Raw genomic sequence first — 110,259 nt, forward strand, 5'->3', positions numbered from 1 at the left:
ATGCCTGTCGAGTTCCTGACCGATGAGCAGGCTTCACGGTACGGGCGCTACCAGGGCGATCCCACCCCCGAACAACTCACCCAGTTCTTTTTCCTGAATGAAACCGAACTGACCCTGATCGCTGAACGCCGACGCCCCGAGAATGAGCTGGGATTTGCCGTACAACTCGGCACCCTGCGGTTCCTGGGCACCTTCCTGCAAAACCCATTGGACACGCCTCTTCTGGTGGTGGCGCACTTGGCCCAGCAGCTCCATATCGAAGCAGGCCAATTTACGAAATACGCGGTTCGCAGCGCGACCCGCCACAGCCACCGTCAACGCATCATCGCCGCGCTGGACTACCGCGAGTTTGACCGTTTTCAGACCTTCCGCTTGATCCGTTGGATCTATGCCCAGCTCGCGCTGAGCGCCAGCCGTCCCAGCGTTCTCTTTGATCTGGCAACCGCCCACCTCATCCAGCAGCGCATCGTGCTTCCCGGCGTCACTGTCCTGGCCCGCCTGATTGCCCGGGTGCGCGAGCGATTCACCGCCCGGACGTTCCAGGGCCTCAGCCAGCGCCTCAGTCCAGCGCAGAAGGTCACGCTCAATGCCCTGCTGGTCTTGCCAGAAAAAGACTGGCAAACGCCGCTGGAAAGGTTCCGGACGCCGCCCACACGGGTCAGCACAGCGGCACTCTTTCAGGCCATTCACCGGATCACGCAGATTCGGGACATCGGTGTCAGCACGATTGATCTGAGCGATGTGCCTGAATCCCGGCAGGCCGTTCTGGTGCGTTATGCCCTCACCGTGCGGGTGCAACTGATCGAGCGTCTGGGAGAGGACCGCCGACTGGCCACCCTTCTGGTCTTTCTTCAACATCTGGAGCGCAGCGCCACCGACGACGTGCTGGAGATGTTCAGCCAGGTCATGAACGAGCTGGCCCTCAGGGGCGAGGCCAAACGTAGACGGGAACGCCTGCGTTCCCTGAAAGACCTCGACCAGGCGGCGTTGCTGCTGCGGGACGCTGTGGCCGTCCTGCTCGATCCAGATATCCAGCCTGAAGACGTGCGCGCACTGGCCTTTGAGCGCCTCGGAGAAGCCCCCTTGCGGGCGGCCACCCTGACGGTACAGGAACTCGCCAGCCCGGACGCTGACCCAGCGCCAGAGGTCCTGAGCGGTGCCTACGCCACCGTGCGGCGCTTTCTGCGGAGTCTGCTGGTCACCGTGGCCTTCAGCGGCACGGCAGGAGCCAGGCCCCTGCTGGACGCTCTCGCCTTCCTGAAGCGCATGGATGAACTGGGCGGCGGCAAGCCGAGGTGGGATGAAGCACCTCGGGGCTTCGTCCCCAAACCCTGGGAACGCCGGGTCTTCCCAGGAAAGGGCGAGGTGGATCATCAGGCGTACACGCTGTGCGCCCTCGACCGCTTACGGCACGCCCTGAAACGCCGGGAAGTCTTCGTAGAGCGGAGCCAGCATCACGGTGATCCGAGAGCCGAACTGCTGCACGGAGCTGCCTGGGAAGACGTGCGCGACGATGTCTGCCGCGCTCTGAACCGCCCGTTGGAAGTACGCGGTGAACTGGAGGCGCTGCGGCTGGAACTGGACCATGCTTACCGTGAGGTCGAGCGGAACCTTCTCCAGAATAAGGCGCTGACATTGACCGTGCACAGCGGTCAGACCCGGGTGAGGTTAACCTCACCTGAAGCGCTGGACGAGCCACCGAGTCTCCAACATTTGCGGGCGCAAGTCGCCGCGCGCCTGCCAGTCATTGATCTGGCCGAGTTGCTGATGGAAGTTCATACCTTCACAGGACTGGCCGATGCATTTACCCATGTCGCCGACGGACCACCCCGCATGAGTGATCTGCCTTTGAGCATCTGTGCCGTGCTGCTCGCGCAGGCCTGCAACATCGGCTTGAAAGCCGTGGCAAGGCCGGACGTTCTGGCCCTGACCCTTTCCCGGCTGTCCTGGATTCAGCAAAACTACGTGCGGGCCGACACGATCACCGCTGCGAATGCCCGCCTGGTCGACGCCCAAGATGAGCTGCCCCTGGCACAGGCATGGGGCGGTGGGGAGGTGGCCTCCGCCGACGGCTTGCGCTTTGTCATCCCGGTCCGCACCATTCATGCGGGTTGGAACAGGAAGTATTTTGGTGTTCAGCGGGGCGTGACCTACTACAACTTCACCAGTGACCAGTTCACTGGCTTTCACGGCATCGTGATTCCGGGGACGCTGCGGGACTCGCTGTACATCCTGGCGGGCCTGCTGGAACAGCAGACCCGACTTGACCCCCAAGAAATCATGGCCGATACCCACGGCTCCAGCGACGTGGTGTTCGGGTTGTTCGCCCTGCTGGGGTACAAATTCAGCCCCAGACTTGCCGATCTCCCGGACCAGCGCTTCTGGAGGCTGGACCGGGAAGCGGATTACGGCGCGCTGGATGACCTGAGCCGGCACCCCCTGGATGAGCGGCTGATCGCCGCCCACTGGGAGGACATGCTCAGGCTCGCCGGGTCACTGAAACTCGGCAAGGTGGGCGCGGTCAGCGTGATGCGGACCTTGCAACGCGGGGGCAGCCTGTCGAGCCTGGGCCGCGCCGTGGCGGAACTGGGCCGGATCGAGAAGACGCTGTACCTGCTGAACTATGTCCAGGACGAAGCGTACCGCAGGCGCATCCTGCGGCAGCTTAACCGGGGCGAACAGCGTCATGGTGTGGCGCGCGCAGTGTTCCACGGCCACAGGGGTGAACTCCGCCAACGATACCGGGAGGGAATGGAAGACCAGTTGGGCGCACTCGGTCTGGTGGTGAATGCTGTCGTCCTCTGGAACACCCGCTACATGACAGCGGCGCTCGATGACCTGCGTCACACCGGGCAAAGGGTGCTGGAGGAGGACATTGCCCGCTTAACACCGCTGTTGCATGAGCATGTGAACATGCTCGGCAAATATGATTTCACCCTGGCAGACGAAATTACCGGGGGCTGTTTAAGGCGCTTGCGCGATCCGAACACTCTGGAAGCCTACCTGGAACAGATCAAATTGTAGTGCGGGTCACTAGAGTAATTCGCTGTTCCTCTTCTCAGGTCTCCCCGTCTATTTCCACTTCCCAACCGGGTGAACTGCAATTCGCAACACAGGACAAAGTTTTTTTCTCCCCATGACAAGACTTGGGCAGGCTTCTCACCCCCCGTCAGCCCCACGTCGGCATGATCAGGTATGTCACTCCACCCCTTGTTGTTGGCAGGGGCGCTGCTTCTCGGCAGTGCCCAAGCTCAGTCCACCGCCACGCCCGCCGCATCGGCCCAGGAACTGCTTCAGCGCGTCGCGGGTGACGGTCAGGCCGGGCCAGAGGTGCTACTGGGCACCGCTCCCGCCGATCTGCTTGCCACGCTGCCCCCCGGCAGCCGGGTCATCGGCACCGTCACCTTGACCGGTCTCCCAGGGCGTGGACCGAACACCACCACGGTCTACCTGGACTCGAAGCTGACACCGGGCCGGGTCATCGCCCACTTCGCCGCCGCCCTGGGGCCGGACTGGAAACAGGCGAGCAATGAACGCTCCCCCTTTGAAGCGCAGGGTGGGTTTCAGCAGGGCTTACCGCCCAGCAACATGACGTTTTACCGCACCACGCCGCCGCAGGTGCTGCGGGTCTCCACAACGGTTGTCGGCGCGGTGACGCGGGTCAACCTGAGTCAACAGGTAGACGAGGATGTGGAGCGCATCTTGCCTTACTTGAGTGCGCCGCCGCCTGTGCCGCCGGGCTATCTCACCCTGCCCAAACTGAGTGCGCCGGAAGGCAGCACCGTGAGTCAGACCGGGATGAGCAACGGCGCGGACGGCGTCACCCAGAACGCGCGGATTGAGACCACGCTCAGCCGTGGAGCCCTGATGGCGCACTACACCGCGCAGCTTCGCCAGGCGGGCTGGACCGTAGTGACCCAGGCGAACACCCTAGTGGCATCCAGCACCATCTGGACGTTCAAGCAAGAGGGCCGGGACCGCATCGGTATCCTGGTGATCGCGGGAACCTCGCCTTACTCGGGCACGCTGGTCTCCCAGGGCAGCCGCTGAAGCTCAGGACAGTTGGGTCAAGCACCAGAGACGCGATTTATGGCAGGGTGCGCGGCTCGTCCAGCGTGATGGCGGTGAACAGATGGGTGTCATCGGTGAAGCCTGTGATCTCAAAGCTGAGGTTTCCAGCGCTGAAGATGGCCGAGGAGTCATAGTGCCAGTCCGTTGGGTTGCCTCCTGGCCCGTCGGAGTCAAAGGTGGCGGTACTCAAGCGCCAGGGAGCGAAATACGTGGCGTCCGCGCCACCTGTGGGCAGTGAGACTGTAAACCAGCCCCCGCCGCCTGCAAGCACTGGTAATTCAGTCTGCACACGGTAGATTGGCAGGCTCAGGCTTACTCTTGGATCTATCGGCCACTCCAGTTCATCTCGCTCCAGGCGGGTGATGGTCACTTGAACCCCGGTTGCTGGCCCCTCACGCCACTGCGTGGGGGCGGACACCCGCACGCCGTCAAGTCCGCTGACACTGGTGCCAGGGCGCAACAGGTGGCTGGAATGGGTCTGGGTGGGGGCGCAGCCAATGGCCCCAGAGCAGGACAGGGCGACGAGGAATATCCAAGGGCGCTTCACACGCTGCTCGGCAGGATTATGGCGTGGGACGTGTCGTTGAATGAGGGCCGCAGGGGCCTGCCAGCCCTAGCGCGGCGGCGCAGAGAACCAGGACTGGCTGAACTGGCGGCGCTGGACACAAGCAACAGGCAACTCAAAGCACGCATGGCTGAGGTTAGCGTGGTGGTGCGGGCATCACGCGGGTTGTCAGAATCAGTTCAAGGCCCCCCACTGCCCCACCAAGCGCTCCAGGAACGGCGGCACCTCGCCTACCTCGCGTATGAAGGTGGCTGCACTCGCGCGGGACAGGATGCGCGCCGCCGCCCGCCCCTTGACCTGATACGTCGCGTTCAGCAGGAAGGTGTGCAGGCCCTCGTCCAGCGGGTCCAGAGGCAGCAGGCGGTCTGCCAGCGAGATGCACTTGTCGTACTGACCGGTCTGAAACCAGTCCTCCATCGTTTCCAGGCCCACCTGGGTGATCCACCGACTCAACCGTTCACGCTCCCTCTGCGCCCACTCACTTGCGGCGGCGGGCAGAAACACCACGTTCTCCGGCGCAGGCTGCGGCCATGCGCCCCGGCGCAGCGCCGCTTCAAGTTCTTCGACATCCCAGACCAGTGCCGCCTCACCCTGCAAACGGTAGCGTCCCTGCGCGGCCTCGAAGCCGATGACCAGCCCAGGCACCCGCGCGGCGATGTCCACCCGCACCTGATGAAAGTAATTTTTGGACCGCTTGGGGGGAACGTCAGGGAAGAGGTCACGCTGCACGTCCTTCAGGGTGACTGCGCCGGAACGGCGCAGGTAGCACAGCACCTCCACAGCGCGGCCCAGGCGGAACCGGACGCGCCCGCCGTCCAGCCACAGCCCAGCCTCGCCCAGCGTTTTCAGACTCAGGCGGGACGCAGGAACCTTTCCCAATAGCGTCAGACGCTCAAAGGCGGTTTCAGGCTGAGCCAGCAGGTGCTCAAGGGTCTGGGGCAGCAGCGGCCATTCCGGGATCAGCAAAGGAGGGGTTCCCGTCTGTGCAGCCAACTGAGCGGCGTGTTGCAAATGATGGAAGCGCTGATCAGGCTGCGCCTCTGCAAGAGCCAACCAGACTGGAATGGCCTTGACCAGATGACCCGCCTGCTCCAGACCCTCAGCAGAGCGCTGGAGCCGCAACACGCCCAGGGGATCGCCCTGGCGGCTGAGCCACTGTCCCGCGCGGTGGTCTAGCAGCAGACGGTCATAGGTGTCCTTTGCCAGATGATCGGCGCGCGACAGATACCGCCGGGCCAGGGCGTCCTGCCCCGAAGCGGTCATCAGGGCCAGCAACTCTGTCAGCACCATCAGTTCCTTGACCGGATCGCTCAAGATGCTGGACAGCACGGCTTCCAGAATGAACTGTGCCTCGGCCCAGCGTTCCTGACTGCGCCACAACACGGCGCGTTCCAACTCCCGGAGCGGAGCGACGGTGGCGGAGGTGATGCAATCAAGCTGCACCTGCGCCTCCTCTGCCCGGCCCAGGACGATCAGGTACCCAGCGCGGCACAGCGCCACATACTCACGCTGCCGGGGCCGGGCGTATTCGGCAGCAAAGTCCAGGTAGGCCAGCGCGCGGCCATAGTCGCCAAAGTGGCCGTGGAGGTGGCCCAGCAGCGTCACCACGGCCACCTGGACCCGTTCCGGGGCATCGCTGGCCAGATGCCAGGCTTGCTCGGCCAACTCGAAGAGACGGTCTCTGGAATCGCCGAGCAGCCAGGCCAGCCGTGAGCGCTCGCGGTACCACAACGCCGCGTCGGCGTCAGGCAGGGCTGCCGGGTCAATACTTTCCAGCGTTGCCAGCGCGCGGTCCGTCGTCCTGTTCAGGAGCTGCACCGCCGAGAGGTGAATGCCCGCCGCCATGTCACCCCCCAGGGTGGCCTGTCTGAGGCGCAGTTCGGCCTCGGGAAGCTGGACCTCATGCGTCAGACAGATACCCACCCAGCGCAGGTCCAGCGGCGTGGGGCAGGGCAGGGTGCGAAACAGGGCAATACCACCGGCGTAATCGTCCCGGTAGGCTGCGTCCCGCACCTGGCTCATGGGATCAGGATACCGCGCAGCACACTGCTCAACGCCTGCAAACCGGCCCCCCTTTACACTGGAGGGCATGCGACATAGCTCAATGCGGCAACGCTTCGGCCTGGGCCTGAGTGGCATCGGTCTGGCCCTGCTCGCTTCCTGCGCCACCCTGCCCGGCATCAGTTCCGCAGGGGTGGACTTCGGCACCGATGGGAATGCGGCGACGCGTGAGGTGGGTTTTTCGGGGAATACCCAACTCAGGGTTCGCTCTGAACGGTTGGACCAAGCCACCGCCAGCGCCGTCAAGGCGGGGACGTTATTTATTGGGGACCAGGGCTTCAGCCAGGGAGAGCTGTTCACCGTCGAGACGGACTCGCGGTATCAGTGGGTGGTGACCTCACCCTGCAAGGTGCTGCCACAAGACAAGAGCGTTGTGATGCGTTATGAGCTGTACGGGGAGGGCGGCGCAGTGGTTCAGCAGAACAGCTTGAACATCATCAGACTCGGCCCCTGCTAAATATTCCTCCTAAATGGCACCGCCCGCCTGCCCCGCCACCCTCGTTCACATCAGGAGTTCCCATGCGTCATCTGTCTCTCGGTCTCGTCGCCATCACCTCCCTCAATCTGACCCTTTGTGCCAGAACCGATTCCTCCATCATCACGGGCCGCCTGAAGGCACAGCCATGAAGACTCTGCTCCCCGTCTGCCTGGCCCTGGGCCTGCTCAGCGCCTGTGGCAACGAGTACAAGCCGGTAGAACTCCCCATGACGGACCCGAACGTGCTGTCCGGGCAGTGGCAGGGGCAACTGACGCAGCAGCACAGCATCGACGTGATCCATTCCACAGCCAGCCGCGTGTACGTCAAAGATCAGCAGGCGTTAGAGGTGTTCGACGTTCAGACAGGGAAGGTGCTGGCCAAGCAACTGCTTCCGTCGCTGTCGTCCCAGGTGATCTGGCGTGCAGACGGCGTGCTACTGGCCCTGCGTGAGCCGAAGGGGAATCAGGCGGAAATGGTCCAGTACGACGCCCAGACGCTGGCCCCGTTGCCCAGTTGGCCCCTGCCCCAGGGCAACCCCAACGCCTGGAGCCTCAGCCGCGATGGGGAGACCGCGTTGTACGGGCTGTACGGCGAGGGCACGGGAGGGCAGCAGGACTACGACACCCGCACCCGCGAGAAGCGGCCCCTGGCCGCCCTGCCGTCTGGGCTGGCGGTCATGGCGCTGAGCGCGGACGCCACCTGGGCCGTGGTGGGGATGGTGGGTCAGCGCCCGGAAGGCCGCCCCGTTCAGGTACAAAACCGCCGGGATGGCCGCCGCTTTGAGGTCCCGGCCCGCCCCGCGCCCGCAGGCTGTGACCGGCGGGGCGGCGTGGGCGTGGGCATCGAGTCGATCAAAACCGCGACGGGCGAGGAGCGGCTGCTCCTCACTTCTCCAGATGGGCTGGTTCAGGTCCGCAGCGCGTCGGGTCAGCTCCAGCGTGAGATCGCCTTGTGGTCCTGCGAGGCAGTGAATCTTGAACCGGTCTCCGGGCAGCCGGATCAGGTGGTCTACAGCGTCGGCACCGTGGACCGCCAGAATTCCTATGTTCCGTTCACGCTGAGCGAGGTGGGCCTGCTGGACCTGAACAGCGGCCAGAAAGTTCAGCAATACCGCGTCGGCTCTACAGAATCCGTTCAGGCCACTCCCTCCGGCTTCCTGGCGGTGACCCGGCCCACGAACGGCACACCCGCTGCGCCCGCAGACGAAAACTGGCGGTTCCAGACCTGGGCGGGGGGGAAGTGGAACGTTCCTACCGTGGACTCCACCCTGAAGCTCGATCTGACCACCACGCGCGTCAGCGACACCGAGGCGAGGACGGCGGGGACGGCCACCTTGAATGGCCGCACCCTGACGGTGAGCGGCAAGATCACCACCTTTGACCTGAAACTCAAGGCCCAGGCCCGGCCCTTCATGCCGTACCTGGAAGCCACCCTGGAGTTGTCGGATGGCCAGACGACGGTGGGGCGGCTGGAGCTGTTCAACGCGCTGGGGATCAAGAGCGTCGAGCCGCCGATCCATGATGCCTCGAAGATCCCGGTCTACCGCGTGCGCTACATACAGGACGACGGGAGCGTGATCACGGGCGAGGTGAAACGGCCTTAGCGGCAGCCATGCAGGTGCTTCCTTGAACAAAGGGGGAATACGGTGAACCTCAGTTTTTATCGGGGGGCACCCCTGGTCAGCAGCATCGGTTTAGCCAGGGCGACGGGCCAGGGGAAAGTGGCCGGTCTCGTTCAAACTCAAAAAATTCTTGTGTCACCGGGAGAGAAATGAAACTCAACGCTGTGATCGGCTTGATGGCCTTGACGCTGTTCTCGTGCGGCAAGTTCCCCGTCGCCAATGACCTGTCCCTCTCCTTCAGCACTCCTGTCGAGTCGTTCTCCACGGCGCTTAACACCAACGCTGATGGGCGGTTCAACGTGCTGGTCCGCACGGACGCCCTGCCTGCCGGTGTGGTGGCCCAGGCGGTCTCGGCCAAACTGTTCGTGGGTGCCCAGGCGTTCCAGGGATCGTCTTACCCGGTGGAGCCGGACAACACGTTCTACCAGTTCAATGTCGGCAACCGGTGTGGCCCCAGCCTTAAGGGGAAAGATGTGACCTTCAAATACGAGGTCTACGATCAGAAGGGGACGGTCCTGCGGCAGAAGTCGGTCACCGTACCGTCCATTGACGGTTGCTAGGTTGACCACGTCGTGACATCGAAGTCAACACTGCTCGAAATGAGGTGAACCGTATGCATCAGACTTTCCCGCTCATGCGACTGCTGCCCCTGGCCCTCCTCTGCACGGCCCTGCTCAGCGCGTGCCGCGACACCACCCCTCCACCTCCGCCCCGCGTCATGACTGCGGACGAATTGCGGCCCCTCTACCGTGACTTACCGCGCGAACCGTTGCCTCCGGTCAGCAGCTCTGGCCTGGGCGAGACTTACACGCTCGGCGGCGTGGTGAAGGACTGGAAGGCCAGCCGGGACGTAGACCTCTATCAGTACCAGAACCAGCAGGGCGGCCCCGCCGTGGAGGTTGGCACTTTGACGTCCACCGGCACCATCAAGGTCACGGCTCCGCTAGAGCGGACCCAGGGATACACCACGAAATTGCGTGAATGGATCGGCGGCGAGGGCACGCTCTGCCCTGTCACCGAACTGACATTCAGCAGCAATCCAGAGGTGCGGGTGCTGTTCGTAACCCTGCTGGTGCGCTGGCAGGACAGCATTGCCCGGACGAAGGCGGCTTCCTTGCACCCTCAGACATCGTTTATCCCAGAGTGGATCAACATCCGGCCCAGCGTGACCCAGGCTTCGGCTGTTGCGCCCTCGAAGGTGGCGTTCCTGATTTATTCCCCCGAGGAGGTCACGGTCTCTGGCGAGAACCGCTGCATCAACGGTTCAGAGCAAACCCAGCCGCCGGGTTGGAAGTCTATTCAGCAAGTCCATGTGCGGGCCAGCGTGACCCTCAAGCCCGGCTGGAATGCGGTGCTGAACACCGATCAGTCTCTTCCCTATGCAGGCGAGTTTGGCGTGGCGGACAGGCGCTGGACGGCCCTGCCCGCAGAGGAACTGGCCGTCTGGACCTTACGGTAAGGAGGCCTGGCCATCAGCCCAGAAACACCTCTGGGCGAACGTGGAAGTGCGCGGCCAACTTCCGCACGGCCTCCAGCGAGAGTGCCGTCTTGCCGCCCAGCAGGCGGCTCACGTTCCCCTGCGTGATCCCCAGAACCCCGGCCAACTCTGTCTGGGTCATGGCCCGCTGATTCATCAAAAAGGCCAGCAGACGGTGCGGCGGTGACGCTGGTGTGGGGAACGCGCGCTCCTCATAGGCCATGATGCGGTCACGCAGCAGCTCGAACAGGCTGCCGAGGGGATGATCGGCCTGGCCATCCACCTCATTCCAGACCGCCTCGAAGGTGGCGAGTGCCTCGTCGTACTGGTCTTCGGTGTGAATGGGGGCGGCCAGGGCGCGCACTTCGGGGGGGAGGTTGGCCCAGGCGCTCAGCACAGTGTGGGCATCAGTCATGGTGAGGTCTCCTTGCGGCGGGTCATGGGTCAGGGCTGCCAGTGGTCATAGTCGGCGTGCGTCAGGAAGTGCTTGAGGAAAAAGCTCTGGTAGGGGAAATTCACGCGGGTGATGAGGCGGTAGTGGTTGCCCCGAATATTGAAGATCACGTAGTCCGGCCCCACCCAGCTCGCCGTGGCGAAGGTGTCCCGGATGTCGGCAAAGGTGCCGAAGGTGGTCCGGCGGACGATGGTGTGCCAGTCTTCCAGCGCGTCGGCGGCGTCTGGATACTCGTCCTGAACGCGGCGGAGGGTGGCGGAGGTGATGACATTCATCGCTCTGCTCAGTCTATGCGATGAGCGCATAAAAGGCAAGCTTGAAATGAAGACCCGGCAAGAGACGGCGGCCCGCTGTCCCATTTGAACCCTCCCGTTTTGGGGTCTGAAAAACGTCGTGTTTCTGGCAGTCTGGTGGCGTCCCGGTTGAAGTAGAGCTTGATGGGGACACAGGCAGATCAGTAGGCGGCGTTCTCAGTGCAGGGCTGGCTCAAGCCGAGAAATTTGAGCCTTCTCTTCCGCTTAGCACAGGAGGGGGCACGGATCTTGAGGTGACGCCTGATATAAGAGTAAAGCGTGACTCTGCCAGATTTTGAAACCATCGAGTATCACCATCTTGCCTTGAACCTGAACTTGATCTGCGAAGAAGAGGACGGGGAATGGACTGGGGAGATGTCTGCTCCCGATGGCGAACTGCTTGTGAAGTTGCCTGCCTCGTCCGCCACCACACCAGATGAATCCAGCTTAAACGCGTTGGCCTGGGCAAAGACCCACCTTCACGACTTGCGGCAGGCAGCGGCAAGTTTTGCCTATGCCGATGTGCTGGGCGATCTGAACCGCTGGGGCCTGCTTGACAAGGAAGGCAAACCGCATTGGGAAACGGATAGCACGCTGCCCCGTTGGTCTGAGATGGACGACACAACGTTCAGCACTCAATTTGTCTTGATGGGTCTGATGATTCTTGAAGACAGTGCAGAGGGTGACTGTGTGCTGGGTTTTGACACAGAAATTGATGGTGAACACTCGGTAGGCGTCTCGTTTCAAGCTGGGCAGCCGAAAAAACTGGAGTCTTGGTCCAACTACTGACACGGATTCAAACGAACTGACTTTCTTTTCTAACAGGGATTAGGTCAGGGGACGTGATTGGGGGAAATGTCGCTCAGCTTAGGCCAGGGCTACCTCCAAGAGACACCCAAAGCCCTGCAAGTCTGTACTCAGTTCAGCTCTTTGCTGGGGCTTCGGCTTTTCGTGAATTCAATCAGAAATACAGGGGGTGATCTTCTGGAAGACAGAGATCACACAATAACCTGCCCTCATAGAGAGTACCAGCGTTAAGAAGATAATAACTGGCCCCTACCTTCTCATTACTCATGCTGTCAGTAGTCCAGGCTCCACAATTTTCACATCGAGCAGATTTTATAGAGGGAAGTTGATTGTAAGATGTAGAAATCCATTCTACAGATAATTCATATTCATCTATTAAGCTTTGTATTTTATCAGTAACTTCTTTCGCTAGTTTTGTTGTGCCAAACCGCTCATCTTCAACGCCATCATCACTTACAACTAACGATATAGTGATAAGTTGTGGTTTTAAATCTTCGTTCATAACCTAAAGTATCATCGAAAAAGCGCAGTCCAGGTGAAACCAAAAGATCTATCCGATGATGACGCGAGCAGTTTTCTCTCCTCTAACTGGCTTTAGGTAGAGGAGAAATGGGGGAGGGAAAACGGCCTACCCAGCCCTGGCTCCTGCGCCGTTTCGTACCATGATCCCATGACAGCTCGCGGCCCCAAACTTCCCCGTTGCACCTATGAGATCAAGAGCAAAGGCCAGCTCGAATTGGTGGAGGCAGCCCCGGTTTCAGAACTGGCAGCCCACCTGCTGGCGATTGGTCTGGATCAGGACACCGCTACTTCCACGGCCTACCTGCTCGCCCATCACAAGGCTCGCGTCACTACCTCTCAATGGTCTGTCCGCTGGATCGGCAAGGTCAAGAAATCCACGCCTCCCCCCTCTCCTTGAGCTTTTCGGTAGAGCCAGTTACCGGACGCCAAGTCCACCCAAAGCGGCTTGGCGCTCTTGCACCTCGCGGACAGCCTTCGGGTTGTCCGCCTCCTGGAAGATCAGAAGCGCTTTCTCCCAAACATCCGAGGCGGCAACGAGTTCGCCCTGATGTTGAAACCAGTCACCCAGGCCACGGTAGGCACAGGCCACAGCGATCAAATCGTCAGTGCGTTCCGCGTGGGTCAGGCAGGTGGAAAACCACAGCCGCGACACGTCAGCCTGGCCGAGATGAAGTGCAACCAGACCGAGTTCGTAGGCGTTGACGGACACCGCCAGATCAGGACTGCCGTGCTGCTCGATCAACTGTCGCTCCCGCTCAAAACAGGTCTGAGCTGCCTCCCAATTCTCGGCCATACGCTCCACCATGCCTACTTGGTGAAGCGCACGGTGTTCAGCCACCCATTCTCCCCGCAGGCCCGCGTGGTGATAAAGCTGCCCGAACATCTCCCGAGCTTCACCGTACTGGCCTAAAAAAGCGAGGGCATATCCCAGTCCGAATTGGGCTTGCTCTTGCTGTGCCTTGTCTATTCCCGGCGTGTTCAGAATGCTACGAAACCCAGCTTCTGCCGAGCGGTAGTCATCAGCCTCAAAGCTTGCCCACGCTCGCGCGATCTGGTCCATAGCTAAGCATAAGAGTTTTGACTCTCTGGCAACTTCTTTCGCGGGTCTCACCAGAAGTGGGTCTGGGGAAAGGAACAGGTTCTCTCCGAAGAGCGCAGAGAAAGGACTTGACATCCCACCTCATCAGGGACAGTATATAGGAACACGATATAGAAACCCAATACGCCAGCCCGATACACAGGAGGCACATTCATGTCCACCGCACCGCCCACCCCGCCCGACGCCAACCTGCTGCGCGGTCACCTCGACCTGATCCTGCTCAGCATTATTCAGGGGCCGCCCAAATATGGCCTGGAGATCAGCAAACTGGCCCAGACCGCCACCGACGGTTACTTTGACCTGAAGGTGGGCAGCCTGTACCCAGCGCTGCACCGACTGGAGAAGGCGGGCTTTGTCCGCAGCGAATTTACCAACGGCCCACGCAGTGGCAATCAGGTCAAGGCGTACACCCTGACCGAAAGCGGCGGGCGCGAACTGGCCATCCGCCGCGCCGAATTCCAGACCTTCACGCAGCAACTGGGCAAACTGTGGACCCTGACCGGAGGCATGACATGAAACAGACGGAACAGTACGTCAGGCAGGCCACGCGCGGGCTGTGGGGCAAGGCGCGGCGCGAGTTGAAGACGGAGCTGGAAGGCCACATTGCCGAGCGCTGCCAGGAATTCCGTTTGGCGGGCCTGAGCGCCGCCGAAGCCGAACGCCAGACCCTGCGCGAACTGGGCGCACCCGCGCAGGTCAGCGGCGGGATGCTGGACGTGCATACGTTTCCGGCACTGGGCAAGGCGGGCGTGTTGAGTGCGCTGCTGGCCACCGCCATCTTCTCCGCGCTGCCGCAGGGGCTTGCGCAGGTGCAGAGCATTTACAGTCGGTCGGAAAACTACGGAGCGTCCAGCTATCTGGATTTCCAGCAGTTGAAAGAAGCCGTTCAGAAAGCAGGAGGTGAGCTGAGCGGCCCGGCAGACAGCGCCACAGTCACCATTCCTGGTGCTCCCAGGCCCAGCTACCCGCTCAATACAGCTCAGGCACCGAGCGCCACCCTGACGCAGGATGGAAAGACGTACCTCAATCTGGGGACCTTCCTCGGCGGCCTGTTCAATACAGGTGCAGATATCAACGTGGGCGGTTGGAACAATCCCACCATTCAGGCTGGGCAAGCCCGCATCACCCTGGAAACGCAGGATTGGCGGGTTCTCAATGACCTGTACATGCGGCTAATCAGGTCATCAGGACCACAGCTCAATGCCGGAGCAATCCTAAGCCGTCTGGAACCCATCGGCGACACGGGCGAGGTGGCCTTTACGGGCACATTTGCACCAGACGGTGTTTACGCTCTCATCATGCCCGTCTTCGGCGAATGGTTCTCCCAAACAGCGGGCGGTGAGCAGTTGGACAGCGGTAGCATCGTCTTAAAGACCAACATCAATCAGGCCAAAGCGGGGCAGCTTGACTTCCGTATCGACAACGGCGTGCAGAACTTCAAGCTCGCCAGCAGCGTCGATGAGTTCCAACTTGCCCTTGATCCCTACCGCGACACCACAAAGTTGCGTCAGTGGGACGCCCAGCACCCCGCACCTGTTCTTCTGCTTAAGCTCAGCGGAAAATTCGGGCCGGATGCCTACACCGTCGTTTCGCCCGCATCGGTGAAAAAGCAGCCCTGAGCAGGTCTGCCCCTGGCAGAGGCAAGGTGAGCCTTGGAAGATCGGCGGGAAACGGCAGCTCCCCCGGCTACGCCACGGTCTCCTCAGCGGCGCGGTCTTCCTCGGCCTGCCGCTGCCCTTCCAGCGCTTCGGCGTCATGCTCGCGCAACTTGACCCGGCTGGTCTTGCCGCGCAGCACTTCCAGCGTATAGTCCCCCTCTCCGAACAGTGCGCCGTCCAGCGTGTCTGGCAGCGCGATGCGGACCTCGTGCGTCTCGGGGTCATAGCGCACCTTCACGGTGGTCCGGGCGTGGCGCTCCTTCATGGCCTCCAGCTTCTTCGGGGCCGTATTCATGAATGAACCCCGGCGCTTCCCGCTGTCCTTGAGCGGCACCAGCTCCCCGGCCTCGGGCAGCCCCACATCGTGCTTGCTGTTCAGGTAGCCCGCCAGGTTGCTGCGCGCCCGCAGCTCGCCGTGGGTCAGGATCACCTTCCCTGGCGCGTACCGCGCAATCATCCCGAGTAGACCGCCCCGGTCCGCGTGGGCCGACAGGTAGAAGCGCTCCACCCGCGAGTAGGCCGACACTGGCTCGAAACCGCCCCCACCCTTGCCGCCGTTCTGCGCGGGCAGCATGACCTCACCGCCTTGCTGGAGTTCGAGGAGTCTGCGCCCTGGACTCTCGGCATCCTGATAGCCAACGACGAACAGCGCGTTCTCGGCGTGTGGCAGCCACGCACGGGCGTACTGGGGACTGGCCCCGGCGTGGAGCATGCCACTGGAAGCGATGACCACCGCAGGCCGTTCCGAGGCCAGGATGCCATCCCGCTCGCGCCTGTCCTTGACCAGGTTCACGGTGCCGGTCAGGAAGGGGCGCTGTTTGCTGACTTTGCTGCGGTTCTGGAGCGCCTCGGGCAGCAGCGGCAGCATGTCCTCGTAGGCTTCCGTGATGCCCCGCGTCAGGCCATCGAGGTGGATTGGGACACTCGGCAGCAGCCCGCTCATCATGGCCGTCTGAAGGATCTGGGTGATCTCCTGCGCCCGGCCCAGGGCGAAGGATGGGATCAGCACCCGCCCGCCCCCGCGTAGGGTCTCGCCGATGGCGGTGACGAAGGCGCGCACCTGTTCTTTGCGGCTGGGCAGCAGCGTGTCCCCGTAGGTGCTCTCGGAGACCACGGCATCCACAGGCGTGACCGCAGCAGGCAGCCACGCAGCGTCCACCACTGGCGTCGAGATGTTGCTGACGTCCCCGGTGTGGAACACCGCGCGGCCCCCGCTCTCCATCAGCACGCTGGCCGCCCCCAGGAGATGGCCACTGGGAAAGAGGGTGAAGGCGAAGCCGTGATCATTGATGCGCGTGAAGTACGGCACGGGCCGCAGGCGTTCGAGGGTGCGCTTCATCTCGCCCGCACTGAACAGCGGCTGGCCTTGCATGGTGGTGACTTTGAGGGTGTCGCCCAGAACCAGGGTGGCGATGCGGGCGGTGGCCTCGGTGCAGTAGATGGCCAGCTTGGGGAACCGCCGGATGACCACCGGCAGTGCGCCGACGTGGTCCAGGTGGGCGTGGGTCAGCACCATCGCGGCGGGCGGATGCTCAGCGAGCAACCCGAGCTGGGGCAGTGCGACGTCTCCGATGGACCCAGGCCGCGCTCCGGCGTCGATCAGCAGGTTGCCCTCGGCGAGGCGATAGAGGTAGCTGCTGGCCCCCACCTCATCGGTGCCGCCCAAGCCCAGGAAATGCAGGTCACTCATGGGACCATTGTGGCCGGTGCCGTGAGACGGTTCTCAGAACAGCGCCGCTCCTGTTTTGGTGCCCAGGTCATGATGACCAAAGTCGTGATCGCTCGTCTCTCGCGTGTCACGTTCTCAATCTGTTCCCTCTCCGAAACGAACGGTCACCGTGCCCTCTGGAGTCACCGCGCACGTCATGAACTGGGCCGCTTGTGTTGCTCCAGAGCTTTTGACGTCGCTTCCACTGACGTACATCTGGGCAAAGGTGGGTTTGGGAAGACGCTCGGCCCCCTTGCCGAAAACAAACAGGATCGTTGGTCTGGTGGCTTGTGGGGGCTGGGTGGCCTCGTATTCCGCCGTGCAGCGACGCTCAAACGTTCGCGTCTGAACGCCGTCGTAGGTCATGACAATCAGTGGCACAGCGCCCAGCGCGAGGAGCAGCGGCAACAGGGTGGCCGTGAGCGGTTTGCTGGTGCTTAAAGACATGGGCACCCGTCCTGGGAGTGGTGCTGGAGGGTCACATCAAATGCTGGCTTCACGCCACCACGCCCCCCGGCTCCGTTCCCAGGTCATTGATATTGAACCCAGTCGCCGCCCGTGCCTTCTCGTTGAGCAGGTGCATCAGCAGCCGCCCCGGCGTCTCAATCTTCTGCCCCTTGAGCCGCCACTTCTCCAGCCGCTGGATGCAGCGCCGCACTTCCTTGACCCCCAGATGGACCAGCGCCTTGTAAAACCCAATGGCCGCCACCGCATGCGTGGCCGGATCGTCGTGGTGAATGGCGATCTGCACCGCGAATTCCCAGAGCTGCGGGTTCGCGTTCCGCAATCTGTCTAGACAAGCCTCTAAATTGCCTGTCACTTGATCAAGGGTAGGGGAAAGGGTTCCGCGCTCGCCAGCACGCGTAATCAGTGCCGCACTGTCCAGGCAACGCAGCAGGTCTTCCCTTGCATTTCCTACTGAGGAAGCTCCAAAACCCCCTTCAGGTTTTCCACAATCCCTTTGTTCTTGGGTAGTGGTTGAGCTTCCTTTAGTCGTCTCACCTTGAGAGTTAAAGTCTGGCACGACGAAAATCTCAGGTTCCTGGACCGACTCGGCAAAGAAAGCGGCCTCCAGGTCTTCCGGGATGATTGGCTCGTACAGGGTCACGCTGAATAGCGTGGCTGCGTTGCGCCGGGCTGCCGTCTCCTGCTCTAGCCGCTGCACCTTCTGGCTCCTCAGCCACAGGTGCGCCAGGGGGTGCTTGAGCGCCCGGTAGAAGGTGGCCTCGCTCATCCCGCACTCGCGGGCAAAGCAAAAGCGCCCGCCCACTATCTGTACCACCTGCTCACGGGACTGGAGGGGCCGCCCGTCCTCGCTGATTTTCAAATAGCAGTGCTTCCTGAGTTCCTCGATGATGCGGATAAGGTTCAGGCCCTGCGAGCTGGTCAGGCGTCCCCCGGCCAGGCTGGTGGTGCTGATGCTGGTCAGGATCATGCGCCAGTCGCGGGACACGCTGCGGCTCAGTTTGGTCAGATACTGTCCGGCCTTGTACGGGAACGCCACGGGCCAGAAGGTTTTGGTGGGCGTGTACCCGCTCATGACTGGGTTGGCGCGGATGCTCTTGCGGTACAGGCCCACCGCCTTCAGCGCTTCGATAGGGTCAATCGGGAGGCGAGTGGCGAGCGGCGCTGGGCAGATCGGGGAGCGCGGCGCGGCCTCTGGGCGGCCCGCACGCAGGGCGGCGACCTGGACATCCAGGAAAGCCCGCCGGGTGGCCTCTGTAGCGAGGCGCTCCGGCGTCAGTCTGGCGGCAGTCATTCCAGGCCACCGGAAAACCGGAATGGGGTGTTGACCGTGGCCAGGTGCAGGCAGCCAGTGCGCTGCCCTGTAAAACGTGCTTCTGAACCGTCTACTGACAGACCAAAGGCACGCCGCGCACAAAGCTTCATAGCCTTTATGGGCCCTTGTAGCTGCACATTCTCAGGTGCGTTGCTTGGCAAACATAGGATGGGCTGTGCAGTATGGCGCTGGGTCATCGCGGTGGCTTTGGCCTTCCGCGTACCGACATGAAAAAGTGGACTCACCAGGGTCTCCTAGTTGCAATAGGGAGCCTTCTCTGGTAAAGTCCGACTTGCGACAGTAGTGACTAGACCAAAGAATCTCAACTTAAATCCCGCTTACCGGCGGGGTTTTTTATTTTTGTCGTGCGTTCGGGATTACGTTGTAGTCAGGGAAGCGCCTCCATCTGAAGAGTCTAGCATGATCAACAAAAAATACCGTGTCAATGTCAATGAAAACTATGTCAAAGGTGAGATCTATACACGCTCGAATTCTAAACAGCGGTGAGGGGGGTTACCATGTGCTGGCTGTGAGACGAATTCGACTGCAAAACCACGAGATTCAGAAGTGACCGGTCCTGTCACCGTTTTTTTAACAGAGGCGTTCCTGCCGCTCAGCCAAGAGATCGGTAAGTTTGGGGCCATGTACCGGGCGGAGGCTGAAGCCCTGTTTGGTCTGGAGTTTGTGCAGGCGGCGGTGGCCCGGAAAGTTTGTGTTGCCACAGAGACCGATTACGGATGGGTGCTGTATCTGGCCCACAAGGGGCGCAGAATGATCGGGCTGACCAGTTCGTTTCAGTCCCGAACCGAGAACCTTGAGAATGCCGTCTGCTCGCGCGACGCCTACAGCAACATCGTGGAGGCAGGGCATTCGGTGGAAACGGTTGAGCGGCAGCGCCGGGCCTCCATCGTCTATACCAGAGCAGGCACCAGGGTTCTGGCGCTCGCCCAGGCCAGGGGCTTTAACCGAACGGTGATCAGACGCAACTACTCCCACTGGGTTGAGTCGGGTGAATACGGGGAGTTGCATCTGTACTCGTATCTTTCCCCTCCAGAAACAATGGAATTTGGGATGTTGATGCTTCATTCCAAAAATCCCAGTGCCCTCCCCATAGATCCGACTAAATTTCTGCTTTACGCCCTCACGCCGTGGCCTGTAATGCACCGTCAAAAGGCTGCTGGAGCTGATACCTCACCCCGACTGGACTGAGTGAGACAAGGTAGACCTGGCCGCCGCGCGTGACCTGGAATGACTGACCAAACTGGATATCCAAGGCCAGCTCGCGGTGGACGCGCTGGAGCTGATGCTCCACAGCATCTGACGGTTGACCACTCTGATCGAGCGAGTGCAGTTCGAGGGTCAGACTCAGCAGACTTTCCAGCAAGAAGTGCTGGGTTTCCCTGGTCTGGATACAGGAAAAAGCAATGTCATCAGATTCTTGCAAAAGGCACCTCCCTTCATTTGGGCTGGGAGATCCTAGCAAGCGCCCTCTGAAAACCTCTGATTAAAAAAGTGAGAGACCACCTGAGGTCAGGTGGTCTCTTCTTTGGTGGAGACGGAGGGAGTCGAACCCTCGTCCGATACAGCCTTGGTGGGCTTCTACGAGTGTAGTCCGTGATTTGATTCTCCTCGCTCAGCCGCGCATGGACACGCTGCTTTCGCGCCTATCTCCTGAATTTCGCTGACTTATCGGAGCACTTGGGTCAACTAGCCTTCTTTTGTATCAGTTTCCGCGACGCCAAAGGCCGGGCTGCGTGGTCACTGCGCAGTCAATTAAGCTGCGTATGCGTAAGAAACGCTGTTGTTGCCATTTGAAAGGCTTGACCGATGATTAACGAGGCCAACGGTCATCCTCGACTCGCCACTTCACTTCCAGCACGCACCGTCGAAACCGGGTCGTCCCCAAAGGTGTAGGCAGTATAGCAAAAGCCAGCCACCACACCTGACGAAACGTTCACCAATTTTTAGTTCGTCCAGTGGGTGAGATACGGTGCGTGCCCCTCACGGAGCGCCTCAAGCGCCTGCTGGGCGCTCCGCTCGATTTCCTGACGCCCAAGAACGCGGCTCAGGGCCATCACCCGCTCAAACGTGTCCGGCTCCTGATCGGCCATCGCCGCCCGCATCAACCACTGCAACGCATCTGAAGTCTCTCCCAGGGCGTTGGCATGTGCCTGATAAACCCGCGCGACGTGGCGCGCGATCAGGACGCGGAAGTCAATCACCCACTCGTGATTGCTGCTGGGAAGGAATGACCCCTTGTAGAGGTTCTGAATGGTCTGGGCGTCCGTAGACGACAGAATATCCAGGGCGTCACAACTGACATGAACCTCAGTGTCGATCATCCAACCAGGATTACGCCGCCCACTCCCGGCTGTCTGGAGAAGTTCCATGCCCGGTTGCTTGAATGCCGTCTGGAACGTCCGGTTGACCGTGCGGCGTGCCTGCTGAACTGAACCTCTGCCCCTGGCAAGGTCCGAAAGAGGCCAGATGGCAACGGTAATTTCATCCTGTGATGCACCAGGATGGAGAACACGATAAATGAGGGTTTCCAGGGCAGTGCTGTAGCCCAGACGAGAACTCATTCCATTAATGTCTATACGGAAATGACCAATCACAGTGAGTCGCAGCTTCTTCTTTTCAATTTGACCTATCAGGTATGCATTCGCAAGAAGGTCATCAAAGAAGTTTTTCTCGATTCCAGCAGTTTTGTAAGCCTGAAAAATTGGCTCAAATTTACTGAAGGCAACTTGATAGAGAGCGTGATCTTCGCTGTAGAGACTCAACGCTTCCCGAAGTTTATGTCCTAAATCTTTACTCACCTCACCTTTCTGGTGGAGAATTAGCATGGAGAGAAGGACAGCAGCCGTCTCCGGGACTTGATCGAAGGTGAACGCCTGGTCCGCCAACTCAAGCGCCTCGACAGGAACACCGAGGATAAACTTGAAAAAAGCACGCTCCGAGGCATCATCACCCGCCCTCGGCGGTGTTTGATCAATTTGATGCAGTGATGATCTAAGCAGGGCCTCCGCTTCTTGCAGTCGATCTGTCCCAAAATAAATCCACAGCGCAGTGAAAAGATTGGATGAGAGATAACCTTTATGATCGTGTTCTAATGAAAATTTGTAGCCTTTGAGAGCAGTTTCCAGTGAGTTTTCATAGTCGCCAAGACTGAGATAAGCAAGCGAGATATCACCAATTAACATAAAATCTGCCAGGGGATAGATTTCACCATAGTTTTTGGTATATTCTTTGAGAATTTCAAGGCTCTCACGTGGCCGCCTGACCCGGTTAAGTTGCCGGGCATAGGTTTGAACAACAGGCATCATGCGGTGGGGATTTTCATTGATACTAGATTTATAAAGGTTGAAATATTGTTCAAGTAAAATCTCTGAATCATACTTCATTCCACGCATGATGTGCGCTTTAACGCTCTGTGTTGCGATTCTCAGCGAATTATCGCCGTAGATCATCGCCCGACTCACTGCGTCTTCAGCCACTTCAAGAGCTGCTTCTGGCTTACCACTTGAGATGAAAAGCACTGCCTGGCTCCGAAGGAGTTGGATGGTGTCACGCTGATTCGTTGGACTGGGCGTGACACGAATAGTTTCAAGTCCACCGTCAATACTTTTCTGCATCTCATCAAAATTGTTCGTTCGGTAGTTGCGAAGTGCAAGCGCGTAATACGCAGTAGCGGTAGGAAACAGATCAATCTGACGTCTTGCAAGCGTTTCCGCACGTTCTCCCTCGCCAGTCTCTCCCAGCGACAAAGCCAGGAGGGAACGCAGTTCTGACGTGAGAAACCCGTCGGGGACCTTTGACAGCAGGTCAATGGCGATTTTCCAGTTGGCCGTTCGGTACCAGCCCGGAACCAGATTCTGGATCATGCTCAGGGCGCTTTCGATCTGACCAGCCGCTAAAAAATGAAGGGTTGCCGCGTAAGGTCTCCCCTCTCTGTCTGCCTGCTGGGCGGCGTATCCCTGAACCGTTTTGAACTGGGCCTGATCTCTTTGCAAGGTGTCTTGTAAATATTCCCGCAGGGCGTCGTGTGGGATGAAGGCTTTGCCCTGTTGCAGCACGGGCAGGCCCACCCGCCGCACTTGATCGAGCCAGTCACCAGGAAGGTTCAGATGCAGGACACTGGGCGTCGTGGGTGTCCAGATCTCCATGACACTCAGGGCAGGAAGGGCATGCTGAATATCTTCAGGGAGCCGGCGCACCAGCGTGAGCAACAGGTGTTCGGTGCCGGCCTGAAGTTGGTTGTTTTGAGCGTGAAATTCCAACATGACTCCTGCGGGCCAGCCGTGGAGGTCGCTCGGGGGAAGTTGGCCTGCCTCAAACGTTCGGGCCAGAACATCTACCTCATGCTCAGTAAAGCGAAGTTGGCCCGCGTTGATCTCGGTGCCAATTCCCGAAGCAAGGAATGGAGCAATTTGAAAGCTCGAAGCCTCGTGCTGGGCGACGAAGATGCGGTGACCCTCGCCCAACCCATCAACAAAAGCGTTGAGAAGATTGGCAGAGTCATCACTCAGGTGTTCGCCCCCATCGACAATCAGCGTTAAGTCACTCGGATGGTTGTTCACGTCATTCAGTAGGGCGAGCAGGGCACGCGAGGGACTGGTTTCGAGAATTGCTCCTGATTTCCAGTACGACAAATTCAGGCCGAAGTACTGGAAAGCGTCGACAAGGGATTGAAGGAAAAAGTGGGCGTCCCGGTCTTCCTGATGCAGCTTGAGCCAGATTACGTTTCCATTTTGCTGACGTGCCCATTGGGCCAGCAACACGGTTTTGCCGTAACCGGAAGGGGCAAGCAAGGCGGCGACTTTGATGGTCAGATCAGTGAGTTGCTCCTGGAGCCGGGGCCGCGCCAGCCCCTGCGGCATCGGTTCAGGGACGCTGAAGCGCACTTGTGAACGGCGGCGCACAGGTAGAGAAGACATAGACCAGTTTAGACCGCGTGGCAAAACTCAAAAGTTTGAAAGACCTGCGGCAGCGGCGCTTCTGAGCTGCGCCAGTTCCCTGCCCGTGACGCCCCAGCTCGCCTGGTTGTTGCGCAAGACGGCGTACCCCGCTTCGATCACCTTGAATCCGGCAGGCACGCCTTCCTGAGCCTTGGCTTTGAGCAGGTGGCTGGTGAGCGCCCTGGTTTCTTGCGGTTCAACCGTTCCCGAAACCACCTGAATCTCGCCGTTTATCCAGAACGAAACGGCGTAAGCAGGGGCTGGCGTGTCCACACCCTTGACGGCGTACGCCGCAATTCTGGGGCCGTCTTGCAATGGAATCCGGGTGCGGGGCGGAAGGTCACGCAATGCCTGCGTCGCCAGTTCGTGTGCGCGTTGGTGCAGGGGACTGCTGTTGCGCGGAATCCTCACGACAGTCACGTTTGGGTGGGTCACGCAGAGAACGGCCCGCAATTCCTCATCCTGAGCGTCGACATGAAGCACAGCACGGACCCCGAACGGAAGGGCAAGCTGTTGCAGAGCGGCCAGCGCCGCCGTGACCTCTTGCAACGCAGTCCGGGGGATCTGACCGCTGACTTCCCTGGTCTCTCCAGTGAGATCCCGAAGAACGCCGCCGTAGGCGGCGGCTGTTCCGACAGCGCTCGCATCGGTGGCGATTGTGGCCTGGTCTCTCATGAATTCAGAGCGGAGTATTCCACAGGTGGGATGCTCCCAGTCTCCCCCATCCATGACTGGAGCTGGCCACCCACAATGCCACCGTGAAAACTCGGCCACCCACCGGCTCCCAGGGGGTCAGAAAAACGGCCTGCGTAACTTGTCCGGCGGGAAGTGACGAAAGCCGTACCCTGGAGTTGTGCAGTTCAGGGAGAAATTGCCTGACTCTGGTGGATTTAACCCCCATCAGTCCACTGGCAGCAGGGGGTTGAGTTTGCGTTTGAGCTGATCAATTTGCTCTTTCACTGCGGAGCGGGCGGTGGCCTCCAGCAGTTCGCGGGTCAGGGCCACCGCCCCGATCTCTCCTCGCTGGGCCAGGTGTTCGAGCTGGCTCCATTGCGCGGCATTGAGGTGCTTTTTGAGCAGCATCTGCAAGGTGGCACGCTGGGCCGTCCACTGCTCTGCCGGGGGGGCTTCACCGAGCTGATCAAGCTGCGCCTCGCTCCGGGTCTGCGCCTCCCGATCGGCACTCAGCTTCTGCTCTTTGACCTGACTGGCTCGCTCCTGACGCTGCCGCTCAGGCGTCACGAAGTCGGCAGGCAGATCGTACTTGGCCGGATGTTCCAGAAAGTCGGCCACCAGCCCCCCCGGATTGCGCACGCCGCCCTGGGCGGCGCGCTGCCGCAGCTCCAGAAAGCGCAGGGCCTCTTCCACCCGCTCGGGATGCTGGCCCGCCAGCGCGGTGGCGCGGGCCACCGTGACCCCGGCCTGACGCAGCAGCCGCACCAGGGCAGGGTCTGCCGCGTGCGTGTCTGCAAAGGTGTACTGGGCCACTGCCGCCTTGCCCCGCCCCTCGATCACGGCGCGTTCCAGGTAGTGGTTGGCCAGCAGTTCCTCGTGGGCCGAGGCCAGCGCCCGGCGCACCAGATCACTGCGGTCCGTGGTCAGTCCCGTGGCCTGCCGCCATTCGGTCAGCGGTACCTGAAGCTCTTTGAGCATCTGGCCGTCGTCCTGTCGCCGGTGCGCCTGCAAGGTGCGGTACAGCGCCCGGGCGGGCGGCTGTTCCAGGCGGTGCAGGAGCTGACCGTCCAGAACCTGTGAAATGCCGGCCCGGATGCTGTCGGCTAGTTGCTCACCCAGGCGGATGCTCAGTGTCGCCTCACTCTCCAGAGCGCTGAGTTCGCCGTCGTCCTCGCTGTCGCGGTAGCGCAGGCCCTCGAAAAAGCGCACGCCCACGTTGTCCCATCTCACCTTCTGGGTCCCGGTCAGTGAGGATTTGCGCCCCACGATCACGCTGGTGAAGTACAGCCGCCGGATGCTCTGGCGCAGCCGGTGGTAGTTCTCGCCGTTGTTGGCCAGGCCCATCAGCTCGCGGACCTCATAGGCGGTGGTGTGAACCCAGTTGTCCTCGGGGCAACCGTGGGCGACGAACAGCGTTTCAAGGGACACCAGCGTGTCAGTGTCGATGCCGTGTGGGCGGCCCTGTGGGGTGATCGCCTCAATGCGGAAGGTGCGGGCATTGACCGTGAATTCGGTGTTCCAGGTGGTGACCCCCTGATCGACGCGCGAATGCATGCTGATGACCCCGAAGCGGGCAAAATTCAGTTCGTCATGCAGGTTCGGCGTTTTTGGTTTTTTGACCACTGCGGCTCCCGTTCTGGTGTTGTTGTTTTTTAACTACTGTAAAGATATAAAAAAACAACAACAAGGAGAGTCAGTCCCCGTGTGCAGCACGCACTTCCCAGCCTTTTTCCCGCAAAGGTATCGCTAGTTTGGCCTCTTTTCCCGCAAAGGTATCGCTAGTTTAGACCCCCTTCCCCGCAAAGGTGTCGCTAGTGGCCCTTCAGGAGTCCGTTTGGACCTGAAATTAGCAAAAGATTGTCCTGGACAGGAAAAGCCTCTCTTTCCCGCAAAGGTATCGCTAGTGGTCATTTTGGGCAATCCCGCAAAGGTGTCGCTACTTCCCTTCCATATCCCGCAAAGGTATCGCTAGTCCTGTGAAAGCGATAGCGACTGTGTCACACGGAGAAATAGCCTGTTGACAGATAAAATCCCGCAAAGGTATCGCTGTGAAGGTGTCTGCTGCGCCGTGCCAATGCTGTTCCGTTTCCCGCAAAGGTATCGCTACGGAGGAGGGGCCGCAGGCAGGGCACTGCTCCGCAGTTTTGGAATCTGAGTTCGTCGTTTATTAGAGGGTATATGAGCCGTGAGTCATTCGCTTTTTTCTTGCGTCACACTCCCATACTCCTGATTTGGCTAAAGCTTCCGGTCTACGTTTCAGCCTTTCATCGTTTTTCTGGTGGGCTGTGAGGCATTTTTGGCTGAGGCGTGGGCCTGCGCAACGTCAGGGGTAGACTTGCAATCCTGCTGTGTCTCGATTCTTCGTGTGGTCAGCATATAGGGGGTGGCGCTGCTCTGGTTGGGAGCGTCGATGCTGCCAGCTGAGACAGAGGATATGAGTCGTTCCTTTCCTTATATCATCCAGTAAATAGGTTGTCATTACTGGCTGTGACTGTAGGTTCGTGGTGAAGTCCCCACGCAGCAGCCTCTCCTCTCTCAGTAGTCCAGGTTTCGGCCCCGCTGCATCTGCCTTTCCTCGAAGACACTGGGCACGGGAGTGGCCGTGACCTTGACCACCTCGCCGGGGCTGCTGCCTTTGGGAAGATCCTGCGGATGGCCCACCACCCTGTCGCCAGTTGAGTTCATGATGAAATGCTGCCGGTCTTTGTGCTGGAGCAGGCCCGTGTAGGTCTCGCCCGCTGTGGTGCTGGTGAGGTACACCGCCTGTACCTGCTCGCCGTAGCGCCCATGCAGGCTGTCAAAGCCACGCTGCAAGACCCGCGCCCGGTCTGGATCGGTGATCTCGTCGAATAGCCGGCGCATGGAATCTTTGTCACCCTGCGCGGCGTCAAAGCTCACCACCGTCATGCGCTGCTGGGTCACGCCCTCAAACTGAAGCGGGTGGCCTGCCTGCTCCGCGAGCTGGGTCATGAATTCGCGCTGCGTGCGCCCGTTGCCCTCGCGGAAGGGGTGGACCTGGTTGAGACCACTCAGCACGTCGGCGGCCTGGCGGCTGAAGTCCTCGCGGGACAGGCCGCGCAGCCCGTCTTGTTCGGCCAGCCGGGCGAACAAGCTGTCCAGCTTCGCATTCACCCTGGGGCCTTCCTCGAAGGAAGTTTGCGCTTTGATGAGCTGCACGGGCTGCTGCTCGCGCTGGCCTTCCAGGGTGAGGGGATCGCCGCGCGTGGTTCCAGCCCATTCATAGACGTCCCCAAACGTGTGCTGGTGAATGGCGCGTAGGTGGTCCGCGTCGAAGTGGCCACGGGTGGCGGGGGGAGCGGTGCCGTCCTTGATTTCAACAGCCCGGATCGAGGCCAGTTTGCGCTCGGCCTGTGACAATTCCCCGGCATCTTGGATGCCGAGGCGGTTTTTCATGACTCCATTGTCGCCCGTGTACGGGTCAAGTCCGGCCACAGCTAGCGGCGGTACTGCTTCAATACGGCCTCGCGCATCTGCTCGGTGGTCATGGTGCCGTCCACATAACCCTCAAACATGGTCATCGTCTGGGCATCGAGCGGCATTCCTTCCATTGCGCTGCTGTGGGCCACAGACTGGACGATCTTCCGGCGCTGTTTGCGGGCATCTGCTTCCACCATGAGAGCGTCACTCTGGGCGCGCAACTGATCTTGAAGTGTGGTCATTTCATGGGCCTCCGTAGGAAGTATTTTAGCAGATAACGCCGCTGTCAAGGAGTAAAACATGCCTTTTAAAGCTTGCTCGGCGGTGTCAGATCAACCTGTTCCACACCACACAGCGAAGGCGGCAGCTTGGGAGACGGGGGCTGCGTGAGGTGATGTCCAGTCGCCGATGCGCGCAGAGTCTATCCGCGTCGCTGCGATGCTTTGACCCATATACTGTCCGTTAAACACATCCTGTCTATCAGGCTTTTTGCCATTGTTCGGAACGCTGGTGGACCGCCTACCCGTCAAGTTGCCGCTGATCACCAGGAATCTGCTGCGGGCCACTCTGCACAAGGCGTCTCAATTCAGATGATGGTCAGCATGAGGGGAGGTGGACTGGGTGGGGTGAGGGCGGCGACATCCCAGGCATCTGTCATGGGCCAGCACTCCTTTTTTCAGCCCTGATCTGGGCGCTGGCCAGGGCATAGGCCAGGTCATAGTGCAGGTGTTCCAGATTGGCCGGGACCTCGCCCTGAAAGCGGAAGCCGGAGACCAGGGCGGCGGCAGTGTCCAGGGCTTCACGGGCGCTCCGGGTCACGCTGAGGCGAACCATGTGGCACGTCGCGTAAATCTTCCGGGCGCGGGAGCTGGGCTGTCCAGGCATGACGTCGCCCAGCTTTCCCTTCCAGCCAAGGGCGCGGGCCTCCTGCATCAATGCCTGGGCCTCCTTCCATGTCGCCTCGAAGGTCTGCGCCCACATCTGGGCGTCTGCGGCGCTGGCTGGTGCGGGGCCACTGTCCATCTCACCAAGCAGCGTGTAACAGCGCACCACTCCGCTCAGGGCGTGGGCGGCTTCTGTGGCCTGGGGGTTGGTGGTGGTGTGGGGCATGGGGGGCGCGCTCCTTTGGGATACCGGACTACTCAGGCGGTTGGGAGAGGCCCCCGCAGGGGGCCGCTCGGCGTCAGGTCAGCGGAACGCGCAGCAGCTCCACCTGGGGCAAGTCCAGCGGCGCGGCGCACGCGATATAGGAGTGAGGCACCTGCGCGGGCCAGTCGGCGCGGTGCTGGCGCTGGGCCTGCACCTGGGCGGGAGGCGCACCGTACTCGCTGAAGGGGCGCACGAAACTGGCATAGATCCAGCACTCGGCGGGGGCATCGGGCCACAGCTCGGCTAGCACTTCGCGGCGGCGCAGCTCGGCGGCCAGTTGCTTTTCATAGTCGGCCCGCACGTCCTTCATGTCTTCTGGGGTCACGTCATACCGCTGGCGCAACGTTTCCAGCAGGGTTTCCAGTTCGGCGCGGGGGTCTCTCGTGGTGGCAAGGGTCTTGATCTCCTGCATGGGCGGCGCTCCTTTGGCTGGGGTGGTTCGGGGTGGTCCCGCCTAGCTGGGCCGGGTCTGCGGTGCTTAGCTGGCCTGGGCGCGGGCGCGGCTGGCCCTGAACGCGGTGAGGGCAATGCTGGCGGCGGTAAAGGTCTTGCCCTCCTCGTTCATCAGGCGGTCAAGCTCCAGCAGGTCTGCGGTGGACTCCGTGACGCAGTGCAGTTGGCAAACGTCGTGCATCTCCCACATCTTCTGAAACGCCTTGCGGGGGTCCGTGGTGGTGAAGCCCTCGTGCGGGTGCGCGTGGCCGTTCATCAGGTAGACGCGGGCATATTGGCCGTCTGCCGGGTTGCGGGTGGTGATCCGGTAGGTGTTGAAGTCGGGGCGCTGGATGTTGGCAAAGCGGTCCACGTTCACGGTGCGCTCTCCACCATCAGCGGGCAGCAGTTCAAAGGCCACGCTATCCACCAGCACGCGGCGGGCCTGCTCCTCGGCGGCGTTCTCCAGCTCCTCACAGTTGTAAAGCAACTGCTGAAGGCGGTCCATCAGCTCGGCGGCGGTGTGGTCGCCCTGGCCCTGCGCCTGGGCGTACTCGCGGCGGTGGGCCTGCTCCTCTGCGGCGGTCAGGTCACGGTCTGCATAACGCATCATGTAGGCACGGCGGTTGCTGACGTACAGCGCGGGCCAGATGGGGCCGCCCACATGCGGGCCGCACAGCTCCACGGCGGCGACTTCAAGGCTCCTGATCTCGTTTGGACTGGACGGGATAACTGACATTTGTGGCGCTCCTTTCCCTCTGTCTGAGGTAAGTACATAATACAGTATAAACTGTATTATGTCAACTATTCAGAACTCTGATAACGAAACCTCACGGCAAGAGAAAAGCCGCGCTGAACGCGGCACAAGACAGAGAGAGAAAGAGGGTTAAGGGGATTGAGCGAGACTGGCGGGCCACCCTGAAAAGTGGGGCCGCGTGCCTATTTCCAGCTCACAAAAAATCGTCGTCGTTTAGCTCGCCAGTCTCCCGGCAAAAGACCCGCCAGTTTGCGCGGAGCTGCTGGCCGCCCGTGTTGTACTCGTTGCCGCACGCGCAGCGGGTTCCCTCCCAGTCGCCGGTCATCTCCAGCGTGCGCCCACAGCCGCAGCGGATCGCCCCCGCGTCCCACTGCTCGCGCCCGTAGTCCTGAATGCCGTGGTCAATCATGGTCCCGGCGCGCACCCCGGCCTGGGCCTGGGCGTAATTCTGGCGGGCGGCGTCGGTGTCCAGGATGACCGCGTGATTTTTCTCGTCCACACCAAACATGAAGCCGCTAAAAGCGTCGGCGGCGTAGCTGTAATGCTGTTGCAGGTTGGGGACGTGGACGGGGTCGGGTTCTCTGATCCATTGTGCGGGCATGGTGTTTTCCTCCTTGAGTGGGTGGGGCTGGCCCCGTCGCCGGGGCCGGGGCCGCCCCTCGGGGCTTACAGGGCGCGAATCTCCAGCGGTTGCCAATCGGCGGGGTCTCCGAGGGTGGCCGTGAAGTCTCCGCACCAGCGCGCGGGCCGGGGCGTGAGGGTCACGGCGTAGGCGCTGCACCAGGCGTACAGCTCCTCGGCAGTCTGAAAGGCTGTGTGCGCCGTGGCCGGGGACTGGGTGACGACGTAGCGGTACGGCGAATTCCGGCGCTCGCGGGCCTCGTCGTCCCACTGGGTGACGTCCAGCGTGTAAGTCTTGCGGGTGTAGCCCTCTCCGGCCAGATCGCGGCCAAGCTGCTGACTCATGTGGGGTAGGCGGTGGCCGCCCCGGTAGGCGGCGTGGGTGGGTTTGCGAATCACGGTGCGGTGATCGGTGTCCCAGAAGTCGGCGGTGTCGGTGCAATCGAACGTCAGTGCGGGGGTCTGAATGGTGTCGGCGGCGGTCATGGGTGGCCCTCCTTGGGGAAGGGGCGGGGGCGCGGTGGCCCCCGGCCCGGTTCGTTTACCAGTTGGCAGTGATGCCCAGCTCGGCGCGGGCCGCTGCATTGCCGCTCAGGGCTTCGCTGAGGCGTTGGTGGGCGGGTGAGGGGTCCGCCTGCCCCGTGGGCGCGAAGACCACCGGGCCATAAACAGGGGTCTGGAGGTCCAGCGCCTTTTGTGCGGCTCCGTTCGGGCGCACGTCGCCGGGCGCGGCGCTATAGATCACGGCGTAAGCCTGCACGCCGCATTCCTCCGGGGGAACGCGGTACGCCTCGCCCAATTTGCCGTCGATCCACTCATGGGCCTCGTCATTGCCGCCCACCGTCTGCCGCTCGGTGTGGCCGTCCGGCTGCATCAGGTACAGGTGAAGCGGCGCGGCCTCCCGCGCGTCAATCACGGTGATCTCGTCGGGGCCGCTGATCCCCAATGTGGCCAGGGCCTCCGCGTCACCCTCCAGGGCGCGGGCGTATACGCTGACCAGATTGTTTCCGCTGGCCATGTTCTGCCGCTGCTGCGCGGGGCTGGGGCCGTCCTCCGGGTCATGGGGCACGATCACGATGGGGCCATGCAAGGGGGGGTACTGGGTCAGGTCCAGCCCGATCAGGCGGCTGCCGGGCCAGTTGGGGGCCAGCTCCTTAAGCATCCCTTCCTCGTCAATCACCGCCTCATGGTCTTGCAGGGCGTGGTAATGGGCGGGGACGTATTCCAGCCAGCCGCCGATTAGTTTTTTCAGCAGCTCGTAAGTGTCGGTCTCCGGCGTGATGGGGTGACTTTCCTGCCGTCCATCGGGGTAAATCACGCGCATGGTGGGTTGCATAGGCTTTCCGCTCCTTGTCCTGGGTGTTGAGGGGGGATGGAAGGGGGCGCGGTGGCCCCCACTCGGTTTAAGCGGCCTGGGCCTGGGTGGGCGCGGCCTTCGCCCTGACGCGCTCCCCGATCTCGCGGGCGCTGGGGTAGACGGCGCACAGGTACGCCCACACGGTCCCGGCTTCCTGCTCGGTGAGGTCTGAGAGGGTGTCCAGGGGGAACGGCTCTCCCAGCGCGGCGGCGGCCAGGCCGTAGTGCTGGGCGCGGGGCAGTCCAGCGGCCCCCATGATCTTGTGCAGCATGTGGGCGCGGCCCTTGCCGATCATGGGAACGGCCAACGCAACGGGCGCGGGCGGGGTGGGCGTCGGCTCGGTGGGGCCTTCGCGCACCACTTCCAGGCGGCTGCCCGCTTCCTTGCCCCAGTTGAGGTAGGACACGGCGCGGTCAATGGTGGCCTGATTCTCGCCGTCAATGATGGCCGTGAGGTCGCCGCAGTCGTCGGCGGTCAGGGTCACGATGTGGCTCCCAATGAACAGGCTCGCGCTGGCGCTGTCGCCCCAGTTGCCGTACAGCTCCACCTTCCATGTGCGGCTGAAGTTCGTGATTTTGGTGGGGGCGGTCTGGGTCATTTTGGCGCTCCTTCCCTCTCTGTCTGAGGTAAGTACATTCTACAGTTTAAGCTATTTTATGTCAATACTTAGGACAGAGTGTTAAGGTGCGTTTATGCCGTCCCTGTCGGCTTTTCTCTCGCCTCGCACACGGCCCACACGTCGCCCCCTCCGGGCGTCGTGTGCCGCCCCTGGCGGCGCGGCTACCCCCGTCTTTCCTGATCGCCCCGCCCCGCTCCTAAGCCCGCTTTTTCCCCCTGCTTTGTGCTGGTGCTGCTGTCAAGCTGGGCCGCTTGAAGCGGCCCAAGGCCGTAACCCGGCGCAGTTCGCCGGGTTTGACAGCTTCCTGACCGCCCCTCAATCCTGTGGCCGCAGGCCAGCCGGAAAAATGTTTGGGGCCGTTTCCAACATTTTCCGGCTGGCCGATAAGCCCTTTCCGGGTTCTGATCTTTTGATCTCTTCAAAAAGAACGTGCGGCCCCTGGCCGCTCCCTTCATCCTTTTTCCCTGCCGCGCTCGGCTCGGACGACGGGCCGCCCCGAGACCGACGACGGGCGCGGCCCTCCTGCCGTGACCAGCGGGACGGCGGGTCAGGGTGCTGCGCGGCCTCTGGGCCGCGCCCTCTTTTTCGGTGCGCCCCTCAGCGCCGAAGAAGCCCCGTCAGGGGCGCAGTGCAGCTTGCAGCAGCATCACCCGGAGGGTGAGCCACCATCTGTTGCCCCTTTTACCGGCACACCGCCTGCTGTCCCTTCCAGGGCTGAAAGGGACTGGAATGCGGTAAGAAATCCAGCGGCATGACGTGAGGAATGCCGCATGTTGGATTTCTGGTTTCCCGGCGCTCCCCAGCCGGGAAAACCGCATGGAAGGCCGCGCCAACGGCGCACCCAACCCGCCGTCGCCGAGAGAATGAAACACACCCGCCCTGCCGCCTTACCCCAGAATCAGAAGGTCAAGCCCTCGCCCTGAACACCTGCCCTCGCCTGGGCCTGAAACGCCCTGCACAACACCCTTTGTCCCGCCTGACAAACCAGACTGAGAAGAAGTCTCGCCGAGAAATCCACCGTCGCTCTGGTCCCCATGCAACTTCTGGCGCTACAGTTTGATCCATGAAGGGATCGATCTGGAGATTCTGGCCCCTGGTCCTGATGGGTCTGTCTCATGCCGCAGCAGCGCCCAATTGCGACACCCTACGGCTGAACCACTTTGAAGCAATAAGGTATATAGATAAAGCAGAGTTTCCCAATCCATCAAAAGAAGTGTTGATTGGGATTCAGGAAATGAAAAAACCCGTCGCAGTATGCGGACTAGCTGTAGAAAATACCACCAATTTAATTACGATCAAAGCCAAAAAGAGAGATATTCTAGCTTTCTCAACAAATACGACTGGTGACACATCGCCTATATCTCTTAGCAGCTATTCCATAAGGCAAGATGGCTTGGTGGTTGAGGGCATCAAGATTAATATAACGATGCTGGATACAGATAAAAACTACAGCGCAAAAGCAAGTATACCGGGTCTGATGATAGATAACAGTGCTGTCGGCATGAGGATAGATGGCGGAAAGCTCTTGCCGATGTATTGGCCGGACGGTGATTGGAACAGAATTGCGATACCTAAAAAGACCAGGACCCTTGAGTTTTACCTCAAGAGCGAACTGGATACAAACTGGCAAAGGGTAAGCGTGGATTTAAAATCACCCACGATTAAAGTCTATAGAAAATTCCCTTTTCCAGCCAAGTAAACTCTGAAGTAGCGTCTGGTCAATGGACTTAAAAATAACGGGGCCATAGCCTGCGCGTTGCGAGGCTCCCCGCCTGGAGGCGGGGCGGGGGGGTGGTGTCTGTGAGGCGGCAGCCGAACGGGCCAACACAGCAGCCGCCACCCCTGCCCGGAGAGCGGGCGGCTTCCTCGCCTTTTCCCCGGCGCTGCTGGCCGGGGCGGGCGCTGGGCTAGGCGGCGGCGGTGTCCGCGAGACTTTGCAACACCTGGCCGCGCTGGCAGGTGCGCTCGATCAGGACCGCGATCCCGTCCAGGTCCGGGTCATGGCGGCACGCCTCAAGCTCCCCCAAGGCTTTGGCGGTGCGCGCCGCGTGCAGGAGGCAGCTCGCCTGACGGTCAGGGTTCGGCGGGATGCTGAGGCAGGAGCGTAAATCTTCCAGGCGCGTCCCGGCCTTTGGGTGGCCGACAGCGGCGGCGCGGCGAGCCTCGCGGATGCGCTGGGCGTGCTGGCGGCGGGTAAAGCGCATGACAGCGGCGGCGGTCTCAGTTTCGGCGGTGCGGGCGGTGGGCATGGGGGGCGCTCCTCGTCGGGGAAGGGGGGGGGAAGGGGTGGCCCCGCCTGATCGCGGGGCCGTGCTGCTGGGGGCTTAGCTGGCGGCGCGCAGGCTGCGGCTGCGGGTATGGACCCGTTCGCTGCCGTACTTCTCGCGCATCTCCTCCATGCTGGTTTTGCCCCTGCCACTGCTGTATTTGCCCTTAAAGGCCCACTTCTCCCGCTTGTGCATCCACCAGTAGTCGGCGGCCTTCAGCGTGTCCTTGTGGGGCTTGGTCTCGCCGCTGACCCACACCCACGCCCCGATGATTTCAATGTCTATGCCCTCCAGATGGGCGATTTTTTCAATGGCCTCCTGAACTTTGGCTTCAACGTCGACCTCCTCCTGGCGGGTCTTGTACCATTTGTCCTCGCCGTAGTCGCTGTCCGGCTTGCCGCTCAGAATCCGCGCCATTGCTGCCGCGTACTGGTTGTTGATCTCCTGCATCTGCTCAGTGCTGCCGCCCTTGTCGGGGTGAAACTCTTTGCACAATTTGCGGTAGGCGGTCTTGAGTTCGTTGCTGTCGTTGATCTCTTGGAAATAGTTCATCTTTGGCGCTCCTTCCCTCTCTGTCTGAGGTAAGGACATTCTACAGTTTAAGCTATTTTATGTCAACACTTAGGACAGAGTGTTAAGGCACGTTTATGCCGTCCCTATCGGCTTTTCTCTCGCCTCGCACACGGCCCACACACCGCCCTCTCTGGGCGTCGTATGCCGCTCCTGGCGGCGCGGCTGCCCCCGTCTGTCCTGATCGCCCCGCCCCGCTCCTGGGTCTGCTTTTTCCCCCTGCTTTGCGCTGGTGCTGCTGTCAAGCTGGGCCGCTTGAAGCGGCCCAAGGCCGTAACCCGGCGCAGTTCGCCGGGTTTGACAGCTTCCTGACCGCCCCTCGATCCTGTGGCCGCAGGCCAGCCGGAAAAATGTTTGGGGCCGTTTCCAACATTTTCCGGCTGGCCGATAACCTTTTCGGGTTTTTGTCTCCTGATCTTTTGATCTCTTCAAAAAGAGCGTGCGGCCCCTGGCCGCTCCCTTCCACCCTTTGTCCCTGCCGCGCTCGGCTCGGACGACGAGCCGCCTCTAGACCGACGACGGGCGCGGCCCGCCCGCCGTGACAGCGGAACGCCGGGTAGAGCGCTGTGCACCGTCAGGCGCTCCTTTTCTTTTCGGTGCGCCCCTCAGCGCCGAACGGAACCGCATAGCGGTGACAGCAGAAAGGACTTGGCCGCCCAAGACCCACCCACAACGCCCCCCACGCCTCCGGCGAAGGGACTGGAATGCGGTAAGAAATCCAGCGGCATGACGCGAGGAATGCCGCATGTTGGATTTCTGGTTTCCCAGCGCTCTCCAGCCGGGAAAACCGCAGGGGAGGCCGCGCCAACGGCGCAACGGATCTGGAGACCACTGGAACTGGAGGACAGAAACCGCCTGCCCTTGCCCTTGCCCTGGCACCTGTCATGCTGTCACCGTGCCCCCCACTGATCCTGAGCGCCCCCCGGTGTGGGTGGCCGTGTTCACCTGCATGTGCGCGGGCGGCGGCCTGGCGCTGAACGCCGAGATGGTGGGCGACACCGAGGCGTTCACGCTGGCCCTGCTGATGGCCTCGGTGGCGATTGGCGCGGTGGCCTGGCGGGTCTGGGGCAAATAGGCGCAGCTCCCGACTGAACGGCCCGACTCAACGCGGAGACAAACGGGCGACGCCTCAGCCCCCTGGATGCTGACCCCGCCGCCCTACGCTCTTCCTACTTCTTTTTGCGGCTGTTGCCCAGACCGAGTTTCTGGCCCTTCTCGTGCTTGGCCTGCATCTTGCGCCGGGTCTCGGCGGCCAGCGCCTTAAAATCCACCGCACCCGATTCGGCGGCCTCTGTTGTGAACTGAACCTTCCCCGTTCTCGTCCGGGCCTGTGCGAGCGCGGCCCTGGTCTCCTCAGCCCACTTCTCCGCCCTGGGCGTCACCTCGTACACCATCTCGCGCGTGTTCCGCTGATGGGTGCCTTCAGCGCCTCTGCGGGTGTATTCCTTGGGCAACGTGAACCGTTCGGGCAAATCCGTGGCAACCACCCGGCCATCCCTGACCGCTGCTTTAAAGAGCTTGACAAACGTATCAGACTGCTGCGGGTTTTCTAATTCATTGACGAGATCACTCAATTTACGGTAAGCCATTCCTGAGCATGGCACAGTTTTTAGAACTCAAACAAGTATGATTGTATTCTCTGGGGGGAAGATGAAAACACTCGTCATTGTTGAGTCCCCGGCCAAAGGGAAAAAGATCCAGGGCTATCTGGGCAGTGCGTATAAGGTCAAGGCGAGTTTCGGTCATATCCGGGACCTTCCCGCCAAGAAAGAGGACATCCCCAAGAAATACCAGGGGGAAACCTGGGCACGACTGGGCATTGATGTTCAGAAGGGCTTTGAACCGCTCTACATCATCCCAGCAGAAAAAAAGGCCGTGATCGCAGAACTCAAGAAGCTGGCTGGGGAAGCCGATGAGGTGTTGCTGGCCACCGATGGGGACAGAGAAGGCGAGGGGATCGCGTGGCACCTGGTCCGCGCCCTGGGCCTCAAGGGGAATTTCAAGCGCATGGTGTTTCACGAGATCACCCAGGACGCCATTCTCAAGGCTGTTCAGAACACCCGGCCCCTGGATTATGCCCTGGTGGGCGCACAGGAATCCCGGCGCATCCTGGACCGCCTGTGCGGGTACGGGGTCTCCCCCGCCCTGTGGCAGAGCATCGGGTCTGGTCTCAGCGCAGGGCGGGTGCAGTCGGCAGCCCTGGCTGCCCTGGCCCGCCGGGAGCGGGCGCGCATGGACCATGTCCCAGCAGATTACTGGCGTGTCTTAGCCCAAGTCATGCCCGAGGGTGAGGGCGCTGAACCGTTTACGGCTGTGGTGGTCAGCATCAAGGGGCAGGGTCTGGCTGGCCCCAAAGACTTCGGTGCGGATGGGCAGTTGAAAGCGGATTCCCCGGCACTGGCGATCACGGGGGAACAGGCCGCGCAGACCGTGGCCTTTCTCAAGGCCAAGGGCGTGAAGGTGGCGAAGGTGGAAACCTCGGCGTACTCCACCAGACCTCCCGCACCGTTCACCACCTCGACGCTGCAACAGGCGGCGAGCCGGGCACTGAAGATGGGGCCGAAGAGGACGATGGACGTCGCCCAGAGGCTCTACGAGGGCGGGCGCATTACGTACATGCGGACCGATTCCCCGGCACTGTCTGAGGAGGCGACAGAGGCCGCCCGTGCGGTGGCGGTGGGCCTGTTCGGAGCTGGAAGCATCCCGGCTTCCCCCAGAACGTTTGCGGCTAAGGGGAACGCCCAAGAAGCGCACGAGGCCATCCGGCCTGCGGGCAAGGACTTCAAAGCTCCAGATCAGACGGGCCTTGCGGGGGAAGAACTGTCGCTCTACCGCCTGATCTTCAACCGCACCGTCGCCAGTCAGATGACGGACTTGCAAGGCAGTAAGACGGTGCTGCACCTGAAAAGTGGTGGCGTGGGCCTGCAATCGTCGGGGCGGGTCATTCTTGACCCTGGCTTTACCCGGCTCTACAACGACGAGACCGACAAAAAAGATGAGCAGCAGCTTCCCAATGTCGCCGAGGGGCAGGCCCTTCCCGTCCAGGACGCCAGGGCAGAAGTGAAGAAGACGCCGGCACCGGGGCGCTTCACCGAGGCGTCGCTGATCAAGGCGCTGGAGAGTGCGGGGGTGGGGCGGCCTTCCACCTACGCCAACATTATCGAGGTGCTGAAGAACCGGCAATACACGGCATTAGTCAAGGATCAGTTGTATGTGACCTGGCTGGGGCTGGTGGTGGCCGCGTACCTGCAAGACCAGTTCCCGGCGCTGGTGGACCTGGCGTTCACTGTGAAGATGGAGCGTGATCTGGACCGGATCGCGGCGGGGGAATTGAAACGGGAGGCGTACCTGACGGAGTTCTGGACGAACGGGTTGGCGCAGACCATCCGGGCCGCGCGCCATGGGCCTCCGGCGCTGGCCCTGAGCAAGTTTGCTGGGGTGGTGGTGACGGCGCGGCAGGAGCAGATCGTTATGGTCAGGGATGGAAAGGCAGTGCCGCTGGGGCTGGATCTGGTGCCGGACACACTCACGCCTGAAGTGGTGGAGAAGATCATGGCGGGGGAAACGGTCAGGCCGCGTGAGGCTCGCGGGGCTGCGCCGTCGGGCCAGAGCAAAAAGCGCAAAGGCACAGGCAAACCGAGGAAAAAAGCGTCTTGAGAAAAAGGGGGCGATTCTACCAGTGAAATTGACGGCAATTTCGCTGGCTGGCGTGATGGTGGCCCTGACTTGACCAGGGAAGCAACCCTTCCAGGACAAAGAAATCCTGCCTGGTCTACACTTCGCTGAGTGTCCATCATCTTGCCAGTCGCCGCCCTTGTCGGCGGCTCCCTGCTGGCCTGGTTCCTCTTCGGCCTTCCGGCCCTGTTGCTGGTGCCTCTCCTGCTTGCCGGAGCGTGCTTTTTTGCTTTCTACGGGAATGGTCCGTCTGGCATCGGCGGTTTCGTCCTGACTTTCCTACTGATTCTGATCCTGATCCCGCTCGTGCTGAGTCTCGGGATCGCCCTGAACTTTGACGCTTACGTCGGCCCAAATCCTGGCTCCGATACGTACAGCATCACTGGCCTTTACGTCTACGGAACCCTGATCATCTCGCTGATTTTGTTCGCCGTCCTAGTGGGTGTAATGCGTACCCGGCACTGGCATTTGCAGACGCCAATCGCCCCGTGGTTGTTTCTGACAGGCGTCGCGGCGCTCGCGTACTGGCCACCTCTTCCACTGGATTGCCGGACGATCCAGCAAGATTCCTTTCTCGCACCAGAGGGAGAAATCCGCCGTCAGGACAGTTGGACCAGGCAACTCAACACTGTGCCGGACAACCAGGAGATCCCGCCTGGTTTTGAACCTGAGATGGCCTTTGTCGGCCTGGCCCGCTGTTCGGTAGACCGAGCAGGCCGCCCCAGACCCCTGGGCTTCCGGGCCAGTGATCCCGTATTGCTCGTTGTCCTGCCGGATAAGCGGGACCAGGGCATGACTTCTTACGCTGCACTCTTTGAACCGGGAACCCACCGAAAACTCACGCGCTGGCACGCCTTGCCGATGCCTTACGGGCGGATGCGAAGCTTTCACCCCTCCCTGTTGAACAGCGCCTATTACGAGATGCCGCAGCTCCCCGAAGAGTTTGAAGCGGACCTCCAGCGAAGATGACTGCCCCTGAATGCGGTGGAGAGCAGCGTGGGTGAGGGTCAGGCCTACGCGAGACTGTATGACCTGTTGTTTCTGGGGGTCATCCTTGGCGCGCTGCTGTTCTGGCTGCTGCCCAAACCCAGCAGCCTGCGGCGTGACTTCCTCTCCAAGGCGGGCGGCTGGTTCATCCTGGCCGCCTGCTGGACTCCCTGGCTGGTGCTTTACTTGCTCTTCACCTCGCTGTACTCGGTGGACAACACGGAGTTCGTGGCCGTCTTCGCGGGGGTGACCACGGGACTTCTGATTCTGGCGTATGGGCTGGGTGACCGGCTGCCGCTCCTGGCCCGTGTGGTCTTCGCGCATGCTGCGGTCTGGGGCGGGTTTTTGCTGGCCATTCCGGCAATGCAGTTCCTGATTTCAAGAGATGTGCTGTAGCGGCTGGGCCACCTGAAAGAGCGCCGTGTCCGGGCTGCGCGATACTGCGGCGGTGGCACACCCCTACCATCACGCGGTCAGTTCCAGCAAGAAATTCGGCGGGCAGCCCGAGGAGTTCCTTCCCATTCACGCCTGGTTTGACCAGACCAAGGCGCACCTGCCCGATGTGCGCCACCGCGCCGTTCTCCATTCCAGTCTGGGCATTTTTCTGTGTGAGCAGGTCTTCGGGCCGACGCTGAAACTGTCCACAGGCAAGCGCGTTCCGGTGCGGCTGATCGGCGAACAGCACGTCATGGAGGACATGGGCGGCGTGATTCCCACCGTTCAGGACTGGCTGGGCGAGCTGCCCCTGCGGCCCTGGATGGTGCGCAGCGCGCGCGATCTGAGCGAAGGGGATGGGCCATGATTCCGCGCGGCTTCACTGAAAAACTTCAGGCTCTGGGGGTGGCGCGGGTGCATTTCGCCTACCACTGGCACGAGGACATCTCGCTCTCCGAGGCCGAGGCTTTTGATCACCACGGCGGACCCGTCGCCCTGAGTCCAGACCTGCGAAATGAGATTGAGCAGGCAATGTATGCCAGCGATGTCGATCTTTACGGCGTTTATCTCTGGGACCTGGACTCGGGCATCGTCGCGCCCTTCGGGCAACTGCTGTATCTGGAAGGCAGCCCGGAACATGGAACGTACGTGATCCGCTTTGAAGGCAACGAGGAGCGCATTTTGCAGGTGCGGCAATGGAGGCCGGGGCAACCTGAAGAATTGATCGGCACCTGGCTGACGGACCCTGATCCGAATGTGCGGTTGGCCCTGGCAGAAAACGAACAGATCCCCAGGGCGCTGATTCGTCCGTTGCTGGGTGATCTGTCTGGCGACGTGCAGCGCACCATGCAGTTGTTTGCCCCGCACCCCATGCAGGGTGAATACACCCAGACCTTGATCCGCGCCGGAGACCCACACGCCCTGCCGATGAACCTGAAAGCCCTATCCCATAGCGAGTTTGCCCGAGTCCGGCTGGCGGTGGCGAACAATCCCAATACGCCTGGGCAGGTGCTGAGCGAGTTGGCTGCCGAGTGGCCCTTTGAACTGGCCGTGCTGTGCAATCCGTCCTGCCCACCTGCCCTGCACGCCGTACTGCTGGACCGCCTGGCGAATGAACCGAACAGCGATATTCGGTACGCCGTGGCCGAAGATCCTCGGACGCCCTGGGCCTTGCTGGAACGCTGGCAGCATGACCCTGACCCATACCTGCGTTACCGGGTGGGCAAGCACCCGCATACCCCGCTGGGTGCCCTGAAGGCTCTTGAATATGACCCTGCCGAAGCCGTGCAAAGCGCTCTGGAAGACCGGGCAGAAGAGCTTTCATCCCCAACGGATCTCAGTGAAGGCGAGGTGTCGGGGGGTCAACTCAGTCTGGCGCAGCAGTGGGAAGCGGCGAGGAATGAAGACCTGGCCTTCTGGCTGGGGCGGATGCCTGGGTTGTTCCCGGACGTGTTGACGTATTACCTGGGTCACCCGCGCAAGGCCCAGATTGTCGCCCACAGAAGTGATCTAACGCCGGAGCAGATGCAGACGCTGGCGGATTCCGGGACCACCGAAACGCGCCGCAAGCTGGCTGAGAATCCCTTCCTTCCGGCAGAGACCGCCCAGCAGTTGGCCCGTGACCCGGATGAATGGGTCAGGGTGGCCGTGGCCGGGCGGCCCCGCTTACCCGAGGCCCTTCAGCAGGTGCTGGCCCAGGATGAGTCGTGGTGGGTTCGCCTCAAGCTTACCAGGGCGGTACACCTCTTGCCTTCTACCTGGGAACGGCTGGCGGCTGATCCCAGCATGTCTGAATGGCTGCTGCAAAACCCACAGGTGCCGGTTTCCGTGGCCCGGCAGGTGCTGGAGCGGCTGGATGGCAAATACAGCTTTCTTCCCACAGAACATGCCCGCCCTGAACTTCTGGCCCTGTTCAGCGAGTACGCCAGTGGCAGTGATCTGCTGGCGCTGGCGCACAACCCAGCCACCCCGCAGTCCCCCATCATTGCCCTGTTCCGTCGGCTGCTGGGCGAGGGCCATGATCCGTTGACCTTTTTGATTGCCGATCCTGCGACGCCGCCCGAACTGCTGCGCCGGCTGATGGTGTCTGAGCATGACCTTGAGTTGATCCGTCACCCGGCCATGACGGCACAGGGGCTGTCGGAACTGGTAGACCGGCGGATCGCGGCGCGGTTTCACCGGTCGGTGGATCTGGACGTGGTGCAGCCTATTCTGGCCTCGCCCGTCGTGACGCCGGACATCATCGAAAAGCTGATCGTCCCCGCCACGTTCAGAAAAGAGTTCCGTCTTGCGGTAGCCGCTACCCCCCATCTGCTCCCACAGGTGTACTGGAGGCTGTTGGGAGATCCGAACACCGAAGTCATTGATGCTCTTCAGCGCAATGGCACGTTGCCACCTGATCTGCGTGAACGGCTCAGTGCGCCGTAACCCCTGACTCACGTCTCAGCCCTTCTCCACACCGCAGTGGAGAGCGACACCTGCTGGACCTAGCCACGGCTCTGAACGGCTCAGCGTGCGCCTGGCTATGGGGCGGCCAGGGCGGCATTGACCTAGATGAGCAGCGGGACCGCTGGGAGGACACTCGAACCCCAGACGATCAGATGGATAGGTGAGTTTCAGGGGTTGGCCCTCCGGCCTGAACTTGGACCCGGTACTTTCCACCGTGTATGCCCGCTGGAGCCTTCTCGACGACAAGGAGTCCGTCTTTGACCAGTCCAGACAGTGCGTTCGCCCAGGTGCGGGAGCTGCCGCCCAGGTCCGCCGCCAGACTGCGCGCGGAATGCTGACCAGGATTGCTGTGAATGTGCAGCCACACCAATTTCTCGGAGGCGCTGGAGCTATGGAGGCGTGTGGGTAATCGTTTCATGGGTTTCCCTCGGTGCCGAAGCTGGGTGGGGCTGAGGCGCGGGCGCGGGCGGAAGCGGAGGGCGTTAGAGCCTAGGCCTGCGTGTCTCTCCACGTCCCGGCCCCTGTCGCCGTCTGGGCCTTTCGTTTCCGCTTTTCTGAGGTGGCCCCCCCTTTGAGTGGATGGGCCACCGTACCGGGCTACAGGCTCAGCCGTTGGGCGAGCGTGACTTGACCCGTTGGGGCTTCGGCTCGTTCGCGGTCTGAATGATCAGGGCCAGACGGTCTGTCACGGTCTGCGCCAGTCGCTGCGGGTCATAGCACCCGTCGTTGAGGATCGCGTCAAACATCACATAGCCCAGATACAGGCCCAGTCCCTCGGCGGCACTTTCCCGGCGGCGGCACTGGCCCTTCAACATATTGGAGTAAAGCAGGCTTCCCTCTGGACGGGTCTTCGTAATGCCCATCAGCGTGCGGTATGCGGTGGTGGCGTCCCGCAGCTCCAGGGCCGAAAAGTCTCTGCTGAATTCAAACTTTGCTATGGTCATCTTGACCTCCCGAGGTCTCGTAAGGGTGGCCGTGAGAAGTTCCCCTTACAAGACACAGTGTAGCATTCTATGCATACTGCGTCAAGCGCTTAAGCCCGCCCAGCGCGGGTTTTTCGCTTTTTGATCAAGACACAGCGCGTGGCGGTTTTAGCCTCCCCTGCACACCCTTCATGCTGACCACGGGCCGGGCAGGTCCGGCACTTCGTCGCTCCTGGCCCCCTCCCCCTTGCTTCTGCCGGGGCCAGAGGGGGTAGACGGAGCGTTGCTCTGAGCGGCTGTGGGCGGCGTTTCATCAGCCTGCTGTCTTTGCCGCCCAGAGCGCCCTTAGCTCCGTCTCAGGGGGAGACTTCCCCCCTTAAAAGATTCGGAACGTCCTGTGACAGGCCATGCACCTCCCTGCGCCGTTGCCCCAGCTCTCGGCCTTGGAAACTTGCAGATCAGGGAAGACAGATCGTGCGTCCTACATCACCGCAGTCTCCAGGCCAGGACACCCGTCAGAAGCAAAAAAGCCAGATTCGGCACCCAGGCGGCCAGGACCGGATCAATTGCGCCCGCGCCTGCCAAGCCCGGCATGGTGCTCCACAGCACGTAGAAGCACACGATAAAGACCAGCACAGCGGCAAATGCAGCAGCACGATTGCGGATGAGCAAACCGAGCAGTCCAGCAGCCAGAGCGAAAATCACGGGGGTCATCGGATCGGCAACGCGGGCGGCCAACTGGAAGGTGTAGTCACGCCGGAGTTTGCGTCCCAGTGTGTTGCTATCCAGGGCAGCACGCAGCGCCACATTGCTGACCTGCTTGGCCTCCAGCGGCGGCGAGCGCAGGGTATCGTTTTGCGGCACCACCAGCTTTCCCAGTTGCTGGAAAGGGTTTTTGCCAGGCTGGATGATCCAGGCGTCCATGAGCGTCCAGGTTTTTTGCTGTGAATCCCAGGTCCCGAACGACGCCGTGATGGTTTCGTCACCGCGCTGCACCATCACGCCTTTGAGCTGGGCCACCTGACTGCCCTCGTTATTCACCACGCGGCCCGCGTAGTACAGCGCGCCGGGCGGCGCATACGTATATTTCTCTTGCCTGGGCGGAGGAGGGGCCTGATCGTAAATGTTGAACCACGCGCGGTCCCAGTTCGCCAGACCCGCTGGGACAAACGTTCCCGCATTGAAATACGCCAGTACGCCCACCAGCGCGAAAGGAAGCGTGAGCGGCCACACCAGGCTCAGCGGACGAACGCCGCTGGCAAAGACGGCTTTCAGTTCGTTGTCGCTCTGCATGCGCGAGAAAGTCAGCAGGATGGCGAACGGCACTGCCATAACCAGGGTCTTGTTTAGGCTGTCTGGGAGGATCAGCACAAAGGCGGTCAGCGCCTTGCCAAATGGTGGGTGATACGTCAGGAGCTTGTCCACCGTGGTACTCAGTGCGTTGGTCATCAGCAGGGACATGAACAGGACGACACCCGTCAGATACCAACGCATCACCTCCCCAAGGACTGCTCGAATCAGGATCACAAGCGAAATTCTATTGACTCCAGAATGAGGAAGAACCACGGCAAAGCCCTGAATCTGGCCGCCCCACACCACAAGACCCCGCCCGCGCCCGCGCTTCCTGGGAAAGCATCTGGATGGTGAGACCCGCCTTCAACGGCCCTGCGGCCTGAGCATGGCCCAGCGCCCTTCTGGGCGGGAAGTGGCCCGCTGCAAGCGGTAGAACTGGCTGACAGGCCACGGTGCCGGACTATCCACCCCCCCACTGCTCCAGCTTCGGCATACTGAAGACCAATGACTCCAGAAGAATTCGTGGCACTGTACAAGCCACTGGCCGCCAGCGAGCGTGCCTCGGCTCAGACCTGGTTCAACGATCTGTGTGATCTGCTCGATGTGGCCAGACCCATCAGCCTCAAGTCTTCGGCTGCGGATTATGGTTTCGAAAAACATGTGAGCAAGCTGGCGGGTGAGGCTGGCTTTGTAGACGTTTGGAAGCGTGACGCCTTCGGCTGGGAGTTTAAACGCAAGGGCGGCAGCCTATCTAAAGCCTTAACGCAAGTGACTGCATACAGAAACGACATTGACAACCCACCTCTTCTGATCGTTTCCGATATCAATAAGATCGAAATTCACACTAATTTCACTGGTACACAAAAAGTCGTGGAAATATTTGAGCTTGACGATCTTTTAATAGATAAAGTAAGGCTCAGGCTTAAGCAGATTTGGGAAAATCCATACTCCTTCGATCCTAGTATCAAGAGAGCAGACTTGACTACGGGCGCTGTCAAAAATCTAATGGCCGTCAGCGAATTGCTTAAGCATGAGGGCCAGGACCCTGACTATGTGGCTCATTTTCTGGTACGCTGCGTGTTCACCCTCTTCGCCGAACGAACCGAAATCCTGCCACACAGGGTCTTCACCCTCATGCTGTCATCCGCTGAGAGTCTTCCCGCTGAACAAGTACCTGCGGCATTCCGAGACATGTGCGGGCAGTTGTTCCGACTGATGCAGACTGGCGGCATAAGTCTGCTCGGCCCTATTCCTCACATCAATGGCGGTGTGTTCACCGACCCCACGGCACCGCTGATGGGTGTTGAAGGCGTGCGCTCTTTGAAAACGGCTGCGACGCAGGACTGGTCACTGCTGGAGCCAAGCATCTTCGGCACCCTTTTCGAGAACATCATTGACCCTGACAAACGAGGGGACGCAGGCATCCACTACACACCCATTCAAGACATCTTGGATGTTCTTTTGCCTACCGTCATGCAGCCCTTGCGGGATGAGTGGAGGGCGCTACGCCTGACACTTGAACCTTTGGGTGAGGAGATCCAACAGGCCCGCACCGCTGGGGCTGGAGCTGGGTTATTCGCTGCGGGCGCACTGGGTGAAGCGCTGGTAGAGGAGGCTGTAGGCAAGCTCAAGGCGTTCCAGCAACGCCTGACACGAGTAACAGCCCTCGATGCAGCAATGGGTTCAGGAAATTTCCTTTTCGTTCTCCAGCGGCTGTTGCTCGATCTGGAAGCTGAAGTGCGCGCAACCATCCGTTCTCTCAGCGGGGAGGACGTGCCGCCCGCCATCTTGCCCCATCAGTTTTTGGGTATCGAGGTCAATCCCTACGCCCACGAGATCGCCAGCATGGTGCTGTGGATCGGTTATCTCCAGTGGATGCGCCAGCATGGCCTGAAGCTCACGCGCTCACCCGTCCTGGAAGCTTTGCCAGGTTTGGAAAATCGCGATGCCATCCTAAATTTCCGCACCGATCCGGCGACGGGTGAACAGGTGGCTGAGTCGGCCCCGTGGCCGAAAGCTGAATTTGTCATAGGCAACCCGCCATTCATTGGTGACAAGGCGATGCGCCGCGCACTCGGAGACGGGTACGTTGAGGCCCTCCACAATGTTTTTGGTGGAGCCGTACCTGCCAATGCCGACTTTGTGACGTACTGGTTAGAGAAGGCCCGCGTTGCCATCAAGCAGGGCGCTACCGAGCGTGCAGGCTTCGTGACTACACAGAGCATCCGCACGGGCGGCAGCCGTAAAGTTCTAGAAAACATCTTAGACACCGGTGGAATCTTCATGGCCTGGCAGAATCGCCCCTGGACCTCGGACGGCGCAGCAGTGCGCGTCAGTATCCTTGCCTTCGATAAAGGGCAGGAATCGAGCCGAACACTCGACGGCCAAGCGGTGCCGAACATCACCGCCAGTCTGACAACTGGGGAGGACACGCGCGCTGCGCTGCCCTTGCGGGAGAACGATAAGTTGGCGTTTCAAGGTCCAGTCAAAATCGGCAAGTTCGAGATTTCAGGTGCTGATGCGAGAACATGGCTAACGGCCAGCAATTCCAGTGGTAAAGCGAATAGTGATGTAATTAAGCCGTGGATCAATGGAAAAGACATCACTGATCGTCCACTGGATCGTTGGATTGTAGATTTCGATATGCGCTCAGAAGCGGAAGCAAAAGATTACCGTCTACCTTTTGACTACGTAGAAACGGAAGTAAAGCCTGAGCGGCTGAGAAATAATCGGGAAGGGAGAAGGAAGGTGTGGTGGCGTCTGGGAGAAACTGGCGCAGCCCTTAAAGCGGCTACGGCAGGTCTTTCACGCATTCTTGTCACGCCGCGCGTTTCGAGATATCGAATCTGGGCATGGGTGCCTGCTGACACGTTGCCAGACAGCCGCGTTCTGGCTGTTGCCCGTGACGATGACTTCACTTTCGGCGTGTTGCATTCGCGGGCACACGAGGTCTGGAGTCTGGCGAACAGCAAACCGCACGGCGTGGGAAATGATCCTACTTACGTCGCTGAAAGCTGCTTCCAACCCTTCCCCTTTCCAGTACCAGATGCAGTCCAGCGAGCGAACATTGGGAAGTTGGCGAAGCATCTAAACGCCGAGCGCGAGCGCCTTTTGGCTGCCGACAAGACACTTACCATGCGGGAGCTGTATCAACGGATTGGGGAACAGAAAAAGGAGAGAAACCGAGGTGCGACGGCCTATCAGATTCTCCTCGCCCATGAAGATCTGGACGCTGCTGTGCTTGAGGTCTACGGGTGGCCCGTCGCCATCACTGACACTGATCTCCTTACCAATCTTCTGAAATTAAACGCTGAACGTGCCGCCGCCGAAAAATTGGAACAGGAGCAGGAAGCTCTTGCAGCCACTGCTGAGCGGGCAGCCGGGAGAGAGACAGCGAAAGCAGCGCGGGCAGTCATCCGGAACGCTGAGAAAGCAGCTACGCGAGAGGCAAAACGAGCAACTTCGCGCAAGTCTCAAAAGGTGTCGAAGGAAGCGCGGGGGACGGAATCCTGACACTATCCAAAGCCAATGCCCGGCCCCCGTGCTTACTTGAATTTGAAATGCGAAGAGAATATATGGTGGTGCAGGTAACGAAAAGCAACGTGGTGTACGACATCCGGGTCTATACTCCCGGCCTGGGATGGGACGGTGGGCGAGTGTCTGCAACGCTTGCCGAATGGCACCAGAAGCATCCTCAGCATCAGCCCCAAGTTGGCCTGAAGTTCAGCAAGTAAACTCTGCGGCCCCGCCCCCTACCCTAAATCTGGGATGGAAGGCGGGGTACTTTAATTGCCGGATTTCTACAGCAGCAGGTTCAGTCCTCAATCTTCTGAACAATCTCAGCCCTGAACTCCGCGTCCTCCACATACCGCAGGATCAGCGCCTCCAGCACGTCCTCCATACGGACCTTGTGACCCTGCTCCTGCACTTCCAGGAGCTGCCGCTTGAGGGAATAGCGCACGCTGGGCCGGATGCGGGTGCTGAATGTCTCGCGCTTCTCTGGGGTGGGTCTGTCCAGCGCGGATGGGGTGGCCGTCGTTTCCTCAACTGAAGCGGCGTCCTTCTCCTCTTCCCGCGAAACACGCAGGTTCTTGAGGCCGTCGCGGAGGCTCACAGCGTTGCTCCGGCCATCGTGATGACCTCCTGGGTCACGCGGCCATACTCAGCCCACAGTCCTTTCGCCAGCGGGTTGCCACGCACGTCGCGCACCAGGACGCCGCCGTTGTTAGCGTCCCGGAATGCCTCGGACAGCCGGATGGTCTGAGACAGCGCTGGAATCCCGGCGTCCTCCAGGGCAGCCCGCGCGTCGGCCAGTTTGCGCTCACTGCCGGGACGCGCCATCGTTAGCAGAGCCGCGTACCTGCCCTCTGGAATCCCAGCGGCGCGCAGCACCTCCACAGTCTGTGCCATGCCGTCCATGCCGCCCAAGTCAGGGGTACTGGGCAGGATCAGGGCGGCGCTGGACTCGGCCAGATCCACCAAGTCTGCGTCTTCCAGACCGCCGCGTGAGTCGATCACCACGGCGTCATACTTGCCCGCCCCGCTGAGTGAGGCCATGCCGCCTACGGTAAAGGGCAGCTCGCCGCCCCGGCCCCAGGCGGTGGCGGTGCGGATGCGGTCCCCGTCGGCCAGCAGGACCGTGCGTCCGGCCCCGGCTAGGTGGGCGGCGATGTGGACGGCGGATGTGGTTTTGCCCACGCCGCCTTTGAGACTGGCGAGGGCCAGCACCAGCGGGCCGTTGCGGGGGCGTTCATGTGTCATATAGCCCAGTCTATGCTATTTCTGACTTTCTGATAAGTAATAAATAAAGTCAGACTGTCAGAAAGCCAGAAACCTGATTTTGAGGTAGTGGGATTTATGGTCCGTCAGAGGCTAGGAAACGCCATACTAGGCGGAACATGCCTGAAAGAATTTATTGCGCGTTGGCCGTCATTAGGTGACAGTGGGCCGTTTCGAGAATATGAGGCACGACAGCTCACGTTTAGAGCTGAATTCTAGTTTAAGTAGCACAGGAGGGTAAACGTGACTACCGAGAAAGTAGAAATCAACTCCCAAGGTATACGACGGATTCTAAAAAAGTACACACCTGGCCAGGCTATTGCTGAATATATTTGGAACGGTTTTGACGCAGGTGCTTCTACTGTCTCACTTGACTTTAAAGTTGGGGGCATACCGAACGGCGCGCTAGAATCTCTAAAAATCTCAGATAACGGTTCTGGTATATCGCATTTATCATTAAAGCAAGAGTTTAAACCTTTTTTCGTGTCCAAAAAATATGATGATGATAAACAGAAGAAGACGCTACCTCACGGCAAGAAAGGCTATGGCAGATTAACGTTTTTTGTCTTTGCCACGAAAGCTAGATGGACCACGGTTTTTTTAGAAGAAAAAGTAAATAAATCTTATAGTATAGCTATAGATTCAAGAAATTTGCAAGAATTTGAAGCTATTAAGCCTTCATTATCAGATAAAGGTACAGGAACTATTGTAGAATTTGAAAATATTACTTTGACGACATTCTCAATGGGAGAGATTGAGCGTTTTTTACAAGCAGAATTTGCTTTTTTTCTTGAACTTAACAAGTATAATGCCTATTCAATAAAAATAAATGGGTTCCCATTAAAATATGACCTCTTAATGATTAAAAAAGAAGTAGAAAATCTAATTATTTCGACTAAGCCTACTTTAGAATTTGAAATCACTACTGTCCAGTGGACAGATCGAAATACCGAATTCTCAAACATATACTTGATTAATTCAGAAGGTGAAGAGGTATATAAAACTACTAGTCGGCTCAATAAAAAAGGCGATTCGTTTTTGCATAGTGTCTATATAGTTAGTAGATTTTTCGATAATTTTTTTGTTCATGCTGGTGACAATACTATTCCCGCTCTTGGCATTACTAATAGTAATAAAGATCCAGAATACAAAACAGTCATCGAAAGAGTAGAAAATATACTAAGAGAAATCCGAAAGCCATATTTAAAGGGTAAATCTAATCTGATCATTAATCAATTAGAGAAAGAGGGAGTATTCCCTGATTTTAATTCTTCGCATTTTTTAGAGAAATATAGACATGATGAACTTGTCTTAATAGTTAGAGAGCTTTATATCGCTGAGCCACGTCTCTTTAACGAACTAAACATTGATCAGAAAAAAATCTTTATTAGATTTCTGGATCTCTTATTGACTTCAAACGCTAGAAACGAGGTTTTTGAGGTACTAGAGTCTATTGTTAATCTTGATGAAGAGGAAGTTAAAAATTTAAGCAGCATGATAAAAAGAACAAGCCTAGAGAGTATAATAAATACTGTAGAATTAATAGAAGATAGGCTCAGAGTAATAGAAAATCTAAAACAATTAGTTTTTAAACCTGAATTGAATACTAATGAAAAGGACCATCTTCAGAAACTTATCGAAAAACACTATTGGATATTTGGAGAGCAATTTCACTTGGTAACAGCGGAGGAACCAGATTTTGAAGAAGCATTACGAAGATATCGGCGAAAAGTATATGGCGAGAGTAGCGATATAAATATCAACTCATCTGATAAACAGAAAGAGATGGATATTTTTGCAATCAGACAAAATAAATTTTCAGAATCTATAGAGCATATAGTCGTTGAGCTGAAACACCCTAAAATAAATTTAGGCGAAAAAGAATTATCTCAAGTCAAGAGATATATGCGAGTTATCTTATCAGAAGATCGATTCAATGCGGGAAATATGGATTGGAAGTTCTATCTTATTGGCAATGATTTCATGAAAGATGGATATATTGAAGGTGAAATACAGAGTGCCGAACAGCATGGCGAAAGATTTCTAGTTTATTCATTGAATAATATAAAAATATATATAATTAAATGGTCCGAAATTATAACTTCTTTAGAGGTTAGATTTAATTATCTCCTCGAAAAATTCAAAACAAAGCGGAATGAATTAGCATCTCAAGCGACGACTGCACAGGGAGTTTTGGCAGAAAATATTTCTCTTACCTCGGTAATGCCGTCTCAAATTGCTAGAGGTAAACAGAAAAAACCATAGTTAAGGGTTAACAACTTATTGTGGAATACAATGTAACCCCAATACTCATAAACCCGTACTATCTGGCGTATTGTTTACATTCCTTTTTACTTAATAAACGGCCAGCATTTTAGATCACTTCTCGCCCTTCACGATTTCCACTTCCCACTGCCAGTATGGGGTATACCCCATACTGGGCGTCAGATTGAACTACCAAAGATGCGATAAATACGGCCAAAACCAAGCACATTTTTGAGAGATGCTGAGGGTCTAAGAAGCTACCCTGACACACTGCCGAGACCCTCAAGGGAGCCGTTGGGTCTCACCCCTCGGCTGAAAGTTGGATGATCTTCGTCCCTGTACACAGTAAAACGGGATTATGACTGCCCAGCCCAGCTCCGCCGAAGTCAGGTCCATCTCGCCCATCTGGCCGTTGTGGAAGCGACTGGGGTTCCGGTTCGCCGTGGTCTATGGCCTGCTGTACGTCACGGCGGGCCTGTTTCTGAACTGGCGTCCGGTGACGGAGTGGGCGGCCTGGTCCGTGCTGGGGCGGGTGTTGCCTGTGCGGTCTCCCCAGAACGAGAGCGGGGACACGCTGGAAAACTACGTACTGATGGGGCTGTATCTAGTGGTGGCTGTGATGATTGCACTGCTCTGGAGTGTGCTGGAACGCCGGGGCAACCTGACGGAGCGGCTCTCCTGGCCTGTCCACACGGTGCTGCGCCTCTACCTGGGTTTCGTGCTGCTCGGCTACGGCTGGGCCAAGATCCTCCTGGCGCAGATGCCCGCCTTGCAACTGACAGACCTCACGGTCCCGCTGGGCGAGATGAGTCCGATGGGCCTGCTGTGGCGCTCGGTGGCCTTTTCCCCGCTGTATGAAGTCATGGGGGGCGTGGCTGAGGCGGTTGCCGGGACGCTGCTGCTGTTCCGCCGCACCAGTCTGCCCGGCGCGCTGCTGGGGGCGGGCGTGCTGGCCTATGTGTTCCTGCTCAATCTCAGTTTCGACGTACCGGTCAAGCTCTACAGCCTGCATCTGCTGCTCTTTAGTCTGCTGACCCTGACGCCGTTCCTGCCGCGCCTGAGCGCCCTGTTACTGAACAGCAGGGTAGAGCCGATCCACTTTCCGACCCGGCACGCGCGGCCCCTGCGGCACTGGACGGCAGTGGGCCTCCAGACGGTGGTGCTGCTCGCCGCCTTGGTGGTGCCGCCACTCATCATGGCTCAAAGCAAGCGTGGGTCTGCCACCATTCCCAGCAGCGGCGCCCTGGCTGGCATCTACCGCGTGCTGGACGATTCACGCCCGGCAGCATCCAGCCTTTCAGAAGATCGGCGCTGGCATACCGTCACTTTCAATGACCGCTTCTACCGACAGGGCGGGGCAAAGGGTGAGATCTTTCTGCCCGTGCCCCTGCGGGTGGAACTGGTGAACGGCACGCGATTGAATGGCAGCTATCAGGACGATCCCACGGCGAGCACCGTTCAAATCGATCTGGCGGGCGTGGCCTACATGTTCAAGTACCAGATAAAGGGCGGCCTCCAGCTTACGGCACCAGATGGCACCCGCCTGTCCCTGGGGCCAGACACGGACGCCACCCGGCTGACCACGCGCGGCTTTCACTGGGTGAACGAGGTGCCGGACAACCGCTGAGGCCAAACGGTGGGGGTCTCACCCAGCGCCGCTCAGGCTCCAGCGTTGAGGACACCTGTCAAAGTGGACGTGCTGTCGTAATACGCCCCTGCCATTCCGCCTGCCTATCGCCGCTGAACGAGGTGCTGCACGCTCGGCTGAGGGGTCAATAGGGCCTCTTGCAAACCAGGCGGCATCACCTGTAATTGATTCATCTCCTGAATCGGCACCCAATCCATCATGACGCGCATATCGTCCCGCTGGCAGAAAGGTTCATCTGGTAGCTGGGACGGCGCGTCCATGCGGTAATAGAAGCCCACTTCGTGCCACTGTTCGCCGTTCAGCTCGAAGAAGTTTTCCATCACAGCCAACAGGCGCAGCGACCCGGCCTTCACGCCCGTCTCCTCCTCAAATTCGCGCGCTGCACACGTTGCCGAATCTTCCCCGACGGTCACTGCACCGCCGGGGAGGTACCGAAAATCGAACCAGTCCCCGGAGATCACCAGCACCCGGTTTTCACGGACACATACGACACCCGCGCGCAACGCGAAGACCGTTTGATCCAGCCTCATTCGTACATCTGACACGTCTGGATGTTAAGGCCATGACTCAGTGGGAACATCGGCTGAAGGGATGACTGCTCGGCGCTGCGAGAGCAAAGGGAGTATGAGATCAACTTGGTTTCTCTTCTCTAATCTACGTTAGGTCAGAGAAAATACGGGGGTTCTATCCGGGTAGAATTGAATGGGTCCGTCATATTCGCGTCAACTTGATGAGTACATACTAAGACCATGACGCGCCGTCTAGATCTTCAGGACGTGGGGAGATACCACAGGCCACCGCTCACTGCTGACGAATGTCGTCTGACTGCGGACCGCTTCCTAGATCACCTGGGGACAGACTCGGTGAGAGACGACATGCTGACCTACCTCGCTGGCCGCCTCTACGCCGTGGCGGTCCAGGTGGAGCAGCACACTCCCTTGAGCTCAACCGAGGGTGGGGTCTCCGGCGCAGAAGACGCGCCGGAGGTCACGCGGCCCGAAGTCGGGCATTCAGCAAGGCTGCGGGCCGTCTGAGCGTCCCCCACTCCTGCCGTTCCACGTCCAGGCGGGCCAATTGCGCCGCTAGCACCTGGAGTCCTCCCCTTCCTTCCAGCTCGGTGGTCCAGGCTGCCCAGATGGTTTCGCAGTACCAGCGCCGCGAGTGCTAATCGTTCAGGGCGCGGGCAAGTGCTGCGCCCAGGATGCCCACCAGCGCCGCCCGCTTCGACTTGTGCGCTTCAAGCAGCAGCGGCAGGGCGTAAACCACGTTCTGCAAGCGCTGCTCAGCCTCGTCCATTTTCTGGGCAGAGGCATCAAGGGTGATGGACATGGATATGGGCAGTATGCCGCACGCTCGCTGGGAGAGCCACCACCACCCTCACCTGTGACGGCGTTGGGCCGGGACCAAGTGAACTTATCCGCGTATCTGGCAGAACCGGGCCTGAATGCTCTGGGCCACGCCCTGTACAAAGACCTCGCGGGTGGGCGCTTGCCAGGCGACGGTGGCGGACGCCTGCTCCAGTTTCAGGATGGGCATATCAGTGGCAAGATCCGTGACCAGCAGATTGACCTTGCCTACCCGTTTGGAGGACTCTTCCCCAGAGCGGCTGGTCCAGTTGGTCACGCTGCCACTCAGGGTCACCGACGCCTTATCGATCAACTTGTATTCGTAGGAGGGATACACCTTGAAACCCACGTCCTGAAGGGCCTTTTTGACCGCACTGGCATAGGGAGTGCCATTGTCACCCTCAAAGTAGGTGCTAATGCCGATGCCCAGGACCGGGATAAGGGTGCCGCCCTCGGTGCAGGGGGCCGTGATAGGGGCCGACACCTGAAGCTGGGCGGTGGCGGGCGCGCAGGCGCTGAGCAGCAGGGCGAGCATGGCGAAGCGTTTCATAGCTTTGAGAATAACGACGTCCAGCACTGCCAGAACGCGAATTTGATGCTTCCCCCAGTGGGGGCAACCTGAAATGCCTGGCTTCTTTTGGCTCAGTCTCCAAACGCTTCCAGCCACTGCACCATATGGTCCGCAGTCAGCACAATGTGCGCCCCTTCTCGCTGCTGCCGGAACCGCTGGCGGCTACCGCAGTGCAGGCATTTGGAAATGAAGTAGCCGCGCCGCCCCTCTTCCGGTTTGAAGTATTCGATCATCGGGTAATACGCCCGGAACTCTGGCATCCAGCCGCTGGTGTCCACGCATAACATCGGCTTAGCGCACTTCCAGCAGCGGCGAGCAATCAAAACGTCGTCGGGAAAGCGCCTGAAATGCGCGGCCAGCTTCAAAGGCTGGGGAACATACCGCCACGCAAAACGCAGGGTGGACGCAGAGCGCTCAAAGAACTTGACCTCGTAGCTGGAGAAGGACGCCCTGAGCCGTGGGCCGAACACCTCACGCTGCCGCACCAGTTCAATCTCAGCGGCGGCCTGCTGTTCAAGCCGCGTTTGTTCAGCCTGCCGCTCCTGCTCGCGCCGCGCCGCCTCATACCGCTCCAGCTCGGCCTGATGGCGTCCCCACGCCTCCGCGCAGGCTGGACAGCGCCAGGGGTCAAGAAAGCTGGTCTGCTCCAAATGGGACTGAAAAATGGAGCAGATCAGGTGATGGGGAACCGCCCGTAAGTTGTGGGGTTGAGTCAGCAGTTCCCCGGACTCCAAGCGCATCGTCAAACTGTCAGCCAATCTCGCGCGGGTCACGCGCAGGGCCATTCGGAGGCTATCGTCCTCGGCCCCGGTCAACTGGGATTCAAGAACGGGCTGCAAGACGTAAGGATCACGCGCCGTCGCCTCGGCCTGAAGTTCCAGCCACGGCACGCTCAGCCCTGCGGCCTTGGCCGTCCCGATCCGGTGGCTGTGGAAGACCTCAAAGCCCGTCACCACCTCACCACCCTGAAGCGTGGCAACGTCCAGTCGGTACTGGTGCAAGGCGACTTCGACGGCAGCCACGTCGTAAGGCTCAGGAAACCAGGGCTGGTCCAGGGTGACCGAACAGCCCAGGCGAGCACAGGTGCGCCGCAACACGAACGGCTGCTCTTTGCGGCTCAGGGCCTCTTGCAGCCGGATCTTGGCCGCGATGTGGGTCACGCTCTCTCCGGCGCATTCAGTGCCAGGCCGGTGGGAGAAATGCGCCTCGACGGTGCCGCCCCGCCTCAAATGCTCGCGGCGAAATGAGACTGGCTCCTTGCATTGCAGACAGACGTAAGGCTGGCCGGTGGTGGCCTGATCCGGTAAGACCAATTCACCGGAGGGATAGGCGGCATAGGGAACAGCGCGGGCCATACCTGTAGCCTAAGAGTCCTGTCCCACACGGCTCTGACAGAAGAAGATCTCAACAGTAGATCGTGAGCCGTGTGCCGACTACGCAGGGCGTGCGGGCTGGCTTCAAATTGGTGTATTTCTGCATGAAAGCGTCGGGGGTGATGGACGTGGATAGAGTTAGTATACCGCGCTCGGTGTCTGGGTGGAAATGCTTCACATATTTCTATTTGAATCTGCAATAGTTATCCAATCATTTACCAGACATCGGATTTAATTTGTCTCTTTGTTCACCAGTAGACGATTTCTCGCGTCACTTTCTCCGTAGAGACGATTGGAAGCGTTTTAGCTTCTTCAGGACCACGCCTAGTGGTTGTCAGTTTTGATACCCAGTTACCTTTTGAATCGTACTTATACGTCGTTTTGACTTCAAGCCGCTCCAATGGAATAGAAATATATTCAGTCACTGGATTACCGCGCGAATCAAAAAAGCTTTTTGACTCACTTTCCCAACCTGTCTCCATCACTAAATTACTACTGTCATTCCACTTCCAGGTAGCGACTTGAGTGACCGATTCGCCATCGTTCTGCTGATAGTAAAGATTCGAAATGAGTTTCGTTGGCCTGGATTGACCATCACAGAACGTTTGATGTTCACGCTTGTCTGTCGGTGGGCTAGTCACTGGAGGCAAAGACGATCTTATCGAAGCCTCCCAGAACAAATCAGTGGTTGAGAGGTTGCATTTTGATGAGTTAAACCTTCTGGTACTAACCAAGCGCATCTGCATTTTATCATCTTGCCAGATATCCTGAACGCTAATCTGATTTTTTCCAGGAACCACTGCCATAGTTAGAACCGCTTTCGTCGCCTGCTGATAGGTCATTTTCAGAAAAGTATTGTCCTCATTGATTTCGACTTCTGCACTATAGGCTGAGCTAAGAAAATCAGCGTTCTTATCGTAGTTTTCAACCTGAATCAGCATGTATTTCACGCCTGGTCCACGGCTAATTAAATTCTTCTCTGGGTATCCAAATTTATTTAGGGCTGAAAGATTAAAGACCTCACTTCTATTTTCTGCATTTGAATGGCCTAGAGTGGCCAGTCCAAAGAGCGAGACTAATAGGCTGGTGCGATATTTTCTATCCATACTTCTCCTGGCATGAGCGGCACCAAATTCGACTTATATAGTATGAAGTCTTTGCGACTTGAATATCATATAAACGTTTATAGCCCTCCCTGGCCCTGGACCCCAGCCCATAAATGGCACACCAACTTTAGACAGTCTGCCCCTCCGGGCAGGGTTCCACAAACTCCACGTCCAGCCAGTATTCCGCCGCATCCCAGTCTGCTGGGTTCAGTTCCGCAGCCCACGCCTCCCACGCGCTGGCCCTGGCCTCCTCGTGGCAGCCGAGGTAGTCGGCCAACTCCGTGCGCTGCTGCGGGCTGGGAGCGTCGTCCTGGCCACCGTGGTCCGCCGTGTACATCTGGGAGAGAAGGTCAGCGATCTCGATTGACGTGAGGTCAGCGGGGCGCATCTCAGAAAGTGTACTGGGCCTGCCCTGTTGCCAGGGCAACCGTAGTCTCTTCTCTCTGTCTGCATCCGAATTTCACGGAACGATTCCGTCATGACCGAATCATCCCCTGTGTTGATCCTTAGCGTGCCAGCGGGTTACGAGATTGATCCCCAGGCGTGGGAAACGTTGAAGCAGTGCGCTGGAGACTGCTACGGCGCGGGCGTGGTGCTGGCCGCCCCGGCATTTCTGCGCGCGGAGTCCCCAGTGCTGCTGGGCGACTGGGGAGACCTGAAAGCCGAGGCGCTGCGCGAGCTGGGGCCACTGATTGGCGCGGCCTTCTTCACCCTGGACTGGCTCGAAGCAGCGATGTAGACGTCAGTTTTTCACGGCGATTCTCTCGGCCACCGCCAACACCGCCTTCGGGTCCAGCACGCCTTTGAACCAGATCACGCGGTCCCCGAACTCCGCCGGATTGACTCCGGCCTTCTCCAGATTCAGCCGCTCGGAGACGCACACGATCAGATCGGTTCGCCCTGATTTTTTGAGCAACGCGAACTTCTTTTTCAGGTATTCAGGCCGCCAGTAGCCCACAATTTCCATCAGCACGCTGCGCTCACCGTCCACCAGCCGGAAGTCGGGCAAGATCACGCCGCCCGGCACCGGCACCAGGTCTACCTCGCGTTCCAGGTGCCAGGGCGTCTCCAGCTTGGCAAAGCGCTCGGAGAAACCAGATTTCAGGGCGCTGTCATGTTCCTCTGGGGCTTTGTAGTGGCTGACATAGCCGTCCTCACTGGTGACTTGGTAGGACCACTCCTCGTCCTTGGGGTCTACCCAGGCCAGGTCACGCCGGGGTTTCAAAGCGGCGCTCAAATCCCATTTGGTGACGTGTAGTAGGGCAGGCAGGAACTTCGCCATCGCCAGCCCGTAGCGGGTGGTCCCTGTAAAAAGACTGGTGGGGCCGTCCATCGTCAGCGTGAAGCCGTAATCCGCGTCCCCTTCCACCGTGACCATCAGGCCAAACAGCTTCAGGTAGCGCAACAATTGCTTGTAGCGGGCGGGTTCGTTGCGCCGCGCGGTGATGACGAGCTGAAAGGCGCGGTACAGCATCCCCTGGGCCTGGGCCAGATCAAAGCGCTGAATCAGGTCCAGGGGTTCAAGTGGATCAAAAGCGATCAGCGTCTGCTGATCGGGCAGATCGGCGTACAGGGCCGCCGCTACCTCGGCTGAGGTCAAAGGGATCTCCGTGGACAGCGCCCGCGCGGCCTGTTCCAGAATGGCTGTTGTCCGCTGGCGGCTGGGGGGATGACTCTGGGCCAGCGCAAAGACCTTCTCGCGCACTGCCGGGGGGGCAAGACTGCCCCCAGCCTCAAATTCTCCCCGCTGGCCCAGCAGATGCGACAGTCCGCGCAACACCCGGAAGTCGGCGCGGCCCGCCTCCAGCGCCCGCACTTCCTCGTTCAGTTCAGCCCGCTGCTTGCCGACGTGCGAGGCATACAGGGCGATCAGCGTCTCGGCGAGTTTCAGGTTGGTGGTGGTGGGCTTAAGCCGCCGGGGATTGGCCAGACCCTCTTTCACCGTGAACATCAGCAGTTCAGTCGGGAGCATTGATGTCCTCCCAGGTGGGGGCAAGCTGCTGGGGCTTCCACTGGCCCTTGCGCTGCTGGCTGACCCGCTCCTCGGAGGTGCCTTCGGTGATCACTTCGTAGAGGGTGGCCTTCTTGCCCTTCGCCTTGCGCAGAATGCGGCCCAGGCGCTGAATGTATTCGCGCTCGGTGGCGGTGCCGGACAGCATCACGCCCACAGACGCTTCAGGCACGTCCACGCCCTCATTCAGCACCCGGCTGGTGGTCAGGATGCGGTAGGAGCCGTCCCGGAAGCGCTCCAGCACCCCATGCCGCTCTTTAGTGGGGGTCTGGTGGGTGATGGAGGGAATTAAAAACTCACGGCTGATGCGGTAGACGGTGGCGTTGTCGTCGGTGAAGATGATCGTTCGCTCATTCGGGTGGTTGGCCAGGATCTCTTCTAAAACCCGCAACTTTCCCTCCGTGCCGTAGGCCAGTGACCGGGCCTCGCGGTGGGCCAGCATGGCGGCCCGCCCCTGGGGCGAGCCGCTCGCCATGATGAACTGCTTCCAGCCATCCAGGGAGCCGAGTTTGATGTTGTTCAGGCGCAGAAAATGGTTGCGCTGCCCGATGAGACCGTCGTAGCGAGACTGTTCGGCGTGGCTCAGGCGCACCTTGATCACCACCTCGCGGTAATCGGCCAGCGTGGTTCCGGCCAGGTCTTCAGGGGCACAGGAATAGACCACCGGGCCGAGCAGCGTGTCGAGGTCTCTTTCCCGCCCGTCGCTGCGCTTGAGGGTGGCCGACAGCCCCAGCCGATAGGGGGCCAGACTCATTTCCGCGATGACGCGCATGAAGTCACTGGGCAGGTGGTGGCACTCGTCGCAGATCAGCAGCGCGTACTTCCCCGCCAGGTCTTCAGCATGGATGGCGGCGGAATCGTAGGTGGACACCAGAATCGGGGTGTCGTCATGGCTGCCCCCGCCCAGCAGGCCGATGTTGGCGTCGGGAAAAGCGGCCACCAGTCCTGAATACCACTGCTGCAACAGGTCCAGCGTCGGCACGCAGATCAGCGCACTTCTGGGGGTGTCTCTCAGGGCGAGCTGGGCCACCAGCGTTTTGCCCGCCCCGGTGGGCAGCTCAACGGTTCCCCTTCTTCCGGCTTCCTTCCAGGCCCGCAGCGCGCCGAGCTGGTGGGCGTAAGGCGGCAGCTCACGGGCCACCGACAGTTCGAGTTTGGCGAAGTTCGCCGCCTCATCCTTGAAGCTCAGTCCCTGCGCCCGCAACGTTTCCACGATGGTGCGGTAACTCTGCCCCCTGGCACGGTAATTCTGGCTCCGGGCGTCCCAGGTGAAGAATTCAGAGACGCAGGCGGGAACCGCTGACATCACCAGGGTTCCCCGGTCCAGATGCAGCGGGGCAGTCATCCCAGCCATGTTAAAGGCCAGAGGCCACGTTCACCCTGTACCAGACGCCATTTACTCGCAGGCCCGTCCATCGCCGTCGCGGTCCAGCTTGCGGCTGTAGCCGGGCTGACCGGCGAGCAGCGGCGCTTTGCCTGCCGCGCGCACGGCGGCGCAGTTGGGATAGGTCAGCGAACTGGGCAGAGCAGGGACCACTGGGGGGGTGACCCGTGGGAGGGGTTGGGGCGTCACGCGCGGGGGAGCCGCCTGGGGCGTCGTCCCCGTCCCTTTCCCGGTGCCCAGACTGTACTTGCCACCGGGCTGCACCGTGATCGTCACCGTGCCGTTGAGGTCCGTGCGGTAGATGGCCGCGCCAACACTCTTGTACAGATTCAGTGCCTCCGAGGTGGGATGCCCATAGTTGTTCGGGCCGACGCCGATCACGACGTTGCTGGGCCGCACCGCCCTCAGCCACACGGGGTTGTCCCCATTCTTCGCCCCGTGGTGGATGCTCTTGTACACGTCGATGGGACCGAGTTTGCTGGCCGGGTAAGCCCTCAACCAGCCCTGCGTTTCCGCCGTCTCGCTGTCACCCGTCATCAGTGCTTTGAACGTGCCGTATTCGATCAGCAGGCCAACGCTGTTGAGGTTCTGATCGGTCTTCGGCATCCCCAGTGGCGGGGGCAGGACAGTGACTTTGACGCTGCCCAGATTGATGACCTGATCTTTTGCCAGCAACCCCTGGGTGCCAGCGGCTTGGACCGCTGCCGTCAACTTGCCGAAGGTCTGCGTCGTCGCCGCAATCCCGTTGTTCAGGAAGAATCTGGGCTTGAACATCTGGACTGCCGGGATCAGTCCGGTGATGTGGTCCGCGTCGGCGTGCGATGCGGCCACCACCGCCAGGGATTTGACGCCGTACTGAGCAAGCAGTTCCGTCATGCGCTTCTCACTGCGTCCACCGTCGTACAGCAGGCTCTGACCTTCAGGGGCGGTAATCAGCACGGCGTCGCCCTGGCCCACGTCCAGGAACCGGATGGTCAGCACACCGGGGAGTGCGGTCTGAGCCACAGCGCCCCCGCCCAGCAGGGCCGCCAGCAAGAAAAAGCGCCTCACAGGTCAATGTCTCCGTCAGGTGCTTTGGCATTCAGACTGTCGAGCTGGCGCTGGCCCAGAGCGAGTCTGCGGTCAGTTTCCTCGTGGTCAATCTCGATGTCCACATCCCCGCCCTGCACGTCGATCCTGATGACGTCACCTTCCCTGACCCCTTTGGGCAGGCTCGACAGCCGCCAGTCCTGCGTGGTCCCGTCCGGCAGCTCCACCCGGACCACCTGTCCTTCAATGCCGTCGATGGTGACGTGGCTGATGCCCAACTCCTCGTGCTGCTCCGATGCCATGTCCCACGCTAACGCACGTAGGACGCCCCGTTGATGTCCAGCGTCGCCCCGGTCATGTGCCGCACCAGCCCCGAGGCCAGGAAGACCACGGTGGCCGCCACGTCCCCGGGCGGGGCCGCGTCCCCCAGCGGGAACTCCTGGGCCAGTTCCGCGGCGTGTTCATTCAGGTACGCCTCGGCCATCTCGGTGCGAACCCAGCCCGGGGCCACTGCATAGGCCAGAACGCCCTCATGGGCAAACCCTCTGGCAATCGAGCGGGTCAGGGCGATCACGCCGCCTTTGGAGGCGGCGTAGTGCATGGCGTTGGGCTGGTCTCCCCGGAAGGCCGCCCGGCTGGCGATGTTGATGATGATGCCGCCGCCCTGACCCCGGAAGTGCTGAACGGCTTCCCGGCAGGTGTCCGCCACGCTGAGCAGATTGACCTGCAAGGTCTCTTTCCAGACGGCGGACCACGCTTCCAGGGGATCATCCACGGTAATGGGCGGCGCGATTCCGGCGTTGTTCACCAGCACGTTGACGCGGCCCTGCCAGGCGACGGCGGCCTGAAACAGGCGGACGGCTTCCCCTTCCTGCGCTAGATCACCACTCAGAAGATGAATCCGGTCTGCACCGAACTCTTCTACCAGGGCCTCACCGCCCTGTCCGCTGCGGCCCAGGTGGGCGGCCACCGACGCGCCCACATCCAGCAGACTGCGGACACAGACTGCGCCAATGCCGCGCGATGCTCCGGTCACGAACACCACTTTTCCGTCTAGATTGATCATGTCCGCCAGTCAATCATACAGACGCCCATGTCCACGCTCTATCCAGGTGCAGGGAAAAAGCTTGTGTCAGACGCATTCGCCACACCGAGAAAAGAATTGGGGCGCATGAGTTGACAGCGGCTGCATACCGCCTTATATTTAAGGAATCAAAGCGGCCTTTCGGGCCGCTTTTCCCTTGCCTACTTGAGTTTGAGCGAAACCAGCGCCTTATCGAACGCCCTGCGCTGGGCCGCCGTCGCGGCGGGTCCCGTAGTGAACTGGACGCTCAGCAGATTGCGTTTGCTCACCCCATACCAGTACTGCAAGCGCACCACGGCTCCATTGGCCTTGAGGGTCAAGTCGTACACCCGCTCGGTGCCCTTGATCCCGCCCGTTGTGCGTGGACGGTCACCCACGCGCTTCAGGGTGGCCAGCCCACCTCCCCTGAGCGATTCCTCGACGCCCCCGATGAACTCCTTTAAAGCTCCAGCGTCATTTCCTTTGCTCTGATACGGGGCGTAGAACAGTTGCAGGACGGCGGGCGGGGGGGTGCCGGGGGCCACCACCGTGATGCCGGGCAGGCTATTGGGGTAGGGCCGCTGTTCCCAGCCCGCAGGGACGTCGGTGGTGAATGGGGCCTGGGTGTTCTTGAGGGGGACGGCCAGGGACGCACCTGTCAGAGCCGAGGTGAGTAGAAGCGCCCTGTGAATGGAGGAAGACATGAGCCAGAGCATAGAGAGAGGAACGTCTCCAGAGACAACCCTGATTTGATTTAGGATTTGTCGGCGACTTCGCGAGGGCGTCGTCAGACGTGCGGGCTATTTTTCCCTGCCCCCGTACAGTCTTATCCTGCGACCACCATGCGCCTGAGTGACCTGACCCCGACTGAACTGGCCGGTCTGCTGGCCCGCGCCTAAGCCGCCGATCATGGCGAACCGGACGACGATGATGTACACAACGAATGGAAACTTAAACTGGCAGGATGAGACCAACACTCATGGCCTTCGCTCTGGCCCTATCCATTCCAAACAGTCAAGCCAGCCCAGTGGACCTATGGAACTTGCTGGGCAAGGGCGATACTGCGCTGCCCGGTGGAGACGTGGTGTACAGCCTGAAGAACCCTGCTGGCGTCAGCGTCAATGTGGGCGTGAACTTTGGAGAGCTGGTGGATGGGGGCTTCGCATCCTTGGAACTCACCGCCTTCAAGTTCAACAGCAACTTCACCCCAGAAGAGTTGCAGTTGTTCGCCAGCAACGTCATCCAGATTTCAGCAGCATGTTTCAACACCGATCTGTCTCGCGGGCCTGCCATCACGGCCTGGATGCTGTCTAACGATGCCAGGGAAGAAAGCATCTACTACACGGCAGGCGCGCGAATCGCCCGAAAGAGTTTTGGCCCACTGCAACTGGCCCTGGGGAAACGGTTGAACGGGAAGGGTCACGCTGTCACCGTTTCCCTATCCAGGAAAGGGATACCTGGACAGGCCCCCTGGATCAAAAGTTGTCTCACTTCAGGGTGACTGGAACCGGAAGGTTGACCCGTTCAGATTGGTCAATTCGCTGCACTCACCCGACTCTCCAGTGGCAGTTCCGTCAGCCGCTGGACCCTGAGTATCACGGCCCGCCTCTACACCGTGGCTTTACACTGCAAGATCAGTGTGCGGGCGTTGCGCAGCAGGACGCGGTGGACCGCCTACAGGGGTGATCTCAAGCTTGATACTGGTGGCGAAGTCGGACTTATCCAGCTAGCACGGCAAATCTAGAGATACGCGTCGTTTCTCGCAGTCTTCCGGTCAGCCAGGCCACCAGGCGCTCCACGTTGATTGCTGCCGCGAGACAGCCCGCCTGAAGTTGTGTCTTCCGCTCACCACGGTACCGTGCCTGACGCAGACCATAGGCCCTAACCCCCTGTGAAATCGTCCCTTCAATTCCGGCGCGGCGGTGATAGCGGGTCAGCCACGGTTGACCATGCTGGGCAGCGCGCTGTGCATTTCTGGCCTCAAATAAGTCCTGAGGCATCAGGGTCAGTTCGCGAGCGTGTCCACTGACGTTCCGGGTGCAGCGTTGGCGTACGGGGCAGTGCAGGCAATCTCGGCGCGCGAAGCGCACCGAGATCACGGTTCTTTTCGGACGTTCCCTGACCAGCCATTTACGTGAGACATGACCTTGTGGACAGGTCACTGCCCTGGCTTCCCAGTCGATATGAAAGGCCTGGATTGAGAACGCGTCCGGTTCTCGACTTTGCCAGTGTGCATCAGCCCGGATCGGGCCAATCACTTCAGTCCCCTCAGGATTTGTGCTCGTGATCAGCGACGCCGTGTTGACATAGGCTGAATCGACGAAATGTTCGGCTGGCGTGACCTGTTTGCGACTCAATGCAGAGTGAACGGGTGTCATCGCGTCAATGTCAGCCTGGAATGCGGGGACGGTGTGGACGTGCGTGATCAGGTGCGGTAGTTCGTCGTCACACGCCTCCGTGAGATGCACTTTGTAGCCATGCCACCGTCGGTTTTTCTTCTGAGCGAACCGCGCCTCTGGGTCATACGGGGAGTTGAAGCGCTCATGGTGCGGCCCCAACTCTTCAGGATCTCGCAGCCGGACACCGTCCGGCTGACCCTCAAAGTGATGGTGCCAGGCCGCATGCAGAAGGTGAATGGCAGTGAGAGACTGGAGTTGAACGAGGTCTTCGTCCTGTTCCAGGGCGTCTAGGAGACGAAAGCCATCCTGACCCAGTTGCTGAAGATAGACCGTCCGGTTCGCCTTGCTTTTGGGCAGTCGAAACTCTTCCATGCGCCGCCCATATCGTTCAAACCACGCCTCAGGTACCCAGGGCTTCAGCCATAAGGGATCCACCGTCGCCAGCGCGTTGAGGGCCGCCCGGAAGGTCTCGGCAAGATGTTCGTGACGCGTCAGCACACGGACGCTGGTCAACACATGGGTGGAGTCCGTGCGTTGTTTTCCGCGTGACTTCAATAGGCCGCTCTCCCGGAACCGGGAGAGCATCTGATCCAGCAGCAACAGTTCCGCATTGCCCTTGACCAGACGGGTTCGGAACTCACTCAGCACCGTATGATCAAAGCCAGAATCATCCAGTTCCAGACTCAGCGCATATTTCCAGTCCAACCTGCCCCGGACGGCATCCGCAGCACCCCGGTCGCTGAGTTGTTCCAGAAATTGATAGACGGTGATTAGTGCCAATCGCCATGGAGACCAGGCGGGCTGGCCGTGGCGCGGAAACAGGGCCGCGAAGTCCTGATCCTGATACAGCGCGCCGAACTCGTCGCGCAGCCGCATGATCGTGTTGCCTTTTGGAAACGAAGCACGCGCGACCCGGACGGTTTCTTCGGGGATATCACCCCACGGCTGAGGATGCAGGCTCATGGCCCAGTGTGCGCTTTCTTTGCCGCATCAAGCTACAACTCGAATTTTGCCGTGCCAGTTGAACAATTCTGACTTCGCCACCAGTATCAAGCTTGAGGTGACTCCTAACGCTCCAGTTTCTCGTCAAGAGTGGTTATGGGTACGTCTCCTCCCGCCTCGTCCAGGGGTCTTTCTTGGGGTAGGTAAAGGCGCTGGCAACGGCTTTCTGAGCCTCCTCTAAAGTGAATGGCGTCCGCTTCACGCCTTGCACTATGTCCGTGTACTCCCCGGCGGCACGGAGGGCTTCGCCCATGTTGTAGCCGTTGGCGTTGGCCCACAACCCCAGCATGAATGCCCCCTTGTTCCGGCTGTCCGCCGCATAGTCGGCGGCCCGGTCCAGCATCAGAAACATGGGACAGCGTTCCTCGTCCGAGAAGGAGGGCTGAAAGCTGGTCCGCTCGGCGCTCCTGGGTTCCTGCGGTGCGGGTGGAGTCAGCCCCAATGCCTGACGCAGCCGGTAGGTCTCCCCTGCCACGGTGACGGTCTCCGGCACCTCCTCCATCCTGAGCCTCTGGCGCTGCTCGGTGCGGCGGTAAAAGCCCTGGCGGTTGCGGCTGGGCGGGAACATGATGTAACCGCCGTCGCCGCGAACATCGAACCCTGGTGGCAGGGTCTTCTTGTTCTTGCTGGCGTTGGACTGCACGTACCAGCCAGGATGGTGCAGGTAGAGGTGCGCGCCGCCGCTCGGTGAGATGACATGCGGCTTCCACCCCAGTTCGTGCATCAGGGGCAAGCCTTCCAGGTCCACGTCAATGACGATGTAACCACTCAGCTCGCCGGTGACCATGCCGAGGCCGCGTGCGCGGACCTGCCTGTACCAGATGTTGAGGTCTTGAGCCGTGGGAAGCTGGGTTTGCATGGGCTTCCAACTGGCCCTGGGTTCGCCGTCGGTATTCAAGGAGGTGTGGCCGGAGGCGATCAGGGCCTGCTTGTGCGGTGCTTTGGCCCCCTGGCTGACGCCTCCGCCTGTCGGGATGACGCTGATCCCCTGACGCACCAGATGGCACGCGGCCTCGTAGACCCGTTCGGCTTCATCGTCGTACAAAGCTTTCACCTTTTCGTGAAAACACGAAAACACTATTTCAGGAGATCACTATGGCTCCGGCGCAGATAGTCCGTCACCGCCTCTTCGAGAAGCTGGTACTGCTTGCGCTGTTCCCTGGCACTGGCCTGCTTGAGCGCAATCTTGAGATCCCGGTGCATCTGGGTGGATAGGCTCTCCAGCACGTTTTCGACTTCTGGCCTACCGACTTTTGCGCTGACAGTCGGTTCAGGCGAGGGCTTGAGCACCTGCAACTGCTCAAAGCGGCTCTTCTTAACGGACATATGACAGCGCCTCCCGCATGACCGACTGGTATTCCAGCGCCACAGTCCGGGCATACCGGTTCTGGGTGTAGGCCTCCAGGGGGATGCGCTGCTCGGCAGCGTCGCCCACCGCCGTCGATTTCCTGACCATGCTGGTGAAGACGGGAATGCCGCTCTCGGCGAGATGTTCGCGCAGCTCCTCGCCCCGGCCCCCCTCATTGACCACGACCAGAACCCGGAAGTTCTGAATCCCAGCGTCTACCAGTGGACTCAGGGTATTGGCCAGTCCAGTGGCTGAGACTCCTTCAGGTCGGGTCGGGACGATCAGCAGGTTGCTGGCGCGGGCCAGGCTGACCAGATCGTGTCCCTGCTCATTGCCCTTGCTGTCAATGACCACGTACTTATAGCCTTTCATCCGTTTGGCAGCGTCCTCGCCGTAACGGGCCACGTCAAAGGACCACGCTGGGTTATCGCTGCTGCGCCAGGCCACCGCGCACTGCAATTCCTGATCGGCGTCAAGCAGCAGCGTCTTCCCCTTCCTGCCGAGTCCCTGAGCGATCTGAATGGCCGTGGTGGTCTTGCCCACACCGCCTTTCATGTTGGCGACACTGAAAATTTCCATGCCTCATTCTAGTGCTTTCACTAAAAAAAGAAAACACGAATTCGCGGAAAAGTGATTTCATGAAGATGGTTAGGATTCCAGGTCACGCTGGACACGCGGGCTGAATTGCTGCGTGACCGCGTGTGAGCGCCCGATCCTCTCGGCGGTCTGCATCTGCGGGAATTTACTTTCAAGGGCGGCCCTGATGTGGCCTGGCAACTGCGGCGTCACGGTGAGCTGCCCCCCGTGCATGGCTCCTACCATCACGAAGTCGCTGCTCTTTTCAGCGGAGACGTACAGGGCCGCAACGTCCGCCCGCTTCATGGCTTCTGGCAGGTTTTCCAGCACACGGGGGAGTCTGCGCTTCAGATCCCTGTCCGAGATGTTGTGGCCGCCCTGCAACACGCGGTTGTCAATCCTGAGCCTGGTGTCCTCGCCAGGGTGCGGGATGATAAAGGCCAGATGCACGTCGTACCCCTGCGCTCTGGCCCGGTCCATCAGCGTGAGAGGCTGCCTTGCCGAGAGCGTGGTCTCCACGCCAAAACTCTGACCCTGGGCCAGCGCCTCCTCCTGGGCCTGAAGTGCGGCCCTGGCCCCTCCTACGTTTGCGGCGTTGTTAAAACCCTGCCCCCGCGCCTCGGTCAGTTGATCGGGGTCGATGGTCCGCAGTTTGCGGGCCTTGACCAGTGTACTTTTCCCGGCCCCATTCTCTCCAGCAATCACCGTCAACGTAGGCACCGCTTACCGCGCCGCCGGAGTCAACTCTCCCAGAATGTCAAACGCGTACCGCTCAAACTCACCCTCAGCGTCATACACTTCGCGGCGTTTCACGGCGATGCGCCGCCCACTGGGATACTCCACAACCTGCTGACCCTGATCCCCGTAGGTGATGGGGAGGCCTTGCATCAGGAGGTCAGTGACGTGAGGGGCATAATCGAGCAACATCAACTTGACCCGCATGGCTTCGGGCAATGGATCACTGCGGAACATGATGTGGGGATTTTGCACGGGGGCATTCATGGCGTCGGTCATGGGCTTTTCCTCCAGAATCATTATTCCACTAAATCACTAAAGTATCTATTCACGAAAACACTATTTAACGAAAACACTATAGAATGTCCGGCAAGCTGGCCGCCGCCGCCGCCAAACGTTCCGGCTCCAGGTGGGCATAAATGCGGGTGGTGGCGATGCTCTCATGCCCCAGAATCTCCTGCACCTCCTCCAGCCTGCGGCCCGCCTTGACCAGCGCCGTGGCGTGCGAGTGCCGGAGCTTGTGGGGGGTGCATTTTTCGGGAGCTAGGCCCGCACGCTCACCTGCGGCCCTGACCACCCGCTCGATGCTGCGCGCCGTGACCGCCTGCCCTGCCTTCTGACCCCGCAAATGACAGAACACGGTGGAACTCTCTGAGACATAGAGCTGGCGGTATCCCAGCCAGTCTTTCAACACCCGCTGGGCAGTGGGGGAGAGAAAGAGGGTGCGCTCCTTGTTGCCCTTGCCGATCACCCGTATTTTGTGAGGCGTTCCGTCAAAGTCGAACTCCACCTTGTCCACGGTCAGACTCAGGGCTTCGGCAATCCGGCAACCCGTCCCGTAGAGGAAGGCGACGACGGCCTTGTTGCGCCTGGTCTGCTCTGGACTCGCACCGTCCACCGCATTCAGCAGGCGGGAGACCTCGCTGGGGGTCAGGTACTGGGGCTGGCGGCTGGGCAGCTTGACCCGCTTGATCCCGGTGGGGCCGGGATGCATGGTCAGGCCCTCCACGTCGCTGAGATACCCCCACAGCTTGCGCCAACTGGCCAGCAGGCGGCGGTTGCGCGCTGGTTCCGGCTGCTGCTGATCGACATAGGCCCGGAGATCACGGGTTTTTACTTCGCTCCAGCTCATGATCTGGGGGCGGTGTTCGGCAAACCAGTTGGCCAGCCTTGAACAGTCGGCTCCGTACTGGCGGATGGTTCCCGGACTCAAGCCCTCTTCCCGTTTGAGGTAGCCCGCGAATCCTCTGAGTACATCGGTCAGCATTGAGGAGGTGGACTGGGTGGCTGTCATCAGTGAACCGCCCCTGGTGCTGATTTCTCTTCTGTCTTCGGTTCGCCGTACTGTGGTCCCTCGCGGCGCAGCTCCTCGACGGTGGCCGTCCACGAGTCCGGCACCTCGAAGGGCGGGGCGTGCTTCAGCCCGCGCCACTGCTGCACCGACTCTCGGCTGCCGTAGCACTCCAGAGGAAAATCCTGGGCCACCATTGCCAGTAGCGCGCCCAGCGCGGCACGGTTCTCGGCGTCGGCGCTGCACGCGGCTCCAAAAGCGTCACCGCTCAGCAGTTGCAAGGAGAAGCCGGATAGCACGCCTGCACCGTGGTTGACGTGCAGCTCCAGCAGGTGCGCGGTGGTGGCCGGGATCTGGTCTCTCCAGCGGGCAGCAATTTCAAACGGTTTCATCTGGGCAACTCCAGCAGCTCGCGCAGATGCTGGGCGGTCAACTCCAGCTCGCGCGCCAGTTTGCGCAGGCGTTCGGCCTTGGCCTGTTCGTCCACGTCTCTGGTCAGAAAGAGAAAGTCGTGAACAGCACTGGCCGACTTGAACGCCCGCATCTCCTGGAAGGGCTGCGAGACCTCATCCGACTCTGCGGCAGGCGACGTGTAGACGCTGGGCCTGGTTTCCAGTGGATAGGCAATTTCACCCCGCCGGTCCACAATCCACCACTGTTTGAAGCCGTGTTCAAGTGAGCTGCTGGTATTGAGCCGTCTGCACTGCCGAATGAGTTCCGGCAGGTCATCGCTCTCCTCGTGCGGGTAGCCCTGGCCATACTCTGGTCTCGCGTCATACCGCCTCAATCCGTATGGACTTCGGGGAGACCAGGTGGAATCTTCCGGGTCCAGTTCCAATGTCCTTCCCCACGGAGACTCGTATTGGTAGTCCTCTGGATCTAACTCCATCGTTCTGGGAAATCTCTGGTTCTTTTTCTGGAGCTGTTCAGAGTCGGTGGCCGCACCCTGGTCCTGGCCGCTCTTGGCCTGCATCAGTTCACTTCCTTGTCGCGGGCGTCCTGCTGCTCTTGCTCATAGTCGTCCCAGGTCTGCGCGCTCTTGACCGTGACCTGAATCCGTCCCCCGGTCCACTCTTCGTAAGTTGGTGCGTCGGCGGTGATCTCCAGCACGAGTTTGCGTTTGCCGTGTTTGGCGGCCTGGTTCCACAAGCCTACGATTTGTTCGGGGTGGATATGGCCCCAACTGCAACCGGGATCGACGGCGCGTTGCCGCTGCACCACTTCGGCGGCCAGGGCTTCAGCTTCTGAGCGGGTTTTGCCGCACCGCTCCAGAAGATCGGCGAGGGCTGTGGATGGAGTGTCGGGCATGTCGGTCACGGGTCAATTCTCCTTGTTTCGCTGCAACCAGAATACCATGTCTTGACTTCTTTTGTCGTAAAATTTATATTTTACGACATAGCATTTCACTGAAACAATTGACGGCGTGTCCGTGCCCGTCAGTAAAAAAAGGCCAGGCGGGGAAGTCGCCTGGAAGGTCTTTTAGAGTCATTGTCGTAAAACTCCCTAATATGTCGTAAAACTAGCAAGCTCATGGGGCGGCTTTGGGTGCCTCGGGCTTGCGGGTCTTGACCTTGGACCCGGCTGCCCCCTGCACTGGCCCTGTGCTGGGCTTCTGAGAACCATCCTCTTTTTCAAATCTCGCAAACGCTTTATACAGTGTTCCCCGGCTCACACCGACGGCTTTGGTAACCTCGGTCATCTTGCGGCCTGCCTTGAGCCACTGCTTTGCGACTTCGTATTGCTCGCGGCTGACCCGGCTTTGGTTGCCCGTTGCCTCTGGCCCTTTTGGCATTGCCGGGACTTCTTCTGGCTCCGCTTTCTCCCAAAGAATCTGAGTCACGTCCACGTCAAGAGCCTGAGCAAGTGCAAGACCTGCTTTGAGCCTTGGGTTCACGCCGCTGTAAAGCAAGTTGATGATGTGGCGTCCAATTCCAGCTTTCTCCGCCAGCTCGCCAACCTCCAGGCCGCGTTCCTTGCGCCACTGGTTGAGGGTCTTCTGTTCTTTCATATATACTCGCCGCGCTCCTTTTCCTCTGTCTGAGGGGAGTGGACCTGTCCGCTGTGGATAGGTCCTTTTCATTGTGCCATGTGTTGCCCTATTCGTCAGATCCGTATTGCTACTCATGCGCTGGCCTCCTGGGGGTACTGCACGGGTGGAATGGTTTCGTGGTGGTAGAAGGGTTCGCGGGCCTGGGTCTGCTCCGGCGTGAGCTTGCCTCTCCAGACCTTGAGGCTTGAAGAGACGACGGCCCGGTACTGAAAACTGCGCGGGTTGCGCTTGCCTGTGGGAACGAGTGCAAACCGCGCGCCATCGTCGGGACGGTACAGCCTTTCAATCTTGACCACCTTCCCTGTGACCCACTGCTGACATCTTTGCTCGTCCTCCGGGGTCTCGGCCCGCCACATCCGAATGTGGAGCGTCAGCACTTCGCCCACGGGTATACGTGTCTGGATGCCCTCATAGACGGGGCTGGGCTTCCACCGTTCGGCGTTGAAATATTCGCGGGTGTCACTGTGGATGGACTGTGCTAGCGAGGTGGGATAGTTGCTGCTGTCATCGGTCTCAATGGCCTGCACCAGTTTGTAAATGTCCAGAAGAAGGCTCTGCTTGTACCCGTCGCGGCTGTTAGGAATAGACATGGGGTGACTCCTTGGGAGTGAGGGCGCGAGCTGCGGCCCCGCTTGTCGGGGCCGCGTGCAGATCGTTAAGCGGCGCTCTGGCTCTGGACGTTGCACCCCAGCGCGGCGCTCACCTTGCCCTGCGCCCGGTGGGTTCTGAGCATTCGCGTATAGGCGGCCACGTCGCCGCCGAAGTGCTTTTCCACGGTGGCTCAGAATCCGGCGCGTCCAATCGTTTCCATATGCACGCTGCCGTGGCGCTGGGCGGTGGCCTGCCCTCCCAACCTGCCGCGCTCACTGGCGGAAAGGCGGGGGCTAAACTTCTCGGTGGTGGGCTGAGATTGACTCATCAACATGCTCCTTCCCTTTATCTGAGATAAGAACACTATACAGTATATACTATACTACGTCGATACTTTATTTGTCTCCTCTGATGCGCTGGCAAAGGCAAGAATCGCGTTTAGCCGCCGCTCAGACCGGACCATTTCAATGCGGCTGGCCTGCCTGTCGCAATACGTCAAGCCGTAAATGACTGTGCTAAACACCCTTCCTCTGTGTTCGCGCTGGCAGCCGTCACAAAACCACTTCTGCCCGTAGGTCTGTCCGTTCCTGCCGCTGGCGTTACCCCGTGCAAAGCCGTGTTTCCTGTTGCCGCCCATGTGCGCCCTCCTGGGAAAGTAGGGGGGAGGCTCGGCCTCCCCCTGCTCTGCTTCCTAGAACTTCACGAGGTTCGGCAGCCACCCGGCTCCCTTGAGTGCGGGCGCTTTCTCCAGAATCAGGCCCACGATCTCTTTCTTGCTGGCCTTCATCAGTCCAACCGGGCGTAGCCCCTCGGGCATGGTCTGGATGAGCTGGTGCAGCGCGTCAACGGTGTAGCCGTCCAGATACGCGGCGCTGAGGGTAAACCGCTCCTGCACGTCCCCGGTCACGTCCAACTGCTCGGCCAATTTCTTGACCCGGCGCGGCGTGTCGTTCAGGTTGTGTTCCCAGTCGCCTACCTGCTGGTGCGTCAGGTACGCGAACAGCTTCAAGAGGTCTTCGGTCTGGACTTCTGGCGCAGTCAACGCCTCTTGCACATCAAAGCCCATTCTCCGGTACGTCAGTCGCCCGCCCTCGTCGGTGGTGAAGACCGTCCCGAACGTCAGGGCCAAATCTGCGGCCAGAGCGCGGCCCTCACCTGTGAGCGGAACCTCTTTGACGCTCCGCAAGCTGATTTCCATTGCCCCGCCCCCACTGCGGCAGATGGTGGTCTTCGCCAGTGATTCGCAGGCCAGGGCGAGGCACATTCTTGGGTCCGTCGCCAGATGCCCTTGAATCGCCTGAGCGCGCGTCTGGTGGGCTATGACGTGCGCGGCCTCCCTGATCTTCGGCCCACTGCTGGGGGACGTGGTGTGCGCGGCGCTGGCCGTGCTGCCCCCGGTCTCGCCCTCACCCGCTGCGGCTGCCTGGGCCTGCGCTGCTCTGGCCGCTTCCGCTTGCTCCCGCTTGAACGCCTGGGCGTCGGCATGGCGCACATACAGGCTGCTCTGGGCGACTTTCCCAGTGGTGCTGCTGCAAATCAGGGCCAGATGGGGGGTCATGCCGTGCGGGGGCGTCACCCATTCATTGGTCGGCAGGTTGGCATACGCACTCTCGACGGTCACGATTTCCACCTTGCCCCAGGTGCCGCGCTCCTCCTCCTCGGCCTTGAGGAGTTCCAGCGCCTCAAGCTGCTTGTTCAGCGCCGTCTTGTGGTCCGCGAACTTGGCGGGGAAGTCGCCCAGCATCCCCAGCCCGCCCTCCTCAATTCTCAGGCCGCTGGCCTCCACATCAAACCGGGCATTCTCCACGAGGAATGCCCCGGCCTTCACGAGATTCTTGAGGGTGGCGACGCTGTTGCCGTTGCGGGCGTGTTCGGTCAGCGACTTTTTCATGGCCCCACTGGTGGTGGCAATGATCTTGGCCTGTTCCAGGTTGATTGCGCCCTCGTCCAGCAGCTTGCGGGCTTCCCGGCCCAAACCTGCGGCCAACTGCACCCGGCTTTTTACGGTGTTGACGTGCAGGCCGTACTTAACGGCGACATAATCCGCCGTGCGGCCCGCGCCGATCAGGGCTAAGAAGGCGTCGGCCTCCTCCATCGGGGTCATGTCCTGGCGCTGGCTGTTTTCCAGTGTTGCCACCTCGATCAGCTCGGCGTCGGTCATCTCCTCAACCCGGAACGGGACGGGGTAGGTATCGGTCACCTGATAGAACGCTTCTCCCATCACGGGGCGTCCGTTGGCGTCCTCTCCGGTCTGTACCTGCACGGTCAAGCCCTGCACCAGCAACTCGACGGCCCGCTGGCGGCGTTCGCCTGCGGCCAGCTCCACCATGCCGCTTTCTTTGGCGCTGGGCCTGCCGATCAGGTTTTGCTCAATCCCGGTGCGGGTGACGTTCCCGGCCCCGTCAAACTTGGTGCGCCCGTAGATGCTGGCGGCAAGCTCTACCAATTTATCGTGGTCAAATCGCTTGCGCGGGTTGAGGCTGCTGCGGCGGGTGCGGCTGAACGGCACATTCACCACATCGGCGGCGGTCTCCGGGGTCACGAGACGAAGGGGGGCGGGGGTGGTCATCTGCTGGGCTGCGGTCATTTTTATTGCTCCTTACCTCTGTCTGAGGTAAGGATACTATACAGTATAAACTGTACTCTGTCAACTCTTTATGTATCTGGTAATGAGGCTCAATAGCAAGGGGAAAGCCGCGCTGAGCGCGGCTCGTGGCCCTCGGCCCTGATTTACCGGCCTGTGGCTTTTCATTCGCGGTCAAGGATTCGGAGGGTGAAGCGGCGGCAGCCGATTGTGAAGGGTGGTCGCCGCTTCGCTGACCCGGTCATCCTCGTGGCAACACAGCTCTAGAGCGTCTAAAAGTCGCTGCATGTCCTGGGCGCACTGCTTCATGTCGGTCATCAACGGGTCAACTTCAGGCATCAGAACCGGGCAGCTTGGGCGAGAGCGGCGTAAAGCACGACGGCTTTTTTGAATGTCTCAAAGATCGCCTGACCTGCGGCGGTGACGCTCACTTCAGGCAGCGAGTTTTGGCTTTCCAGGTCGGCCAACGTCGCTTTTAACGAATCAAGGTGCCCCAGCAGATCAGCGCGGCGGTCGGGGTTGGGGTACAGGTCGCCGTACCTGCACTTGGCGTCAAGGTGATTTTCAATTCTCTGCGCGGCCTCCTGATCGCCTTGGCGCTGCAACCTGCGGGCGGCTCTGAGGTTGTGCGCGGCCACCCGGCGGCGCTGGCGCATTTTCTCAGCGTAGGTCTCCAGATCGGGGGTCAGAGTCATTGCTCGTCCTCCAGCTCGTCTAGTGGGTCAGGTAAGTGGGCGTCGTCGTCCTGCTCGGCGTCGGCGTCCTCGTCGCAGTTGGCAGACTCTGGCAGCAGTGGGGCGCGCAGCTCGGCGGCGGCGGCCTCGAAGTTGATCTCCTCGCGGTCATAGGGTCCGCTGGTGATCTCGTCGTCGTACAGTTCGTCGGCGCTGTAGAACATGGTCACTCCTTTAATCGAAACACCCGCAGCTTTCCGGGTCGCGTGAACCGCAGTACGGGCAGTCGGTGAGGGTGGGGAAGTCGGGCGCGGCCTCCAGCTCGGCGGGAGGGTCAAACTCTGCCGGGGCGTCGGCGTCTGGGCAGCGCTCGTCGCATTCAAGTTCGGGGGGCAAGTCGTACAGGGTCCAGTGCATCGGCGGCGGTCCTCCAGTGGGGGAGAGTGGCCCCGCGTCCAAGCGGGGCCGGGCGTCTTAGAGCGTGTGCAGTGGGCGCAACTTCTCTCTGGTGCGCCCGGTGAACATCTGCGCGTCGTCTTCGCTGAACAGATACAGGGTCATGCCGGGGACCATGCCGAGAACGCGGTCAGGGGCAATGCTGAGGGTGTAGGCATCGGGGTCTTGGAGAGTGGAATAGATGCGGCGGGGCTGGCTGGTGGGCGGCAGCAGCAGCGCCTTCTGATCGAAGTGCAGGTTGGTGTGTTCGGCGGCGGCTTCCTGGGCCTTGTCCTGCCAGTTCGCGGCGTACATCAGACCCACGATGAGGGCATACGCGGCGTCCTTCGCGGCCCACATCTGCTGATGGCCCTGGGTCATGGTGGCCTGATCGTTTTTCAGGTTGCCCACTGCGCCGCGCACGGCTTCGGTGGCAAAGGTGTGGCGCAACTGCCGGTAAGCAGCGGCGGCTGGGGCGTTCTCTCGGAAGATGCTTTTGACCTTTTCGTAAGTGCTGATCGTCATTTTGGCGCTCCTTCCCTCTGTCTGAGGTAAAGACATTCTACAGTTTAAGCTGTTTTATGTCAACACTTGGGACAGAGTATTAAGGTGCGTTTATGCCGTCCCTGTCGGCTTTTCTCTCGCCTCGCACACGGCCCACACGTCGCCCCCTCCGGGCGTCGTGTGCCGCCCCTGGCGGCGCGGCTACCCCCGTCTTTCCTGATCGCCCCGCCCCGCTCCTGGGCCTGCTCTTCCCCCCTGCTTTGTGCTGGTGCTGCTGTCAAGCTGGGCCGCTTGAAGCGGCCCAAGGCCGTAACCCGGCGCAGTTCGCCGGGTTTGACAGCTTCCTGACCGCCCCTCGATCCTGTGGCCGCAGGCCAGCCGGAAAAATGTTTGGGGCCGTTTCCAACATTTTCCGGCTGGCCGATAAGCCCTTTCCGGGTTCTGATCTTTTGATCTGTTCAAAAAGAACGTGCGGCCCCTGGCCGCTCCCTTCATCCTTTGTCCCTGCCGCGCTCGGCTCGGACGACGGGCCGCCCCGAGACCGACGACGGGCGCGGCCCTCCTGCCGTGACCAGCGGGACGGCGGGCAGAGACGCTGCGCGGCCCCTGGGCCGCTCCCTCTTTTTCGGTGTGCCCCTCAGCGCCGAATAAGCCTCGTCAGGGGCGCAGTGCAGCTTGCGGCAGCATCACCCGGAGGGTGAGCCACCATCTGTTGCCCCTTCCATCGGCACATGCCCTACCGTCCCTTCCAGTTTGGAGAGGGACTGGAATGCGGTAAGAAATCCAGCGGCATGACGCGAGGAATGCCGCCGTGTTGGATTTCTGGTTTCCCGGCGCTCCCCAGCCGGGAAAACCGCATGGAAGGCCGCGCCAACGGCGCACCCAACCCACCGTCGCCGAGAGAATGAAACACACCCGCCCTGACGCCTTCTCCAGAATCAAGAAGTCATGCCCTGGCCCCAGGCATTCGCCCGCCCCGCCTGCACCGTCGCCCTGGTGCTGATCTTTGTTTCTCGTTAACTTCGCCAGGGTCCCCAAAAGGTTTCTACGTCGGGAGCAGGGTGCCCATTGGCACGGAGAGCGGCCACAATCTGGCCACGGTGGTAGGCATCGTGTACCAGCATATGCACCGGGAGCAACTCGTCAGCGGCATGTGGCAACCGGTCAACTGGTCCACCCGCGAGGACCTCCTCAATCAGGCTTTCTTCCGCGCCGAGCCACACCTCACGTACATGGCGCAAAAATGCATGATCTGAGTCTTGACCATTCCAGGCGGGGAGTGAGGCACGGAGCGCGCTGGCCCGGTCAGCGTTCAAATGAGCCAACCACTTACACACGTCGAGGGCGAGGTGCTGAAGATGTTGTCCAATCGGCATTCCAGCCGGCACGGCTGCAAGGAGGGCATGCACGGGGATCACGTCGAGAAGGGCCGCGTTGGCTCCCATGTTCCGCGTCCACGCTTCACGGAGGAGTTCTGGCGTCTGCATACGTCAAGGTAGCGTGCCGCGTTCCAAGGCCGTGGCTCAGGGCCAGCCCAGACCGCTGCGGAACCTGGCCTCGCTGGCGGACTCTCTGGGACAGATTCCTGAGCGCAGGTTCTGGTCCCGAGTCTCAGGGCGTCTTGCTCAGGGAGAGACCGCCACCACCGTTGCGGCCTCCCCGGCACGCAGACCGTCAACGTCCGGCGAACCCTCCACGTCGTCGCCCTGGTGCCACCCTCTGCCCCCCTGATGTTGACCCTGGCCCCCCCCTCTAAAACGAAAAGACCCGCCTGAGCGGGGATTGGGTGCAAGTGATTTTATCGGCGGTGATAATACGAACTGTTTTCTTCATCACTCCAGATCCGGTGATAGGGACGGCGTGAGGATGCCTTGCTCGTGGCCGCATCTGCCGCACCACCAGCCACGCCGCCAAGAAACCCTCCAATCACATAAATAAGCATCGGCAAAAATATAATAAAAGCCTTGAAGGTATATTTCAATGCCATAAAGCTGTAAACCACAATAAATACAGTAACTACTTTAATAGTTCGCCAGATGAACAGTAGGACTTTGACAACATCAGCCCTGGTCATACTCTCCTCCTAATTCTTATCAGATGCACTTAACTGTGCATCTCTAACCCCGAAAGGATCTTGTTCCTCAGCGGTCAAAGAAGCGGTTGGCACTGCTGGTACTGGCTTCAGCTCTGGCTCTGGCCCACGTTCCTCAATCCTGGCATTGATGGTCTCCAAGGGCTGAGGCTCCCGCCCCGCACTGACATCTTCGACAGCCTGGCGCAAGTCGTACAGGTCATAGACCCCAATCTCACGCACCACCAGACCCCAGTAAAACAGCGCTGTGGGATAAAACAGCGGCTCCAGCGCCGTGTTCTTAATGATCTCCGTGATGTTATCGCCGTGGGTGGTAGCAATGAAACTGGCCTTGACGCTGAGGTCCTTGACGGTCTCCGCCTCCAGCCGGGTTTGCAACTCGTCAATGGCAACGTAATGCGCCGAGTTGTTGGCGATGGCCTCCAACATGACCTTATGCTGCTCGGCCTTCACAGGGACAAAGTAACGGTCTGCCTCTCCGATGCCGGGATGCGGCGTGCGCCCGTCACCTGCAACCTCGTTGGACGTGTCCACCACCGTCAGGTTGGCGTCGTACTTCTCGGCGGCAATACGGATGTAGTCACGCAGCAGCGTACTCTTGCCCTTCCCGGCCATGCCCATGATCAGCATCGAGGGGTTGATCTCCACGCATTTCCTCAGCAGCTCGGCCACCCCCACATAGAAGCGGGCCACGCGGATATTGAAACCATCTGTGCCTTTCCCGTCGGCGCTGGGAATGCGGCTGATGCGGTGGCCGGTGCCATCAATCCCGGCGCGGTTGTCGTCGCGGATGTGGTCAATGCGGCTGCGGAGGTCCGTCAGGTGGTTCTGGCCGATGACCAGTTCAGGGTACTGGTGCCACTGGCCGCCGTGCTTGATCTTGAGTGGGCGGCCAAAGCGCAGCTTGACTTCTTCTGTGTCGCTGATGACGGCGGCCAGCTCTAGACGAAGATCAGCAGGGAGAATGCGGAGGAGCTTTGCATAATCCTGCTGAATCCGGTTGTTCACTTCCTCCGGCGTAAAAAGCATGGCTACTTGACCGGGCGCAGGGGCACGCTGTTCTCCAGGATTTCCTCTAGCAGTTCATTGGTGATCCGCTGCTCCTCGCGCGTGGTCAGCTTGAGGCGCATGTTCAGTGAAAATCCAATGGTGATCAAGAGGATCAGCAGCCCCTTGGCGTCATAAATCGCCAGGGCGAACGCGGCCAGGTTGAGCAGGGTCAGAAAAATGTAGTAGGCGCTGAACTTAAAATCAAAACGCCTGGCAACTTTCCCAACCATCGTGCGGTCAATCAAATCCTGATTTATCATTTTAACACCTGCTTTAATCTGTCTAGGGCTTCGTATTGCGTAATCCGCGTATTCTTGCCTGTGGCTTTATTGAACCAGAGAAGCATATTATTAATTTCTTGAACGCTCAGGCGCTCCATATTCGGATTGGGAACTTTGCCTAAATTTCTACCTTTCCATCCTTGATTATCAATAATGATAATTCCATCCGCAGCAGGCGTTTGAACTTCATAGATTGGAACATTGATGACTGCTAAAGAGAGGATGGTGCTTTTTGCGAGGTAATTATAATATTGAATCGTAACCAATTTGACCTTGGTATTCCGCACTCTGTCCAGATAAGTCTGGCGGATACTATTGGCAAGATGGATGTCAAAGATAGTGGGCGCAAAGATCAAAACACGTCCATGAGATGATACTTCCAGCGCCTCCAGCATTCTTTCGTACTCGCTGTTTTGGGCGGAGGATACCGAGCTGCACAATCCAGCAAGAATGAGAAGACACTTTCTCATAGAATCAGCCGCCGCCCTTGCTGACTGCTCCAGCATAGGAAGCAACACCACCAAGGATTGTTGTCAGAAAGTTGACTGCCGCACCCATGAAAATCATAGCGGCAAGGAAGTAAATAATTGACAGGACAATTTGCATAATCGCGCCACTGATGGAATCAAGAAGCTGAGCGCCAATATCAACAAAGCTATCAAGATAGCCACCCAACTTTCCCGCAACAGCGCTGTATGCCCTACCAATCACATTTGCCGACTTTTCATCGGTACAGTCCACACTTTCTCCATCTGTGGCAGACGCGGCTCTGGCTTTACATGCGGCCATTTCTTGGCGGGTCTGCTCGTAAAAATCTTCCTCGACAAGTCCAGCTCCAGCACGGTCCCAATTGGCAGCAAATCCACTCTGCGAGATAAATGCCTTGGTGGCTTCGGCGGGTTTGATAAAAGCCCGGTCAATCGCACTGTAAGCCAGCAGGGGAATCATAGCCGTAACGATGATGGCTCCCAGCGTACTGCTGACGCAGGCCCAAATCGCTGTCGTCTGTCCCCACATCGTAAATGCAATCGCCAGTGGCAATACGTAACCGACAGCAAGAACAATAAACCCAGCAATAGCAATAATACTGGCATACATAACGGTAAATCCAGAGAGGGCGATAGCCCCAGCCCCAATACGAGATCCCGTTTTGGCGAGAACTTTGGTGCTGCTCTTAAGAGCAGCACCTGTGCCAAGAGCTTTAGCGCCGTAGGCCGCTGCCGTGGTTCCCATAGTCGCCACTTCTGCAACCGTGCCAATCATACTCGCCATTTGAGTACCAGCATCATCAATTTTTTTATTGAGGTCTTTGGTGAACATCCCATTGGAAGCAGTGTAAGTGGCATTCCATGAGATAATCACACCTTGATGGATAACACTGACAAGGGTGAGCATGATGGAGACGCAGACGGCCTGAATAATTGTTGCACGCATTTCTTTGTAGTTATTCCGCCCAAGTCCTTTCCAAAGCTGAAAAAAGAATCCCGCAATAGCGATAGCAGACGCCAGCTTTTTAATATTCGGGCCAATGCCCGACTGCTTTAATTTCAAATTGAGATCATTGACCATTTCGAGAGGATTGCCCATAAAAACTTTCTGGTAGGTGTCAAACGTGCCCGCATCTGCCATACCTATCAAAGCCAGGAACAGCAAAGGAACGAGAAAGCGAGAGAGTTTCATCAATTCCCCACAGGGTCCAGCTTGATTTCAGAACCGATGATCGAAGACATATTGCTGTAAGCAGCTTTGATCTCGCGCTGGTACTCAGCCGCCTCCGCTTTATTGTCGGCCACCATCTGTTCAACCTCCGCCTTGAATTTTTCCTCGTTGCGAATGATTTCCTGCTCGCGGTTCTGGCTTTCCAGCATCAATTGGGTGTTCGTCATCACCTGCTGCTGGGCGACTTCGGACAACTGATTCAGGAGCGCCACCGACATGGTGGCCTCCTGTTTCATGGCCTCGCCTGTGATCTGCACCAGCACTTCGCCGACTTCTCTTGAGCTGATGGCCGAGGCAGCGTCCTCGGTGTACTTGTCCACCAGACCTTTTTTCAGAGGCGTGCCGATCACGTTGGTTGCGGTGTTCATTGCCTGGGCGGTGTTGGCCTCCAGAGCGTCCGTGGTCTGCTTCTGGATCTTCTGCGCCTTGTAAGCGTTCTGAACCCCACGGGCCGCGTTCATGGCGTCACTGGCCCGCGCCACGCCGTTTGCCAGAGCTAGGGAAGGGTTGTTGGCGATGGCCTGATCTGCAACCGATCCGACACTGCCATCAGAGTAATTCGCGTTCAGGGACTTGCCTTTGCCGAGACTCTTGAGGGCCGAACCATAGAGGGCTTGCCTGAACTCCCCGTAGCTGGTTTCCATGCCTTCATTCACCCGTTTCAGCACGTCGTTCAGCCCGCCGAGATTGCCCATATTTTCCCCGGCGTAGTTGGCGAGCTGGCCCATATATTTCCCGGCAACATCTTTGGCAAAGCTTTCCCAGTCCCCATTCAAAAGTTTGTTGTTGATAAAGCCGTGGATGCTCTGCAACTGGCACAGCCACTGCATCTTTTCCCCAAACTTCCCGGTGTCAATGACGCCGACGCCCTGGACGTTGCCGCTGGCCGCCCCACACGCCTGCTGCAAGACGTTTCCCAGATTGTCCCAGCCATTGGCGGCGCTGGCCATGCTGCTGAGCAGCCCCACGGTCACTGCGGTCAAGATCGCCCCATGTCTCATAGGTAGCCTCCAAATTTGTCCAGCACGAGATGCTTGACACCCTTCAAAACGTCGCCACCTGCACGCTCGATGTAGGGGGTTTTCTCCGCAACCTCGTCGTTCCCAGAGTTGAACATCCACAGGGCCAGCTTGCTTTCCCGCACCTGGATCACGTCGCCCACCCGCGTTCCGGCCCCGCCCGCCTCTCCACTGGCCTGCACGAGCAGGGCGAACTCGCTGTATTGACCCACAACGTTGTTCAGGGTGGGCAAGATTTCCTCCATGACTTCGGGCAGGCTCAGCACCCGCACCACGTCCCTGGCCACGTCCTTGCTGTAGCGCCCAATGAACAGGTGCGAGAAACTGTCCCGCAGGTCGCCAAAATGCGCTGAGGCCGTCGCAGACTGCGTCCCCATGCCAAAGGACACCCCAAAGGAACGGAACACCCGGAGCATCCGTTTCACGGCGTCCAATTCATCCTCGGTCTGCACCTGGTTCTCGAACTCGTCCATGAACACGAATTTCTTGATGCCGCGCTCGTACTTCTTGGCGATAGACCAGATGGTGTTTTTAATGATGTGGTTGGCCACCCGCTTCATCAATTCATCGTCCTCTGGAATGCCGTAGATGGAGAAGTACAGTCGGCGGGCCTGGAGGCTCACGTTGCTCTGGCAGTCCACGAACGGGGCAACCGGGCTGGAGCCGAGGGCTTTTCTCAGGCGCACGGCGGCGCTGCGCGCGGCGAGGGTCACCTGGGGTTCCATGCGGCGGCCATCGTCGGTGTAGTTCTCGATGATGGTCAGCATCCGGTACAGGTCCGACATTTGCGGCGCGCGGTCCTCCTGGGCGAACTGAACGTAGATCGCCATGATCCCTTCAATGATCGCCACATCTTCATAGCCCTTCTCGCGCAGGTCGTTCACGGGCGGCTCGACGAAGATCCGCACAAAGGACATCAGGGAAGCCAGCTTGTCGCCGTCTGGAAGGGTGGCCCCTTCCTCCAGATCAAAGACGTTCAGGCGGGTCTCCGATCCATACCCAAAATTGATGATCTGCGCGTCCTGAATGGATTTGAAGAAAGACTCGAAGTCCTGCTTGGCATCGGTCACGAGCAACACCGCGTCCGGGTACCTGGCCAGTTCGGCGTTGTAAAGCGACTGCACCAGCACCGTCTTTCCGCTCCCGGTGGGGGCAAAGACGCAAAAGTGCGCCGTGATGGTGCTTTTCGTGAACAGATCAAACCGGATCAGGGACTTGTCACGGTTCTGGTAGGTGATCGCGCCCTCGTCAAAGCCCTTCCAGGGGCTGACTGGGGGGAAAATGTCGACCACGTTGCTGGTGTACGGGCTGAACTGGAATCCACTGAAGCCTCCAGCGAACGGGGCAAGAGAGAAATACTGCGCTTCGGCCTGGAAACCGTAAGTGATCGGCAGGCCCGCGCGCAGGCGTGACATGTTCCCCCTGGCCTTGCGTTTCATGATGTCCAGTTCGTCTTTGGTCCCGGCCACCAGCACCATGGAGACCGCCGCCTTAAAGCGGGACTCCAGCCCTTCGAGCCGCTGGGCCATCTCGATTTGTTCCAGCAGGTTGACGGCCTTGCCGTTGGGAATCACGCCAGGCGAACGCACCCGCGTCCACAGATCATTCTTTTTCTTCTCCAGCTCGTTGGACACGTCGTAATCACTTTCACGCTGGGCCTGCACCACCACGTAATAGGTGCCGTGCAGGTCTTCAGTGATGCTCCGCAGGTAGCCCGTCTCGGTGTATTCCGGCAGGCGGCTGACGCTCAGCACGTCCACGTAGCGGTCTCCAGCGGCGTAGTACCCGGCGTCCAGGTTGCTCCCCACGCTGGCCGTGAGCTGGCGCATCAGGGTCTGCTGGTCCGGCAGCCCCCGGCGGCTGCTGCTGATGGACCGCTCCTCCTGGGGAACAAAGGCAGGTGCAGTAGGCCAACCGGGATTGAGGTACAGAAAGCACTCGTCGAACACGTCTTGCTGCTTCATCGCCGTGGCCCGGAAGCCGCTGGCGTTCATCTGGGCCACTGTCCCGGCCTGAAGTGAGAGCGCATTATTCACGGCGTCCTCAATTTCTCTGGCACTGGGGGCGGTGTCTGCCGTGAAGCGGTCTTCCCTGGAAGGCGTGACGGTCACCGTGGCGAAGAAGCGCCAGTGGGACACCTCCCCTCTGCTGATCTTGCTTTCAAGCAGGGCGGCGCGGGCGTGGGTCAGCTCCCGGATCACGGGGTCCGGGCAGGCGTCGGCGTACCTGCGCGTGTCGGCCACGGCGTCTTCGTGCGCGCCCCGCAGACTGGTGTAGGTGGTCATGGTCTCGCCGTCGGGAATGGCCAGGTCAAACACCGCCTTGAGGCGGGCGCTGCGGCGTAACAAATTGTCAGGGGTGAAGTGGATGTGCGTGGGCGGTTCAAAATAAAAGCCGTACATCAGCCTTCCATCGGTCAGGACCAGCACATCCCTGTAAAGATCCCAGTACGGCAAAACCCTCCCGAAAGAGGATTTGCCTTCACCGAGATTATTCTTCTGTTTTCGTTTTCCGAACACGGCGGGTTCTCCTCTCTAGCCTTCTTGTCCTCGCCATCTCCTGCGCCACCTGCTTTTCAATCTGGTCAAAAGAGTGGCCGATGGTCATTTCACGGGTGACGATCAGAGGGACTGTGTTTGTATCAACGTCTGGAACGTAATAGTCAACGCCGTTGAGCCACCAGTTCAAGAAGAACTCGACGAATTTCGGATACGGATAGAGCCGCTTCTTAATGGCAAAATTGACAAACCACGCCGCAACCGTGCAGAGAAGAATGAACAGCAGGCGCATTGTTGGATTGGGAATCACCTTATTGGCAATCTGACCGGACAAGTAGAAAGCAAGGCCAAGCGCCACAAGATCAGAAAGATCAAGAAAAGAAACAAATCCAACCCGTGCATTCGTCAGATAACAAGGATGGCGAAGTGGGTGGTCTTGTTTTGGAGTGGCCTCTCGTCCGGTCATTTCAATGTTTCCTTATGGGATGGGGGGAACGGCGACGGTGCAGCCTGAACCAAAAAGTGCGGTAGCAATGGTGCCGGCAGCCAGGATGATGATGCCCCCGATGACGCCGTTTTTAAGGCTCTGGAAAGCGTTTTGCTCGCCCATGAGTTTGTTCCAGCCGAACATCAGGACGACGATGGTTCCAGCAGCCCCGAGGAGGACAGGTGCTGACAACTTGGTGACCAGCCCGCACGCCAAGTTCGTGATCTTCGTGAAGTCCTGGGCCGCGCCAAACGAAACGGCGAGTGCCACAACGATGGCCAGCAGGGCAATCTGAGTGCGAACGGTCAGGAGGGCGGGCTGAGCTGAGAGGGCGCTATCGCTCCTCCCGGTGAGCAATGCGGGGGCAGTCTGCGCGGTTTCAAGCATTCTTGGTGTCCTCCTGGCAATCTATACACTTGTATGACTACCTTTAAACTTTAGCACAGATTATGTTTATGATAAGATATTTATATGACAGATAGTCCATTAGAGGCAGTCCCAACACAGGCCATCGAAACGGCTTCTCCTCGTAATTCTCATGTAAATGAGACATGGGACACGGTTATTCAGAGCTACCAGATGAAACTTTCTGAATTAGGATTTGAACCAGAAGATATTCCCGCTCCAGAATCTCCAGATTTTCCTAACTTTTTGCACAGGTTGACTGGTAAAGATCCCGCGCTGTCCGCCGAACTCTCAAGAAAAATGAGGGCGTTCAAAGATCAAGGCAACCTGCCATCCGCCAGTGCTTCATCAGGCCGAAACCGTAGGCGAAATGCCAAACGCTCAGCTTTGATGCGGCGGGAAGGGCAGGGCTTCGTCTACGACAAGAAAAAGGCTCCTCTTTATGGCCTAACGGCTTTATTACTGGGAATTGCCCCACTGATGTACTTTCTATCGCGCCCAACAAGTCAGGCTGCTGGTCTTCAGGGTGTTCCAACATCACAGACAGCAAGGAAAAGTGACGCCAAGCCGAAGGACGCCAAGATCACGCCGGGCACTTCAAGGAACTCTGGCGCTGGAGAGACTGGCCTGGTTGCTCAAGCTTCTGGCACGGATGCTGGGGCCGGGGCTGGCACTGAAGGTGGGAAGGGTGGGAGCCGCCCGGTCAAGCCGAAGGGCAAAGACAACCTGACGGCCTTTGCGGGTGAGCAGGGCGCTGGTGGCGCGGCTGCCAAAAATGGAAGCAGCAAAGGCGTCACCATCACGCCCCCAGTTGTTCCCGCTCCTCCGGTGTCCAGCTCGCCCACGCCCCCTGTGAGCGATGTGTACCGTCCCGTCGCCGCGAGTCCCGCTCAGAGTTTTGGAAATACCATCCCCGCTCAGCAGGCGGCCCCACAGCCCACCCCAATCGCTTATGAACCCCCGCCGCCTGCTCCAATCGCCTACGAACCCCCGCCCTCTGTGTCAGAGGAACCCACGCCCATTGCTTCAGCTCCCGCCCTGGCTGCGACAAGTCCAGCTCCATTTGCTGCGGAGGCCGCCCCTCAGACAGCGGTACAGGCCACCCCCCGGCCTACAGCGCAGGGCGCACCTCAACCATCCCCCCGGACTGGTTCAACCGCTCCCACTCTCAATCAAGATGCGTCGTTCGGTTCAGACATCAATCAATCTGCCCCGTCGGGGAACGCAGCGCCGGTGGCCTACGCTCCTCCTGCACGCCGGGCGTCCAGCGGACTGATTTACGAGCGTCAGCGGCCAGAGACTCCCCAGGCGTCACTTGAAGCAGTGACCAGTGCGGCGGCTCCGGCACAAAGCGTGGCTCCAGTTGCGGGCGAGGGACTGACCTTTGGAGGAGTGGGTTCATCAGCATCAGGAAGCGGTGACGTGACCGCGCAGAACACGGTCCCGGCTGAAACGCCCTTCGGTGGGACGGCCACCAATGCGGCCTCCAGACTGGGCGCGCTGGGACCGTATAAGAATCTCCAGCAGGTGCCGGTGCGGCTGGTGACGGCGGTGTACGCACTGACCGGCGGCTCGGTCCCGGTGGTGGTGGTCACGGCGGACGGCGGTTCCTTCGTCGGCGTCGGCACGATTAACGGTCAACTGGCCCGCGTGGACATGACCTTCCGGCGCTACATCGACGCAGGGGGCCAGGTCTTTGAGATTGACGCCCTGGCGTACTCGGTGGAAGGCAAGAACCTGACCCAGGGTGTTCCGGCGCGCATTGAGCCGATTGCCCCCACCTTGGCGCTCGACGCGGCTCAGAACGGTGCCAACGCCCTGCAAGGGGCCGTTCAGTCGGCCCTGAGTGCGAACGCTGGCAACGGCCCCAAGATTGCCATTGGCGACGGGGCGGCGATTGCTTCAAACGCCCTGCCCCCGCTGTGGCAAATCCTGGCGGGCGGCATCGGTGAGACCTTTGCGCTCCCCAAGGCCACCCAGTCCATTTCGCGGGCAGCCAAGGTGGACAGCAACACCCAACTCACGCTGATTGTCGGCATCGGAGCGGGGCAGTAAATGGTGATTCCGGCTGAATATGGGGTGCTGACCGTGGGCGTATGGCTGGCTGTGGCTGCCGCGCTGGGCACGTATGCGTTGGGCCACATGCTCCGTCGCCAGACCGTGCCCATGACTCTTCTAGTTGTCACGGCAAGCATGGTCATGGGCGGCATTGCATTTTTCCCTGGTACTTACATGAATCACTCTATTGTCAATGTTTTGAAGCTGTTTACAGTTTTTATCGTTTTCGATCTGATTGTGGTGAGTCTGGTGTTGAGATTTAGAAAAACAACAGTCATGTCATAAGAGACAAAAATTAGCATCATCTGGACGTTCAAATGAGACAGCCACCATCACCTATCCACTTCATTTCGTCAGGGCCACCAGCGACAGATGACAGATGTACGTGGTGTTGCCCGTGCCCTGACCATAACGGCCCAAGAGGGTCAGCAACTCGGTCTGAAAACGCAGCGCGTCCTGGTGGTCAAGTTGGGGAAAGCAGAAGTGATCCAGCAGCACCTGCTGGGACGCCGCATCTGCCTGCCAGATCTGGCCTGGCCCGGTGGCTCCCACCACTTCACCCCAGTGGGCAAATTGCACGCCCCACTCCGTGGAAAGCCGCTGGGCAACAGCAACCTGGCTGGCATACGACAGTTCCAGATACGGCGCGTTGATCATTCGCAGCAACTCGGTCAGGTCACGGGCGGGCGTCAGGGCCTGTGGAATGAAGAAGTGATCCGCAGCCGAACGGTAGTGCCGGATGACTCGCCCACGTCGGCGGTCTTCATGCGCCACAGTCAGTAAACCCAGACGTTGCCACGCCCGTACCCGGTACAACACCGAGTTGGCGGGCCTGCCCAGAGCGCGGGCAGCATCTGCCACGGTAGACGGGCGTCCAAAGAAGGGTCTGAACCAGGTGCGGGCCTCCCGGTCCAACAGCACCTGGGCGGCGCGAACGTCAGAGAGGGTCACGACTTCGGCAGGTGAGGCAGTCCGTTGCATCTCACCTCAGTTTACGGGGACCCTTGCTCCATGCCGACTTCGTTCCCCCTTTTCACGCCCCAGCGCAGATGGACGGTGGCTGGGCTGCTGTTGGCCCCACTGGTTCTGGCTGGTCTGGGGCTGATGCATCCACACCACCTTCGCGCAGACACGGCCACGCACTGGACGGCCATGCATCTGGCACTGATGCCCGTGTTTCCCTTGCTTGGCGTCAACCTGTGGTGGTTGCTGTCGGGTGTCTCTGGCCACACCCTGTCCGGTGTGCTGGCCTGGGTGGCCCGTGTGCTGGCTTTCGTGTACATCGTGTATTACGGGGCACTGGACGTGCTGGCAGGTGTGGGGACGGGCCGCCTGACGTTGCAGGGTCAGGACGCTTCGGCCATTCGGCTGCTCTTTGCGGAGGGCAACGCGCTGGCGGCCGTGGGCGTGTGGGCTTTTCTGGGGGCCAGTCTGCTGACCTGCGGCCTGCTGATGGTCCGACATGGTCTGCGTCTGTGGCCTGGCGCAGTGCTGTTGGGACTGAGCGCCATCTCTTTCCTGAGCAGCCACATCTACGCACCTTATGGTGTGCTGACCATGCTGGTCATGGGTCTAGGCATGGCCCTGTTGTCTGGCCTTCAATCGCCAGCGAAACAACCAGGGCTGCCTGCCCAGGAGTGAAGGCAGACGCGGTGTTCTGCTTTTCACCCCTTCGTTGTCGGGTTGGGGTATACCCCAACCTGATGTCAGGTCGACGGCTGAAAACTATAACCTCATCCGACACTCGACTTTCCGAGTGAAAGTTGAAAATGGCTGGCCTGAATAAGACCTGATAGAGCTGCGCCACGTCGCCCTTTCCATCAGGCAAAATATGGTCATGATCGTACCTGGCCTTCCTCAATGGCAAGTGGTGTTGCGCTGGGACGATGGGGTGCGGTCCACAGTGCTGTACATCGGTTCGCTGTGGATCGGCCCCATGAGTCAAGGGGTGCATCAGTTGGCACTGGCCTGCTATACCCAGCGCCGAATCACTGAGCTGGGCCTTCCTGAACAGATGTCGTACCTGATTCTGCATTTTACGCCTGTTCAGATCGCCGCCGAAGATGTGACGTTACGCGCCAGCGCGTGACGGGTAGACAGGCACCGCTCATCCTTTCCTGTATGTCTCTACACCCCAGTCAGAGTGGCGCTTTCGCTCCCGTTCGCGCTGCCTGAGCGCTCCACTGTCGTCATCCTCCTGATCCAAGTCCAGCGTTCTGCCCCCGCCTCGGCACTCCTGCTCATTGCCTTAGTCTTGGTGCATTCCCAGGTCACAGCTCAAGTGCCACTCCCGTGCATGCGTCTGGTCTTCAGGACCAGATAGTTTCCAGAGATCCATCTGGGACAGCAATTTCAAGCTTTCGCCCAGAGTGAGGTGGCCCTCTCATCTTGTGCAGCCCGACGTGAGGACGGCAGTTGTGACAAGCCCGCAACACGCGTGTCTGCGGTGGTCCAATGCTGTGTCACCCGTTTGGACGAGGACTGAGCCGGAGGCCCACTGGTCTGTGGCAGCGCGAAACCTGCACATTTCCTCGCATCAAGATCTTCATGAAGGTGGCAGCGATTTCAAGAGAGGGCAAAATTCCACATCTCTGTGGGGCAAGATAGTATTAGAATTCTGAGGTTTTATGAAGAAATTTCTAGTTCCCCCGGTTTTACTTGGTCTGGCCGTTCTTCTCGCCTCCTGTGGTGGTGGCGGCGATTCCACTCCTTCGCTCTCTTCCAAATACGCCCTGACTGTCAATGTCACCGGCGTGGCCAGTGCACCAGTCAAGGTCATCAACACTGGCAACAAGGCCATTGTCTTCAACGGCCCCCTCGCGGGCAGCAAAAGTTTTGGTGATCTGGCCGCCGGGAGCGTGTTGAGCGTGCAGGGTGGCGCGGTGAACGGCTCTCCCACGCCCGCCATCCAGAACGTGACATTGGACGCCGATAAGAGCGTGACGCTGGAATACAAGCCTCAAACCACTGCTGCTCCCATCACGGCCAATCTGATTCAGGGAACCGTCCAGGGCTTTGGCTTTGGAGCGGAGGCCGTTTACCTGACGAACGCGGATGAACTGAACAAGGACAATGCCGGACAGATCAGTGGCGCTGGGCAACTGACCCTGTCACTTTCAAAGGTGCCCTCGGCTTATGGCCGTTTCCCCATTATTCCGCCTGGCAATTCCAATTGCACGTTCCAGGGAACGGCAACATACAATCCACAAATCAGTGTTTTTACCCGCCTGCTTGCCTTTAGCGGTCAGGATGATCTGCTGGGGGAAATCACCGAAGTGATCGTCTCTGGCAGCTCTTTAAAAGACAGTGTTGTGGCGAGGCTTTACAGCGAGAACGCCGCAACAGTCAAAGGAGCAGTCAATTGCCCTGACTCTGCTTTTGGCCTGAATTACGATCTTCACCTTAAACAGGGCTGGAACGCGGTGGAGTACCAGAAGGCGGGAAACACCAACACACTGCGTGATCTGGGACCACAAGTCCTTGCAGAGTTGCGGGGCGTACCAGCCCTCCCGTCGGTCTACATTGAACTTCAGGACAGCAACTTGAATTTCATCGACGACAAGGAAATCGGGGTTGATACGGTGTTCTTCCAGGACGGCGGTTACAGCGGATCAGTGGCACTGTCGACCAATGTTCCCGGTCTGACCGTGGAACCTAAAACTCTGGTCTTTAATCCCCTGCCTAAACTGAACGCGCAAGGCTCAAGGGGAGGATACGGCGTTGTCAATGCCCTCGGTTTAAAATCCCAGGCTCTCAAGAAGAAGCTGATTTTCAAATATACAGGAAACCAGAATCTCTCTGTGCCCTTCGATCTCCTTCTCAAGGAGGCAGATGGCAAACTGGTAGGTCAGAAAAGCGGCAATCTTGGTGTTAATCGCCCCGATATTAATCTGCGTGTTCAGGCCACAGAGCTAGAGCTTGCCCCCAGTAGTACCCAAACCATCTACGCTGAACTCTATAGTGTAAGCAATTTCAATAACAATGTGCAACTCAGTGTGAGTGGCCTTCCTACTGGTGCAATGGCTACTCCGGTGAATGTAAATTTAAATGGTTACGGCTCCGCGCAGATCATTCTGACCAGCGACGCATCGTTAAAAGCGGGAATCTACCCCATCAACGTGGTTGCCACAGGTGGTGGAAAAACCGTAACAGCGGCCATTAACCTTACAGTTCCTACACCCAGTGTCCGCATCAATGTCCGGAATCCTTCACGTTCTCTCGCACAGGGAGAAAGAGGAATTATCGAGGTGGCCGTGGAAAGTAAGGATGGTTTTACCGGGGCAACGACATTGCGGGCGACTGGTCTGCCCGCTGGAGTCACGGTAGCGCCAATCAGTTTACAGGTTGTGCGTGGTACGACAACTACAGTGGGAATGCCCGTCATCGTGAGCGCAAATGCCACTGTGGGGACGGTCCAGTTCCAAATCACCTCAGCGGACCTCCGTCCCAATGAATCCAACAGCAATACCTTTTATCTGGCTGTCAGACCAGCCCGCATACCACTCAATCTTCCAGATGCCTCATCACTTGTCGCTGATCATAAGGGAATCTGGGTGATATCATCATTCTATGATCAGCAACAGCTTAGAAACGTCGGTAGATTTACACATCTGGTTGATAACAAGATCGTCGCCGCAGTCAATCTGAATGATGATCCGTCGTTTTCTCGCTTGGTCAAAGATGGAACTCTCTTGGTATCACACTCCCTTACAGGGGGAGCTTATATAGTGACCGACCAAGGCGTTCAGTCTATAAAAGGCGTACCTGCCGAATACAATTTTGTTACTTATAACGCGGCGGCGGATGATAAGGGGCGCATCTGGTTTGTCAGTCCAATGGCAACTGCAACCGGCGGGATGGCATACATTCTCGCGTGCTGGAATCCATTGACTAGTCTGGTTAAATCAATTCCTTACGAATCTGATCTAAATGGATCGATTTATCCTGTTGCGAGCAATGATGGAAAACATATCGTTTTCCGGTCATCTTACTCTAAAGATATTCTAAGTGTAGATACCACGACTGACAAAACAAGCAATCTTGAGGGGGTTAGTCCTTCCGAAGCAAGCTCCTTGGCCCTTAGAAATGATGGGTTGATCTATTTTACGCAGGCTGGTCAACTCAGCCGCATAAATGCGGATGGTACCACGACTACTTTTCAGAACAAAGATTCCATTACGGAACTTATCGGATTTGATCGCAAGAATATCAATATTCTCTGGGCGATCACTCAATCTGGAATCAATAAAATTGACATCACAACCAATCAAGCCTCTATGATCGAAATGGATGCCGTCAAGAGCGGAGTTCTACTTTTTGATGGTGGAATCGGTACACTGACTTCAGAGAATTTTAATGGCACTGGTGTCATCAATTCCTTTCTGACCATTCTTCGCTAACAGAGACGGGCCATGACTTCGCGCAGCAGCCCGCGCCAGGGGCAAAATCTCGCTCTTGCACATGAGGGGTCAATCGCCCAAAGACAAATTAGGTCGTGCAGCAGGCGCTTACTGAGAAATCCAGCACCAATCGCCGGATCACGCATTGGAGCCAGTCGGCGCTCAGAAAAGTTCACTGGGAACGTTCAGGAATTTCTGTCCGAGCCGCGAGGGATCAGTTGATCAATATCGTTACCGCAGGTTCTGGTTCTCAGACTTCGCCTGGTTTGGTCAGTACGGCCTGGCGATCTGCCAGTACTGGGTCAGCAGGCCCGTCATGGCAGCAGCGTTTTTCGGGTCCGTTACGATCTGGTAACTGGTCTTGCCAGAAATGATGATCGGGCCGCCCTGCACGACAATCAGACTGTTGGTAAAGTTCGCTGGCATGGTGTAGACGGCTGCGCCCACAGCTTTGAGCGGCTTCATGTTCTGGGCAAATTTGGGAGAGGTCATCACCCGCACCCTGATGGCCCGCTGCTGGGTCAGTTGCAGGATGCCCCGCTGGAACTCGCCACTGCCAAACGTTACGCCGTACAGGTCTACGTTGCCCCTAAGCAGTCCGAGGACGGCTTTGGTGTCGGTGGTGGTGGTGATGGGGGCCTGCGCCTGGGCGGTGGCCGTCAGCAGCAGCGCAAGGATGGAGAGGGTTTTCATGGGCGCTCCTTAAAACGGGTAGTCGATCAGTGGGACACCACTGACGCGCGGCACTTCGTACCCTTCCGGGACGCTCTGCCAGGTGAAGTGCGTTTGAAGTCCGGCATAGGGCAGGCCCAGGGCGAACTCTTTAATCAGCACGGGCGCGGGCAGCGGCACCACAACCGGGGGAATCTGGATGGAGACAGTGTTGCCGGTGGCCATGTAGATCATCTGGCGCAGGGGCTTGGCCGCCACAGCTTCAGGCAGGAGCTTGACGGTAGGCCGCGTCCACGCCGTGAACAAGTTGGTGTAGCCGAACCGCTCGTAGAGGGGCGACGGCTGCTGCGGGAACGTGCGCTTGAACTCCTCAAGCTTCCACACGCCGGGCGGGTTGGGATTGGCCAGCACATCGGTCAGGGCGGGCAGGGTATGCACCCGCAGGGGCAGGGTGACCGCGTTCCCGGTCAAGCCCTGGGCGTAGTAGACCGGGGCGGTGGCCGCGAACACGCCGCCCAACCTGGTTCCAGCGTCCTTGCCCTTCTGGGCCAGGGTCAGCAAGTCAGGCTTGAGGGTCTGCGTGGGGGCCACCAGCGCCCCCGTGAGCAGGGTGTCCCACAACAGGGGGAAGAACTTTGCGGTGGGCTTGATGGCCTCCAGAATGTCTTTCTGGTAGTCGGCCTGGTAGTCCTTCTCGGCAGTGAGGGTTGCGGCCCCCACCCGCTTGACGGCCTCGTCATACCGGAAGGCAATCGGCCTGGGCGCAAGCGGATTTAAGGTCTCCTGATCGCCCTCAACGCAAAAGAGTTTTGTTGTTCCCAGGTAAAAACAGGTGCCGGGGAGATACATCAATGTCAGGTCTAATTTTGAGCCAGCACAGTAATCCGTGTTCGGGACGTTCGGCAGGATAGAATAAGTGTCCATATTCAATTCATCTTTAATATCTTGCCTGGGGATTTTTCCTGCCAATTCTTTAGGATACATTGAATCTTCGGTATTAATAATAAACTCTGGCTTAACCGCTTTTTGATTCTGCCCAAAGTCTATGGTGCAGTGCGAGAGATTCATAAAAGGGCTGTTGAGATTGAGCATGGCCCGCCAGTAGTAACGGTCCTCAAAACGCTGCCATGCTTGCCGCAGGTCTTGACCGACACGAAGCGTTTCATCACTCAAGCTGTACGGCACACTGTACTGGTACTTGCCGCAGCCCGCTTTGTCCTTATCGTTCCTGGACTTTGCTGCACATGCCTTGTACTGTTTGAACTTCTCAATATTGATAAATGAGGCGTGTGGAATGGGCCGGATGCTGGACGTGTCGTAAATATTCTGACGGTCATACTTCGGGGCTTTCTCGGTTGTCGCGGCTGTGGCGTGGCCCGCCAGCAGCAGCCCCAGGAGGACAAGCGGCCATCTCATTTGAGGATGACGCCCACGTACTTGCGTGCAGTGGCCCTGGTGGTGGTGTCGGCTTCGATGACCACGAACATCAGAACTTTCGGCCCAGCCTGCTCAAGCACCCGCTGGGGCACTTCTACCGTTCCCTTGAATGGAGCGGCAGCGCCGACAGGAAAGTAACCTTTGAGAATGCTCAGATCGCTGACGGGCACGTTCTTGACGCGGAGAGAGGTCTGGGCCGTATCGAGGGTGTAGGTCTTGCCTGCGGCGGCCCCGCTGAGTCCCACGGTGTACCTGAGCGCCTGGTTGTTCGGCATCCTGGCGTTGCCTTCCAGGTTCACGGTCAGGGTCAGTGCGCCATTGGTCCCAACAAATGAAGTTGGCCGGGCCGTGGCAGGTGCCGCCTTGACCACAGGGGCTGAAACGGGCCGAGCTGGAACTGTGGGCGGCTTGACCACGGGGACTGGTGGCTTCGCAGTTACAGGCGGTTTGGCCGCTGGAGCTGGGGGTTTCACGGCCTGCACAGGTGGTTGAGCGGCTGTGGCCGGGGCTGGCCTGGGGGCCGGGTTCTTGATGGTGTAAGACAGCACGCCGCTCCCCTTGTCGGTGAGGTCCACCAGCACTTTGAGAATGACGGGAGAGGAATTAGGACTTGCCGCCGTCTCCCCTGATGCTGATTTCTCTGCCTTTTGTTCAGCAGCCGTCAGCAGCCGAAAATTGATTGTGGCTGTGCCGCCCGCCTGAAGCGCGTCGATGTAAACGACTCTTCCATCGTATCGATCAATGCTCGCCAGCACGGCGTCTTGCTTGCTGGCATTGATCCCGATACTCTGAACCCTGGACGGAAAAACCAGCACGATCTGATAGTTCGTGCTGGCGGTCATCTTGACGGCGCTGTTTCCCGTCAGTTGATTGGTCGTGAAAATGGTTTGCAGGCCAGTCTTCACCACGGGCGCATTGCCCGGCGTTGCTGGTGCGGCGCTGATTCTGGCCACACCATTTGGAGCGGGCGGCTTGCTGGGCGTCACCGCTCTCTGCGCTGGCGCAGGCGTCGAGGCCACCTGCGGGGACGACGCCTGACCGTGCCCCAGGCAGAGCGTCAGGGCCAGGGCGGTCCAGGAAGATGCTTTCGTCATTCACGTATTTTGACACGAATATTCTGAGTAAATCTCAAATTCTCAATGAAATGGCTCAAAAAACACCCTGATCAATGTCATCATCTTGATCTTCTGTGTCAAGGTCTAGAGGTAACACCACCTGTGGCACTGGAATAGGCGCGGAATCTTCGCCTGTTTCAGCCTCTGCTGGGGGCGGATTGACGGGCGCTGTGGCCGGGGACACCGCAGCGGTTTCTGCACCGGCTTCCGGCGCGTGGCCAGCGGTGGCCGGGGTCTCAGTAACAGGGGAAGACTGCGCCTGGACGCCAGCCTCTGGCTCGGCCTGGGGCGCTTCGGTGGTGACCGGCGGCCCTGTGTCTGACCGCCCTGTGCCTGACCGCCCAGGGGGTCTGGGCGCGGGGGACTGCTGCGCGCTGGCGTGTTCCTTGAACCGCCACGGCTCCAGTCGGTGGGCCAGGATGGGGGGAAAGTCGTTGCACAAGATGATGCTCTTTCCGGCCCCCAGCATGGCGAACTCACTCGCGGAGATCAGTTCGCGCTCGGTCATGCGGACGTTGGTGTTCAGCTCCTTGCCGTGTTCCTCTTTGGCCTGGCCCCGGTCCTCCATCATGTACTTGCCACAGGACGCAGACACGAAAGAAGACGTGCCTTCCCGGTCATCATCTGAGCGGTCCACGGCGGGCAGAAAGACCTTGGTGTGGGCGTTCTCCATGATCACGGTCCGGCCTTCCTTGCCCCAGATGTCGCTGAGCTGGGCCAGCGACTGAATGTAGATGCACAGGTAGATTCCGCGTCCGGCCACGGTGCCCGCGTACTCCGCGAGCAGGTTGGGCGAGGCCCTGAACGCCTCGTCAAAGACCGTCAGGATCTTCTGACCCTCCAGGCCGGGATTCAGGTCATAGCGGCGCATGATCGAACGGAAGATGGCGTCGATGACCAGGTTGAACAGGGCGAGGTTCAGGGTCAGTTCGGACTCGCGGAACACCAGATACACCGTCGTCGGTCGGTCCACGATATCGGCGGCCATGAAATCGCTGCCCCCGGTCATGTGCTTGACGCCTGGGGTGATCAGGAAGCTCGCCGCCGTTCTGAGCCGCTGCCAGGAATTGTTCAGGAAGCGGTCCCCGTCTGCCTCATCCCAGTCCATCTGGTCCGGGTCTTTCCCCAGAAACGAGTTCAGCCACCGGGTCACCTGCGGGTCATTCAGCGCCTGGAGTCTGAGGGCGGTTCCCTTGAGACCGTGCGGCTGGTAGATCATCGAATCCAGAAACGCGACGGTGGGCGCTTCCGAAACTTTGGCCGCCTTGATGAGTGCCGCGAGCGCCGCGCTCGCACGCTGGGCGAAGATGGCGTTCGCACCGTCCTTGTCCGGCTGCATGAACCCGATGGCCGCGCTGAAGATCTGCTCATCGGTCTCCAGCTCTTTGAAAGGATCAAATTGATGGCTGCTCTCCCCACCCGATGGATTGAGAATGAACACGTCCTGGCCCAGCACGTCTCGGCGGTACCCGGCGGTCTGCTCGGCGATCTCGCCTTTGATGTCCACGACGATGGCTGACCCTTCCCAGTTGTACAGGTTGCTGGCAATGCTCAGCCCCTTGCCGCTCCGGCTGGGGCCAACCCACAGAAAATGTCCCAGCTCATTTTTTCCAGCGGTGCCCGGGCGGACCACCAGGGGCTGCTTGTAAGCGAAGCCCACCATCACGCCGTCCCCTTCAAACACCCCTCTGGTCAGCGGCGCAATTTCATCCTTGTGGGCGAAGTGGGCCGTGTGCCGGACCTGGGGCCGACTGTCCTTAAATAGATAAACAAGCCCGCTTCCCACCAGGAAGAATGCGGCGGCAAAAATGCCCTGGCCCAGCATCGTGAAGAAGACGGTGACCCAGAAGACCAGCAGCGCCAGCACCCACCGCATCATAAAAAGTTTGTAATTGACGATCACAGCACGCCGCCAGGAGGCCGGGGGGAGTGCTGACGCGACTCCTCCACCTTGACTGAATTCACCCGCATATCACGGTTGGCCATGACCTCGGGACGCCAGTACAAACCGAATGAAGCGCTGAACAGTCCGAAGATCACCCCGGAGATCAGGGCGCTCTTGACCATCAGCGGAGCGGTCCACGACAACAGCAGGCCACTCCGGCAAGCCTCCGAGTTCAAGCAGGCCGTCCAGAACTTGAAACCAGTGCCCTGCTGGGCCGCCTCGTGCTGCTCACTGTAGACGCTGATGTACTGGGCAAGGGCACGCTCGAAATCCGGGCGAACGCTCATCACCATGAGGAACAGAAAAACCAGTGTGGCCAGCACCCCCAGCCACTTGGTCAGCAGGGGCCTCATATCAAGATAAATCGACTGGAATCTCATTCTGACCACCTCCAACAGCTAGCTTCCAAACTGAATATCAACCGTCCTCTTTTTCTGAGGACCGCCGCTTTCTGTCTCCCGTTCAGCCTGTCTGCCCCCTGCCTTGCCCGGCAGATTTGTTTCACCCTCGTAGTCCTGATTGATCGAGATGGCCCTCGCCGCGTAGGTGACCTGTTCCTGCTCCTCATCACCCACAGCCCTGAGCTGTCCAATGTCCTCCACCGTGAACCGTTCGCTGGTGGGGATAAGAACGTGGGCATGGGGATGCTCCGTGTGTCCCTGTTGCCCGGCATGGACCACGAGCATGTAGTTGTCGATGTTGTTCCTTTCAAGAACACTCCGCGCCCAGCGCTCTGTCTCCTGAGCGGTCATCCCCGTGTTGCCACTGCTCATCACCACCCGGTACAGATGGTCTCCATTCGACTGCTCCAGTCGCCTTTCCAGCTCGCGCCTGCCCTGCTCTCCATCGTCAGCAAGCCGGAACCGTCCCTCTCGCGTGATCACCTCCCGGTTTCCCGGCTCGGCTTCCAGCGTGGGCCGCCGGGTAAAGTAATCAATACTTTTCATGCCGATCCTGGCCTTCACTGCGCCCTGACTGGCCGTCTTGAAATTCATTTTGATGATGGTGGCGATGACTCTTCCTCCTCCATGTCTGCTTGGTTGATGAATGGGTCGTCCACGAGCAAGCGTCTCCAGTTTCCGAAGCCCTTGATGTCCTCTCGCAATTCCTTGTACGTGCTGTCCCAGTTGCGCCGCTCCAGCTCACGCACCCGCTCGCGGTCAAGCTGAGGCGGCAGGATCAAACTGGCCTGAACCATCCGCCGGGCCGTTCCAGCTTCCATGTAACTTCTGACCATCATTTCCATCAGGTTCTCCATCATCTGATTGATTTCCTGACGCACCGCAGAGCGAATATGTGGAGCAAGAAGCTGATCTGAAGTGCCTTTGTAATCGTAAATAAACGCCTGTTCTAGCAAGTGGCCAGCGTAGGAGTAAACCGACAGATTTTCCTGGTCACACTTTTGCTTGATGCGTCTGGCCAGTTCCTCGCTGACTCCTACCTGCAATCTCACCTGTTTACCCGACATGGACCACCCTCCATTTTCTTTCTATTTTTTATTTATTTCTCTTCGTGCTGTTGAGTAGAGGTGTAGTAAGAATTCAGCCCGGAAAAAGCCGTCTCAGTGGGCGGATTTGCAACTCGTTACTCTTACTCCTTATCCTGCCCACTTTGCCGAAACCCGCCCGCCGCCTTCCGCCGCCCCTGCCCACCACCAGCCAAATCAGAATACAGAATAAATCAGCCTTAAAGTCGGTAATTCCACTGTATCAGTTCAAGAAAGCAATGCCAAAGTTAAGATTAGTCAGACCATGCCCCTGCTCCTGCCTGGGGAGAACCGAGACAAAAAAAGACCCCCATACGCTGGGGGTTGCTCTGCCTGGGCCCGGTCCTGGGCGGTCACACTTCTGCCGCGCTAGTCTGCCGCCTTGCCCTGCTCTGCCTCGGCTGCCTGGGCTGCCGCCGCCGCTCTGGGAACTTGCCGACTGGCCTGACCTGCGTCCACCACTGCCTCGCCCGGTGTCAGCTTCTTGCTGGTGCGCTTCCGCTTTTTCTTCAGTGATTTTCGGAATTCCTCTGCGCGGGATTTGAAATCGATTTTGCCACTCGTGACGTCATCCTCGTAGGCGATCCCGGCTGCGCCGCGCATGGTGGTCAGCTCCAGTTGTCTGAGGGTCTCCTGGTGCCAGTTGGAAAACGTTTCGCCTTGCTGGGTCATCAGATCGCGGTACATGGACCCCCGAACGGCAAAGGACTTCTCGATGGGCATGCAGTCGATCTCGCCTCCCTTCGCTGCTTCACGGAACTGCTGGATATACTTGACCTGAATCTTCGTCTCCATTTGCGCAATCAGGTCTGACAATTTCAAGAACCCAGTTTGTGTCATGGCGCATTTTTAGCACAGATCTCGGCGGTTTGTCGGTGCTAAAGTCAAGATCTGATGTGCAATAGGACAGATCCAGAGCCTCGCCACTCTGGGTGCAACTCGCCTGACAGGCACCACTCAGGTTCAGGATTTTTTCTCAGGGCTAGAGGACACTGCGAATCGAGTTCGGGGGTGGGTATGAACGGATACAAGCGGGTCTGGGACAACACGCTGAAAAAACAGGTGTACGTTCACCGGCTGGTGGCGGCTCAGAGCCTGGGCCGCGCGCTGCTGCCCGGCGAGGTGATTCACCACCTGAACGGGGATAAACATGATCTGCGGCCTGAGAATCTGCTGACGCTGCCCAGCCAGGCCGCGCACATGGTGGTGGAGCATATCGAGCGCAAACGCTCGCGCGGGATGGCCCCCCTGTTTGAACTGGAACAGATGGTGACGGGGTCTGTGTGTCTGGTGCCAGAATTGGATTAGGCGGCGAGGTTTATTTGGGCCACTTGCAATGTCCGGCTGTAGGGTTCAATTTCCCTGATCCAGAGCAAGTCAGCCAGGATGGGATGCCGAGTACAAATGAACTTCCACAGGTCTAGGGGCGAAATGAGATTACGAACAGAGAATTACTCTAGTAATTTAAATTACATTTGAGCCTGGTGTCCTGAATGTTGAGGAGAACGCCCAGGGCAGCCCCTTCAAGATTTCCCTGCGGAAACGGAGGGAATGGCTCTGAAAGTTACTGTTCGTTTTCCCTGGAGCGACATTTATAAGGGATGCAGGCGAGCCTCCCAGAGTGAGATCTGGAGCCGGATCAAGTTGCGCGAGCATGGAGCAGAGGCAGCCGAAGGCCAGCCCCAGGTGGAAGCCCCCGCGCTGCACGACTCCCTGTTGGCAAACGACTGTTCCTCGACAGTCCAGTGATGGAAGTACATCGTCCCCTGCACCTCCAGCGCCTCACGGTAGCCATGGGTGGGGTCCGGCAGTCTCGCAAACAACGAGACACGCAGTTCGGGATCAGGCACATCCGCCCATTGATCCACTCTGTGTCGACTCTAAAGCCAATGGGAGAAGGGAACCTACCGCTTACTGGTCTGAGCTAAGAGGTCATCTCAAGACTTGATGACTGCTGAGGACCTGAACGGCCACCATGACCAGCAGCAGCGCCCAGACCACCAGCACCGGCGGGGTCACGCCCTGACGGATTAACGAGGCCGTCTCCAAACAGTTGGCCCAGAACTCACATAACACCCGCCGAACCTGCGCAGCGCGTAAGTTTGAAATGAGAATTTCAGAAGCGAACGACATGGCCACACGATGCTCCCCCGCGTCAAGCATGTCACCTGGCCAAGTGGCTACACCCACTGGCCACCCGGCCAGTACAAAGAACACCGTCTTCAGCGCACGCTATGAAGATGAGCCTCACCCTTCGCTCTTCACGTCTGACTGCGCGGCTTCCGAACATGCAGTTCAAACTGACCACACTCTTGGCGCTGCCATTGACCGTGGCGGTGATCTGGTCATGGATGAATCCACAACCTAGCGCACAGGATATTCAGGCGCGTCAGCAAGCACTGCGGGAGTGCAGCGAAGCCATCAGCACTCAGCAGCTCGCTGGACACCGACTGGACGGATTCCGGGTCCTTCCCTCCACTGTCGTCCAGACGGGAACCGTTCAGACAGGCATCAAGGTAACCGCCGATTACGCCGTCCGTGAAGGCGGTCCCGCCGGGTGGAACAGCGGTGACGTCATCCGGGTGCGCTGTCAGGTCCAGGGGGGTCAGGCTCAACTCCACCAGGTGGCTTCCCCCCGGTGACGCCACGCATTCGCCCGGCGTTGACCATCCGGAACCCGGTCCAAGTGCTTGTGCCGGGCGTGCTGGGTTTGATGCTCATCGGTACGCTGGGCCTGCTCTCTCCACTGGCCCACACTGCCCCGCTGAGCCTGGTGGACGCCCTGCTGCTGGCCACCAGCGCGGTGTGTACCACCGGACTCAGCAGCGTGAACGTGGCCGAGATCCTGACGCCTACCGGGCAACTGTGGTTGACCCTGTTGATTGAGGTGGGCGCGCTGGCCCTGCTGGTGCTGGCTTTCGGCTTCGTGGGACTGGGAAAGCAGGGCGTGGTGGGCCGCACCCAGGCACGGGCCGAACTGGGCATCGGTGCCGGACAGGACTTCCGCGCCTTGCTGCGCCGGGTGCTGACGCTGGCTCTGGGCATTCAACTTGCTGGTCTCATGCTGCTGCTCCCCGACATGATCCGGCTGGAGGGCACCGTGCAGGGAACGCGCTACGCCCTGCTGCACGCGGTCATGGCCTTCGGGAACGCAGGGTTTGGGATGTGGCCGGACGGCGTTGCCCGCCTGCTGCCTGCCTCGCTGCTGACCCTGATGGCCCTGGTGGTGCTGGGCGGCATTGGTTTCGTGGCCCTGGATGAACTCGAACGCCGTGTGCAAGTGCAGGTTCAGAGGGGCCGCCGTCCCCCCCGTCTATCCACACAGACACGCATTGCGTTGCAGGTCATGGGCAGCTTGCTCCTCGCCGGGGCAGTGCTTTTTGCTGCCCTGGAATGGAACCACGCCGGAACGCTGGGGCCGCTGTCCAGCTCCGCCAAACTGCTCCACGCTGCTTTTCAGACCACCGTGGCCCGTTCAGCGGGCTTCGCCACACTGGATTACGGTCAGTTTGCCGCGCCCACGCTGCTGGTCATCATGGGCCTGATGTTCGTGGGGGGTAGCCCCGGCTCGACGGCGGGCGGCATCAAGACCACCACCGTCGCCGTGTTGCTCGCCGCGACCCGCGCCGCCCTGCGCCGTGAACAGGACGCCCGGCTGGCCGGACGGCGTATCCCCACAGCCATCCTGATGCGGGCGCTGACCGTCGTCACGCTGGCACTACTGGCGGTGGTCATGGGGACCGTTGCCCTGATGCTCACCGACGCAGGGCAACGGCCCCTGGCGCTGGCTTTCGAGGCGGTGAGCGCCTTGACCACCTCGGGCCTGAGCATCAACCTCACCCCTCAGCTTTCGGACAGCGGCAAGCTGGTCCTGGTGATCCTGATGTTCCTGGGGCGGGTGGGCTTTCTCAGCCTGCTGCTGGCCTTTCGCCCTGCACAACCGCAGGACATGCGCCTGCCTCAGGAACGCGATTTCACCGTGGGCTGATGGTTTGGATGGCCAAATCTCAGTCCCGGCTGATCACATGCACGTCCACGTTGCGCGTGCCGCTCAGCACCTGCTTGATGATATCGCCGCGCCACAGTTCCGCCCAGCGTGAGCGGCTCGTCTCGCCCATCACCACCTGGGTGGCCCGCGAGAGCTGAACGTAACCGATCAATGCGGCGGCCACTCCGCCCGCACCGTCCAGCACCTCAAACTGGCCGCTCAGCGCCCCAGTCAGGGCGCGGTAGGTGTCCAGCAGACGCGATTGCTCAGGCGTGATACGTGGGCCGCGAATCGTCACCACATGCAGCGCCCCGTGCAACCGGGCGGCCAGTTGCCCGCCCCGGCGAATCAGGCGGCCAGCGCTCTCCTCGGCGGCGATGGCAACGACGACGATTTCCTGCACGCCCGGGCTGCCGGGCGGCGCAGCTTGCTCCACCACGCTCGCCACCTGCCGCAGGGCGATCTCGCGCAGCGCGATCAGATTGGGTGAGGTGAAAAAGTTGCCTAGCGCCTGGTCAATCTTCTCGGGACCGTACACGTGGCCCGCCTTCAGCCGGGCGCGCAGGTCATGCGGCGTCAGATCCACCAGCACCAGTTCGGTGGCCTCGCGCAGCACAGCGTCGGGAATGCGCTCACGCACGCGCACGCCGGTCAGGCGGGCCACGGTGTCGTTCAGCGATTCCAGGTGCTGCACATTGACGGTGGACAGGACGGTGATGCCCGCTGCGAGCAGTACCTCCACATCCTGCCAGCGTTTCTGGCGTTCGCTGCCAGGGGCGTTGGTGTGGGCCAGCTCGTCCACCAGCACGACTTCCGGGTGGCGGGCGAGCAGGCCGTCCACGTCCAGTTCGGTCAGTTCGGTGCCGCCGTAAGCGATGACGCGGCGGGGAAACAGGGGCAATCCCTCGGTGGCGCGGATGGTCTCGGGGCGTCCGTGCGTCTCCACCACGCCGATCAGGGCGTCCTCGCCGCGTGCCAGCCGCTCGCGCAACTCGCCCAGGGCCCGGTAAGTCTTGCCGACGCCCGCTGCCATGCCGATGAAGACCTTGTGGACGCCGCGCTGGGGGGCAGACCCCTCGCCCTGACCGGGCAGGGTCAGGCGCTGCGGTGATGAGCGCTCAACAATGGGCAGCTCGGCGTCCGGCACGGCGTCAGCGTCCAGTTCCGGGGGCCGCCGCGTCCAGCGCCAGATTCAGCTTCAGCACGTTGACGCCCACGCCGCCCAGCCCCAGCGCCCCACGCTCGGTAGCGGCGGTGATCAGCTCGCGCACTTTTTCCTCGCTCAGACCACGCGCCTGCGCCACCCGCGCCACCTGAATCGCGGCTCCAGCAGGACTGATGTGGGGGTCAAGGCCACTGCCGCTGGCCGTCAGCAAGTCGGCGGGAATCTGGGTAGAGGCAATGTTTTCACGTCTGGCAATTTCGGTGGACAGTTCCTGAACCCGTTTCCGTAACTCTGGGTTGCTGGGGGCAAAGTTGCTGCCTGAAGCGTTGACAGGATCATAGCCACTGCCAGCCGCGCTGGGCCGCCCGATAAAGTCGCCCGCGCCGCTGAACGTCTGGCCGACGAGCGCGGAACCGACAACCTGACCATTGCGCGTAATTAGGGAGCCGTTGGCCTGCGCCGGGAACAGACTTCCGGCCAGCAACGTGGTCACGGCGGGGTACGCCAGCCCGCACAGAAGGAGCCACAGCAGGGCGAAGCGCAGCCAGGTGGAGAAGCCGGGTTGAGGCGTGGTGTCGGCGGGGACAGTAGTAGCGGGGGTTAAAGGGATAGTCATAGGCAAACTCCTGTCAGTAAAAAAGTGATCACCGGACACCCACCACGGACAGCAGCAGGTCAATGAGCTTGATGCCCACGAACGGCACCACCACGCCGCCCAGCCCGTAGATCAGCAGATTGCGGGCCAGCAGGGAATCGGCGCTGCCGGGGGTGTAACGCACGCCGCGCAGGGCCACCGGAATCAGCATCGGAATGACCAGGGCATTGAAGATCACGGCGCTGAGAATCGCGCTGCGTGGGCTGCCCAGGTTCATCACGTTCAACACGCCCAGCGCGGGAAGCTGCGCGGCAAACAGCGCGGGCAGGATGGCGAAATACTTGGCGATGTCGTTGGCGATAGAGAAGGTGGTCAGCGCCCCGCGCGTCATCAGCAGGCCCTTGCCGATCTCCACCACCTCAATCAGCTTGGTGGGATCGGAGTCCAGGTCAATCATGTTGGCCGCTTCCTTGGCCGCCTGGGTGCCGCTCTGCATCGCCAGGCCCACATCGGCCTGCGCCAGTGCGGGGGCGTCGTTGGTGCCGTCGCCCATCATCGCCACCAGCTTGCCTGCCGCCTGCTCGTCCTTGATCATCTGGAGCTTGTCCTCGGGGGTGGCCTCGGCCAGAAAGCCGTCCACACCGGCCTCTTTGGCAATCGCCTCGGCGGTCAGGGGGTTGTCGCCAGTAATCATGATGGTCTTGAGACCCATACGGCGCAACTGGTCAAAGCGCTCACGCATGCCCGGCTTCACGATGTCGGACAGGGCCACCACGCCCAGCACGCGGGCCACGCCGCCGCGCACCTCGGCCACGGTCAGCGGAGTGCCGCCAGCGCGGGCCACTTCTTCTACGAGGGCAGTCAGATCAGCGGGCGCGGCAGCCCCAAATTCAGACGCAAAACGAGCCATGCGGTCTGCCGCACCCTTGCGAATTTTCACGGTGCCTTGCGCGTCGGCAAAGTCCACGCCGCTCATGCGGGTCTGAGCACTGAACTCGATGAATTCGGCGTTCTCTGGCTGGGTGGGCAACTCGGTCAGGGTGCGGGCCAGCGTCACGATGCTCTTGCCCTCGGGCGTCGGGTCGGCCAGCGAGGACAGCGCGGCGGCGCGGGCCAATTCGGTCTCGCTCACGCCGGGCAGCGGGGCAAAGCGCGTCGCCTGGCGGTTGCCGATGGTGATGGTGCCGGTCTTGTCCAGCAGCAGGATGTCCACGTCCCCAGCGACTTCCACCGCCTTGCCGCTCTTGGCGATCACGTTGGCCTGCAAGGCGCGGTCCATCCCCGCGATGCCGATGGCGGGCAGCAGGCCCCCGATGGTGGTGGGAATCAGGCACACCAGCAGGGCGATCAGGGTGACCGTGTCTACATTGATGCCCACGAAGCGCGACAGCAGCGGCAACGTCGCCACCACGATCAAAAAGATCAGCGTCAGGGCGGCCAGCAGAATGCTCAGGGCCAGCTCGTTGGGGGTCTTCTGGCGGCTGGCCCCCTCCACCAGCGCGATCATGCGGTCCAGGAAGCTCTCGCCGGGCTGCGAAGTCACGCGCACCACGATGCGGTCAGACAGCACCCGCGTTCCGCCGGTCACGCCGCTGAAATCGGTTCCGGCCTCGCGGATGACCGGGGCGCTCTCGCCGGTGATGGCGCTCTCGTCCACCGAGGCCAGGCCTTCAATGATCTCGCCGTCGCCGGGAATCATCTCGCCCGCCACCACCACAATCAGGTCATCGCGGCGCAGTTCGGTGCTGGGGACGGTGGTTTCCACGCCGTCCAGCAGGCGGCGGGCGGGCGTGTCCTGGCGGGCGGCGCGGAGGCCCAATGCTTGAGCTTTGCCCCGCGCCTCGGCCAACCCTTCAGCGAAATTGGCAAACAGCACGGTCAGAAACAGCAGGAGGGTGATCGCCAGCTCGTAGCCCCAGCTTTTGCCCGTGACGATGTTGGCTGCCGTCAGGTAAGCGGTCAGCACCGCACCCACCAGCACCACGAACATCACCGGGCTTTTCGCCATGCTGCGCGGGTCAAGTTTAACGACGCTGGCCCGGAGCGCCCCGCTGACCAGTTCGCCCGTGAAGATGTTTTTACGGGGGGCTTTTGGCCCAGTTTCAGGCGTTTGTGGCAGGGCGGTCATTTCTGGACTCCAGTGATGGGAGAGGAAGGTTGGCTCAGCGTCAGTTGCTCGGCCACTGGCCCCAGCACCAGCGTGGGCGCGAAGTTCAGCAGTTGCAGCAGCAGCATCACGCTCAGCAGCATTCCGGCGAAGATGGGGGTGTCCACCCGCAGCGTGCCGCTCGTTTCTGGCGCGGCCTTCTTGGTGGCCAGCAGCCCGGCAATCGCCAACGGCCCCAGGATTGGCAGGAAGCGGGCCAGGATCAGCACGATGGCGCAGGTGATGTTCCACCACGGCGTGTTGTCGCCCAGACCCTCAAAGCCGCTACCGTTGTTGGCGTAAGCGCTGTTGTACTCATACAGCACCTGTGACAGCCCATGAAAGCCGGGGTTGGAGTTCGCCGTGAACTGCGGCAATGCCACCGTCGCCGCCGTGAAGCCCAGCACCAGCAGCGGCTGAAGCAGGATGATCAGGGAGGCCAGCTTGATCTCGCGCACTTCAATCTTGCGTCCGAACAGTTCCGGCGTGCGGCCCACCATCAGGCCCGCGATAAAGACGGTCAGCACCACGAAGATCAGCATGTTGATCATGCCCACGCCGATGCCGCCGTACACGTCGTTCAGGAACATCCCTAGTTGCGGAACCAGCCCGCCCAGCGGATTGAAGCTGTCGTGCATCCCGGCCACTGAGCCGTTGCTGGTCTGGGTGGTCAGGCTGGCCCACAGTGCGGTGGCGTCGGTGCCGAAGCGGACTTCCTTGCCCTCAAAGTTGCCGCCGGG

At 59.8% G+C, this 110,259-nt stretch carries 115 protein-coding genes and 1 other RNA gene (1 of these 116 only partly in view); 32 read left to right on the forward strand and 84 right to left on the reverse strand.

Annotated elements, in window-relative coordinates:
* Window positions 1-3,024 (forward strand): Tn3 family transposase, encoded by a 3,024-nt coding sequence (locus DAAJ005_RS18225; RefSeq protein WP_151848675.1) that lies wholly within the window; start codon window positions 1-3, stop codon window positions 3,022-3,024.
* Between the two features lie 171 nt (window positions 3,025-3,195).
* A complete protein-coding gene (locus DAAJ005_RS18230) occupies window positions 3,196-4,050 on the forward strand; it encodes a hypothetical protein (protein ID WP_151848676.1) in 855 nt (284 codons plus the stop codon).
* A gap of 37 nt (window positions 4,051-4,087) precedes the next feature.
* Here DAAJ005_RS18230 and DAAJ005_RS18235 read toward each other — a convergent pair whose 3' ends face one another.
* Window positions 4,088-4,618 (reverse strand): hypothetical protein, encoded by a 531-nt coding sequence (locus DAAJ005_RS18235; protein ID WP_151848677.1) that lies wholly within the window; start codon window positions 4,616-4,618, stop codon window positions 4,088-4,090.
* A gap of 192 nt (window positions 4,619-4,810) precedes the next feature.
* Complete coding sequence (locus DAAJ005_RS18240) at window positions 4,811-6,658, reverse strand: BTAD domain-containing putative transcriptional regulator (RefSeq protein ID WP_192930988.1); 1,848 nt, start codon at window positions 6,656-6,658, stop codon at window positions 4,811-4,813.
* A gap of 67 nt (window positions 6,659-6,725) precedes the next feature.
* Here DAAJ005_RS18240 and DAAJ005_RS18245 point away from each other — a divergent pair, with 67 nt between their 5' ends.
* From DAAJ005_RS18245 to DAAJ005_RS18260, 4 genes are all read left to right on the forward strand, one after another.
* Window positions 6,726-7,154: a hypothetical protein gene (locus DAAJ005_RS18245; protein ID WP_151848679.1), complete on the forward strand. Its 429-nt coding sequence runs from the start codon at window positions 6,726-6,728 to the stop codon at window positions 7,152-7,154.
* 166 nt (window positions 7,155-7,320) lie between these two features.
* Entirely contained in the window at window positions 7,321-8,778 is a 1,458-nt protein-coding gene (locus DAAJ005_RS18250; protein ID WP_151848680.1) for a hypothetical protein, read from the forward strand.
* A gap of 167 nt (window positions 8,779-8,945) precedes the next feature.
* Window positions 8,946-9,356: a hypothetical protein gene (locus tag DAAJ005_RS18255; protein ID WP_151848681.1), complete on the forward strand. Its 411-nt coding sequence runs from the start codon at window positions 8,946-8,948 to the stop codon at window positions 9,354-9,356.
* Window positions 9,357-9,430: 74 nt separating this feature from the next.
* The gene (locus DAAJ005_RS18260; RefSeq protein ID WP_151848682.1) at window positions 9,431-10,255 is read left to right on the forward strand and encodes a hypothetical protein; all 825 of its coding nucleotides are present in this window, start codon (window positions 9,431-9,433) and stop codon (window positions 10,253-10,255) included.
* A gap of 13 nt (window positions 10,256-10,268) precedes the next feature.
* On the opposite strand, the gene DAAJ005_RS18265 is transcribed toward DAAJ005_RS18260, so the two are convergent.
* Both DAAJ005_RS18265 and DAAJ005_RS18270 read right to left on the reverse strand, forming a co-directional pair.
* Entirely contained in the window at window positions 10,269-10,688 is a 420-nt protein-coding gene (locus tag DAAJ005_RS18265; RefSeq protein ID WP_151848683.1) for a type II toxin-antitoxin system HigA family antitoxin, read from the reverse strand.
* A gap of 29 nt (window positions 10,689-10,717) precedes the next feature.
* Window positions 10,718-11,002, reverse strand: coding sequence for a type II toxin-antitoxin system HigB family toxin (locus tag DAAJ005_RS18270; protein WP_192930989.1), 285 nt, complete (start codon window positions 11,000-11,002; stop codon window positions 10,718-10,720).
* Between the two features lie 297 nt (window positions 11,003-11,299).
* Between DAAJ005_RS18270 and DAAJ005_RS18275 the strand changes: the two genes are divergently transcribed.
* Entirely contained in the window at window positions 11,300-11,809 is a 510-nt protein-coding gene (locus DAAJ005_RS18275) for a hypothetical protein (protein ID WP_151848685.1), read from the forward strand.
* Between the two features lie 172 nt (window positions 11,810-11,981).
* Here DAAJ005_RS18275 and DAAJ005_RS18280 read toward each other — a convergent pair whose 3' ends face one another.
* Complete coding sequence (locus DAAJ005_RS18280) at window positions 11,982-12,329, reverse strand: hypothetical protein (RefSeq protein WP_151848686.1); 348 nt, start codon at window positions 12,327-12,329, stop codon at window positions 11,982-11,984.
* A gap of 168 nt (window positions 12,330-12,497) precedes the next feature.
* Here DAAJ005_RS18280 and DAAJ005_RS18285 point away from each other — a divergent pair, with 168 nt between their 5' ends.
* Window positions 12,498-12,746 carry a hypothetical protein gene (locus tag DAAJ005_RS18285; protein WP_151848687.1) on the forward strand — a complete coding sequence of 83 codons (249 nt, stop codon included), beginning with the start codon at window positions 12,498-12,500 and terminating at the stop codon, window positions 12,744-12,746.
* An 18-nt stretch (window positions 12,747-12,764) separates the two neighbouring features.
* On the opposite strand, the gene DAAJ005_RS18290 is transcribed toward DAAJ005_RS18285, so the two are convergent.
* A complete protein-coding gene (locus tag DAAJ005_RS18290; RefSeq protein ID WP_192930990.1) occupies window positions 12,765-13,409 on the reverse strand; it encodes a tol-pal system YbgF family protein in 645 nt (214 codons plus the stop codon).
* A 192-nt stretch (window positions 13,410-13,601) separates the two neighbouring features.
* Here DAAJ005_RS18290 and DAAJ005_RS18295 point away from each other — a divergent pair, with 192 nt between their 5' ends.
* Both DAAJ005_RS18295 and DAAJ005_RS18300 read left to right on the forward strand, forming a co-directional pair.
* Window positions 13,602-13,964: a PadR family transcriptional regulator gene (locus DAAJ005_RS18295; RefSeq protein ID WP_151848689.1), complete on the forward strand. Its 363-nt coding sequence runs from the start codon at window positions 13,602-13,604 to the stop codon at window positions 13,962-13,964.
* The gene (locus DAAJ005_RS18300; protein WP_151848690.1) at window positions 13,961-15,067 is read left to right on the forward strand and encodes a permease prefix domain 1-containing protein; all 1,107 of its coding nucleotides are present in this window, start codon (window positions 13,961-13,963) and stop codon (window positions 15,065-15,067) included. The genes DAAJ005_RS18295 and DAAJ005_RS18300 overlap by 4 nt, the downstream gene beginning before the upstream one ends.
* Before the next feature lie 67 nt (window positions 15,068-15,134).
* Here the strand turns inward: DAAJ005_RS18300 and DAAJ005_RS18305 are convergent, their stop codons facing one another.
* The 3 genes from DAAJ005_RS18305 to DAAJ005_RS19015 form a co-directional block, all read right to left on the reverse strand.
* Window positions 15,135-16,796, reverse strand: coding sequence for an MBL fold metallo-hydrolase (locus DAAJ005_RS18305; RefSeq protein ID WP_151848691.1), 1,662 nt, complete (start codon window positions 16,794-16,796; stop codon window positions 15,135-15,137).
* Window positions 16,797-16,910: 114 nt separating this feature from the next.
* Window positions 16,911-17,261 (reverse strand): hypothetical protein, encoded by a 351-nt coding sequence (locus DAAJ005_RS18310; RefSeq protein ID WP_151848692.1) that lies wholly within the window; start codon window positions 17,259-17,261, stop codon window positions 16,911-16,913.
* Window positions 17,262-17,310: 49 nt separating this feature from the next.
* Window positions 17,311-18,573 carry a hypothetical protein gene (locus DAAJ005_RS19015; RefSeq protein ID WP_192930991.1) on the reverse strand — a complete coding sequence of 421 codons (1,263 nt, stop codon included), beginning with the start codon at window positions 18,571-18,573 and terminating at the stop codon, window positions 17,311-17,313.
* Between the two features lie 588 nt (window positions 18,574-19,161).
* Between DAAJ005_RS19015 and DAAJ005_RS18325 the strand changes: the two genes are divergently transcribed.
* Window positions 19,162-19,803: a hypothetical protein gene (locus DAAJ005_RS18325; RefSeq protein ID WP_151848695.1), complete on the forward strand. Its 642-nt coding sequence runs from the start codon at window positions 19,162-19,164 to the stop codon at window positions 19,801-19,803.
* Window positions 19,804-20,141: 338 nt separating this feature from the next.
* Here DAAJ005_RS18325 and ssrA read toward each other — a convergent pair.
* The 13 genes from ssrA to DAAJ005_RS18390 all read right to left on the reverse strand — a co-directional run bounded on the left by ssrA (window position 20,142) and on the right by DAAJ005_RS18390 (window position 32,579).
* Window positions 20,142-20,498, reverse strand: a transfer-messenger RNA (tmRNA) gene (gene ssrA / locus DAAJ005_RS18330).
* A gap of 60 nt (window positions 20,499-20,558) precedes the next feature.
* On the reverse strand, window positions 20,559-23,531 hold the full coding sequence (locus DAAJ005_RS18335; RefSeq protein ID WP_151848696.1) for a lipopolysaccharide assembly protein LapB: 2,973 nt from the start codon (window positions 23,529-23,531) through the stop codon (window positions 20,559-20,561).
* Between the two features lie 27 nt (window positions 23,532-23,558).
* On the reverse strand, window positions 23,559-24,227 hold the full coding sequence (locus tag DAAJ005_RS18340; RefSeq protein ID WP_151848697.1) for a hypothetical protein: 669 nt from the start codon (window positions 24,225-24,227) through the stop codon (window positions 23,559-23,561).
* A gap of 225 nt (window positions 24,228-24,452) precedes the next feature.
* Window positions 24,453-25,850 (reverse strand): replication initiator protein A, encoded by a 1,398-nt coding sequence (locus DAAJ005_RS18345; protein ID WP_151848698.1) that lies wholly within the window; start codon window positions 25,848-25,850, stop codon window positions 24,453-24,455.
* Window positions 25,851-26,762: 912 nt separating this feature from the next.
* Window positions 26,763-27,641 carry a Fic family protein gene (locus DAAJ005_RS18350; protein WP_151848699.1) on the reverse strand — a complete coding sequence of 293 codons (879 nt, stop codon included), beginning with the start codon at window positions 27,639-27,641 and terminating at the stop codon, window positions 26,763-26,765.
* Between the two features lie 41 nt (window positions 27,642-27,682).
* Window positions 27,683-27,907, reverse strand: a complete 225-nt coding sequence (locus tag DAAJ005_RS18355) for an antitoxin VbhA family protein (RefSeq protein ID WP_151848700.1) — start codon at window positions 27,905-27,907, stop codon at window positions 27,683-27,685.
* A gap of 412 nt (window positions 27,908-28,319) precedes the next feature.
* Window positions 28,320-28,775 (reverse strand): hypothetical protein, encoded by a 456-nt coding sequence (locus tag DAAJ005_RS18360; protein ID WP_151848701.1) that lies wholly within the window; start codon window positions 28,773-28,775, stop codon window positions 28,320-28,322.
* A gap of 73 nt (window positions 28,776-28,848) precedes the next feature.
* Window positions 28,849-29,226 carry a hypothetical protein gene (locus tag DAAJ005_RS18365; RefSeq protein WP_151848702.1) on the reverse strand — a complete coding sequence of 126 codons (378 nt, stop codon included), beginning with the start codon at window positions 29,224-29,226 and terminating at the stop codon, window positions 28,849-28,851.
* Between the two features lie 66 nt (window positions 29,227-29,292).
* Window positions 29,293-29,985: a hypothetical protein gene (locus DAAJ005_RS18370; protein WP_151848703.1), complete on the reverse strand. Its 693-nt coding sequence runs from the start codon at window positions 29,983-29,985 to the stop codon at window positions 29,293-29,295.
* Window positions 29,986-30,196: 211 nt separating this feature from the next.
* Entirely contained in the window at window positions 30,197-30,604 is a 408-nt protein-coding gene (locus DAAJ005_RS19245) for a hypothetical protein (protein ID WP_226342718.1), read from the reverse strand.
* A gap of 65 nt (window positions 30,605-30,669) precedes the next feature.
* Window positions 30,670-31,110, reverse strand: a complete 441-nt coding sequence (locus tag DAAJ005_RS18380) for a hypothetical protein (RefSeq protein WP_151848704.1) — start codon at window positions 31,108-31,110, stop codon at window positions 30,670-30,672.
* 55 nt (window positions 31,111-31,165) lie between these two features.
* Window positions 31,166-31,960 (reverse strand): hypothetical protein, encoded by a 795-nt coding sequence (locus tag DAAJ005_RS18385; protein WP_151848705.1) that lies wholly within the window; start codon window positions 31,958-31,960, stop codon window positions 31,166-31,168.
* A gap of 67 nt (window positions 31,961-32,027) precedes the next feature.
* On the reverse strand, window positions 32,028-32,579 hold the full coding sequence (locus tag DAAJ005_RS18390; protein WP_151848706.1) for a hypothetical protein: 552 nt from the start codon (window positions 32,577-32,579) through the stop codon (window positions 32,028-32,030).
* A gap of 1,084 nt (window positions 32,580-33,663) precedes the next feature.
* On the opposite strand from DAAJ005_RS18390, the gene DAAJ005_RS18395 reads away from it, so the two are divergent.
* Window positions 33,664-34,299, forward strand: a complete 636-nt coding sequence (locus tag DAAJ005_RS18395; RefSeq protein WP_151848707.1) for a hypothetical protein — start codon at window positions 33,664-33,666, stop codon at window positions 34,297-34,299.
* 208 nt (window positions 34,300-34,507) lie between these two features.
* Here the strand turns inward: DAAJ005_RS18395 and DAAJ005_RS18400 are convergent, their stop codons facing one another.
* Window positions 34,508-34,849 carry a hypothetical protein gene (locus tag DAAJ005_RS18400; protein WP_151848708.1) on the reverse strand — a complete coding sequence of 114 codons (342 nt, stop codon included), beginning with the start codon at window positions 34,847-34,849 and terminating at the stop codon, window positions 34,508-34,510.
* A 75-nt stretch (window positions 34,850-34,924) separates the two neighbouring features.
* On the reverse strand, window positions 34,925-35,419 hold the full coding sequence (locus DAAJ005_RS18405; RefSeq protein ID WP_151848709.1) for a molecular chaperone DnaJ: 495 nt from the start codon (window positions 35,417-35,419) through the stop codon (window positions 34,925-34,927).
* 913 nt (window positions 35,420-36,332) lie between these two features.
* Between DAAJ005_RS18405 and DAAJ005_RS18410 the strand changes: the two genes are divergently transcribed.
* Window positions 36,333-36,512 (forward strand): hypothetical protein, encoded by a 180-nt coding sequence (locus DAAJ005_RS18410; protein WP_151848710.1) that lies wholly within the window; start codon window positions 36,333-36,335, stop codon window positions 36,510-36,512.
* A gap of 94 nt (window positions 36,513-36,606) precedes the next feature.
* Here DAAJ005_RS18410 and DAAJ005_RS18415 read toward each other — a convergent pair whose 3' ends face one another.
* Complete coding sequence (locus DAAJ005_RS18415; protein ID WP_151848711.1) at window positions 36,607-37,026, reverse strand: hypothetical protein; 420 nt, start codon at window positions 37,024-37,026, stop codon at window positions 36,607-36,609.
* A gap of 61 nt (window positions 37,027-37,087) precedes the next feature.
* Between DAAJ005_RS18415 and topA the strand changes: the two genes are divergently transcribed.
* The 5 genes from topA to DAAJ005_RS18440 all read left to right on the forward strand — a co-directional run bounded on the left by topA (window position 37,088) and on the right by DAAJ005_RS18440 (window position 42,961).
* A complete protein-coding gene (gene topA, locus DAAJ005_RS18420; protein WP_151848712.1) occupies window positions 37,088-39,094 on the forward strand; it encodes a type I DNA topoisomerase in 2,007 nt (668 codons plus the stop codon).
* Between the two features lie 129 nt (window positions 39,095-39,223).
* Window positions 39,224-40,081, forward strand: a complete 858-nt coding sequence (locus DAAJ005_RS18425) for a hypothetical protein (RefSeq protein ID WP_151848713.1) — start codon at window positions 39,224-39,226, stop codon at window positions 40,079-40,081.
* A gap of 27 nt (window positions 40,082-40,108) precedes the next feature.
* A complete protein-coding gene (locus tag DAAJ005_RS18430) occupies window positions 40,109-40,495 on the forward strand; it encodes a hypothetical protein (protein ID WP_151848714.1) in 387 nt (128 codons plus the stop codon).
* A gap of 52 nt (window positions 40,496-40,547) precedes the next feature.
* Window positions 40,548-40,901 (forward strand): hypothetical protein, encoded by a 354-nt coding sequence (locus DAAJ005_RS18435; protein ID WP_151848789.1) that lies wholly within the window; start codon window positions 40,548-40,550, stop codon window positions 40,899-40,901.
* Window positions 40,898-42,961, forward strand: a complete 2,064-nt coding sequence (locus DAAJ005_RS18440) for a hypothetical protein (RefSeq protein ID WP_151848715.1) — start codon at window positions 40,898-40,900, stop codon at window positions 42,959-42,961. The genes DAAJ005_RS18435 and DAAJ005_RS18440 overlap by 4 nt, the downstream gene beginning before the upstream one ends.
* A 169-nt stretch (window positions 42,962-43,130) precedes the next feature.
* Here the strand turns inward: DAAJ005_RS18440 and DAAJ005_RS18445 are convergent, their stop codons facing one another.
* The 3 genes from DAAJ005_RS18445 to DAAJ005_RS18455 all read right to left on the reverse strand — a co-directional run bounded on the left by DAAJ005_RS18445 (window position 43,131) and on the right by DAAJ005_RS18455 (window position 45,432).
* Entirely contained in the window at window positions 43,131-43,400 is a 270-nt protein-coding gene (locus DAAJ005_RS18445; protein ID WP_151848716.1) for a hypothetical protein, read from the reverse strand.
* 187 nt (window positions 43,401-43,587) lie between these two features.
* Window positions 43,588-43,926 (reverse strand): hypothetical protein, encoded by a 339-nt coding sequence (locus tag DAAJ005_RS18450; protein WP_151848717.1) that lies wholly within the window; start codon window positions 43,924-43,926, stop codon window positions 43,588-43,590.
* Window positions 43,927-44,391: 465 nt separating this feature from the next.
* Window positions 44,392-45,432, reverse strand: coding sequence for an LptF/LptG family permease (locus DAAJ005_RS18455; protein ID WP_370519832.1), 1,041 nt, complete (start codon window positions 45,430-45,432; stop codon window positions 44,392-44,394).
* 270 nt (window positions 45,433-45,702) lie between these two features.
* On the opposite strand from DAAJ005_RS18455, the gene DAAJ005_RS18460 reads away from it, so the two are divergent.
* On the forward strand, window positions 45,703-48,711 hold the full coding sequence (locus DAAJ005_RS18460; protein ID WP_151848718.1) for a DNA methyltransferase: 3,009 nt from the start codon (window positions 45,703-45,705) through the stop codon (window positions 48,709-48,711).
* A 301-nt stretch (window positions 48,712-49,012) separates the two neighbouring features.
* Here DAAJ005_RS18460 and DAAJ005_RS18465 read toward each other — a convergent pair whose 3' ends face one another.
* The gene (locus DAAJ005_RS18465; protein ID WP_151848719.1) at window positions 49,013-49,312 is read right to left on the reverse strand and encodes a hypothetical protein; all 300 of its coding nucleotides are present in this window, start codon (window positions 49,310-49,312) and stop codon (window positions 49,013-49,015) included.
* Window positions 49,309-49,959: a ParA family protein gene (locus DAAJ005_RS18470; protein ID WP_151848720.1), complete on the reverse strand. Its 651-nt coding sequence runs from the start codon at window positions 49,957-49,959 to the stop codon at window positions 49,309-49,311. The genes DAAJ005_RS18465 and DAAJ005_RS18470 overlap by 4 nt, the downstream gene beginning before the upstream one ends.
* Window positions 49,960-50,220: 261 nt before the next feature.
* Between DAAJ005_RS18470 and DAAJ005_RS18475 the strand changes: the two genes are divergently transcribed.
* Entirely contained in the window at window positions 50,221-52,242 is a 2,022-nt protein-coding gene (locus DAAJ005_RS18475; protein WP_151848721.1) for an ATP-binding protein, read from the forward strand.
* Window positions 52,243-52,600: 358 nt separating this feature from the next.
* Window positions 52,601-53,869, forward strand: a complete 1,269-nt coding sequence (locus tag DAAJ005_RS18480; RefSeq protein ID WP_151848722.1) for a hypothetical protein — start codon at window positions 52,601-52,603, stop codon at window positions 53,867-53,869.
* 104 nt (window positions 53,870-53,973) lie between these two features.
* On the opposite strand, the gene DAAJ005_RS18485 is transcribed toward DAAJ005_RS18480, so the two are convergent.
* The 6 genes from DAAJ005_RS18485 to DAAJ005_RS18505 form a co-directional block, all read right to left on the reverse strand.
* The gene (locus tag DAAJ005_RS18485) at window positions 53,974-54,420 is read right to left on the reverse strand and encodes an NUDIX hydrolase (protein ID WP_151848723.1); all 447 of its coding nucleotides are present in this window, start codon (window positions 54,418-54,420) and stop codon (window positions 53,974-53,976) included.
* A gap of 634 nt (window positions 54,421-55,054) precedes the next feature.
* A complete protein-coding gene (locus tag DAAJ005_RS19020) occupies window positions 55,055-55,219 on the reverse strand; it encodes a hypothetical protein (protein ID WP_192930992.1) in 165 nt (54 codons plus the stop codon).
* 84 nt (window positions 55,220-55,303) lie between these two features.
* Entirely contained in the window at window positions 55,304-55,786 is a 483-nt protein-coding gene (locus DAAJ005_RS18490) for a hypothetical protein (protein ID WP_151848724.1), read from the reverse strand.
* Between the two features lie 92 nt (window positions 55,787-55,878).
* Window positions 55,879-57,162 (reverse strand): hypothetical protein, encoded by a 1,284-nt coding sequence (locus DAAJ005_RS18495; protein ID WP_151848725.1) that lies wholly within the window; start codon window positions 57,160-57,162, stop codon window positions 55,879-55,881.
* A gap of 266 nt (window positions 57,163-57,428) precedes the next feature.
* On the reverse strand, window positions 57,429-58,286 hold the full coding sequence (locus DAAJ005_RS18500) for a hypothetical protein (protein ID WP_151848726.1): 858 nt from the start codon (window positions 58,284-58,286) through the stop codon (window positions 57,429-57,431).
* A gap of 127 nt (window positions 58,287-58,413) precedes the next feature.
* Window positions 58,414-58,674 (reverse strand): hypothetical protein, encoded by a 261-nt coding sequence (locus DAAJ005_RS18505; RefSeq protein ID WP_151848727.1) that lies wholly within the window; start codon window positions 58,672-58,674, stop codon window positions 58,414-58,416.
* Between the two features lie 90 nt (window positions 58,675-58,764).
* Here DAAJ005_RS18505 and DAAJ005_RS18510 point away from each other — a divergent pair, with 90 nt between their 5' ends.
* Entirely contained in the window at window positions 58,765-59,025 is a 261-nt protein-coding gene (locus DAAJ005_RS18510; RefSeq protein WP_151848728.1) for a hypothetical protein, read from the forward strand.
* Window positions 59,026-59,028: 3 nt separating this feature from the next.
* Here DAAJ005_RS18510 and DAAJ005_RS18515 read toward each other — a convergent pair whose 3' ends face one another.
* From DAAJ005_RS18515 to DAAJ005_RS18540, 6 genes are all read right to left on the reverse strand, one after another.
* A complete protein-coding gene (locus tag DAAJ005_RS18515; protein WP_151848729.1) occupies window positions 59,029-60,258 on the reverse strand; it encodes a DUF790 family protein in 1,230 nt (409 codons plus the stop codon).
* The gene (locus DAAJ005_RS18520; protein WP_151848730.1) at window positions 60,245-61,642 is read right to left on the reverse strand and encodes a DEAD/DEAH box helicase family protein; all 1,398 of its coding nucleotides are present in this window, start codon (window positions 61,640-61,642) and stop codon (window positions 60,245-60,247) included. Before DAAJ005_RS18520 ends, DAAJ005_RS18515 begins: the two co-directional genes overlap by 14 nt.
* A 51-nt stretch (window positions 61,643-61,693) precedes the next feature.
* A complete protein-coding gene (locus DAAJ005_RS18525) occupies window positions 61,694-62,731 on the reverse strand; it encodes an excalibur calcium-binding domain-containing protein (protein ID WP_151848731.1) in 1,038 nt (345 codons plus the stop codon).
* Window positions 62,728-63,012, reverse strand: coding sequence for a DUF3006 domain-containing protein (locus DAAJ005_RS18530; protein ID WP_151848732.1), 285 nt, complete (start codon window positions 63,010-63,012; stop codon window positions 62,728-62,730). Before DAAJ005_RS18530 ends, DAAJ005_RS18525 begins: the two co-directional genes overlap by 4 nt.
* A gap of 8 nt (window positions 63,013-63,020) precedes the next feature.
* A complete protein-coding gene (locus DAAJ005_RS18535) occupies window positions 63,021-63,776 on the reverse strand; it encodes an SDR family NAD(P)-dependent oxidoreductase (protein ID WP_151848733.1) in 756 nt (251 codons plus the stop codon).
* A 179-nt stretch (window positions 63,777-63,955) separates the two neighbouring features.
* Window positions 63,956-64,477, reverse strand: a complete 522-nt coding sequence (locus DAAJ005_RS18540) for a hypothetical protein (protein WP_151848734.1) — start codon at window positions 64,475-64,477, stop codon at window positions 63,956-63,958.
* A gap of 260 nt (window positions 64,478-64,737) precedes the next feature.
* Here DAAJ005_RS18540 and DAAJ005_RS18545 point away from each other — a divergent pair, with 260 nt between their 5' ends.
* Entirely contained in the window at window positions 64,738-65,274 is a 537-nt protein-coding gene (locus DAAJ005_RS18545; protein ID WP_151848735.1) for a hypothetical protein, read from the forward strand.
* Between the two features lie 217 nt (window positions 65,275-65,491).
* Here the strand turns inward: DAAJ005_RS18545 and DAAJ005_RS18550 are convergent, their stop codons facing one another.
* The 18 genes from DAAJ005_RS18550 to DAAJ005_RS18635 form a co-directional block, all read right to left on the reverse strand.
* Window positions 65,492-67,135, reverse strand: a complete 1,644-nt coding sequence (locus DAAJ005_RS18550; RefSeq protein WP_151848736.1) for an IS1182 family transposase — start codon at window positions 67,133-67,135, stop codon at window positions 65,492-65,494.
* A 133-nt stretch (window positions 67,136-67,268) separates the two neighbouring features.
* A complete protein-coding gene (locus DAAJ005_RS18555; protein WP_192930983.1) occupies window positions 67,269-68,219 on the reverse strand; it encodes a bifunctional DNA primase/polymerase in 951 nt (316 codons plus the stop codon).
* A gap of 32 nt (window positions 68,220-68,251) precedes the next feature.
* Window positions 68,252-68,500 carry a hypothetical protein gene (locus DAAJ005_RS18560; protein ID WP_151848738.1) on the reverse strand — a complete coding sequence of 83 codons (249 nt, stop codon included), beginning with the start codon at window positions 68,498-68,500 and terminating at the stop codon, window positions 68,252-68,254.
* Window positions 68,490-69,101: a ParA family protein gene (locus DAAJ005_RS18565; protein WP_151848739.1), complete on the reverse strand. Its 612-nt coding sequence runs from the start codon at window positions 69,099-69,101 to the stop codon at window positions 68,490-68,492. The genes DAAJ005_RS18560 and DAAJ005_RS18565 overlap by 11 nt, the downstream gene beginning before the upstream one ends.
* Before the next feature lie 69 nt (window positions 69,102-69,170).
* A complete protein-coding gene (locus DAAJ005_RS18570; protein ID WP_255448072.1) occupies window positions 69,171-69,803 on the reverse strand; it encodes a zeta toxin family protein in 633 nt (210 codons plus the stop codon).
* Between the two features lie 18 nt (window positions 69,804-69,821).
* Window positions 69,822-70,112, reverse strand: a complete 291-nt coding sequence (locus DAAJ005_RS18575; protein WP_151848741.1) for a hypothetical protein — start codon at window positions 70,110-70,112, stop codon at window positions 69,822-69,824.
* A gap of 76 nt (window positions 70,113-70,188) precedes the next feature.
* A complete protein-coding gene (locus DAAJ005_RS18580; protein ID WP_151848742.1) occupies window positions 70,189-71,127 on the reverse strand; it encodes a tyrosine-type recombinase/integrase in 939 nt (312 codons plus the stop codon).
* Entirely contained in the window at window positions 71,127-71,516 is a 390-nt protein-coding gene (locus DAAJ005_RS18585; RefSeq protein WP_151848743.1) for a hypothetical protein, read from the reverse strand. Before DAAJ005_RS18585 ends, DAAJ005_RS18580 begins: the two co-directional genes overlap by 1 nt.
* The gene (locus tag DAAJ005_RS18590) at window positions 71,513-72,097 is read right to left on the reverse strand and encodes a hypothetical protein (protein ID WP_151848744.1); all 585 of its coding nucleotides are present in this window, start codon (window positions 72,095-72,097) and stop codon (window positions 71,513-71,515) included. Before DAAJ005_RS18590 ends, DAAJ005_RS18585 begins: the two co-directional genes overlap by 4 nt.
* Entirely contained in the window at window positions 72,097-72,441 is a 345-nt protein-coding gene (locus DAAJ005_RS18595) for a hypothetical protein (protein WP_151848745.1), read from the reverse strand. Before DAAJ005_RS18595 ends, DAAJ005_RS18590 begins: the two co-directional genes overlap by 1 nt.
* 211 nt (window positions 72,442-72,652) lie before the next feature.
* Complete coding sequence (locus DAAJ005_RS18600) at window positions 72,653-73,132, reverse strand: hypothetical protein (RefSeq protein WP_151848746.1); 480 nt, start codon at window positions 73,130-73,132, stop codon at window positions 72,653-72,655.
* Window positions 73,133-73,245: 113 nt separating this feature from the next.
* Entirely contained in the window at window positions 73,246-73,764 is a 519-nt protein-coding gene (locus tag DAAJ005_RS18605; RefSeq protein ID WP_151848747.1) for a hypothetical protein, read from the reverse strand.
* A gap of 191 nt (window positions 73,765-73,955) precedes the next feature.
* Window positions 73,956-74,093, reverse strand: coding sequence for a general stress protein B (locus tag DAAJ005_RS18610; RefSeq protein ID WP_151848748.1), 138 nt, complete (start codon window positions 74,091-74,093; stop codon window positions 73,956-73,958).
* 363 nt (window positions 74,094-74,456) lie between these two features.
* Window positions 74,457-76,352, reverse strand: a complete 1,896-nt coding sequence (locus DAAJ005_RS18615) for a ParB N-terminal domain-containing protein (protein WP_151848749.1) — start codon at window positions 76,350-76,352, stop codon at window positions 74,457-74,459.
* A gap of 335 nt (window positions 76,353-76,687) precedes the next feature.
* Window positions 76,688-77,044 carry a hypothetical protein gene (locus tag DAAJ005_RS18620; protein WP_151848750.1) on the reverse strand — a complete coding sequence of 119 codons (357 nt, stop codon included), beginning with the start codon at window positions 77,042-77,044 and terminating at the stop codon, window positions 76,688-76,690.
* Window positions 77,041-77,247 carry a hypothetical protein gene (locus DAAJ005_RS18625; RefSeq protein WP_151848751.1) on the reverse strand — a complete coding sequence of 69 codons (207 nt, stop codon included), beginning with the start codon at window positions 77,245-77,247 and terminating at the stop codon, window positions 77,041-77,043. Before DAAJ005_RS18625 ends, DAAJ005_RS18620 begins: the two co-directional genes overlap by 4 nt.
* Before the next feature lie 10 nt (window positions 77,248-77,257).
* A complete protein-coding gene (locus tag DAAJ005_RS18630; RefSeq protein ID WP_151848752.1) occupies window positions 77,258-77,440 on the reverse strand; it encodes a hypothetical protein in 183 nt (60 codons plus the stop codon).
* A gap of 57 nt (window positions 77,441-77,497) precedes the next feature.
* Window positions 77,498-77,983 carry a hypothetical protein gene (locus DAAJ005_RS18635; protein ID WP_151848753.1) on the reverse strand — a complete coding sequence of 162 codons (486 nt, stop codon included), beginning with the start codon at window positions 77,981-77,983 and terminating at the stop codon, window positions 77,498-77,500.
* A gap of 477 nt (window positions 77,984-78,460) precedes the next feature.
* Between DAAJ005_RS18635 and DAAJ005_RS19025 the strand changes: the two genes are divergently transcribed.
* Complete coding sequence (locus DAAJ005_RS19025; RefSeq protein ID WP_192930985.1) at window positions 78,461-78,613, forward strand: hypothetical protein; 153 nt, start codon at window positions 78,461-78,463, stop codon at window positions 78,611-78,613.
* Window positions 78,614-78,978: 365 nt separating this feature from the next.
* On the opposite strand, the gene DAAJ005_RS19465 is transcribed toward DAAJ005_RS19025, so the two are convergent.
* From DAAJ005_RS19465 to DAAJ005_RS18685, 10 genes are all read right to left on the reverse strand, one after another.
* Window positions 78,979-79,449, reverse strand: a complete 471-nt coding sequence (locus DAAJ005_RS19465) for a DinB family protein (protein WP_151848754.1) — start codon at window positions 79,447-79,449, stop codon at window positions 78,979-78,981.
* Between the two features lie 311 nt (window positions 79,450-79,760).
* Window positions 79,761-80,036 carry a hypothetical protein gene (locus DAAJ005_RS18645; protein WP_151848755.1) on the reverse strand — a complete coding sequence of 92 codons (276 nt, stop codon included), beginning with the start codon at window positions 80,034-80,036 and terminating at the stop codon, window positions 79,761-79,763.
* A 9-nt stretch (window positions 80,037-80,045) separates the two neighbouring features.
* Window positions 80,046-81,083: a hypothetical protein gene (locus DAAJ005_RS18650; RefSeq protein ID WP_151848756.1), complete on the reverse strand. Its 1,038-nt coding sequence runs from the start codon at window positions 81,081-81,083 to the stop codon at window positions 80,046-80,048.
* A gap of 2 nt (window positions 81,084-81,085) precedes the next feature.
* Window positions 81,086-81,364: a hypothetical protein gene (locus DAAJ005_RS18655; RefSeq protein WP_151848757.1), complete on the reverse strand. Its 279-nt coding sequence runs from the start codon at window positions 81,362-81,364 to the stop codon at window positions 81,086-81,088.
* Window positions 81,361-81,891 (reverse strand): hypothetical protein, encoded by a 531-nt coding sequence (locus tag DAAJ005_RS18660; RefSeq protein ID WP_151848758.1) that lies wholly within the window; start codon window positions 81,889-81,891, stop codon window positions 81,361-81,363. The genes DAAJ005_RS18655 and DAAJ005_RS18660 overlap by 4 nt, the downstream gene beginning before the upstream one ends.
* Window positions 81,860-83,065 (reverse strand): hypothetical protein, encoded by a 1,206-nt coding sequence (locus tag DAAJ005_RS18665; protein WP_151848759.1) that lies wholly within the window; start codon window positions 83,063-83,065, stop codon window positions 81,860-81,862. Before DAAJ005_RS18665 ends, DAAJ005_RS18660 begins: the two co-directional genes overlap by 32 nt.
* Window positions 83,065-84,087: a hypothetical protein gene (locus DAAJ005_RS18670; RefSeq protein WP_151848760.1), complete on the reverse strand. Its 1,023-nt coding sequence runs from the start codon at window positions 84,085-84,087 to the stop codon at window positions 83,065-83,067. The genes DAAJ005_RS18665 and DAAJ005_RS18670 overlap by 1 nt, the downstream gene beginning before the upstream one ends.
* Before the next feature lie 14 nt (window positions 84,088-84,101).
* A complete protein-coding gene (locus DAAJ005_RS18675; RefSeq protein WP_192930986.1) occupies window positions 84,102-86,579 on the reverse strand; it encodes a VirB4 family type IV secretion system protein in 2,478 nt (825 codons plus the stop codon).
* Between the two features lie 34 nt (window positions 86,580-86,613).
* Entirely contained in the window at window positions 86,614-87,087 is a 474-nt protein-coding gene (locus DAAJ005_RS18680; RefSeq protein WP_151848762.1) for a hypothetical protein, read from the reverse strand.
* Between the two features lie 12 nt (window positions 87,088-87,099).
* On the reverse strand, window positions 87,100-87,495 hold the full coding sequence (locus tag DAAJ005_RS18685) for a TrbC/VirB2 family protein (protein WP_151848763.1): 396 nt from the start codon (window positions 87,493-87,495) through the stop codon (window positions 87,100-87,102).
* A 1,440-nt stretch (window positions 87,496-88,935) separates the two neighbouring features.
* On the opposite strand from DAAJ005_RS18685, the gene DAAJ005_RS18690 reads away from it, so the two are divergent.
* Together DAAJ005_RS18690 and DAAJ005_RS18695 are read left to right on the forward strand one after the other, a co-directional pair.
* The gene (locus DAAJ005_RS18690; protein ID WP_151848764.1) at window positions 88,936-89,568 is read left to right on the forward strand and encodes a hypothetical protein; all 633 of its coding nucleotides are present in this window, start codon (window positions 88,936-88,938) and stop codon (window positions 89,566-89,568) included.
* Entirely contained in the window at window positions 89,569-89,856 is a 288-nt protein-coding gene (locus tag DAAJ005_RS18695) for a hypothetical protein (protein WP_151848765.1), read from the forward strand.
* A gap of 60 nt (window positions 89,857-89,916) precedes the next feature.
* Here the strand turns inward: DAAJ005_RS18695 and DAAJ005_RS18700 are convergent, their stop codons facing one another.
* Window positions 89,917-90,552 carry a hypothetical protein gene (locus tag DAAJ005_RS18700; protein WP_151848766.1) on the reverse strand — a complete coding sequence of 212 codons (636 nt, stop codon included), beginning with the start codon at window positions 90,550-90,552 and terminating at the stop codon, window positions 89,917-89,919.
* Between the two features lie 30 nt (window positions 90,553-90,582).
* Between DAAJ005_RS18700 and DAAJ005_RS18705 the strand changes: the two genes are divergently transcribed.
* The 3 genes from DAAJ005_RS18705 (at window position 90,583) to DAAJ005_RS18715 (ending at window position 94,970) form a co-directional block, all read left to right on the forward strand.
* Window positions 90,583-91,212 carry a hypothetical protein gene (locus DAAJ005_RS18705; protein WP_151848767.1) on the forward strand — a complete coding sequence of 210 codons (630 nt, stop codon included), beginning with the start codon at window positions 90,583-90,585 and terminating at the stop codon, window positions 91,210-91,212.
* 196 nt (window positions 91,213-91,408) lie between these two features.
* A complete protein-coding gene (locus tag DAAJ005_RS18710; protein ID WP_151848768.1) occupies window positions 91,409-91,660 on the forward strand; it encodes a hypothetical protein in 252 nt (83 codons plus the stop codon).
* A 538-nt stretch (window positions 91,661-92,198) separates the two neighbouring features.
* The gene (locus tag DAAJ005_RS18715; protein ID WP_151848769.1) at window positions 92,199-94,970 is read left to right on the forward strand and encodes a hypothetical protein; all 2,772 of its coding nucleotides are present in this window, start codon (window positions 92,199-92,201) and stop codon (window positions 94,968-94,970) included.
* Window positions 94,971-95,240: 270 nt separating this feature from the next.
* On the opposite strand, the gene DAAJ005_RS18720 is transcribed toward DAAJ005_RS18715, so the two are convergent.
* The 8 genes from DAAJ005_RS18720 to DAAJ005_RS18755 form a co-directional block, all read right to left on the reverse strand.
* A complete protein-coding gene (locus DAAJ005_RS18720; RefSeq protein WP_151848770.1) occupies window positions 95,241-95,663 on the reverse strand; it encodes a hypothetical protein in 423 nt (140 codons plus the stop codon).
* A gap of 9 nt (window positions 95,664-95,672) precedes the next feature.
* Window positions 95,673-96,566: a hypothetical protein gene (locus DAAJ005_RS18725; RefSeq protein ID WP_151848771.1), complete on the reverse strand. Its 894-nt coding sequence runs from the start codon at window positions 96,564-96,566 to the stop codon at window positions 95,673-95,675.
* A 488-nt stretch (window positions 96,567-97,054) separates the two neighbouring features.
* Window positions 97,055-98,173 carry a hypothetical protein gene (locus DAAJ005_RS18730; RefSeq protein WP_151848772.1) on the reverse strand — a complete coding sequence of 373 codons (1,119 nt, stop codon included), beginning with the start codon at window positions 98,171-98,173 and terminating at the stop codon, window positions 97,055-97,057.
* A gap of 55 nt (window positions 98,174-98,228) precedes the next feature.
* Complete coding sequence (locus DAAJ005_RS18735; protein ID WP_192930987.1) at window positions 98,229-100,070, reverse strand: type IV secretory system conjugative DNA transfer family protein; 1,842 nt, start codon at window positions 100,068-100,070, stop codon at window positions 98,229-98,231.
* A 23-nt stretch (window positions 100,071-100,093) separates the two neighbouring features.
* Complete coding sequence (locus DAAJ005_RS18740; protein ID WP_151848774.1) at window positions 100,094-100,492, reverse strand: hypothetical protein; 399 nt, start codon at window positions 100,490-100,492, stop codon at window positions 100,094-100,096.
* Window positions 100,493-100,537: 45 nt separating this feature from the next.
* Window positions 100,538-101,134, reverse strand: a complete 597-nt coding sequence (locus DAAJ005_RS18745) for a hypothetical protein (RefSeq protein WP_151848775.1) — start codon at window positions 101,132-101,134, stop codon at window positions 100,538-100,540.
* Window positions 101,131-101,607 carry a hypothetical protein gene (locus DAAJ005_RS18750; protein WP_075836094.1) on the reverse strand — a complete coding sequence of 159 codons (477 nt, stop codon included), beginning with the start codon at window positions 101,605-101,607 and terminating at the stop codon, window positions 101,131-101,133. Before DAAJ005_RS18750 ends, DAAJ005_RS18745 begins: the two co-directional genes overlap by 4 nt.
* A 387-nt stretch (window positions 101,608-101,994) precedes the next feature.
* On the reverse strand, window positions 101,995-102,447 hold the full coding sequence (locus tag DAAJ005_RS18755) for a hypothetical protein (RefSeq protein ID WP_151848776.1): 453 nt from the start codon (window positions 102,445-102,447) through the stop codon (window positions 101,995-101,997).
* 195 nt (window positions 102,448-102,642) lie between these two features.
* Here DAAJ005_RS18755 and DAAJ005_RS18760 point away from each other — a divergent pair, with 195 nt between their 5' ends.
* Window positions 102,643-102,933, forward strand: coding sequence for an HNH endonuclease (locus DAAJ005_RS18760; protein WP_151848777.1), 291 nt, complete (start codon window positions 102,643-102,645; stop codon window positions 102,931-102,933).
* A gap of 624 nt (window positions 102,934-103,557) precedes the next feature.
* Here DAAJ005_RS18760 and DAAJ005_RS18765 read toward each other — a convergent pair.
* A complete protein-coding gene (locus tag DAAJ005_RS18765; protein ID WP_151848778.1) occupies window positions 103,558-103,788 on the reverse strand; it encodes a hypothetical protein in 231 nt (76 codons plus the stop codon).
* Window positions 103,789-103,865: 77 nt separating this feature from the next.
* Here DAAJ005_RS18765 and DAAJ005_RS18770 point away from each other — a divergent pair, with 77 nt between their 5' ends.
* Both DAAJ005_RS18770 and DAAJ005_RS18775 read left to right on the forward strand, forming a co-directional pair.
* Window positions 103,866-104,267, forward strand: coding sequence for a hypothetical protein (locus tag DAAJ005_RS18770; RefSeq protein WP_151848779.1), 402 nt, complete (start codon window positions 103,866-103,868; stop codon window positions 104,265-104,267).
* Window positions 104,264-105,613, forward strand: coding sequence for a TrkH family potassium uptake protein (locus DAAJ005_RS18775; RefSeq protein WP_151848780.1), 1,350 nt, complete (start codon window positions 104,264-104,266; stop codon window positions 105,611-105,613). Before DAAJ005_RS18770 ends, DAAJ005_RS18775 begins: the two co-directional genes overlap by 4 nt.
* A 19-nt stretch (window positions 105,614-105,632) precedes the next feature.
* On the opposite strand, the gene DAAJ005_RS18780 is transcribed toward DAAJ005_RS18775, so the two are convergent.
* The 4 genes in view from DAAJ005_RS18780 to kdpA are tightly spaced (at most 28 nt apart) and all read right to left on the reverse strand, a layout consistent with a single transcriptional unit that may run on beyond the window.
* The gene (locus DAAJ005_RS18780; protein ID WP_226342717.1) at window positions 105,633-106,760 is read right to left on the reverse strand and encodes a sensor histidine kinase KdpD; all 1,128 of its coding nucleotides are present in this window, start codon (window positions 106,758-106,760) and stop codon (window positions 105,633-105,635) included.
* A gap of 4 nt (window positions 106,761-106,764) precedes the next feature.
* A complete protein-coding gene (gene kdpC, locus DAAJ005_RS18785) occupies window positions 106,765-107,394 on the reverse strand; it encodes a potassium-transporting ATPase subunit KdpC (protein ID WP_151848781.1) in 630 nt (209 codons plus the stop codon).
* A gap of 28 nt (window positions 107,395-107,422) precedes the next feature.
* On the reverse strand, window positions 107,423-109,501 hold the full coding sequence (gene kdpB / locus DAAJ005_RS18790; protein WP_151848782.1) for a potassium-transporting ATPase subunit KdpB: 2,079 nt from the start codon (window positions 109,499-109,501) through the stop codon (window positions 107,423-107,425).
* Window positions 109,498-110,259, reverse strand: the 3' portion of a protein-coding gene (kdpA, locus tag DAAJ005_RS18795; RefSeq protein ID WP_151848783.1) for a potassium-transporting ATPase subunit KdpA. The gene runs 930 nt beyond the window's last position; the window shows 762 of its 1,692 coding nt (coding positions 931-1,692); its start codon lies off the right edge, out of view; the stop codon is at window positions 109,498-109,500. The genes kdpB and kdpA overlap by 4 nt, the downstream gene beginning before the upstream one ends.

This window comes from Deinococcus sp. AJ005 (assembly GCF_009017495.1).
In the GTDB taxonomy this organism is placed as follows: domain Bacteria; phylum Deinococcota; class Deinococci; order Deinococcales; family Deinococcaceae; genus Deinococcus.

What these genes read in the sequence shown, in the direction of transcription:
- DAAJ005_RS18700 (WP_151848766.1), bottom strand. Translation starts at nt 90,552, where the DNA reads ATGCAACGGACTGCCTCACCTGCCGAAGTCGTGACCCTCTCTGACGTT.
- DAAJ005_RS18645 (WP_151848755.1), bottom strand. Translation starts at nt 80,036, where the DNA reads ATGACCAGGGCTGATGTTGTCAAAGTCCTACTGTTCATCTGGCGAACT.
- DAAJ005_RS18285 (WP_151848687.1), top strand. Translation starts at nt 12,498, where the DNA reads ATGACAGCTCGCGGCCCCAAACTTCCCCGTTGCACCTATGAGATCAAG.
- DAAJ005_RS18770 (WP_151848779.1), top strand. Translation starts at nt 103,866, where the DNA reads ATGAGCCTCACCCTTCGCTCTTCACGTCTGACTGCGCGGCTTCCGAAC.
- DAAJ005_RS18280 (WP_151848686.1), bottom strand. Translation starts at nt 12,329, where the DNA reads ATGAACGAAGATTTAAAACCACAACTTATCACTATATCGTTAGTTGTA.
- DAAJ005_RS18295 (WP_151848689.1), top strand. Translation starts at nt 13,602, where the DNA reads ATGTCCACCGCACCGCCCACCCCGCCCGACGCCAACCTGCTGCGCGGT.
- DAAJ005_RS18260 (WP_151848682.1), top strand. Translation starts at nt 9,431, where the DNA reads ATGCGACTGCTGCCCCTGGCCCTCCTCTGCACGGCCCTGCTCAGCGCG.
- DAAJ005_RS18470 (WP_151848720.1), bottom strand. Translation starts at nt 49,959, where the DNA reads ATGACACATGAACGCCCCCGCAACGGCCCGCTGGTGCTGGCCCTCGCC.
- DAAJ005_RS18660 (WP_151848758.1), bottom strand. Translation starts at nt 81,891, where the DNA reads ATGCTGGAGCAGTCAGCAAGGGCGGCGGCTGATTCTATGAGAAAGTGT.
- DAAJ005_RS18480 (WP_151848722.1), top strand. Translation starts at nt 52,601, where the DNA reads ATGACTGCCCAGCCCAGCTCCGCCGAAGTCAGGTCCATCTCGCCCATC.
- DAAJ005_RS18460 (WP_151848718.1), top strand. Translation starts at nt 45,703, where the DNA reads ATGACTCCAGAAGAATTCGTGGCACTGTACAAGCCACTGGCCGCCAGC.
- DAAJ005_RS18655 (WP_151848757.1), bottom strand. Translation starts at nt 81,364, where the DNA reads ATGATAAATCAGGATTTGATTGACCGCACGATGGTTGGGAAAGTTGCC.
- DAAJ005_RS18485 (WP_151848723.1), bottom strand. Translation starts at nt 54,420, where the DNA reads ATGAGGCTGGATCAAACGGTCTTCGCGTTGCGCGCGGGTGTCGTATGT.
- DAAJ005_RS19020 (WP_192930992.1), bottom strand. Translation starts at nt 55,219, where the DNA reads ATGTCCATCACCCTTGATGCCTCTGCCCAGAAAATGGACGAGGCTGAG.
- DAAJ005_RS18685 (WP_151848763.1), bottom strand. Translation starts at nt 87,495, where the DNA reads ATGCTTGAAACCGCGCAGACTGCCCCCGCATTGCTCACCGGGAGGAGC.
- DAAJ005_RS18535 (WP_151848733.1), bottom strand. Translation starts at nt 63,776, where the DNA reads ATGATCAATCTAGACGGAAAAGTGGTGTTCGTGACCGGAGCATCGCGC.
- DAAJ005_RS18665 (WP_151848759.1), bottom strand. Translation starts at nt 83,065, where the DNA reads ATGAAACTCTCTCGCTTTCTCGTTCCTTTGCTGTTCCTGGCTTTGATA.
- DAAJ005_RS18765 (WP_151848778.1), bottom strand. Translation starts at nt 103,788, where the DNA reads ATGCTTGACGCGGGGGAGCATCGTGTGGCCATGTCGTTCGCTTCTGAA.
- DAAJ005_RS18255 (WP_151848681.1), top strand. Translation starts at nt 8,946, where the DNA reads ATGAAACTCAACGCTGTGATCGGCTTGATGGCCTTGACGCTGTTCTCG.
- DAAJ005_RS18365 (WP_151848702.1), bottom strand. Translation starts at nt 29,226, where the DNA reads ATGCAGGAGATCAAGACCCTTGCCACCACGAGAGACCCCCGCGCCGAA.
- DAAJ005_RS18740 (WP_151848774.1), bottom strand. Translation starts at nt 100,492, where the DNA reads ATGAGGCCCCTGCTGACCAAGTGGCTGGGGGTGCTGGCCACACTGGTT.
- DAAJ005_RS18360 (WP_151848701.1), bottom strand. Translation starts at nt 28,775, where the DNA reads ATGCCCCACACCACCACCAACCCCCAGGCCACAGAAGCCGCCCACGCC.
- DAAJ005_RS18565 (WP_151848739.1), bottom strand. Translation starts at nt 69,101, where the DNA reads ATGGAAATTTTCAGTGTCGCCAACATGAAAGGCGGTGTGGGCAAGACC.
- DAAJ005_RS18290 (WP_192930990.1), bottom strand. Translation starts at nt 13,409, where the DNA reads ATGGACCAGATCGCGCGAGCGTGGGCAAGCTTTGAGGCTGATGACTAC.
- DAAJ005_RS18355 (WP_151848700.1), bottom strand. Translation starts at nt 27,907, where the DNA reads ATGACCACACTTCAAGATCAGTTGCGCGCCCAGAGTGACGCTCTCATG.
- DAAJ005_RS18630 (WP_151848752.1), bottom strand. Translation starts at nt 77,440, where the DNA reads ATGCACTGGACCCTGTACGACTTGCCCCCCGAACTTGAATGCGACGAG.
- DAAJ005_RS18370 (WP_151848703.1), bottom strand. Translation starts at nt 29,985, where the DNA reads ATGTCAGTTATCCCGTCCAGTCCAAACGAGATCAGGAGCCTTGAAGTC.
- DAAJ005_RS18445 (WP_151848716.1), bottom strand. Translation starts at nt 43,400, where the DNA reads ATGAAACGATTACCCACACGCCTCCATAGCTCCAGCGCCTCCGAGAAA.
- DAAJ005_RS19245 (WP_226342718.1), bottom strand. Translation starts at nt 30,604, where the DNA reads ATGCCCGCACAATGGATCAGAGAACCCGACCCCGTCCACGTCCCCAAC.
- DAAJ005_RS18715 (WP_151848769.1), top strand. Translation starts at nt 92,199, where the DNA reads ATGAAGAAATTTCTAGTTCCCCCGGTTTTACTTGGTCTGGCCGTTCTT.
- DAAJ005_RS18575 (WP_151848741.1), bottom strand. Translation starts at nt 70,112, where the DNA reads ATGACCGACGCCATGAATGCCCCCGTGCAAAATCCCCACATCATGTTC.
- DAAJ005_RS18440 (WP_151848715.1), top strand. Translation starts at nt 40,898, where the DNA reads ATGATTCCGCGCGGCTTCACTGAAAAACTTCAGGCTCTGGGGGTGGCG.
- DAAJ005_RS18585 (WP_151848743.1), bottom strand. Translation starts at nt 71,516, where the DNA reads ATGAAACCGTTTGAAATTGCTGCCCGCTGGAGAGACCAGATCCCGGCC.
- kdpC (WP_151848781.1), bottom strand. Translation starts at nt 107,394, where the DNA reads ATGACTATCCCTTTAACCCCCGCTACTACTGTCCCCGCCGACACCACG.
- DAAJ005_RS18545 (WP_151848735.1), top strand. Translation starts at nt 64,738, where the DNA reads ATGAGACCAACACTCATGGCCTTCGCTCTGGCCCTATCCATTCCAAAC.
- DAAJ005_RS18490 (WP_151848724.1), bottom strand. Translation starts at nt 55,786, where the DNA reads ATGAAACGCTTCGCCATGCTCGCCCTGCTGCTCAGCGCCTGCGCGCCC.
- DAAJ005_RS19465 (WP_151848754.1), bottom strand. Translation starts at nt 79,449, where the DNA reads ATGCAGACGCCAGAACTCCTCCGTGAAGCGTGGACGCGGAACATGGGA.
- DAAJ005_RS18500 (WP_151848726.1), bottom strand. Translation starts at nt 58,286, where the DNA reads ATGGATAGAAAATATCGCACCAGCCTATTAGTCTCGCTCTTTGGACTG.
- DAAJ005_RS18600 (WP_151848746.1), bottom strand. Translation starts at nt 73,132, where the DNA reads ATGAAAGAACAGAAGACCCTCAACCAGTGGCGCAAGGAACGCGGCCTG.
- DAAJ005_RS18250 (WP_151848680.1), top strand. Translation starts at nt 7,321, where the DNA reads ATGAAGACTCTGCTCCCCGTCTGCCTGGCCCTGGGCCTGCTCAGCGCC.
- DAAJ005_RS18625 (WP_151848751.1), bottom strand. Translation starts at nt 77,247, where the DNA reads ATGTTCTACAGCGCCGACGAACTGTACGACGACGAGATCACCAGCGGA.
- DAAJ005_RS19015 (WP_192930991.1), bottom strand. Translation starts at nt 18,573, where the DNA reads ATGACTGCCGCCAGACTGACGCCGGAGCGCCTCGCTACAGAGGCCACC.
- DAAJ005_RS18620 (WP_151848750.1), bottom strand. Translation starts at nt 77,044, where the DNA reads ATGACTCTGACCCCCGATCTGGAGACCTACGCTGAGAAAATGCGCCAG.
- DAAJ005_RS18580 (WP_151848742.1), bottom strand. Translation starts at nt 71,127, where the DNA reads ATGACAGCCACCCAGTCCACCTCCTCAATGCTGACCGATGTACTCAGA.
- DAAJ005_RS18710 (WP_151848768.1), top strand. Translation starts at nt 91,409, where the DNA reads ATGATCGTACCTGGCCTTCCTCAATGGCAAGTGGTGTTGCGCTGGGAC.
- topA (WP_151848712.1), top strand. Translation starts at nt 37,088, where the DNA reads ATGAAAACACTCGTCATTGTTGAGTCCCCGGCCAAAGGGAAAAAGATC.
- DAAJ005_RS18720 (WP_151848770.1), bottom strand. Translation starts at nt 95,663, where the DNA reads ATGAAAACCCTCTCCATCCTTGCGCTGCTGCTGACGGCCACCGCCCAG.
- DAAJ005_RS18225 (WP_151848675.1), top strand. Translation starts at nt 1, where the DNA reads ATGCCTGTCGAGTTCCTGACCGATGAGCAGGCTTCACGGTACGGGCGC.
- DAAJ005_RS18515 (WP_151848729.1), bottom strand. Translation starts at nt 60,258, where the DNA reads ATGCTCCCGACTGAACTGCTGATGTTCACGGTGAAAGAGGGTCTGGCC.
- DAAJ005_RS18390 (WP_151848706.1), bottom strand. Translation starts at nt 32,579, where the DNA reads ATGACCCAGACCGCCCCCACCAAAATCACGAACTTCAGCCGCACATGG.
- DAAJ005_RS18635 (WP_151848753.1), bottom strand. Translation starts at nt 77,983, where the DNA reads ATGACGATCAGCACTTACGAAAAGGTCAAAAGCATCTTCCGAGAGAAC.
- DAAJ005_RS18405 (WP_151848709.1), bottom strand. Translation starts at nt 35,419, where the DNA reads ATGAACTATTTCCAAGAGATCAACGACAGCAACGAACTCAAGACCGCC.
- DAAJ005_RS18350 (WP_151848699.1), bottom strand. Translation starts at nt 27,641, where the DNA reads ATGAAAAACCGCCTCGGCATCCAAGATGCCGGGGAATTGTCACAGGCC.
- DAAJ005_RS18385 (WP_151848705.1), bottom strand. Translation starts at nt 31,960, where the DNA reads ATGCAACCCACCATGCGCGTGATTTACCCCGATGGACGGCAGGAAAGT.
- DAAJ005_RS18335 (WP_151848696.1), bottom strand. Translation starts at nt 23,531, where the DNA reads ATGTCTTCTCTACCTGTGCGCCGCCGTTCACAAGTGCGCTTCAGCGTC.
- DAAJ005_RS18540 (WP_151848734.1), bottom strand. Translation starts at nt 64,477, where the DNA reads ATGTCTTCCTCCATTCACAGGGCGCTTCTACTCACCTCGGCTCTGACA.
- DAAJ005_RS18340 (WP_151848697.1), bottom strand. Translation starts at nt 24,227, where the DNA reads ATGAGAGACCAGGCCACAATCGCCACCGATGCGAGCGCTGTCGGAACA.
- DAAJ005_RS18725 (WP_151848771.1), bottom strand. Translation starts at nt 96,566, where the DNA reads ATGGACACTTATTCTATCCTGCCGAACGTCCCGAACACGGATTACTGT.
- DAAJ005_RS18505 (WP_151848727.1), bottom strand. Translation starts at nt 58,674, where the DNA reads ATGCGCCCCGCTGACCTCACGTCAATCGAGATCGCTGACCTTCTCTCC.
- DAAJ005_RS18650 (WP_151848756.1), bottom strand. Translation starts at nt 81,083, where the DNA reads ATGCTTTTTACGCCGGAGGAAGTGAACAACCGGATTCAGCAGGATTAT.
- DAAJ005_RS18400 (WP_151848708.1), bottom strand. Translation starts at nt 34,849, where the DNA reads ATGCCCACCGCCCGCACCGCCGAAACTGAGACCGCCGCCGCTGTCATG.
- DAAJ005_RS18305 (WP_151848691.1), bottom strand. Translation starts at nt 16,796, where the DNA reads ATGAGTGACCTGCATTTCCTGGGCTTGGGCGGCACCGATGAGGTGGGG.
- DAAJ005_RS18395 (WP_151848707.1), top strand. Translation starts at nt 33,664, where the DNA reads ATGAAGGGATCGATCTGGAGATTCTGGCCCCTGGTCCTGATGGGTCTG.
- DAAJ005_RS18310 (WP_151848692.1), bottom strand. Translation starts at nt 17,261, where the DNA reads ATGTCTTTAAGCACCAGCAAACCGCTCACGGCCACCCTGTTGCCGCTG.
- DAAJ005_RS18520 (WP_151848730.1), bottom strand. Translation starts at nt 61,642, where the DNA reads ATGACTGCCCCGCTGCATCTGGACCGGGGAACCCTGGTGATGTCAGCG.
- DAAJ005_RS18230 (WP_151848676.1), top strand. Translation starts at nt 3,196, where the DNA reads ATGTCACTCCACCCCTTGTTGTTGGCAGGGGCGCTGCTTCTCGGCAGT.
- DAAJ005_RS18495 (WP_151848725.1), bottom strand. Translation starts at nt 57,162, where the DNA reads ATGGCCCGCGCTGTTCCCTATGCCGCCTATCCCTCCGGTGAATTGGTC.
- DAAJ005_RS18730 (WP_151848772.1), bottom strand. Translation starts at nt 98,173, where the DNA reads ATGACGAAAGCATCTTCCTGGACCGCCCTGGCCCTGACGCTCTGCCTG.
- DAAJ005_RS18750 (WP_075836094.1), bottom strand. Translation starts at nt 101,607, where the DNA reads ATGTCGGGTAAACAGGTGAGATTGCAGGTAGGAGTCAGCGAGGAACTG.
- DAAJ005_RS18680 (WP_151848762.1), bottom strand. Translation starts at nt 87,087, where the DNA reads ATGACCGGACGAGAGGCCACTCCAAAACAAGACCACCCACTTCGCCAT.
- DAAJ005_RS18695 (WP_151848765.1), top strand. Translation starts at nt 89,569, where the DNA reads ATGGTGATTCCGGCTGAATATGGGGTGCTGACCGTGGGCGTATGGCTG.
- DAAJ005_RS18530 (WP_151848732.1), bottom strand. Translation starts at nt 63,012, where the DNA reads ATGGCATCGGAGCAGCACGAGGAGTTGGGCATCAGCCACGTCACCATC.
- DAAJ005_RS18760 (WP_151848777.1), top strand. Translation starts at nt 102,643, where the DNA reads ATGAACGGATACAAGCGGGTCTGGGACAACACGCTGAAAAAACAGGTG.
- DAAJ005_RS18265 (WP_151848683.1), bottom strand. Translation starts at nt 10,688, where the DNA reads ATGACTGATGCCCACACTGTGCTGAGCGCCTGGGCCAACCTCCCCCCC.
- DAAJ005_RS18415 (WP_151848711.1), bottom strand. Translation starts at nt 37,026, where the DNA reads ATGGCTTACCGTAAATTGAGTGATCTCGTCAATGAATTAGAAAACCCG.
- DAAJ005_RS18735 (WP_192930987.1), bottom strand. Translation starts at nt 100,070, where the DNA reads ATGCGGTGGGTGCTGGCGCTGCTGGTCTTCTGGGTCACCGTCTTCTTC.
- DAAJ005_RS18300 (WP_151848690.1), top strand. Translation starts at nt 13,961, where the DNA reads ATGAAACAGACGGAACAGTACGTCAGGCAGGCCACGCGCGGGCTGTGG.
- DAAJ005_RS18270 (WP_192930989.1), bottom strand. Translation starts at nt 11,002, where the DNA reads ATGAATGTCATCACCTCCGCCACCCTCCGCCGCGTTCAGGACGAGTAT.
- DAAJ005_RS18240 (WP_192930988.1), bottom strand. Translation starts at nt 6,658, where the DNA reads ATGAGCCAGGTGCGGGACGCAGCCTACCGGGACGATTACGCCGGTGGT.
- DAAJ005_RS18550 (WP_151848736.1), bottom strand. Translation starts at nt 67,135, where the DNA reads ATGAGCCTGCATCCTCAGCCGTGGGGTGATATCCCCGAAGAAACCGTC.
- DAAJ005_RS18605 (WP_151848747.1), bottom strand. Translation starts at nt 73,764, where the DNA reads ATGTCTATTCCTAACAGCCGCGACGGGTACAAGCAGAGCCTTCTTCTG.
- DAAJ005_RS18510 (WP_151848728.1), top strand. Translation starts at nt 58,765, where the DNA reads ATGACCGAATCATCCCCTGTGTTGATCCTTAGCGTGCCAGCGGGTTAC.
- DAAJ005_RS18245 (WP_151848679.1), top strand. Translation starts at nt 6,726, where the DNA reads ATGCGACATAGCTCAATGCGGCAACGCTTCGGCCTGGGCCTGAGTGGC.
- DAAJ005_RS18705 (WP_151848767.1), top strand. Translation starts at nt 90,583, where the DNA reads ATGCCGACTTCGTTCCCCCTTTTCACGCCCCAGCGCAGATGGACGGTG.
- DAAJ005_RS18615 (WP_151848749.1), bottom strand. Translation starts at nt 76,352, where the DNA reads ATGACCGCAGCCCAGCAGATGACCACCCCCGCCCCCCTTCGTCTCGTG.
- DAAJ005_RS18450 (WP_151848717.1), bottom strand. Translation starts at nt 43,926, where the DNA reads ATGACCATAGCAAAGTTTGAATTCAGCAGAGACTTTTCGGCCCTGGAG.
- DAAJ005_RS18745 (WP_151848775.1), bottom strand. Translation starts at nt 101,134, where the DNA reads ATGAATTTCAAGACGGCCAGTCAGGGCGCAGTGAAGGCCAGGATCGGC.
- DAAJ005_RS18610 (WP_151848748.1), bottom strand. Translation starts at nt 74,093, where the DNA reads ATGAGTCAATCTCAGCCCACCACCGAGAAGTTTAGCCCCCGCCTTTCC.
- kdpB (WP_151848782.1), bottom strand. Translation starts at nt 109,501, where the DNA reads ATGACCGCCCTGCCACAAACGCCTGAAACTGGGCCAAAAGCCCCCCGT.
- DAAJ005_RS18560 (WP_151848738.1), bottom strand. Translation starts at nt 68,500, where the DNA reads ATGTCCGTTAAGAAGAGCCGCTTTGAGCAGTTGCAGGTGCTCAAGCCC.
- DAAJ005_RS18380 (WP_151848704.1), bottom strand. Translation starts at nt 31,110, where the DNA reads ATGACCGCCGCCGACACCATTCAGACCCCCGCACTGACGTTCGATTGC.
- DAAJ005_RS18590 (WP_151848744.1), bottom strand. Translation starts at nt 72,097, where the DNA reads ATGCAGGCCAAGAGCGGCCAGGACCAGGGTGCGGCCACCGACTCTGAA.